This window comes from Bradyrhizobium quebecense, assembly GCF_013373795.3.
Classification (GTDB): Bacteria; Pseudomonadota; Alphaproteobacteria; order Rhizobiales; family Xanthobacteraceae; genus Bradyrhizobium; species Bradyrhizobium quebecense.
Genome location: NZ_CP088022.1, coordinates 8,294,418 through 8,409,760, shown reverse-complemented (window position 1 = coordinate 8,409,760; position 115,343 = coordinate 8,294,418). Strand labels below are relative to the sequence as shown.

Annotated in this window: 88 protein-coding genes, 1 other RNA gene and 19 pseudogenes (1 of these 108 only partly in view); 47 read left to right on the top strand and 61 right to left on the bottom strand. The window is 62.8% G+C overall.

What is annotated here, in order from left to right; genetic code table 11:
- Nucleotides 1-1,372: 1,372 nt before the first annotated feature.
- A pseudogene (locus HU230_RS39925) lies at nucleotides 1,373-1,492 on the bottom strand (ATP-binding protein); the annotation flags it as partial.
- 384 nt (nucleotides 1,493-1,876) lie between these two features.
- On the opposite strand from HU230_RS39925, the gene HU230_RS39920 reads away from it, so the two are divergent.
- On the top strand, nucleotides 1,877-2,029 hold the full coding sequence (locus HU230_RS39920; RefSeq protein WP_224497196.1) for a hypothetical protein: 153 nt from the start codon (nucleotides 1,877-1,879) through the stop codon (nucleotides 2,027-2,029).
- On the top strand, nucleotides 2,004-4,106 hold the full coding sequence (locus HU230_RS39915) for a recombinase family protein (RefSeq protein WP_176529005.1): 2,103 nt from the start codon (nucleotides 2,004-2,006) through the stop codon (nucleotides 4,104-4,106). The genes HU230_RS39920 and HU230_RS39915 overlap by 26 nt, the downstream gene beginning before the upstream one ends.
- Before the next feature lie 6 nt (nucleotides 4,107-4,112).
- Here HU230_RS39915 and istB (HU230_RS39910) read toward each other — a convergent pair.
- The 3 genes and pseudogenes from istB (HU230_RS39910) to HU230_RS39900 form a co-directional block, all read right to left on the bottom strand.
- Nucleotides 4,113-4,751 (bottom strand): annotated as a pseudogene (gene istB / locus HU230_RS39910) (IS21-like element helper ATPase IstB); the annotation flags it as partial.
- Nucleotides 4,752-4,762: 11 nt separating this feature from the next.
- Nucleotides 4,763-6,301 (bottom strand): IS21 family transposase, encoded by a 1,539-nt coding sequence (istA, locus tag HU230_RS39905; RefSeq protein ID WP_173643975.1) that lies wholly within the window; start codon nucleotides 6,299-6,301, stop codon nucleotides 4,763-4,765.
- Nucleotides 6,302-6,535: 234 nt separating this feature from the next.
- A complete protein-coding gene (locus tag HU230_RS39900) occupies nucleotides 6,536-6,760 on the bottom strand; it encodes a hypothetical protein (protein WP_166071942.1) in 225 nt (74 codons plus the stop codon).
- A gap of 377 nt (nucleotides 6,761-7,137) precedes the next feature.
- On the opposite strand from HU230_RS39900, the gene HU230_RS39895 reads away from it, so the two are divergent.
- The gene (locus HU230_RS39895) at nucleotides 7,138-7,662 is read left to right on the top strand and encodes a Fic family protein (RefSeq protein WP_224924212.1); all 525 of its coding nucleotides are present in this window, start codon (nucleotides 7,138-7,140) and stop codon (nucleotides 7,660-7,662) included.
- 165 nt (nucleotides 7,663-7,827) lie between these two features.
- Nucleotides 7,828-7,956, top strand: coding sequence for a hypothetical protein (locus HU230_RS43755; RefSeq protein WP_275948939.1), 129 nt, complete (start codon nucleotides 7,828-7,830; stop codon nucleotides 7,954-7,956).
- Between the two features lie 80 nt (nucleotides 7,957-8,036).
- Here HU230_RS43755 and HU230_RS39890 read toward each other — a convergent pair whose 3' ends face one another.
- The 5 genes and pseudogenes from HU230_RS39890 to HU230_RS39870 form a co-directional block, all read right to left on the bottom strand.
- Nucleotides 8,037-8,150 carry a TIR domain-containing protein gene (locus tag HU230_RS39890; RefSeq protein WP_231169030.1) on the bottom strand — a complete coding sequence of 38 codons (114 nt, stop codon included), beginning with the start codon at nucleotides 8,148-8,150 and terminating at the stop codon, nucleotides 8,037-8,039.
- A gap of 957 nt (nucleotides 8,151-9,107) precedes the next feature.
- On the bottom strand, nucleotides 9,108-9,944 hold the full coding sequence (locus HU230_RS39885) for a hypothetical protein (protein WP_224924213.1): 837 nt from the start codon (nucleotides 9,942-9,944) through the stop codon (nucleotides 9,108-9,110).
- A gap of 571 nt (nucleotides 9,945-10,515) precedes the next feature.
- Nucleotides 10,516-10,929 carry a hypothetical protein gene (locus HU230_RS39880; protein ID WP_173643932.1) on the bottom strand — a complete coding sequence of 138 codons (414 nt, stop codon included), beginning with the start codon at nucleotides 10,927-10,929 and terminating at the stop codon, nucleotides 10,516-10,518.
- A gap of 257 nt (nucleotides 10,930-11,186) precedes the next feature.
- Nucleotides 11,187-12,353, bottom strand: a pseudogene (locus HU230_RS39875) (IS3 family transposase).
- Nucleotides 12,354-12,502: 149 nt separating this feature from the next.
- Nucleotides 12,503-13,630, bottom strand: a pseudogene (locus tag HU230_RS39870) (IS3 family transposase).
- 503 nt (nucleotides 13,631-14,133) lie between these two features.
- Between HU230_RS39870 and HU230_RS39865 the strand changes: the two are divergent.
- The 3 genes and pseudogenes from HU230_RS39865 to HU230_RS39855 all read left to right on the top strand — a co-directional run bounded on the left by HU230_RS39865 (nucleotide 14,134) and on the right by HU230_RS39855 (nucleotide 16,779).
- Nucleotides 14,134-15,375 carry a cytochrome P450 gene (locus tag HU230_RS39865; protein ID WP_173643933.1) on the top strand — a complete coding sequence of 414 codons (1,242 nt, stop codon included), beginning with the start codon at nucleotides 14,134-14,136 and terminating at the stop codon, nucleotides 15,373-15,375.
- A gap of 114 nt (nucleotides 15,376-15,489) precedes the next feature.
- Nucleotides 15,490-15,765, top strand: coding sequence for a hypothetical protein (locus tag HU230_RS39860; RefSeq protein ID WP_224924215.1), 276 nt, complete (start codon nucleotides 15,490-15,492; stop codon nucleotides 15,763-15,765).
- Nucleotides 15,766-15,814: 49 nt separating this feature from the next.
- Nucleotides 15,815-16,779, top strand: a pseudogene (locus tag HU230_RS39855) (IS481 family transposase).
- A gap of 1,164 nt (nucleotides 16,780-17,943) precedes the next feature.
- Here the strand turns inward: HU230_RS39855 and HU230_RS39850 are convergent.
- The 5 genes and pseudogenes from HU230_RS39850 to HU230_RS39830 all read right to left on the bottom strand — a co-directional run bounded on the left by HU230_RS39850 (nucleotide 17,944) and on the right by HU230_RS39830 (nucleotide 24,005).
- Nucleotides 17,944-18,534, bottom strand: a complete 591-nt coding sequence (locus tag HU230_RS39850; RefSeq protein ID WP_166071931.1) for a hypothetical protein — start codon at nucleotides 18,532-18,534, stop codon at nucleotides 17,944-17,946.
- 1,098 nt (nucleotides 18,535-19,632) lie between these two features.
- Nucleotides 19,633-19,725, bottom strand: a pseudogene (locus tag HU230_RS39845) (IS5/IS1182 family transposase); the annotation flags it as partial.
- Between the two features lie 419 nt (nucleotides 19,726-20,144).
- Complete coding sequence (locus HU230_RS39840; RefSeq protein WP_176528572.1) at nucleotides 20,145-21,371, bottom strand: IS91 family transposase; 1,227 nt, start codon at nucleotides 21,369-21,371, stop codon at nucleotides 20,145-20,147.
- Between the two features lie 20 nt (nucleotides 21,372-21,391).
- Nucleotides 21,392-22,253, bottom strand: a pseudogene (locus tag HU230_RS39835) (tyrosine-type recombinase/integrase).
- Nucleotides 22,254-22,673: 420 nt separating this feature from the next.
- Nucleotides 22,674-24,005 (bottom strand): MFS transporter, encoded by a 1,332-nt coding sequence (locus HU230_RS39830; RefSeq protein ID WP_173643934.1) that lies wholly within the window; start codon nucleotides 24,003-24,005, stop codon nucleotides 22,674-22,676.
- Between the two features lie 975 nt (nucleotides 24,006-24,980).
- On the opposite strand from HU230_RS39830, the pseudogene HU230_RS39825 reads away from it, so the two are divergent.
- The 5 genes and pseudogenes from HU230_RS39825 to HU230_RS43750 all read left to right on the top strand — a co-directional run bounded on the left by HU230_RS39825 (nucleotide 24,981) and on the right by HU230_RS43750 (nucleotide 31,249).
- Nucleotides 24,981-26,146 (top strand): annotated as a pseudogene (locus HU230_RS39825) (IS3 family transposase).
- A gap of 116 nt (nucleotides 26,147-26,262) precedes the next feature.
- A pseudogene (locus tag HU230_RS39820) lies at nucleotides 26,263-27,504 on the top strand (IS701 family transposase).
- Between the two features lie 266 nt (nucleotides 27,505-27,770).
- Nucleotides 27,771-28,631, top strand: a complete 861-nt coding sequence (locus HU230_RS39815; protein ID WP_029085027.1) for a tyrosine-type recombinase/integrase — start codon at nucleotides 27,771-27,773, stop codon at nucleotides 28,629-28,631.
- Nucleotides 28,632-28,651: 20 nt separating this feature from the next.
- Nucleotides 28,652-29,878 (top strand): IS91 family transposase, encoded by a 1,227-nt coding sequence (locus HU230_RS39810; RefSeq protein ID WP_176528572.1) that lies wholly within the window; start codon nucleotides 28,652-28,654, stop codon nucleotides 29,876-29,878.
- A 418-nt stretch (nucleotides 29,879-30,296) separates the two neighbouring features.
- Nucleotides 30,297-31,249, top strand: a pseudogene (locus HU230_RS43750) (IS630 family transposase).
- A gap of 502 nt (nucleotides 31,250-31,751) precedes the next feature.
- Here the strand turns inward: HU230_RS43750 and HU230_RS39795 are convergent.
- Nucleotides 31,752-34,853 carry an efflux RND transporter permease subunit gene (locus HU230_RS39795; RefSeq protein ID WP_176533567.1) on the bottom strand — a complete coding sequence of 1,034 codons (3,102 nt, stop codon included), beginning with the start codon at nucleotides 34,851-34,853 and terminating at the stop codon, nucleotides 31,752-31,754.
- 877 nt (nucleotides 34,854-35,730) lie between these two features.
- Here HU230_RS39795 and HU230_RS39790 point away from each other — a divergent pair.
- Nucleotides 35,731-36,048: a Dabb family protein gene (locus tag HU230_RS39790; protein ID WP_321576400.1), complete on the top strand. Its 318-nt coding sequence runs from the start codon at nucleotides 35,731-35,733 to the stop codon at nucleotides 36,046-36,048.
- Nucleotides 36,049-36,201: 153 nt separating this feature from the next.
- Nucleotides 36,202-37,203, top strand: a pseudogene (locus HU230_RS43915) (chorismate-binding protein); the annotation flags it as partial.
- A gap of 72 nt (nucleotides 37,204-37,275) precedes the next feature.
- On the opposite strand, the gene HU230_RS39780 reads toward HU230_RS43915, so the two are convergent.
- Nucleotides 37,276-38,229 carry an IS481 family transposase gene (locus HU230_RS39780; RefSeq protein WP_173643936.1) on the bottom strand — a complete coding sequence of 318 codons (954 nt, stop codon included), beginning with the start codon at nucleotides 38,227-38,229 and terminating at the stop codon, nucleotides 37,276-37,278.
- An 86-nt stretch (nucleotides 38,230-38,315) separates the two neighbouring features.
- Here HU230_RS39780 and HU230_RS39775 point away from each other — a divergent pair.
- The 3 pseudogenes from HU230_RS39775 to HU230_RS39765 all read left to right on the top strand — a co-directional run.
- A pseudogene (locus HU230_RS39775) lies at nucleotides 38,316-38,630 on the top strand (chorismate-binding protein); the annotation flags it as partial.
- Nucleotides 38,627-39,206: pseudogene (locus HU230_RS39770) on the top strand (anthranilate synthase component II). The pseudogenes HU230_RS39775 and HU230_RS39770, both read left to right, overlap by 4 nt.
- A gap of 567 nt (nucleotides 39,207-39,773) precedes the next feature.
- Nucleotides 39,774-40,933 (top strand): annotated as a pseudogene (locus tag HU230_RS39765) (IS3 family transposase).
- A 182-nt stretch (nucleotides 40,934-41,115) separates the two neighbouring features.
- On the opposite strand, the gene HU230_RS39760 reads toward HU230_RS39765, so the two are convergent.
- Nucleotides 41,116-41,274, bottom strand: coding sequence for a hypothetical protein (locus HU230_RS39760; RefSeq protein ID WP_173643937.1), 159 nt, complete (start codon nucleotides 41,272-41,274; stop codon nucleotides 41,116-41,118).
- Between the two features lie 346 nt (nucleotides 41,275-41,620).
- Here HU230_RS39760 and HU230_RS39755 point away from each other — a divergent pair.
- From HU230_RS39755 to HU230_RS39740, 4 genes and pseudogenes are all read left to right on the top strand, one after another.
- Nucleotides 41,621-42,648, top strand: a pseudogene (locus HU230_RS39755) (IS5 family transposase).
- 210 nt (nucleotides 42,649-42,858) lie between these two features.
- Nucleotides 42,859-44,376 (top strand): annotated as a pseudogene (gene istA / locus HU230_RS39750) (IS21 family transposase).
- Nucleotides 44,373-45,236 (top strand): IS21-like element helper ATPase IstB, encoded by an 864-nt coding sequence (gene istB, locus HU230_RS39745; RefSeq protein WP_176533568.1) that lies wholly within the window; start codon nucleotides 44,373-44,375, stop codon nucleotides 45,234-45,236. The pseudogene istA (HU230_RS39750) and the gene istB (HU230_RS39745) overlap by 4 nt, the downstream one beginning before the upstream one ends.
- 385 nt (nucleotides 45,237-45,621) lie before the next feature.
- Nucleotides 45,622-46,401 carry a radical SAM/SPASM domain-containing protein gene (locus HU230_RS39740; protein WP_224924211.1) on the top strand — a complete coding sequence of 260 codons (780 nt, stop codon included), beginning with the start codon at nucleotides 45,622-45,624 and terminating at the stop codon, nucleotides 46,399-46,401.
- 288 nt (nucleotides 46,402-46,689) lie between these two features.
- Here HU230_RS39740 and HU230_RS39735 read toward each other — a convergent pair whose 3' ends face one another.
- Nucleotides 46,690-47,013 (bottom strand): VirK family protein, encoded by a 324-nt coding sequence (locus tag HU230_RS39735; RefSeq protein ID WP_224924210.1) that lies wholly within the window; start codon nucleotides 47,011-47,013, stop codon nucleotides 46,690-46,692.
- A 1,179-nt stretch (nucleotides 47,014-48,192) separates the two neighbouring features.
- Here HU230_RS39735 and HU230_RS39730 point away from each other — a divergent pair.
- The 4 genes from HU230_RS39730 to HU230_RS39715 all read left to right on the top strand — a co-directional run bounded on the left by HU230_RS39730 (nucleotide 48,193) and on the right by HU230_RS39715 (nucleotide 53,623).
- Nucleotides 48,193-48,855 carry a hypothetical protein gene (locus HU230_RS39730; protein ID WP_224924209.1) on the top strand — a complete coding sequence of 221 codons (663 nt, stop codon included), beginning with the start codon at nucleotides 48,193-48,195 and terminating at the stop codon, nucleotides 48,853-48,855.
- Between the two features lie 1,924 nt (nucleotides 48,856-50,779).
- Nucleotides 50,780-51,469, top strand: a complete 690-nt coding sequence (locus tag HU230_RS39725; protein ID WP_029083933.1) for a response regulator — start codon at nucleotides 50,780-50,782, stop codon at nucleotides 51,467-51,469.
- Between the two features lie 26 nt (nucleotides 51,470-51,495).
- Nucleotides 51,496-52,950: a type II and III secretion system protein family protein gene (locus tag HU230_RS39720; RefSeq protein ID WP_173643930.1), complete on the top strand. Its 1,455-nt coding sequence runs from the start codon at nucleotides 51,496-51,498 to the stop codon at nucleotides 52,948-52,950.
- 10 nt (nucleotides 52,951-52,960) lie between these two features.
- Nucleotides 52,961-53,623, top strand: a complete 663-nt coding sequence (locus HU230_RS39715; protein WP_166071926.1) for a CpaD family pilus assembly lipoprotein — start codon at nucleotides 52,961-52,963, stop codon at nucleotides 53,621-53,623.
- 49 nt (nucleotides 53,624-53,672) lie between these two features.
- Here HU230_RS39715 and HU230_RS39710 read toward each other — a convergent pair.
- The 3 genes and pseudogenes from HU230_RS39710 to HU230_RS39700 form a co-directional block, all read right to left on the bottom strand.
- Nucleotides 53,673-54,433: pseudogene (locus tag HU230_RS39710) on the bottom strand (IS5 family transposase).
- Nucleotides 54,434-54,846: 413 nt separating this feature from the next.
- Nucleotides 54,847-56,073, bottom strand: a complete 1,227-nt coding sequence (locus HU230_RS39705) for an IS91 family transposase (RefSeq protein WP_176528572.1) — start codon at nucleotides 56,071-56,073, stop codon at nucleotides 54,847-54,849.
- Nucleotides 56,074-56,093: 20 nt separating this feature from the next.
- Entirely contained in the window at nucleotides 56,094-56,954 is an 861-nt protein-coding gene (locus HU230_RS39700; RefSeq protein WP_029085027.1) for a tyrosine-type recombinase/integrase, read from the bottom strand.
- A gap of 197 nt (nucleotides 56,955-57,151) precedes the next feature.
- On the opposite strand from HU230_RS39700, the gene HU230_RS39695 reads away from it, so the two are divergent.
- A protein-coding gene (locus tag HU230_RS39695; RefSeq protein ID WP_210284306.1) for an IS630 family transposase occupies nucleotides 57,152-58,040 on the top strand; the annotation gives its coding sequence in 2 pieces (ribosomal slippage) (nucleotides 57,152-57,429 and nucleotides 57,428-58,040; 891 coding nt in all).
- A 107-nt stretch (nucleotides 58,041-58,147) separates the two neighbouring features.
- On the opposite strand, the gene HU230_RS39690 is transcribed toward HU230_RS39695, so the two are convergent.
- The 7 genes from HU230_RS39690 to HU230_RS39660 form a co-directional block, all read right to left on the bottom strand.
- Complete coding sequence (locus HU230_RS39690) at nucleotides 58,148-58,678, bottom strand: dihydrofolate reductase family protein (RefSeq protein ID WP_176533570.1); 531 nt, start codon at nucleotides 58,676-58,678, stop codon at nucleotides 58,148-58,150.
- 217 nt (nucleotides 58,679-58,895) lie between these two features.
- Nucleotides 58,896-59,261 carry a YciI family protein gene (locus HU230_RS39685; protein WP_176533571.1) on the bottom strand — a complete coding sequence of 122 codons (366 nt, stop codon included), beginning with the start codon at nucleotides 59,259-59,261 and terminating at the stop codon, nucleotides 58,896-58,898.
- An 81-nt stretch (nucleotides 59,262-59,342) separates the two neighbouring features.
- A complete protein-coding gene (locus HU230_RS39680; protein WP_176533572.1) occupies nucleotides 59,343-59,768 on the bottom strand; it encodes a YciI family protein in 426 nt (141 codons plus the stop codon).
- Between the two features lie 85 nt (nucleotides 59,769-59,853).
- Nucleotides 59,854-60,270 (bottom strand): YciI family protein, encoded by a 417-nt coding sequence (locus HU230_RS39675; protein ID WP_176533573.1) that lies wholly within the window; start codon nucleotides 60,268-60,270, stop codon nucleotides 59,854-59,856.
- A gap of 123 nt (nucleotides 60,271-60,393) precedes the next feature.
- Complete coding sequence (locus HU230_RS39670; protein WP_176533574.1) at nucleotides 60,394-61,602, bottom strand: serine hydrolase domain-containing protein; 1,209 nt, start codon at nucleotides 61,600-61,602, stop codon at nucleotides 60,394-60,396.
- Between the two features lie 70 nt (nucleotides 61,603-61,672).
- Entirely contained in the window at nucleotides 61,673-62,044 is a 372-nt protein-coding gene (locus HU230_RS39665; RefSeq protein ID WP_176533575.1) for a nuclear transport factor 2 family protein, read from the bottom strand.
- A gap of 160 nt (nucleotides 62,045-62,204) precedes the next feature.
- Nucleotides 62,205-62,858, bottom strand: coding sequence for a glutathione S-transferase family protein (locus HU230_RS39660; protein ID WP_176533576.1), 654 nt, complete (start codon nucleotides 62,856-62,858; stop codon nucleotides 62,205-62,207).
- Nucleotides 62,859-63,344: 486 nt separating this feature from the next.
- Here HU230_RS39660 and HU230_RS39655 point away from each other — a divergent pair, with 486 nt between their 5' ends.
- Together HU230_RS39655 and HU230_RS39650 are read left to right on the top strand one after the other, a co-directional pair.
- Nucleotides 63,345-65,015 (top strand): methyl-accepting chemotaxis protein, encoded by a 1,671-nt coding sequence (locus HU230_RS39655; RefSeq protein ID WP_176533577.1) that lies wholly within the window; start codon nucleotides 63,345-63,347, stop codon nucleotides 65,013-65,015.
- A 279-nt stretch (nucleotides 65,016-65,294) separates the two neighbouring features.
- Nucleotides 65,295-66,083, top strand: a complete 789-nt coding sequence (locus HU230_RS39650) for an SDR family NAD(P)-dependent oxidoreductase (protein ID WP_176533578.1) — start codon at nucleotides 65,295-65,297, stop codon at nucleotides 66,081-66,083.
- 186 nt (nucleotides 66,084-66,269) lie between these two features.
- On the opposite strand, the gene HU230_RS39645 is transcribed toward HU230_RS39650, so the two are convergent.
- Together HU230_RS39645 and cobS are read right to left on the bottom strand one after the other, a co-directional pair.
- On the bottom strand, nucleotides 66,270-66,839 hold the full coding sequence (locus tag HU230_RS39645) for a histidine phosphatase family protein (protein ID WP_176533579.1): 570 nt from the start codon (nucleotides 66,837-66,839) through the stop codon (nucleotides 66,270-66,272).
- A 7-nt stretch (nucleotides 66,840-66,846) separates the two neighbouring features.
- Nucleotides 66,847-67,599 carry an adenosylcobinamide-GDP ribazoletransferase gene (cobS, locus tag HU230_RS39640; RefSeq protein WP_176533580.1) on the bottom strand — a complete coding sequence of 251 codons (753 nt, stop codon included), beginning with the start codon at nucleotides 67,597-67,599 and terminating at the stop codon, nucleotides 66,847-66,849.
- 195 nt (nucleotides 67,600-67,794) lie between these two features.
- On the opposite strand from cobS, the gene cobT reads away from it, so the two are divergent.
- Both cobT and HU230_RS39630 read left to right on the top strand, forming a co-directional pair.
- Nucleotides 67,795-68,808, top strand: a complete 1,014-nt coding sequence (cobT, locus tag HU230_RS39635; RefSeq protein ID WP_176533581.1) for a nicotinate-nucleotide--dimethylbenzimidazole phosphoribosyltransferase — start codon at nucleotides 67,795-67,797, stop codon at nucleotides 68,806-68,808.
- A gap of 127 nt (nucleotides 68,809-68,935) precedes the next feature.
- A complete protein-coding gene (locus HU230_RS39630) occupies nucleotides 68,936-69,340 on the top strand; it encodes a S49 family peptidase domain-containing protein (protein ID WP_224944289.1) in 405 nt (134 codons plus the stop codon).
- Nucleotides 69,341-69,533: 193 nt separating this feature from the next.
- Here the strand turns inward: HU230_RS39630 and HU230_RS39625 are convergent, their stop codons facing one another.
- From HU230_RS39625 to HU230_RS39600, 6 genes are all read right to left on the bottom strand, one after another.
- On the bottom strand, nucleotides 69,534-69,944 hold the full coding sequence (locus tag HU230_RS39625) for a VOC family protein (RefSeq protein ID WP_176533582.1): 411 nt from the start codon (nucleotides 69,942-69,944) through the stop codon (nucleotides 69,534-69,536).
- Nucleotides 69,945-70,023: 79 nt separating this feature from the next.
- The gene (locus tag HU230_RS39620) at nucleotides 70,024-70,560 is read right to left on the bottom strand and encodes an SRPBCC family protein (RefSeq protein WP_176533583.1); all 537 of its coding nucleotides are present in this window, start codon (nucleotides 70,558-70,560) and stop codon (nucleotides 70,024-70,026) included.
- Between the two features lie 34 nt (nucleotides 70,561-70,594).
- Entirely contained in the window at nucleotides 70,595-71,005 is a 411-nt protein-coding gene (locus tag HU230_RS39615; RefSeq protein WP_176533584.1) for a DoxX family protein, read from the bottom strand.
- A gap of 347 nt (nucleotides 71,006-71,352) precedes the next feature.
- Nucleotides 71,353-72,630: an RNA polymerase sigma factor gene (locus tag HU230_RS39610; RefSeq protein ID WP_176533585.1), complete on the bottom strand. Its 1,278-nt coding sequence runs from the start codon at nucleotides 72,628-72,630 to the stop codon at nucleotides 71,353-71,355.
- Nucleotides 72,627-72,995: a YciI family protein gene (locus tag HU230_RS39605; RefSeq protein WP_157347862.1), complete on the bottom strand. Its 369-nt coding sequence runs from the start codon at nucleotides 72,993-72,995 to the stop codon at nucleotides 72,627-72,629. Before HU230_RS39605 ends, HU230_RS39610 begins: the two co-directional genes overlap by 4 nt.
- 187 nt (nucleotides 72,996-73,182) lie before the next feature.
- Complete coding sequence (locus tag HU230_RS39600) at nucleotides 73,183-73,470, bottom strand: hypothetical protein (protein WP_176533586.1); 288 nt, start codon at nucleotides 73,468-73,470, stop codon at nucleotides 73,183-73,185.
- Between the two features lie 89 nt (nucleotides 73,471-73,559).
- Between HU230_RS39600 and HU230_RS39595 the strand changes: the two genes are divergently transcribed.
- The gene (locus tag HU230_RS39595; protein ID WP_176533587.1) at nucleotides 73,560-74,525 is read left to right on the top strand and encodes a 2-hydroxyacid dehydrogenase; all 966 of its coding nucleotides are present in this window, start codon (nucleotides 73,560-73,562) and stop codon (nucleotides 74,523-74,525) included.
- 105 nt (nucleotides 74,526-74,630) lie between these two features.
- On the opposite strand, the gene HU230_RS39590 is transcribed toward HU230_RS39595, so the two are convergent.
- The 4 genes from HU230_RS39590 to HU230_RS39575 all read right to left on the bottom strand — a co-directional run bounded on the left by HU230_RS39590 (nucleotide 74,631) and on the right by HU230_RS39575 (nucleotide 77,005).
- Entirely contained in the window at nucleotides 74,631-75,110 is a 480-nt protein-coding gene (locus tag HU230_RS39590) for an SRPBCC domain-containing protein (protein ID WP_176533588.1), read from the bottom strand.
- Nucleotides 75,103-75,504, bottom strand: a complete 402-nt coding sequence (locus HU230_RS39585) for an ArsR/SmtB family transcription factor (protein ID WP_176533589.1) — start codon at nucleotides 75,502-75,504, stop codon at nucleotides 75,103-75,105. The genes HU230_RS39590 and HU230_RS39585 overlap by 8 nt, the downstream gene beginning before the upstream one ends.
- Before the next feature lie 99 nt (nucleotides 75,505-75,603).
- Nucleotides 75,604-76,254, bottom strand: a complete 651-nt coding sequence (locus tag HU230_RS39580; protein ID WP_176533590.1) for a dihydrofolate reductase family protein — start codon at nucleotides 76,252-76,254, stop codon at nucleotides 75,604-75,606.
- 91 nt (nucleotides 76,255-76,345) lie between these two features.
- Nucleotides 76,346-77,005, bottom strand: a complete 660-nt coding sequence (locus HU230_RS39575; protein ID WP_176533591.1) for a TetR/AcrR family transcriptional regulator — start codon at nucleotides 77,003-77,005, stop codon at nucleotides 76,346-76,348.
- 99 nt (nucleotides 77,006-77,104) lie between these two features.
- On the opposite strand from HU230_RS39575, the pseudogene HU230_RS39570 reads away from it, so the two are divergent.
- Nucleotides 77,105-77,410: pseudogene (locus tag HU230_RS39570) on the top strand (glutathione S-transferase N-terminal domain-containing protein); the annotation flags it as partial.
- Nucleotides 77,411-77,478: 68 nt separating this feature from the next.
- On the opposite strand, the gene tnpC reads toward HU230_RS39570, so the two are convergent.
- Genes tnpC through tnpA form a run of 3 tightly spaced genes read right to left on the bottom strand, consistent with a single transcriptional unit; the run spans nucleotide 77,479 to nucleotide 79,907 of the window.
- Nucleotides 77,479-79,050, bottom strand: coding sequence for an IS66 family transposase (tnpC, locus tag HU230_RS39565; RefSeq protein ID WP_166213725.1), 1,572 nt, complete (start codon nucleotides 79,048-79,050; stop codon nucleotides 77,479-77,481).
- 52 nt (nucleotides 79,051-79,102) lie between these two features.
- Nucleotides 79,103-79,456 (bottom strand): IS66 family insertion sequence element accessory protein TnpB, encoded by a 354-nt coding sequence (gene tnpB / locus HU230_RS39560; RefSeq protein ID WP_166073804.1) that lies wholly within the window; start codon nucleotides 79,454-79,456, stop codon nucleotides 79,103-79,105.
- Complete coding sequence (gene tnpA, locus HU230_RS39555) at nucleotides 79,449-79,907, bottom strand: IS66-like element accessory protein TnpA (protein ID WP_166073826.1); 459 nt, start codon at nucleotides 79,905-79,907, stop codon at nucleotides 79,449-79,451. Before tnpA ends, tnpB begins: the two co-directional genes overlap by 8 nt.
- Before the next feature lie 38 nt (nucleotides 79,908-79,945).
- Between tnpA and HU230_RS39550 the strand changes: the two are divergent.
- Nucleotides 79,946-80,338: pseudogene (locus HU230_RS39550) on the top strand (glutathione binding-like protein); the annotation flags it as partial.
- A 260-nt stretch (nucleotides 80,339-80,598) separates the two neighbouring features.
- On the opposite strand, the gene HU230_RS39545 reads toward HU230_RS39550, so the two are convergent.
- The 8 genes from HU230_RS39545 to HU230_RS39510 all read right to left on the bottom strand — a co-directional run bounded on the left by HU230_RS39545 (nucleotide 80,599) and on the right by HU230_RS39510 (nucleotide 86,441).
- Nucleotides 80,599-81,066, bottom strand: a complete 468-nt coding sequence (locus HU230_RS39545) for a nuclear transport factor 2 family protein (RefSeq protein ID WP_176533592.1) — start codon at nucleotides 81,064-81,066, stop codon at nucleotides 80,599-80,601.
- Nucleotides 81,067-81,152: 86 nt separating this feature from the next.
- Nucleotides 81,153-81,554: a tol-pal system-associated acyl-CoA thioesterase gene (gene ybgC, locus HU230_RS39540; RefSeq protein WP_420831845.1), complete on the bottom strand. Its 402-nt coding sequence runs from the start codon at nucleotides 81,552-81,554 to the stop codon at nucleotides 81,153-81,155.
- A 116-nt stretch (nucleotides 81,555-81,670) separates the two neighbouring features.
- Nucleotides 81,671-82,588 carry a metallophosphoesterase gene (locus HU230_RS39535; RefSeq protein WP_176533594.1) on the bottom strand — a complete coding sequence of 306 codons (918 nt, stop codon included), beginning with the start codon at nucleotides 82,586-82,588 and terminating at the stop codon, nucleotides 81,671-81,673.
- 227 nt (nucleotides 82,589-82,815) lie between these two features.
- Nucleotides 82,816-83,865 carry a Holliday junction branch migration DNA helicase RuvB gene (ruvB, locus tag HU230_RS39530; RefSeq protein ID WP_176533595.1) on the bottom strand — a complete coding sequence of 350 codons (1,050 nt, stop codon included), beginning with the start codon at nucleotides 83,863-83,865 and terminating at the stop codon, nucleotides 82,816-82,818.
- A complete protein-coding gene (locus tag HU230_RS39525) occupies nucleotides 83,862-84,317 on the bottom strand; it encodes a hypothetical protein (protein ID WP_176533596.1) in 456 nt (151 codons plus the stop codon). Before HU230_RS39525 ends, ruvB begins: the two co-directional genes overlap by 4 nt.
- A gap of 2 nt (nucleotides 84,318-84,319) precedes the next feature.
- Nucleotides 84,320-84,937, bottom strand: coding sequence for a Holliday junction branch migration protein RuvA (gene ruvA, locus HU230_RS39520; protein ID WP_176533597.1), 618 nt, complete (start codon nucleotides 84,935-84,937; stop codon nucleotides 84,320-84,322).
- Entirely contained in the window at nucleotides 84,934-85,461 is a 528-nt protein-coding gene (gene ruvC / locus HU230_RS39515) for a crossover junction endodeoxyribonuclease RuvC (protein WP_176533598.1), read from the bottom strand. Before ruvC ends, ruvA begins: the two co-directional genes overlap by 4 nt.
- Nucleotides 85,462-85,694: 233 nt before the next feature.
- Nucleotides 85,695-86,441 carry a YebC/PmpR family DNA-binding transcriptional regulator gene (locus tag HU230_RS39510; protein ID WP_176533599.1) on the bottom strand — a complete coding sequence of 249 codons (747 nt, stop codon included), beginning with the start codon at nucleotides 86,439-86,441 and terminating at the stop codon, nucleotides 85,695-85,697.
- A 208-nt stretch (nucleotides 86,442-86,649) separates the two neighbouring features.
- Between HU230_RS39510 and HU230_RS39505 the strand changes: the two genes are divergently transcribed.
- Nucleotides 86,650-88,404 (top strand): methyl-accepting chemotaxis protein, encoded by a 1,755-nt coding sequence (locus HU230_RS39505; protein ID WP_176533600.1) that lies wholly within the window; start codon nucleotides 86,650-86,652, stop codon nucleotides 88,402-88,404.
- A gap of 110 nt (nucleotides 88,405-88,514) precedes the next feature.
- A complete protein-coding gene (locus HU230_RS39500) occupies nucleotides 88,515-89,939 on the top strand; it encodes a methyl-accepting chemotaxis protein (RefSeq protein ID WP_176533601.1) in 1,425 nt (474 codons plus the stop codon).
- Between the two features lie 64 nt (nucleotides 89,940-90,003).
- Here the strand turns inward: HU230_RS39500 and HU230_RS39495 are convergent, their stop codons facing one another.
- The 6 genes from HU230_RS39495 to HU230_RS39470 form a co-directional block, all read right to left on the bottom strand.
- A complete protein-coding gene (locus tag HU230_RS39495) occupies nucleotides 90,004-91,776 on the bottom strand; it encodes an adenylate/guanylate cyclase domain-containing protein (RefSeq protein WP_224944038.1) in 1,773 nt (590 codons plus the stop codon).
- A 91-nt stretch (nucleotides 91,777-91,867) separates the two neighbouring features.
- Nucleotides 91,868-92,695: a TIGR00282 family metallophosphoesterase gene (locus HU230_RS39490; RefSeq protein ID WP_176533602.1), complete on the bottom strand. Its 828-nt coding sequence runs from the start codon at nucleotides 92,693-92,695 to the stop codon at nucleotides 91,868-91,870.
- Between the two features lie 2 nt (nucleotides 92,696-92,697).
- On the bottom strand, nucleotides 92,698-93,276 hold the full coding sequence (locus HU230_RS39485; RefSeq protein ID WP_176533603.1) for a 5-formyltetrahydrofolate cyclo-ligase: 579 nt from the start codon (nucleotides 93,274-93,276) through the stop codon (nucleotides 92,698-92,700).
- Between the two features lie 202 nt (nucleotides 93,277-93,478).
- A non-coding RNA gene (gene ssrS, locus HU230_RS39480) (6S RNA) lies at nucleotides 93,479-93,639 on the bottom strand.
- Nucleotides 93,640-93,934: 295 nt separating this feature from the next.
- Nucleotides 93,935-94,318 carry a cell division protein ZapA gene (locus HU230_RS39475; RefSeq protein WP_176533604.1) on the bottom strand — a complete coding sequence of 128 codons (384 nt, stop codon included), beginning with the start codon at nucleotides 94,316-94,318 and terminating at the stop codon, nucleotides 93,935-93,937.
- Entirely contained in the window at nucleotides 94,315-94,635 is a 321-nt protein-coding gene (locus HU230_RS39470; RefSeq protein WP_092123643.1) for a DUF4164 domain-containing protein, read from the bottom strand. The genes HU230_RS39475 and HU230_RS39470 overlap by 4 nt, the downstream gene beginning before the upstream one ends.
- A gap of 337 nt (nucleotides 94,636-94,972) precedes the next feature.
- Here HU230_RS39470 and tkt point away from each other — a divergent pair, with 337 nt between their 5' ends.
- From tkt to HU230_RS39430, 8 genes are all read left to right on the top strand, one after another.
- Nucleotides 94,973-96,955: a transketolase gene (tkt, locus tag HU230_RS39465; RefSeq protein WP_176533605.1), complete on the top strand. Its 1,983-nt coding sequence runs from the start codon at nucleotides 94,973-94,975 to the stop codon at nucleotides 96,953-96,955.
- 163 nt (nucleotides 96,956-97,118) lie between these two features.
- A complete protein-coding gene (gap, locus tag HU230_RS39460) occupies nucleotides 97,119-98,126 on the top strand; it encodes a type I glyceraldehyde-3-phosphate dehydrogenase (protein ID WP_176533606.1) in 1,008 nt (335 codons plus the stop codon).
- A gap of 142 nt (nucleotides 98,127-98,268) precedes the next feature.
- Complete coding sequence (locus HU230_RS39455; RefSeq protein ID WP_176533607.1) at nucleotides 98,269-99,465, top strand: phosphoglycerate kinase; 1,197 nt, start codon at nucleotides 98,269-98,271, stop codon at nucleotides 99,463-99,465.
- Between the two features lie 138 nt (nucleotides 99,466-99,603).
- Nucleotides 99,604-100,671, top strand: coding sequence for a class II fructose-bisphosphate aldolase (gene fba / locus HU230_RS39450; RefSeq protein WP_097673655.1), 1,068 nt, complete (start codon nucleotides 99,604-99,606; stop codon nucleotides 100,669-100,671).
- A 189-nt stretch (nucleotides 100,672-100,860) separates the two neighbouring features.
- Nucleotides 100,861-101,886 (top strand): class I fructose-bisphosphate aldolase, encoded by a 1,026-nt coding sequence (locus HU230_RS39445; protein ID WP_176533608.1) that lies wholly within the window; start codon nucleotides 100,861-100,863, stop codon nucleotides 101,884-101,886.
- Nucleotides 101,887-102,564: a thiamine phosphate synthase gene (locus tag HU230_RS39440; RefSeq protein ID WP_176533609.1), complete on the top strand. Its 678-nt coding sequence runs from the start codon at nucleotides 101,887-101,889 to the stop codon at nucleotides 102,562-102,564. It begins immediately after the preceding gene.
- Nucleotides 102,565-102,571: 7 nt separating this feature from the next.
- Nucleotides 102,572-103,645 carry a tetratricopeptide repeat protein gene (locus HU230_RS39435; RefSeq protein ID WP_176533610.1) on the top strand — a complete coding sequence of 358 codons (1,074 nt, stop codon included), beginning with the start codon at nucleotides 102,572-102,574 and terminating at the stop codon, nucleotides 103,643-103,645.
- Between the two features lie 219 nt (nucleotides 103,646-103,864).
- Nucleotides 103,865-104,677: an inositol monophosphatase family protein gene (locus HU230_RS39430; RefSeq protein WP_176533611.1), complete on the top strand. Its 813-nt coding sequence runs from the start codon at nucleotides 103,865-103,867 to the stop codon at nucleotides 104,675-104,677.
- Here HU230_RS39430 and HU230_RS39425 read toward each other — a convergent pair.
- The 3 genes from HU230_RS39425 to HU230_RS39415 all read right to left on the bottom strand — a co-directional run bounded on the left by HU230_RS39425 (nucleotide 104,674) and on the right by HU230_RS39415 (nucleotide 110,291).
- Nucleotides 104,674-105,807 (bottom strand): AAA family ATPase, encoded by a 1,134-nt coding sequence (locus HU230_RS39425; RefSeq protein WP_176533612.1) that lies wholly within the window; start codon nucleotides 105,805-105,807, stop codon nucleotides 104,674-104,676. The genes HU230_RS39430 and HU230_RS39425 overlap by 4 nt on opposite strands.
- A 116-nt stretch (nucleotides 105,808-105,923) precedes the next feature.
- Entirely contained in the window at nucleotides 105,924-109,082 is a 3,159-nt protein-coding gene (locus tag HU230_RS39420; protein ID WP_176533613.1) for a multidrug efflux RND transporter permease subunit, read from the bottom strand.
- 6 nt (nucleotides 109,083-109,088) lie between these two features.
- Nucleotides 109,089-110,291, bottom strand: coding sequence for an efflux RND transporter periplasmic adaptor subunit (locus tag HU230_RS39415; RefSeq protein WP_176533614.1), 1,203 nt, complete (start codon nucleotides 110,289-110,291; stop codon nucleotides 109,089-109,091).
- Nucleotides 110,292-110,832: 541 nt separating this feature from the next.
- Between HU230_RS39415 and HU230_RS39410 the strand changes: the two genes are divergently transcribed.
- From HU230_RS39410 to HU230_RS39400, 3 genes are read left to right on the top strand one after another with little or no spacing between them, the layout of a single operon-like run.
- Entirely contained in the window at nucleotides 110,833-111,831 is a 999-nt protein-coding gene (locus tag HU230_RS39410) for a flagellar motor protein MotA (protein ID WP_176533615.1), read from the top strand.
- 15 nt (nucleotides 111,832-111,846) lie between these two features.
- Nucleotides 111,847-112,218 carry a VOC family protein gene (locus HU230_RS39405; RefSeq protein ID WP_176533616.1) on the top strand — a complete coding sequence of 124 codons (372 nt, stop codon included), beginning with the start codon at nucleotides 111,847-111,849 and terminating at the stop codon, nucleotides 112,216-112,218.
- A 24-nt stretch (nucleotides 112,219-112,242) separates the two neighbouring features.
- Entirely contained in the window at nucleotides 112,243-113,271 is a 1,029-nt protein-coding gene (locus HU230_RS39400; protein WP_176533617.1) for a peptidoglycan -binding protein, read from the top strand.
- 218 nt (nucleotides 113,272-113,489) lie between these two features.
- Here HU230_RS39400 and HU230_RS39395 read toward each other — a convergent pair whose 3' ends face one another.
- Nucleotides 113,490-114,482 (bottom strand): aldo/keto reductase, encoded by a 993-nt coding sequence (locus HU230_RS39395; RefSeq protein ID WP_176533618.1) that lies wholly within the window; start codon nucleotides 114,480-114,482, stop codon nucleotides 113,490-113,492.
- Between the two features lie 109 nt (nucleotides 114,483-114,591).
- Here HU230_RS39395 and HU230_RS39390 point away from each other — a divergent pair, with 109 nt between their 5' ends.
- On the top strand, nucleotides 114,592-115,343 hold the 5' portion of the coding sequence (locus tag HU230_RS39390; protein ID WP_176533619.1) for a LysR family transcriptional regulator. 142 nt of this gene lie beyond the right edge of the window; 752 of the gene's 894 nt are visible here — the first part of the coding sequence; the start codon lies at nucleotides 114,592-114,594; its stop codon lies off the right edge, out of view.

Here is a 115,343-nt window from a genome sequence, read left to right as displayed (position 1 = left end):
CCGTTGATCAATGGCGGTGCAGCGTCTTCCAGACGTCGAAGAGGAACGCGAGGGTCATCCGTTATGACGCGCGAGGTGTCGAGAATGTGCGGAATGCTCTGTGCGAATCGCGGGTGCCTTCTTATCGACACGTCCATGCTAAGCGGACCAACCATTGATGCGCTGTTGGCGGCGGACAGAAGTTAGCGGCGACGTGACGCAGGTGCCCGCGTGAGTCATGCACAGGCACTGTCCCTCGTCGATATCACGCGCCGCTAACCTCAAGTGGCCAGCCACGGCCTCAAGCTGCGATGGTGGCCATGTCCAGGGGAGGGCGCCCCTGGGCATATCCAAGGTCTGCATTCTTCGTGCCAAAAAATGGTCCAGAGTTCGCATTGTTTTGTGTGGGTTTTGTTCTCTTTCCGACTTGCGAACGTCGTGATGTTTGCACCCGGCCCTATTTACAGCGGCTTCATGTCGATCGTGGCGCCCCCGCAAGCATCGGCAGCGCAGGCACGTTTTGCTGCCAGTTTCGACACGATGAAAGACCTGGATTAACCGTCATCGGCGCTGCGTGGCCCCGTTGCATCCCTGCACGTCTGAGCTCGCTCAGCTGTGTCCGGTCGATGACATGCATGTGGGGAACTGCAATCGAGGCGCAAACAGCTGTTCGGGGACCGCGGGTTGAAAGCGCAGCGTTTTGTCTCTGTTCAAGCGGAATGCCGGTACGATGGTTTGGCACGCTGGTTGCTGACGCATGTATGGCTCGGCTGCTCATATGCTCGCGCAACCTCCATGGGACAGCAAAGCCTCTTCGAAGCGCAAACTAGCGCGGGTGGCCCTTCCACCCGCCCGCGCGCTTTTCCGCAGGCCGCCCGTGGAGAGTATGCTATGAAAAGGCTTTGGAGAACGCGCAACCGGCACCGTACTTGCCGCGCTGGCAAAGCTTGAAGCGAGTAGGCCAACACCGCGGCTGCATCCAGAACGGAAGCTCTCCGCCATCACGCGGATGCGCGCGTCAAAGCTACGCCCAGCAATCTCGGTCGACGGTCCCGCTGTCAATTTCCGGAAATCAAGCGGTCGAAGTGTTAGAAGAGCGCGAGATCACCGCATATCACGAGGCGGCGCATGCGGTGATTGCTCGCGCACTCGTGCGGATTCCGATGATCTCGCCCGGGTGTACCGATTTGATCTCGCCCAGGATTCCGAGATGATCTCGCCCACCATTCCGATTTGATGTCGGCCGGGGCGCGAGGCGTTCTGGCTGTCTGGTTTCTGGCATCGGCGAAGCCGCGTGGTCAATCTTGAATCGCGGCTCGAAGGACTTGTTTTTTGCTGCTCCTGCTGTGGGCATGTGGGCAACGCCCTTCGCGTTGTCCACAGGGCCACGGGCTCAGGCCTTTCGGCCGGGCTTACGGGTTCGCCGCAGGCTCTCGCCGTTGAGATCGATCCGGTGGGCGTTATGGACCAGGCGGTCGAGAACGGCGTCGGCATAGGTGGGATCGCCGAACACGGCAGAGTACCCCTATTCTTGAACGGGTCGTGTCTCACGTCACGATCACTGACCCGCATCATTTCCTATTTGGGCACCGGCTTGAGGTGCTGAAGGAGCGGTCGGGACGCGGTCCCGCCTACGTTGTTGTCGCGCTGCCGGACGGACGGCGGCGGGGGGTTCGGATCGCGTCGACGGATCTTACCGAGACGTCGATCGCTTTCCGCCCGAACGCGGCCGACCTGCCGCGCATCAGTGTACGGACGCTGATCCCATTGATGCAACATTTGAGCGCGAGTCTGAGCCTTCTCGACGAGAAGGTGATTCGCGATGACCCACCGACCGCTCCCAGGTCGCGTTGCGTATCGACCCCTGCCAACGTTGGCAAATCCATCCGGCCGTCCGATGGCCGACATTCCGCGCCTCTGGCCGAATCTGTCGACCGCGACGCAAACCCAGATTGCTCAAACGATCGCCGCGCTGATGCGGCGAATGCAAGCGATCCCCGGCACGCCCGGAAGGGGACTGGGTCGTGCTGATCAGCTCGACCGTCGCTGACGAGCGGCTCACGACGGCTCACCGAGCCAAGTTGGCCTATGTCTACGTGCGGCAGTCATCCGTGAACCAGGTGCGCCAGCATCAGGAGAGCACCGAGCTGCAGTACCGCCTTGTCGATCGCGCCATCGGTCTGGGCTGGCCGCCCGAGCGCGTCCAGGTGATTGACGAGGATCTGGGCAAATCCGGTGCTGGCGGCGTGGACCGTCATGGTTTCCAGAAGCTCATTGCCGAGATCGGCCTTGGCAACGCCGGTCTCGTGGTGAGTCTCGACGCTTCGCGCTTGGCCCGCAATAACCGGGACTGGCATCAGCTTCTCGAACTGTGCTCGGTATTTGGCGTGCTGATTGCGGATGGCGAGCGGCTTTACGATCCGCGCGCCTATCACGACCGCCTGCTGTTGGGCCTGTCCGGCATCATGAGCGAGGCGGAGCTGCATCAGCTTCGGATGCGCCTTCACCAAGGGGAACGGCAGAAGGCGGCGCGGGGCGAACTGCGGCTGCCGCTGCCGGCCGGGCTCGCCTACGATCGAGCGGGCACAATTGTTCTCAATCCGGATGAGGAGGTGCGCGCCCGTCTTCATCTCGTGTTTGCTAAATTCCGGGAACTGCAAAGTGCGCGCCGTGTGATGCGCTACTTGGACAGGAATGGATTGTCCTTGCCGGTTCGGCCGCTGCTTGGACCTTCTCCACACGAGATCGTCTGGCGTGCGCCAGATAGCACACGCGTCCTTAATATCCTTCAGAATCCGGCCTATGCTGGGGCGTATGTTTATGGCCGCCGGCAAAAGGACCCGAGCCGATGCCGGCGGGGATCGCTGACGGGAACGGTCAAGGTAGCGATCGCGGATTGGGCGGTTTGCCTCCACGCCGCTCACCCAGGCTATATCAGCTGGGAGGAGTTCATGGCCAACCAGGGGCGATTGGCAGATAACGTCTGCCGCTATGAGGCAGGTCACTCTGGCGTACCGCGCAAGGGGGCAGCCCTGTTACAAGGAATTGCGGTCTGCGGTCGTTGTGGACGGCGCATGAGCATGCGCTACACGGGCCCGAATGCCGACTATCCGGTCTATTGCTGCCGCTCGGATCGGGACCAGCAAGGCAGTGCAATGTGCCAGGAAGTCCGGGCCTTGGCGGTTGACGCGCTGGTCGAGCGGATAGTCCTCGACGCCCTGGTGCCGGATCAGATTGAGATCGCACTCGCAGCCGCGGGCCAACTGGAGCAGGAGAGCCGTCAGCTCGAGCGCCAGTGGGCGCTTCGCGTGGAGCGCGCCCGCTACGAGGCCGAGCGCGCTCGGCGCCAGTATGACGCCGTAGAGCCCGAGAACCGTCTTGTGGCGCGCTCACTTGAGCGGGCTTGGGAAGAGAGGCTGCGTGTCGCAGAGGCGGTCGAGCAGGAGCATGCGCGTTGGCGCGGGCAAGAGCCGCTTCTGATTGGCCCGGCGGAATGCGCAGGGCTACAAGCGCTCGGCGAGAACCTGCCGCGGATTTGGAACGCGGCCACCACGTCGGCAGCCGATCGCAAGCGCATTCTGCGATTTGTGATCCGCGAAGTCGTTCTTGATCAGAAGCGGACCCGAGGTCAGGTGTGGCTCAAGATCGTCTGGCAGACCGGTGCAACCAGCGAGCATCACGTGCAACGGCGCGTTCAGACATACCGTGATTACATCGACATTGATCGGTTGCGGCAACGGATCGTCGAGTTGAATGCTGAACACAAAATGGATGCCGAGATCGCGGCAATACTCAATCAGGAAGGCTTCGTCGCGGCTCGAGGCTGCGCCTTCAAAGGCGAGAATGTCTGGCTGTTGCGTACCCGCTGGGGCATTCCCACCGTCAAAATCAACGGCGTGGACAAGAATCCGATGCGCTGGCCCGATGGAAGCTTCTCAATTCAGGGCGCAGCGGCTGAGCTTGGAGTGACCCCGCAGACGGTGTTCGATTATCTCGCGCGGGAATTGCTGGCAGGTCGTCAGTTAGCCAAAGGCCAGCCATGGCAGATCGAGCTCTCAGACGACCAAATCCGTCAGCTTCGCAATCGGGTACGACGCACCAAGCGTTCGAAGAAGGAGGCATCATGAAGTCATCGGCTCGCCGATCAGCGCGTGCCATTGATCGACGGGAAGCTGGCTGGTGACGATGGTGGAGCGGTGGCCGTAGCGGTCCTCGAGGATCTCCAGGAGGTCGTGGCGGGCCGCGGCGTCGAGCGGCTCGAGACCCCAGTCGTCGAGGATGAGGAGATCGACGCGGCCGAGCGCGCGCAGCAGGCGGGGGTGGCGGCCGTCACCGCGCGCCAAGGCCAGATCGCTGAACAGTAGCGGGACGCGCTGATAGAGCACGGAGCGATTGTCGCGGCAGGCTTTGTTGCCGAGCGCCGAGGCGAGCCAGCTCTTGCCGACGCCGGACGGGCCACAGATCAAAAGATTGGCGTGGTCGTCGATCCATTGGCCTTCGACCAGCATCGTCAAGAGGCTGCGATCGAGGCCGCGCGGGGTGCGATAGTCGATGTCCTCGATGCAGGCCTGCTGGCGCAGCTTGGCATATTGAAGCCGCTTCGACAGTCGCTTGTCGCGTCGCAGCGACGCTTCACGTTCGAGCAAGAGCGCAAGCCATTCGGCGTGACCGAGGCTGGCGGCCTCGCCGCCGGCTTCGATGTCGGCGAAGGCCTTGGCCATGCCGTGAAGGCCGAGTTGATGGAGCTGATCGAGGGTTGGATGGGTGAGCAAGGCGTGATCTCCTAATTGTAGTAGCGCGGCCCGCGGATGTTGGGATGGAGGATCGGCGCGTCGTCCGCGGAGCGCTTGGGTGAAGGACGCCGATCAAGATTGTTGGCGAGGATCGATTTGACCGAACCGTAAGTGCGCGCGCCGATATCGATCGCCCGCATGGCGGCGGCATCGAGCCGCTCTTGCCCGTAGGAGCGGGCCAGCCGGATGATGCCGAGGCAGGCGCGGAAGCCCTGCTCGGGGTGTGTGCGTTCATCCAGGATCAGATCACACAGCGCCGCGGTGGCCGGTCCGATCGTGGCTGCATCCTTGCGGATGCGCTCGATGGTCCAGCCGGCGTAGCGCCGATGACTGGAGGCCATGTGCTCCGGTACGGTCGTGTGCTTGTGGTTGCCGCTCACGCGTTGATGCGCGGCGATCCGCTCGCCCTTGTGGAAAATCTTCACGGTGCGGGCGGTGAAGCGCACCTCGACCTCGGCTCGGACGAAGCGATGCGGGACGCTGTAGTAATGCGCCTCGACCTCGACGTGATAGTCGATGCTGACCCGGCAGATCCGCCACTCGGCGAACACGTAAGGGCTCTCCGGCAAGACCTTCAGTGCCGGCCGGTCGATCTCCTCCAATAGCTTGCGGCGGGTGACGCCGAGCCGCTGGATCGGCCGCTCCTCGTTGAGACGGGTCATTAACTCGGCGATCGCCGCGTTGACCTCGGCGAGGCTGTGGAAGATCCGGTGGCGCAGCCGTCCGAGCAGCCAGCGCTCGACCATGAGGACCGCCTGCTCGACCTTGGCCTTGTCCCGTGGCCGTCGTGGCCTGGCCGGCAGAATGGCGGTGCCGTAATGCGCCGCCATATCGGCGTAGCTGCGGTTGATCTGCGGATCGTAGAGGCAGGCCTTGATCACCGCGACCTTGGTGTTGTCCGGCACCAGCAGTGCCGGCACGCCGCCGATCGCCTCGAAGGCGCCGACGTGCCCGCTGATCCAGTCGGCGAGGCCCTGCGTCCAGGTCGCCTGCGCGTAGGTGAAGCTCGATGCGCCGAGCACCGCGACGAAAATCTGCGCGGCGCGCCGCTCGCCGGTGAGCCGGTCGATCACCACCGGCACGCCGTCGCCCGCATAGTCGACGAACAGCTTCTCGCCGGCCGCGTGCGACTGGCGCATCGTCACCGACAGCCGGCCTTCCCAGGCCCGGTAGAGCTCACAGAACCGCGAATAGCGATACCCGCCGGGTTCGCCCGCGATGTACTCCTCCCACACAATCGACAGCGTCACGTGCTTGCGCTTGAGCTCGCGATGCACCGCCGCCCAGTCCGGCTCGGCCTGCCGCCGATGGCCCCGCCGGGTGCCCGGACCGGCTCCGGCGCTGGCGAACAACCGGGCCTCCAGCACCGTGTCGGTGACGTCGTCTGGCAACGGCCAGGTCAGCCCCGCCGCCTCGAACCGGCGGATCGTCAACCGCACCGTCGAAGGGGCCGTGCCGACCCGCCGCGCAATCTCGCGGGTCGGCATCCCGGCCGACTTCAATCTGATCACATCGCGCACATGGCGCATCGCAAACCTCTCCGTCGGCATCCAGGTCCCCCTTCGCAAAGCCGAAAGGCGGGACCGTATCGGAGCCAGAAGAGGCCTCGTCACCCCGGGCGACATCATCCCGGAATGGTGGGCGAGATCATCTCGGAATGGTGGGCAAGATCAAATCGGAACGGTGGGCGAGATCATTCCGGAATGGTGGGCGACATCGAGCGGAATCAGCACGCACTCGACACCGCGCCGCTCCCGGCGCCCCTAGCGATCGATGATCCCGGTAAGGATGGCTTTGACGCGCACGGAGACGGCCATGCAATTTTGTGCGGCTTTGATGGACTTGAGCCTTCCCGGATCATTCTGTGCGATGTTGGGATCAGATAGGAGGCGCTGCAGCCGGACGCGGCGCCATGCCTGCACATGGCGGAGGCGCGGCAGGATCGCAGGCCGTGCGAAAGCGTCGATCCGCTCAAAGCTGGTCGCCACGGCCTGTTCCCTCCAGGTCGCAGACTAGCGCAATCCGCCGCACGGATGGAAGAGGAGCCTGTGATTTTACGGACTGACCGCTCCGGTCGCCGCCAATTGCAACCTTCCGTTGTTGGGAGGTCACATCAGGCAAGGGACGTGAAGTCCGCCTGTCGTGAATTCGGACAAACTGATGGCGGCAGGACGGATACTTTGGCGTCGTCAAAGACGACAGCGGGCTTCGATATGTGACCTACGTGGTCGCGAGGGCCGATACGGCCGAAGCCGTAAAGGCTTCGTCGGCAGCCGGCGCAGGCGAAGCAGCGACCTCGAATCTCGAACTCCGCGAAGCCGACTGGAAGCGGCCTTGGCCATGGCGAGCTTGTGGCGATAGAACGATGACCGGAATAATCCGCTGGCGCACCGAACAGGCAGGTTCAATACAGGTGGTGTCGGGGACCCTCGGCCGCGAACGTGTTCACCTTGAAGCGCCGGCTGCCAAGCGGCTTCAGACCGAGATAAAGGCGTTTCTGGACTGGTTCAACACCGAGCAAGGCCAGGCCCCTGTTATCACGGCTGCACTTGCGCATCTGCGGTTTGTGACCATCCATTCCTTCGAGGACGGCACCGGACGAATAGGGCGTGCGATCGCCGATTTGGCACTCGTGCGTTCCGAACAAAGCACGCGGCGCTTCTACAGCATGTCCAGGCAAATCCGGAAGGAGCGCAAGCCTACTACGACATCCTTGAGCGAACCCGACGTAGCACGCTCGACATCATCAATTGGCTCGACTGGTTTCTCGGTTGCCTGGGTCGGGCTTTCGACGGCGCTGAGACGATCATCGGTAGCGTCTTGCAGAAGGCAGCGTTCTGGGAAAAGCATGCCACGAGCGACCTCAGCGATCGCCAGCAACGGATGCTAAATCGGCTGCTCGACGGACTTCCAGGGAAAGCTCACTTCGTCGAAGTAGGAAAAATTGCCAAGCTCTCGCAGCCGACCGCAACGCGCGACATTAATGACTTAATCAAGCGGCATTCAAAAGACGCCGCAGGCGGTCGCAGCACCAGTTACTCCCTTGGACTTAGCGATGCAGATCAAACTGATCAGCCTACCTAGCCGCGCCTGGGTCGCGGCCAATCACCCCCTCATCGCCGGCATCGATCACGTCGAGCATTCTTCAAGATTGATGCACGATCGAGGCTTACCTAAGCTGTAAGAACAGCCTTGGTATCGAAGGGGATTTTCATGTGATACATTTCGCGTGCAAGCTCAGTCTTCAAGGAAGTGCCCGGGCCGTTAGGAAATATAGGCAATGCCATCAAGGTCGGATGGCTTCTCCACCGTCGACTTCATAAGCGCAGCCACATTGGCTGCCCCAAACTTCCCGATAACGAAGCCGAGTTCGAACACGACATTCTGCCGCGCCCGCGATCGAAGGCCTGCTTCCGTATCCACAATACCGCTCGCGACCAACGATCCAAGGCCTGTTTGACAGTATACAGTTGCGGCTACCCATCTGATGCTCTGCTAGAATCCCCCGCAAGGGACGTATGCAAAAGGAAAGCGCCCCGCCCTTTCGGACGGGGCGCTACGGCGGCGCGGACTTGGGGTCAAGGCCAGATCTGGCCGCCGAATCGTTGCTCCGGATATCATACCGTAGCCAGGCTCCCTGCGGGCGCGAGATGTTATTTTGATGCTGATTAGGCGATGCTGAACAGATTTTCGCGGTGGCCGCATCCGGGGGCCATAGCCCACCCAAGTGCATCGGCCGGATCAAGATCTACCTCTTGGACAACGGATCTGGCCCTAATCAACACGTCGTTCGCCGAGCGTCAGAACCTTACCAAGCGCATATTCACCCCGCCTGACGCGTCCCTAAGAAGTTGAAAACCATTGTCACGCATTCTGGCCATTTTTGTTCTAAAATTTTTTGCCGGACTGATAAGACGCTTGTCGCTACCGCGGCGAAGGCTTCTGGCTTGGCTGGGAGGATGTGCTGACGCGGATCGACAAGTGGACCGTCCGGGGTTGCGTCGCGTGTGCAAGAAGCAGGTAGGAAGCCAGACAATCTCAAACTGAGGCACAGGCGCTTGCCGAATTTTCCCGGAATCAGCCTTGGCGACGCCTCGACCAATACGGCGCTAGTTTTCATCCAGAGATAATTTTCAGCTTTGGTGCACCTCTTCGACAACTGGCGCTGCAAACAACAAACTTGTCCAGCCGACCAGACGTTTGGATTAAATGCCAGGGAGTGAATAGCCGACTAGGAGCCAGACATCGCCTGCTCGAGCGACCGGCTATCAAGACTTCTCGGAGAAAAACACCACGGATAAGGCGCTGGTTGATTACGGCAATCTGAGTCCTGACCTATGGCCCCGAGAGCCAGACGCTGAAATCATTGCCATACCAGCCACGCTGCGGCATAATCGCGAGGGTACCGTCGAGCGCCGCACCTCCGTTCACCACGAGGCGGCTGAACGCACCAGTATCGTTCACTGCGAGCTGCAAGCGCCCGGTGGACGTTTGCAGATAGCCCCCATTCACCGTTATGTTGTTGTCACGACCATCGATGAGCGGCGCGACAGCCCCGCTATTGGTGAAGCGGCCATCGGTATTGAGCAGATAACTGCCGTTACCGGACAGGGTTGCGTGTTGCGCGACAGTTGCGTCGTACACTTCGTGATTGCCAGTAAACAACGCGACGCCGCCGAACAACTGCAGCGACAGGTTGTTGCGTCCAATGATGTTACCTTCATAGCGGGTCGCAAAGCTTGCGTCGGGCTGTCCCGTTGTGTGACCATTCGTGTCAGGCGTCATACCGAACGTCAATTTGGTCAGGCGCGGCGAACCCTTCTCGTCAAGTTGGGCGTAATCAGACAGGATGTCCCCTGACAGCGTTGCGCCACGCATCACGTTGATCTCGCCCACATAACCACTGTTCGACACGTACATCGCGGCGTAACTGCCAGCCAGGCGCCCGGTCAGATCGAATGTGTTGACGAGCGGACCGTCGATTTCGTTCAGCATCGGGGCCGCGCTATTGCCAATCGTGCGAATATACGAGCCACGATATTCACGGTGATTGCCCATCGTATTGTTGCCAAAGTCGAAGCTTGCTGCGATGCCATGCTCGCCGAGCGCCTGCACGTCGCCACGCTGAGTAAGCGAGTGACCCTTGCCATAGGCGAACATCGCCGTCCGCATGGACGCGGGTCCCCGGCGGGATTGTTATCCGATTGGCTTCGCCATCGACGCGGATGCCAGCGCCCCCCGGTCCTTCCGAAAGCAGGCCGGCGCGCTGGACCACAGTGTTGTCGCGGCCATAGACATGCAGCCCCAGTCCGAGCATCGCCGTGTTGTATGTATTTGGGCGATACGCGGTTCCTTCAGTGTTGCGAGCGAAGAAGGGGTTATCGCTAATCAGACTCTGACCGTTGCCGTAGATGGAGTAACCGAACAACTTGCGCCGATCGATGGTATAGCCGATATCCTGCAACGCGGCCAAACTCCGCCTCCATGAAGGGTGTGTAATTCCGGTATCGCTGGTGGCTCATTAAGCTGTTCTTGAGCTCGCTATGCGAGACGAAGGCTGCATCCGGCGACGCGTCCTCATGCATCGCCTGCACCGGAATACCGGGCATGGCGCCGGCCAGCACTTCACTCATATGCTTCCCGGCGAAATAGCCCGCGGCGCAGGTCGAAAACGTTGTCAGCTCGCAGGTTGGCGCAGCCGGAGCAATAGATCGCTTGTCCCGGCTTGGCTTGTTTGCCATTGTCATCGTGCAAATGGTCCGTCCAGCCATTTATCGCTTCGGGCGAAATGCGGCGATGCTTCGTAGCCGTCAATAGTACTGGCGATTCCCATCTGATGGGCGATCTCATGAATCGTAACGGGTGCGAGACCTATCTTTCGCGTCATCGGCAATTGCGAAGGGATGTATGCTTCGGCTGAAAACCCCATCTGTCCGATCGCAACCATGCCAAGCGCCCCGTAGGTCAGCGAGCCGCCTCGTGAGTGCGCCTGCACCTTGTTGCCGCCATCGGGTGACGATTGGATAGAGGCCCATGCGTTGTCAATGGCAATCCCGGCGACGTTGACGATGGCCGGCGATTGACCCGGTATGACCTTAATGATTTCAGCCCAATACTGAATCGCAGCCAGTGAATGATCTATTTCCCATTGCGGCAAATTCCGCAGTGCGCGCTGCTCGTCACCTGGGCCACAACAAAAAGGGCCATCTCCGACACCGAATATCCGCGCCCGTATGAATGGCACGCCGTTCGAATCGGTGACATCGTAGGTTTCAACGGCCGCGCTGGGCGATGAAATGGACCCGCGGAGCGGGGCCGCTTGAGCCGGTTTGTTAGTTGGAAACTGACCGCTCCTGATTACTTCCTATCACGCCGCCAGAGACACTGTCTGCTGCTGTTGCTGTGGGCATGTGGTCAACGCGTCAGCGTTGTCCACCATTCCACAGCCTTCGCGGCCTGCATCCGTTCGCGCCAGACCGCCATCGGCGTGCGATAGCCGAGCGCCTGATGAAGGCGACGATCGTTGTAGAAGGCGATCAGCTCGCGATCCCTGCCTTGGCCTCGCGGCCGTCGGCATAGCCCTTGAGATAGATGTCCTCATGCTTGAGCGACCGCCACAGCCGCTCGATGAAGACGTTGTCCATCCAACGACCGCGGCCATCCATGGAGATCTTGATCCCTGCGCCCGCCAACGCGCCGGTGAAGGCCGCGCTGGTGAACTGGCTGCCTTGGTCGGTATTGAAAATCTCCGGCCTGCCGTACTTCGCCAGCGCCTCTTCCAGAGCCGCCACGCAGAACGAGACGTCGATCGTGTTCGATAACCGCCACGCCAGAACCGCACGGCTCGCCCAGTCGATGATGGCGACGAGATAAAGAAAAGCCACGGCCGATGGGCAGATACGTGATGTCGGCGGCCCACACCTGGTTCGGCCGGTCGATCGTCATGTTGCGCAGCAGATAAGGATAGATCTTGTGGCCCGGCGCCGGCTTCGTCGTGTTCGGCTTCGGTCCCAGCGCCGCGATGCCCATCTTGCGCATCAACCGCTGCACGCGCTTGCGATTGACCTGAAGCCCCTCAGCCTTCAGCATTGCGGTCATTCGCCGCGAGCCCAGGAACGGCCAGGCGATGAACAGCTCGTCGATCCGCCGCATCAGGGCAAGGTCGTTGTCGTTGGCCGGCCGGGGCGGCCGGTAGACCCCGGAGCGCGCGATGCCAAGCAACAGGCATTGCCGACGGGATCGACAGCGCCTTGTCGGCGCGATCGAGCATTCCTCGACGGTCCGGCGTGCTCATCTTCCGGACCTCCGCGCTAAAAAATCGCGCTCGACCGTCAGTTGTCCAATCTTGGCGTGCAGCTTCTCGATCTCGCGTTCGCGCGTTTCCTCGCTCTCGCGCCCGACACCCGCATCAAAGGCCCGCGCCGCCTGGTCCAGCAGTTGCTTCTTCCAGGCATAGATCTGGTTCGGGTGAACCTCATAGCGCTGGGCCAGATCGGCCACCGTCGCCTGCTCCCGCACGGCTTCCAGCGCAATCTTTGCCTTCAGTGCCGCGTCGATCTTGCGTCTCGTCTTCGTCGTCATCAAGAGCTGGTCCCGGTTGTTTGGACAGGGCCCCGCGAAAATTAAGTGGATTCCTGCCGGGTTATGCTGAACGCGGGGCTTTACGATTTTGCTGTGGCGTCGGGAGGGCGTAAGCCCGACCAGATCCGCAGCAAAATCGTTGGCGACGATCATGCGGCCGTCACCATCGTTTGCGCGCCGAAGTAAGCCTCGTCGGGCGTGCGTTCGTCAAGGCTCGAGTGAGGACGTCCTCGATTGTAGAACGCCAGATATTTGGAAATCGATGCTCGCGCCTCGAGCACGCTGTCGTAAGCACGCAGATAGACTTCTTCGTATTTGACAGTGCGCCACAGCCGCTCGACGAACACGTTGTCGCGCCAGGCACCCTTGCCGTCCATGCTGATGGCGATGTTCGCGTCCAGCAGCACGCCGGTGAAGTCGAGGCTGGTGAACTGGCTACCCTGATCCGTGTTGAAGATCTCGGGCCTGCCGTGCTTCGCCAACGCCTCCTGGAGCGCTTCGACGCAGAATATCGTCTCCATCGTGATCGATACGCGATGGACCAATACCCTTCAGCTGAACACATCGACGACCGCGGCGAGGTAAACGAATCCACGTCGCATCGGAATGTAACTGATGTCCATTGCCCAGACCTGGTTCGGCCGCTCGATCTTCAATCCGCGCAATAGGTACGGGTAGATCTTCTGGCCCGGTGCGGGCTTGCTCGTGTTCGGACGGCGATAGATCGCCTCGATCCCCATGCGCTTCATCAGCGTCGCGACGTGGCGGCGGCCAACCTGCATGCCCTCACGCTGCAACAGCGATCGCAGCATGCGCCCCCCTGCGAAGGGATAATCGAGGTGCAGCTCATCGAGCCGGCGCATCAAGACAAGTCCTCGGCCGAAACCGGCCGAGGTTCATAGTAAACCGTACTGCGGGCAAGGTTCAGGACCTTCGCCTGGCGCACGACAGACAGATCATGGTCGCGGTCGATCATCGCTTTGCGCTCAGCAGGCCCGCCTTGGTGAGCGCGCCGGACAAAAAATCGTTCTCCAGCGCAAGCTCGCCGATCTTGGCATGTAACGCTTCAAATCGACCGGCGCCTCGGCCGGTCCGTTGTCCTGCCCAAACACTCCGGCGGCGCCTTCCAGGAGTTGGGACTTCCAGGTCGTGATCTGGTTCGGATGGACATCAAACAGTTGCGCCAGCTCGGCCAACGTCTTCTCCCCCTTCACGGCCGCCAAAACCACCTTTGCCTTGAATGCCGGAGAATGCGTCCGGCGACTCCTCTTCGTCATCTTCGCTCCTGTTTCGCGGCAAGAATCCTCGCCGCTCTCAGGCAGAAAATCCACTCAAGCTACTGTCCGAATTTGCGGAGCCAGCTCTTCATGCCCTCCGTTTATCAAACGGAGCGGCCCTTTTCCAACTTAACCTCTGGTCCCAAAATCGGGGTCCATTTCAGTAATGAATTGAGGGGGCGGTCCCGAGCCGCCGAAGATAGCGAGGTTAGCCGTTTTCAAAGAAGGATCACATTGCGTCCTTTTCGATAGCTCGAGCAGTAATGCGGCTGCCATGACGCGACGCCTGTCTACCAGTGATAGTTTCTCATCGATCCACTGGAACAGATTGATTTAGAGAGTCAATGCGATCCTGACTGCCAATAATGGTAGGGGGTGGTTGCGTAAACTTTGCGATACCGTGTCGAACGACAAGCCCCAACAAGACGCTACGGCAGCTCGAAACCTGAAATCGCTAAATGGATCCGTGAGCTCTCGAGCGAGCAAGATCTGCGGAGACGGTCATGGAAACTCGATTGGCAGACGTTGGAGCCGACGATGCTTGCAATATCCCGCTGAGCAATCTGGACGTAAGCGAAGCAAAGCGTTTTCAAGATAATAGGATATGGAGCTGCTTCGAGCGGCTGCGAAGGGAGGATCCCGTTCATTACTGCCAAGACAGTCCTTATGGTCCCTATTGGTCCCTAACGAAATACCGAGATATCCTGGCGGTAGATGCAAATCATAAGGTATTTTCGTCAGAGCGAGGAGTCACGATTATCGATGTGCCTGATGAGCACTGGACTCAGAGTTTCATCAAGATAGGTCCTCCCAAACATCGCGAGCAGCGCGATACAGTAAGTCCGATAGTTGCACCGGAAAATCTGACAAAACTCGAAGGCTTAATTCGCTGTCGGGTCAGGACGATTCTGGACGGCTTGCCGCGCAATGATGCGTTCAATTGGGTGGACATGGTCTCCATTGAGTTGACGACGCAGATGCTCGCCACACTATTCGACTTTCCATTTGAGGATCGACGGCTCTTGACCTATTGGTCGGACATAGGTGCTACAATTCCGAAAAAAGGTCATGCTGTCGATAGCTGGGACAAGCGAAGCAAAATCCTGTTCGAGTGCCTGGACTATTTTACCCGTCTTTGGAATGAGCGCATCAATGCCGAGCCTCGCCTCGACTTGATTTCCATGATGGCGCATTCTCCTGCGACGCGCCATATGGATCCGATGGAGTTTCTCGGGAATCTGATTCTGCTGATCGTGGGAGGCAATGACACTACGCGCAATTCGATCACCGGGGGGCTCCTGTTCATGAACCGGTATCCCTCCGAGTTGCGAAAACTACGCAATAATCCCAAGCTGGTGTCGAGCGCTGTGTCCGAGATTATTCGATATCAGACACCCATCGCACATATGCGCCGGAACGCCGTGGTCGATACCATCGTGGGTGGGAAACGAATCAGGCAAGGGGACAAGGTCGTCATGTGGTACATCTCTGGTAACCGCGACGAAGAGGTCATCGAGAATGCGAGTAGCTTCGTGATCGACCGCAAGAACGTGCGGCAGCATCTTTCGTTCGGTTTCGGCATCCATCGTTGCGTTGGTCGACATCTTGCGGAACTGCAGCTGAGAATCCTGTGGGAGGAAATGTTGAATGCGGGGCTAGAGGTCAAGGTTGTCGGCGAGCCCGAGCGGATTGCGTCAAATTTTGTGCACGGTTATTCCGTGCTTCCCGTGCGGATCGCAGCTTAGGCCGTGATGCTCTGGATTGGGAGCTGACACCCGCATCACGGTTGCGTTCTTTTTGGCCAGTCTCGCTGCTCCATTGGTACCTAATCGGCGTCGATCGGTACTAAGGAGCTGCTCATGGGCACGGAGCTCCGTGAGCGCTGGTGCCTGGCCAAGCCCTTTGCGATGCCGGCGCCTTTAAGGAACGTCTTCGATACGTTAGACGATGAGCTCAATATTGAAGATTGCAGCGGTGGGAGCGCTTTTGCTTGGAGAAGCGCTTTCGATAATCGCGGAGTTGATTGCCTCAAAGCAGTTTGGAAAGGCGGGCATCTGACAGCGCTCCTGCCGATGTTCCTGCTGATATCCCTCGGCGGTATCCTGCTCGTCTGCGGATACGCACTAGGTGTTTAGTCCCGGGCTTTGATGGTGCATTCTTGTCGCACGATTCGAAGGATGCGCTATGGGACAAGTTTTACACGGCTGCGCCACCACGACGGAGGCAGTCCGTCGAGCAATACAAAATAGTCAAGAGAGCCTGAGAGCACTCGCCAAGCGCTACGGGATCAACCAGAAGACTGTCGCGAAGTGGAAGCAGCGCGAGACGTCGCCGATCGTTCGACAGGCCCCAAGGAAGCCAACTCGACAGTCCTTTCCATCGAGGAGGAGGCGGTCATCGTCGCTTTCCGGCGGCATACACTGCTGCCGCTCGACGGTTGCCTCTATGCCCTGCAGCCGACCATCCCGCATCTGACGCGGTCGTCCCTGCATCGCTGCCTCCAACGCCACGGCATCAGCCGATTGCCGTAGGTTGAAGGCGGCAAGCCTTCGAAGAAAAAGTTCAAGGCTTATCCGATCGGCTATTTCCACATCGACATCGCTGAGCTCCAGACCGCCGAAGGCAAGCTCTACCTCTACGTCGCAATCGGTCGCACCAGCAAGTTCGCCTTCGTACAACTGGCTAGGAAGACGGGAAGGACCTCCGCCTCGGCCTTCCTCGAAGCTCTGATCGCGGCTGTCCCCTACAAGATCCATACGGTTCTCACCGACAATGGGATCCAGTTCACCTTCTTGCCGCGCTACGCGGACGGCCCGACGGCAAGATACGTGACACATATGTTCGATATGCGCTGCCAAGAGAATGGCATCGAACATCGGCTGACCAAGATCAAGCATCCCTGGACCAATGGCCATGTCGAGCGCATGAACCGCACGATCAAGGAAGTGACCGTCCAACGCTACCATTATGATCGACACGATCAGCTCGAAGCTCACCTTGCCGACTTCATCACCGCCTACAACTACGCTCGGCGGCTGAAGACCCTGAAGGGCCTCACACCCTACCAATACATCTGCAAATGCTGGACTTCCCAGCCAGAACGATTCAAACTCAATCCGCTCCAGCAAATGCCGGGACTAAAAACCTAGGCTACATGCATCTGAAGAATATTTGGATAATCATCTCCATCTCGGTGGGAGCAAGTTTAGTGGTGGAACCGAGTCTCACGCTTCTGCTCTTTCGAGATGTGCCGACGGCTGGTTCGCTGATCGGGCTGGTGCTTGGCGCGCTTGGTACGCTCGCAGCGCTATTCCTATGACCGTATTCTGAGAAGGCGTAAGATGGGCGGCAGTTCAGCATGAGTCAACTTTGAAAACGTTGCGCAAGATAGGTTTTGCTCAATTCGAACGCGAGAAAGAAAATATGTTTTAACGGACGTTCTGCATCTAGTTGGGACTGGCGCATGATCGTTGGCTCCGCTCCTCTGCAGGAGCAGACTTGCGTGTCATTCCCAAAGAGCGGGGCTTATGCGGCAGCCAAAGGTCTCTCAATCGATATATCTCGGGTCGTTTTCCCTCACCACAACAATTCAGTCCGATCTGAGAGACTGTAAGCGGCAAAGAGACTGAAAGAGACCTCGTCTGGTGGAGTGGGTGGGTTACCCTTACGCTTCAAGCACATTACCAACGGCTGGCAAAACAGGATGAGACACTTATGCCATGGAACCACGCCGCCTGAACGGCCTCAGTTTGCCGCTTACCGCTGGGCTTCGCTGCGCATAAAGACGATCGCCCACTGGACGCCGCCGTGTCGGCTATTGGCGCCTCCATATTTGCTCGCGCGGGTGGGCTCCGGATCGACTAAAAAAGCTGTTCCGCCGTTGCCGGGAGAGCCCGCAAGTGCGCTTGAGCAACAGCAGCCCGATCATGAAGTGCGTCGCGAAATCCGGCCAACATTCTCGCGATAAGCGGCACGACTCGCTGTCGATCCAATCCCATCGATCTGGCCGGCGAGCAGAACCAATTCGCGCTTTGCTGATCCGGTCCAGCCTGGCCCAGAACAGATCGCCTGATCCCATCGTTGGGTACATCTTCGGCGCATCCCTCCTCGGACGTGGATAGGGAGACATGCTTCATCCGCGAAGGGCGTTTGGAAAGCGGAATTGCGAGGTTCTGAGGCTCAAAGCCTCAGACCCTCGCATTCTCAAAGCAGCCTGCAACAAGAATTGCCGCTCTAACCCGGTTGCTTAGCTCTGGCGACCATGTAACAGGCAGGACGCTAGCCACGGGCTGGTTCAGTCATCGTCTGCAATCTCACCCTTGCCGCGTAAGTCTGACGAACCCTCCTTCGATTAATTCGGCTTTGTGCAGCTTGCCGTCGAGCGCGATGGTTGTTGGGTGGTTAGGGGTAGGCATGTAACCCGCCTCGCGCAGCTTCTCGATCAGGGCCAGCGGGGCCCACTGCTCCGGCAGCGGGACGTTGCGACGGCAGGTCTCCCGGAAGAATGCTCCGAAATCCGGTACGCCCTGCGGCCCCTCGCCCATCCTCTGGTCCTCCGGAGGATTGTGGATGAGACGAGTGCCGCTGGTCGGGTCCTGCGTGGCCGTATAGCGGTGACCCCGGATCTCGTAGGACATCGTCGGCTGGTCCGCGTCCGGCAAAAGACCGTGGTGGGACAGTCTCTCGATCATTCGTTGCGGGGCGGGTTGAGAACCATGGGAAAATCTCTCGGGAACCGCCCATGAGACATCATATGTTTCCTCAGGGGCAGCCGATGATGGCCCCGCCTCGTTCGTCCTTGCTTCATCCAGGAACTGACGAAGGTAATCTTCATCCTCTTGATTCCAGGCATACTCCTCTGGGGACCTTGACGGCCCGGCACCGCCGATTCGGTTGAAGTCCATGCTGCTCTCCTTGTTGCCTTTGGGAACATGGTCTCTTGCAGGTCCGCCCAATGGATAGCTCAGCGTCAGCAGTTCCTTCGGCGAGAGACCCGATTGCTATGGTAGGAGAGTCGGCTGTCCAGAAGCTGACGAGCTGCCAGGAAAGCAGCTATGTCAACTCGCATGCTGTGGCCTGCCGCACCTAGGCACTGACGCTGATATCCGTCATATCGGATGTAGGAGAGGCGGCGGCTCTGCCGCGTTCGCGAGGTTCTCCCTCGACTTCGCTTGTCTGGCCTCGAGCCGCTTCATATCATCGATGATGGCTTTGATCTTCCCGCCGGCTTTGATGGCAGGCAACAGCTTTCCAAAGTTCCACACTTGATGCGCGTGGGCGGAAGCTTATCCTATCGAAAGTTACCATCTCTGTTGAATGGTCAGAGTTGCGTCAGCGGTGAATAGCGATCGCAGCGCGAGAGGTTTCCATGTACCCGCGGCGGGGAATGTTGTGGCCTTCCGCAGATAAAGGCGCCTGCATAGCTGCCGGTTCTCAAGGATTGCCGTCACGGCGGATGCCGGCGCGGGCTGCAAGCATATCGTTATGGCGGCCGCGGTCATGATGCGGTTGACTATCCCGCACCTGTCGATTTGGATTTCCTTGTGAATCCGAGAGAACGCTTTTCGTCAGCCAGGCGGCCCATCTAGTAGGCTGCACATTCTCACTGATCGGAGATGGAATATGACCGGCATTGGCCGACCAGATAAATCGCCCGTTGGGCCTACAGGAGCGGACAGCACGTGGAGATCGAGCGGTTCGCGCTCGCAGTACGATCTCGCCCCAGGGGAAGGTGGCCAATCGTTCGACTCCGTCGTCGAGCGTATGCGCTCCGGGCCTCAAGATAGAACGGCGCCGCTCGCCGGCCAACCGCGAACTTCGGGTGGCGCAGTCCCCATTTCCTCGAGTGGCGACGATGTCAATGCAGCAGAGCGAATGGATAGCCTGCTTAAGGAACTTGATGCTTGCCGCAATGCGGCTATGCAATGTCGGAACTCGTCTGAGGCGCAAGACTTGATCGATCAGCTCGTCAAGGCCGGCTCAACTGTCCTGGACTACTACGCATTGTCGCGCCCAGCGGAGCCCTTCTGGTCGGGGCGACCTATAATCAGCGGCGCCAGTTCCCAAGCAGCGTCGCTCAATGCCAAACGGTCCATCACACCCAAGACTGCCTCCCCAAAAGCAGCCTTGAATCTGATTTGCGCCTAAAAGGGAATCTGGAGGGTTCTGTGAGGTCGCGCTCACGCGAGGGCGCGGCAGGCGCTTATGACGCGACCTCGTTGAAGCCGGATTGAACGAAGGCGCGGGAGGCTATTCGCGGTTTTGCAGCTATGGGGATTGTTCGAGATCGCCATGCCCGATCTGCTGGCTCGGCGCGTGAGGCAGAGACACAGGAGTGCGCATCCTGGAAGAGTTGAGATCAGACGCGCTTCGCCTGAGATCGCGATAGGCCTTTTGCTGCATCGGACGGTTGTTGTCGCGCAGTGTGACAGCACGGATTCGACATCGTCCGCGATGATCGAGACGCTGGGAGCGAAATGACGAATGATGATCGTCGTGCACGACATGACTTGGCTCACGATGTGTCGCATCGGAACGGTGATGTTCGAGGGCTGGGGCGTCTGAAGCTATGTCGAAAGCGCTCAATGATGCGCATGACGCCACCACAATCGGGACAGGCAGGAACCTCGGCCCGGGTTTGAGCCTCCGAATCCACAGGCGACGGCTGGCCATCGTTTGGGGCTGTTCGCTCATGATCGAGAAGTTCGCGGCAAAGGGCGAGCTTGGCAGCGCGATGGCGGTTGGCCATGAAGCCGAAGTGGCGGATGCGGTGGAAGCCGTCAGGCAGCGTATGAAGCAGGAAACGGCGAATGAACTCATCGGGCTTGAGATTCATGATCTTTGTCGCGCTGTTTTGGCGATAGTCCTTCCATGAGAAGGCGACATGATCGTCGTCGAGTGCGACGAGCCGGCTGTTGGCGATCGCGACGCGATGGGTGTAGCGGCCGAGATAGGCCAGGACCTGTGCGGGTCCGCCGAAGGGCCGCTTGGCGTAAACAACCCAGTTGATGCGTCGCATGGCGTCGAGGTGGGCCGCAAAGGCAGCCGGCTCGGCCAGAGCTCCGAGATCGCCGAAGAAACGCAAGGCACCGGAGTTGAAGGCTGCCGACAGACGTTTGAGAAAAAGTGTGCGAAATAGTCTGGACAACGGTTTGACGGCCAGGAAGAAGTTCGGTCGGCAAGCGGTCCAGCGCGCGCCATCGGGCGAGAGGCCGCCACCCGGAACGACGCAATGGACGTGGGGATGATGCATCAGCGTCTGTCCCCAGGTGTGGAGGACGGCGACGCCGCCGATCGCACCGCCGAGCCGGCGTGGATTGGCGGCGAGCGTCGTCATCGCCTCGGCGGCAGCCTTGAACAGGATGGCATAGACGACGGCCTTGTTCTGGAAAGCGATCGCGGCGATCGGTGCGGGAAGTGTAAAGACGACGTGGAAATAGGGAACCGGAAGCAGGTCGGCTTGACGCGCGGCGAGCCACGCGGCTCGGGCTCTCCCCTGACACTTCGGACAGTGCCGATTGCGGCAGGAATTATAGGCAACGCGTGTCGTGCCGCAGTCGTCGCAAGCCTGCATGTGGCCGCCGAGCGCCTCGGTCCGGCACGCAACGATCGCGCTCATCACGCGCCGCTCGACCCGCCCCAGATGACCGGCATGTACACGGCGATAGGCGTCGCCATGCCGGCACAGAATATCGGCAATCTCGATGGCGGGCCTGTTGGAGCGGATGTCGGAGCGGGTCATGACCCGCATCCCGCTGCGGGTCATCCAGGTGGCGTCACCTCCAGCGACAGGCGATCGAGCGGGCTCTGCGTCGCTCGGATCGTATCGGTGGCGACCTGCGTGTAGCGCGCTGTCGACGACAAATTATTGTGCCCGAGCAAGACCTGGATGATCCGGATATCGGTTCCGTTCTCGAGAAGATGTGTCGCGAAGCTGTGGCGCAGCGTGTGCAGCGTGACGCTGCTTGGTCAGGCCCGCAGCCTTCACCGCCGACCGGCAGGCGGCATGCAGCACGGTCTGATCGATCGGATGATCTTCGTCACGACCAGGGAACAGATAAAGCCGCGGCCGGGCGAGCCGCCAGTAGGTGCGCAGGATGCCCAGCAGCTGGGGCGACAGCATCACGTTGCGATCCTTCGCGCCCTTGCCGTGGCGCACCTGGATGACGCCGCGGGCGCTGTCGATGTCTTCGATCCGCAGTCCCGCAACCTCCGAGGCCCTGAGCCCGGCCGCATAGGCGGTGGTGAGCGCGGCGCGGCTCTTCAGGCTCGATACCGCTTCAAGAAACTGAACCACTTCGTCGGCGCTGAGAACGACCGGCAGCTTGCGCGGTTCTCGCGCATAGGGAATGCGCTCTGGGATGAGCGCCTCGCCGAGCGTGACGCCGTAGAAAAACCGTAGCGCACAGACGATCTGGTTCAGCGCCGGCCATGAGATGCCGGTCGAGACCAAATGCACCTGGAAGGCGCGGACGTCTTCCAGCTCTAACCGGTCAGGCGATCGGCCAAAATAGCGGCTGAACTTCGAAACCGCGCTGATGTAGGATCTTTGCGTCGCCGGCGACAGATTGCGGACGGTCATGTCTTCGATCATGCGGCGGCGAAGAGGGCTCAAATCGGCCATCTCGATACTCCTGTCTGAGGGGGTGGGCTCCAACACCCACATCCTCTCAGCCAGGAGGCGATCTATGCCACCTTGCCCCCTACGCCGCGGCAGCGGCTTAGTTCAATCCCTTCCGATTCCGCCAGGTCAGAAAATGCTCTAGCGCTGCGCAGCAAGAAACCCGCCGTGTTGCAGCGATCATCACGCGGATTGCCCATCGCTTGTTCCAATGCCGATGACCATCCAGTAGGAAAAAGCGAAAAACTCGAAAGCCTACCCGACCCCAACAAGAAGGCGCGGCCCCAACACCGGCCCCTCCTGCAAAAATCGAATGGTTCATCAAGACAATTCCTATCTCTCGGGCCGATCTACTTTCTTCCCCAAAGATTTGACGGGGAGCGCGATATGAGCGGAAGGGACCCGTGATCACGTTGTCCAGCGCTACGACGGGCTTCGCTTATGCGCAGCGCTCTGAATTCTCGGCGGTGCCGTCTCGGGCATCATCAGCATGGCACAGAATCCGGCCGCGCTAGCGACAAGCATGTACCAGGCGGGAGCCAGTGCGTTCCCGGTAACGTGGATCAACCAGGTGACGATGGGTTGAGCTGTGCCACCGAAGATCGCTATCGCAAAAGCGTAAATCGTCGCGAAGGCGCCGCCGCGGATGTTCTTGGGCAAACCTTCGGCCATGCTCACATAGAAGGCGCTATACGGGACCGTTCCGATGAAGGTGAGCGCGCCGAGGCCTCCGAGAAGTGCGATGGCACTGCGGCTCTCTACGATCCACCAGAATACCGGATAGGTCATCAGCAGCGCGGTGACCTGCGGCCATATCATGATGTGCCGGCGTCCTGCACGATCCGCGAGCCAACCGCCCAGCAGTGCGGCGCCAATTCCTACTGCATTGCTGACGAGCGTGGTGGCGAAGGCGAGAGGCGCAGAAACTTGCAAGGTATTCAGCGCATAGGTGGTCATATATTCCGTGATGTAGGTAAAAATTGTGCAACTGGCCAAAATGACGAGTCCCAAGCTCATCATACGGCGGACGGCACGCAATCTCTTCGCACTCTCGACGACGGGAGCCGAAGCCTCCGGGCGGTGTAATGTCTCCGGCAGGGCGCTCCGCAGCCAAAGTCCCAACGGCAGCGTGCCGGCGCCGAGCAAGAACGCGATCCGCCAACCGTACGCGTCCAGTGCCTCACTTGTCATCGCGAGGGAGAGCATTTCTCCAACCAGCGCTCCGGCGGTTGCAGCTATCTGTTGGCTGGCAGGCTGAAACGAGACAGCAAGACCGCGGGCTTCGGCCGGGGCCGCTTCCATCAAATAGGCAGTAGTCGGACCGACCTCACCTCCCAGAGCGAAGCCCTGCACCAAACGTGCGAAAATGGCCAGCAACGGAGCGCCAATTCCTATCGTCTCGTACGATGGCGTAACAGCTAACGCGAGGATCGCGGCGCTCATCATGGCAAAGCTGGCAGTCATCGCGGGCCGGCGCCCGACCCGATCCGAGTACGAGCCGAGCACGATGGCCCCTATCGGTCTGGTTACAAAACCCGCGCCAAACGTCCCGAGCGACAGCATGAGGCTGGCAAACGGGTCGCTCGCCGGGAAGAACGCCTGACCTATCTGGATTGCGAAAAAGGTATAGGTCCCGAAGTCGTAAAATTCGAGAATATTGCCGATCGTTGCGCCCAACACGACGCTGCCGGTCAGGCTTTCGTCCGGCGCAACGAGAATCGGCTTTCGATGCTCCGGAGCGAATTGACTGGCCATCCCCGATCCATCTCGGTCGCGATCTGGCCGAAGGCTTCGGCCAGCCAGGTTGCGCGCGTTGCTCTCCATCTAACCTACAAGCCGTCTATCTTGAGGCGGCCGGGTCGCGCGCCGATTCCCCAGATGTGGATGTAGCATGTCACGACGAAGCCCATCGTAACGCCTGCAATAAAGATGCCTGCTTCGTGCAGCCCGATTCAAGCCTTGCACTGATCGCGGCAATCGCCCGCAAAAATGAATAAAGGAAACCGGTGCAGCCATCGGGCGCGGGCAGTCGTTGTGGTCCTGCGCGATGGCGAGTTTGCGACAACATTGGCAGCCACCGAACAGAAGGCCTGCTTTCACACAGAAGGGCCGCCATGCGTGCATGCTGCGTTCAGCTGGCTGCGCGTGCGCGGAAGTGTCAGGCGATTGGCCCGGCTCTTTGCTCCACCACGTGGTAGTTGCGCGAAACTGCATGCTTTGTCGAGATTGTTCCCTGCAGAATAAGATCTTCGTGCGATCAAACGTAATGGGAGCTTGCATTGTTGATGGCACCTTGAAAACGGCCGACATCGCGCCGGCCGCCGCAGGCATCAGGCGGTGATATCCGGTCATGGCGAGCCGCAGCTCAGCTGGCCGCAAATGAGCAAATGACAAGCGTGATGCGCCAGAATTGAGCCCCGAAAAGTGGAGTCAAAGGCATCAGCGATGGCGACGCGCCTCTGTGGGTGGATTGGATTCATCAATGTCGTCCTAGGATTATAGCCTTCCTTTCATATTGCGACGCTGCCGTCAGGTTATGGCCGCAAAGGCGTGCGGCCTCTGTAACCAATAGCGGTCGCGCTCCGCTCACGCATCTGCGTGCGCACACGCTCGAAGCTCGATGGCAAAGCACGCCTGCAATCAAAAGTCGGTTCGCTGAAATGGACCCCGATTTTGGGACCAGAGGTTAAGTTGGAAAAGGGCCGCTCCGTTTGATAGACGGAGGGCATGATGACGACGAAGACGAGACGCAAGATCGACGCGGCACTGAAGGCAAAGATTGCGCTGGAAGCCGTGCGGGAGCAGGCGACGGTGGCCGATCTGGCCCAGCGCTATGAGGTTCACCCGAACCAGATCTATGCCTGGAAGAAGCAACTGCTGGACCAGGCGGCGCGGGCCTTTGATGCGGGTGTCGGGCGCGAGAGCGAGGAAACGCGCGAACGCGAGATCGAGAAGCTGCACGCCAAGATTGGACAACTGACGGCCGAGCGCGATTTTTTAGCGCGGAGGTCCGGAAGATGAGCACGCCGGACCGTCGAGGAATGCTCGATCGCGCCGACAAGGCGCTGTCGATCCGTTGGCAATGCCTGTTGCTTGGCATCGCGCGCTCCGGGGTCTACCGGCCGCCCCGGCCGGCCAACGACAACGACCTTGCCCTGATGCGGCGGATCGACGAGCTGTTCATCGCCTGGCCGTTCCTGGGCTCGCGGCGAATGACCGCAATGCTGAAGGCTGAGGGGCTTCAGGTCAATCGCAAGCGCGTGCAGCGGTTGATGCGCAAGATGGGCATCGCGGCGCTGGGACCGAAGCCGAACACGACGAAGCCGGCGCCGGGCCACAAGATCTATCCTTATCTGCTGCGCAACATGACGATCGACCGGCCGAACCAGGTGTGGGCCGCCGACATCACGTATCTGCCCATCGGCCGTGGCTTTTCTTTATCTCGTCGCCATCATCGACTGGGCGAGCCGTGCGGTTCTGGCGTGGCGGTTATCGAACACGATCGACGTCTCGTTCTGCGTGGCGGCTCTGGAAGAGGCGCTGGCGAAGTACGGCAGGCCGGAGATTTTCAATACCGACCAAGGCAGCCAGTTCACCAGCGCGGCCTTCACCGGCGCGTTGGCGGGCGCAGGGATCAAGATCTCCATGGATGGCCGCGGTCGTTGGATGGACAACGTCTTCATCGAGCGGCTGTGGCGGTCGCTCAAGCATGAGGACATCTATCTCAAGGGCTATGCCGACGGCCGCGAGGCCAAGGCAGGGATCGCGAGCTGATCGCCTTCTACAACGATCGTCGCCTTCATCAGGCGCTCGGCTATCGCACGCCGATGGCGGTCTGGCGCGAACGGATGCAGGCCGCGAAGGCTGTGGAATGGTGGACAACGCTGACGCGTTGACCACATGCCCACAGCAACAGCAGCAGACAGTGTCTCTGGCGGCGTGATAGGAAGTAATCAGGAGCGGTCAGTTTCCAACTAACAAACCGGCTCAAGCGGCCCCGCTCCGCGGGTCCATTTCAATCGGTCACGCCGACCGGGCCAAGCCATTGCGGGATTACCGTCAAGGCCTGATGCTGCCGTGCGAGCGCAAGAGCGTGGAGCCGATGGCTGCGGTGACGGCACCAGAGCGAACGGCGGCGCAGCACCGGTCTCTGTTGCATTTTGTCGGTGAGGGGCGCTGGTCGGACGAGCGGGTGCTGGCCAAAGTTCGCCAGATGGTTCTGCCGGCGATCGAGCGGCATGGGCCGATCGAGGCCTGGATCATCGACGACACGGGCTTTCCCAAGAAGGGCACGCTTTCGGTGGGCGTGGCCCGGCAGTATTGCGGCCAGCTCGGCAAGCAGGACAATTGCCAGGTCGCGGTGTCGCTGTCGCTGGCCAATGCTCATGCGAGCCTGCCGGTGGCCTATCGCTTGTATTTGCCGGAGAGCTGGGCCTCTGACACTGCCCGCCGCCAGAAGGCAGGCGTGCCCGAGAAGATCGGCTTTCAGACCAAGCCGGAGATCGCGCTCGATCAGATCCGCGCGGCCTGTGCGGCGGGCTTGCCGCGCGCGTCGTGCTGATGGATGCGGGCTATGGCGCGCACATCGATCTGCGCACAGCCGTCACGGCGCTGGGGCTGCCCTACGTCGCTGGCATCCTGTCGAACACCACCGTGTGGGCGCCCGGCACCGGGCCTTTGCCGCCCAAACCTTACGTCCGGGGCCGCGGCCGGCCGACCAAACAGCTACGCCGTGATGCCAAGCACCAACCGGTCAAGGTCAAGGATTTTGCCTTAGCCTTCCGGCCAAGGCGTGGCGGACGATCACTTGGCGCGAGGGAAGCAATGTGCTCCTCAAGTCGCGTTTTGCGCGGCTGCGCATTCGCATTGCCCATCGCGACTTCAACCGCAGCGAACCTTGGCCGGAAGAATGGCTGTTGATCGAATGGCCGAAGGGAGAACAGGAGCCGACAAAATACTGGCTCTCAACTCTGCCGGAGAATATTGGCTTCGCCCGTCTTGTCGATCTGGCCAAACTGCGCTGGCGCATCGACGCGATTATCAGGAGCTGAAGCAGGAGGTCGGGCTCGGGCACTTTGAGGGGCGCGGCTGGCGCGGCCTCCATCATCACGCAACGCTCTGCATCGCAGCCTACGGATTCCTGATCTCCGAACGAGAGACGATTCCCCCCTCAGCACCTCGCTGCACCGCTCTCTTCTCGCAACTTGCCGTTCCCGACGGTTACAGACCCAGAGGATCCGCCATTGCGGCCTGAGCGTCACATTCCAAATTCGATCGCAACCATGCGCAGGCGGCTGGCCGACGCAATCATCAAGACCTTGCAACGATGCCCGTGTTGTCGACGCCGACAGCAAAACGTCAATCGTCGCCTACGCTTATGACGCAGTAAGACTAGGTGGTGTGGACTCTAGGGATTGAACTAAGCCGCTGCCGCGGCGTAGGGGGCAAGGTGGCATAGATCGCCTCCTGGCTGAGAGGATGTGGGTGTTGGAGCCCACCCCCTCAGACAGGAGTATCGAGATGGCCGATTTGAGCCCTCTTCGCCGCCGCATGATCGAAGACATGACCGTCCGCAATCTGTCGCCGGCGACGCAAAGATCCTACATCAGCGCGGTTTCGAAGTTCAGCCGCTATTTTGGCCGATCGCCTGACCGGTTAGAGCTGGAAGACGTCCGCGCCTTCCAGGTGCATTTGGTCTCGACCGGCATCTCATGGCCGGCGCTGAACCAGATCGTCTGTGCGCTACGGTTTTTCTACGGCGTCACGCTCGGCGAGGCGCTCATCCCAGAGCGCATTCCCTATGCGCGAGAACCGCGCAAGCTGCCGGTCGTTCTCAGCGCCGACGAAGTGGTTCAGTTTCTTGAAGCGGTATCGAGCCTGAAGAGCCGCGCCGCGCTCACCACCGCCTATGCGGCCGGGCTCAGGGCCTCGGAGGTTGCGGGACTGCGGATCGAAGACATCGACAGCGCCCGCGGCGTCATCCAGGTGCGCCACGGCAAGGGCGCGAAGGATCGCAACGTGATGCTGTCGCCCCAGCTGCTGGGCATCCTGCGCACCTACTGGCGGCTCGCCCGGCCGCGGCTTTATCTGTTCCCTGGTCGTGACGAAGATCATCCGATCGATCAGACCGTGCTGCATGCCGCCTGCCGGTCGGCGGTGAAGGCTGCGGGCCTGACCAAGCGCGTCACGCTGCACACGCTGCGCCACAGCTTCGCGACACATCTTCTCGAGAACGGAACCGATATCCGGATCATCCAGGTCTTGCTCGGGCACAATAATTTGTCGTCGACAGCGCGCTACACGCAGGTCGCCACCGATACGATCCGAGCGACGCAGAGCCCGCTCGATCGCCTGTCGCTGGAGGTGACGCCACCTGGATGACCCGCAGCGGGATGCGGGTCATGACCCGCTCCGACATCCGCTCCAACAGGCCCGCCATCGAGATTGCCGATATTCTGTGCCGGCATGGCGACGCCTATCGCCGTGTACATGCCGGTCATCTGGGGCGGGTCGAGCGGCGCGTGATGAGCGCGATCGTTGCGTGCCGGACCGAGGCGCTCGGCGGCCACATGCAGGCTTGCGACGACTGCGGCACGACACGCGTTGCCTATAATTCCTGCCGCAATCGGCACTGTCCGAAGTGTCAGGGGAGAGCCCGAGCCGCGTGGCTCGCCGCGCGTCAAGCCGACCTGCTTCCGGTTCCCTATTTCCACGTCGTCTTTACACTTCCCGCACCGATCGCCGCGATCGCTTTCCAGAACAAGGCCGTCGTCTATGCCATCCTGTTCAAGGCTGCCGCCGAGGCGATGACGACGCTCGCCGCCAATCCACGCCGGCTCGGCGGTGCGATCGGCGGCGTCGCCGTCCTCCACACCTGGGGACAGACGCTGATGCATCATCCCCACGTCCATTGCGTCGTTCCGGGTGGCGGCCTCTCGCCCGATGGCGCGCGCTGGACCGCTTGCCGACCGAACTTCTTCCTGGCCGTCAAACCGTTGTCCAGACTATTTCGCACACTTTTTCTCAAACGTCTGTCGGCAGCCTTCAACTCCGGTGCCTTGCGTTTCTTCGGCGATCTCGGAGCTCTGGCCGAGCCGGCTGCCTTTGCGGCCCACCTCGACGCCATGCGACGCATCAACTGGGTTGTTTACGCCAAGCGGCCCTTCGGCGGACCCGCACAGGTCCTGGCCTATCTCGGCCGCTACACCCATCGCGTCGCGATCGCCAACAGCCGGCTCGTCGCACTCGACGACGATCATGTCGCCTTCTCATGGAAGGACTATCGCCAAAACAGCGCGACAAAGATCATGAATCTCAAGCCCGATGAGTTCATTCGCCGTTTCCTGCTTCATACGCTGCCTGACGGCTTCCACCGCATCCGCCACTTCGGCTTCATGGCCAACCGCCATCGCGCTGCCAAGCTCGCCCTTTGCCGCGAACTTCTCGATCATGAGCGAACAGCCCCAAACGATGGCCAGCCGTCGCCTGTGGATTCGGAGGCTCAAACCCGGGCCGAGGTTCCTGCCTGTCCCGATTGTGGTGGCGTCATGCGCATCATTGAGCGCTTTCGACATAGCTTCAGACGCCCCAGCCCTCGAACATCACCGTTCCGATGCGACACATCGTGAGCCAAGTCATGTCGTGCACGACGATCATCATTCGTCATTTCGCTCCCAGCGTCTCGATCATCGCGGACGATGTCGAATCCGTGCTGTCACACTGCGCGACAACAACCGTCCGATGCAGCAAAAGGCCTATCGCGATCTCAGGCGAAGCGCGTCTGATCTCAACTCTTCCAGGATGCGCACTCCTGTGTCTCTGCCTCACGCGCCGAGCCAGCAGATCGGGCATGGCGATCTCGAACAATCCCCATAGCTGCAAAACCGCGAATAGCCTCCCGCGCCTTCGTTCAATCCGGCTTCAATGAGGTCGCGTCATAAGCGCCTGCCGCGCCCTCGCGTGAGCGCGACCTCACAGAACCCTCCAGATTCCCTTGTGAGGCAAATCGTGATTCACCCTGAGGGCTGGTGATGGAGGCCAGCCCCCATGGCTAAGCCGCTCTCGCCGGACCTTCGCCTTCGCATTATTCGGGCTGTGGAAGAGGAAGGCATGAGCTGTCGGGGCGCCGCCGGCCGGTTCGGCGTAGCGCCATCGACAGCGATCGAACTGGTCAACGAATGGCGCAGCACCGGCGCTTGTGAGGCGGGAGCGCAGGGCGGAGACAGACGTTCAGCTCGGATCGAGGGTCATGCTGCGGAGATCCTCTCCCTGGTCAAGGCTACGCCTGACATGACGCTGGCCGAGATCGCTGACCATCTCCTCAAAGTCCACGGCGAGCGTTTCGTGCCGAGCGTGGTCTGGCGATTCTTCGATCGCCGCAACATCACGTTCAAAAAAAACATCGCACGCCAGCGAGCAGGATCGGCCGGACGTGGCCGCTGAACGCGCGGCGTGGAAGGCATCTCAGCCTGAGATCGGCATCCATCGGTTGGTGTTTATCGACGAGACGGGAGCCTCGACCAAGATGGCGCGGCGCTATGGCCGCTCGCCGTACGGCCAGCGCTGTGTCGCAGCGCTCCCGCATGGTCATTGGAAGACGACGACCTTCGTCGGCGCGCTCAGAGCGACCGGCATGACTGCGCCGATGGTCCTTGACGGTCCCATGGATGGTCTGGCGTTCGAGGCTTACGTGACGCAAGTCCTCGTGCCGACACTCAGGCCCGGCGACATCGTGGTGATGGACAATCTCGCAGCACACAAGCGCGCCGAGGTCGGCATCGCAATCGATGCCGCTGGGCGCCCAGCTCCTCTATTTGCCGCCTTATTCGCCCGACCTCAATCCGATCGAAATGGCCTTCGCCAAGCTCAAAGCCGCACTTCGAAAGGCCGCCGCCAGATCAATCGAGGCTTTGGACAACGCTATTGCCACCGCCCTGACCGCCTTCACCGCCCAAGAGTGCCTGAACTTCTTCGCCGCAGCCGGTTATGACCGTGTCTGATCAGAATCTGCTCTAGAGGCCCCCTTGCTAGCCAGAATAGGCTGCCTGTGCCCGACCAGTATCGAATCCATAGCTATGTTAATGAGATAGGCTTCAGACGCCCAGCCAGTTCCGACCCGCTCGCCTACGGGACGCAGACTGCAGCAAACCAGCGCTCGTCTGTTCTGCCGGCAAGACAAGCCCGAGCAAATCATTCCCTTCCAGAGCCAATGAAACAAGGCGGCACCACCACTGTTCGTCATCGGGAGTGCATGAATTCTCCCAGACAGGCAAGCATGCGAGTTGCGCTGCCGTGGATGTCCGGCAATTCACCCTGGCAGAGGCCAATAGCTACCGCCCCTTTCTGATCGGTCGGCAACAATACCGAGCCTGTCGGAGCAGAGAATGACGCGGACCGCGCCACCAATTGTAGCCAACCAGCGCGATCAAGTCACCGCGGTCGGCGATCAGCGTCCCCTGCTTTAGCACCAATTCGGCGAAGCTCAATTGATTGTGAGCGTCATCACTTGGCCAAGTGGGCATCAACAGCCCCGGCGTGTTCCAACTCAGCGGTGTTCTTGACGTGGACAGCATTCGCACCGGCGCGGTGATCGGACGCAATCGCGACATAGAGCGCCGGTAGCACGAAGAGCGTGAACAACGTTCCGATGGACATGCCCGCGACGAGCACGAGCCCAATCGAGAAGCGGCTCGCGGCGCCAGCGCCCGTTGCGGTCAACAAAGGTAAGAGACCAGTGACCATCGCCGCCGTGGTCATCAAGATCGGACGAAGTCGAACGCGCGCCGCCATCTCGATAGCCGAGCGGCGGTCGAGCCTCTCCTTGAGCTGCAGCTCATTGGCAAACTCAACCATTAAGATACCGTGCTTGGAAATCAGCCCGACCAGTGTCAACAGCCCAACCTGAGTGTAGATGTTCATCGTCGACAAGCCAAAGAATAGCGGGATCAAGGCCCCGACGACCGCCATCGGAACGCTGATCATGACGATGAGGGGATCGCGCAGGCTTTCGAACTGCGCCGCAAGCACCAGAAAAATGATGATGAGTGCAAACGCAAAGGTGATGGCGAGTTGATTACCCTCGCGCACATATTGGCGAGCGTCGGCAAGGAAGTCGTGGCTAAAGCCTGCGGGCAGCATCTTTGCCTCCTCGTCCAGGTAGTCCACAGCCTGACCGATCGTGACACCAGGCATCGGTACAGCCTGGAAGGTCGCGGAGTTGAGCTGGTTGTAGTGGGTGAGCGTGTTCGGATCGGTCGCAGTCTCGATGGAAACCACGGTCGACAGCGGCAGCATCGAGCCTCTCGCAGTCTTCACATAATAGCTTCCAAGTGATTCCGGCGTCAGGCGGTTTTCGCGCGCCAGTTGCGGGATCACCTGGTAGGAGCGCCCCTGCAAGTTGAAGCGGTTCACGTAGTTGCCGCCGAGCAGGGTCGCAAGCGCGCCACCGACGTTCTCCATGGTGATGCCGAGATCGCTTGCCTTGGATCGATCCACCTTGATTTGCACCACGGGCTGATTGAACTCAAGGTCAGAGTCACTGACCGCGAACAGACCGCTCTTGCGAGCGGCATCCTTCAGCTTCGACATCTGCTCATAGACGGACTGGAAACCTAGGGTCGAACTGATCACCATTTGCACCGGCAGGCCGCCCGAACCGCCCGGAAGAGGCGGCAAACCAAACGCAAATGCGTTGATGCCTTCGATTTTGGACAGCTCGGCCTGAACGGACCACTTGAGCGCGATCGATGATCTCTTACGCTCGTCCCAAGGCTTTAGCAACATGCCGGCCATGCCGCCCTGCGGCCCGCTGCTGCCGTTGAGCACGAAGCGCAAATCGGTCTCGGGAAACTTCTGGAACGCTTTGTCGAGCTTGGCGCCGTAATAATCGAAGTAATCGATATTGGCGTATTTCGGCGCTTTAGTCAGCGCGAATATGATGCCCTGATCCTCCTCAGGTGCAAGTTCCTTGGACGTATGCATGTAGAGAAAGCCCGCAAGGCCCAGCATGGTCAGCGCAAACAGCCCGGTAATCGGACCATAGTCGAGCGAGCGGTCGAGGTTGCGGCCGTACCAGCGGGTCGTGGCGCCGAACGCGCGGTTCACAACCCTTGCAAACCGCCCCTCCTCAGAGTTCTTCAGGAAGACCGAACACATCATCGGCGACAGCGTCAACGCAATTGCGCCCGAAACGATGACCGAGCCCGCCAGCGTGAACGCAAATTCGCGGAACAGCGCGCCAGTGAGGCCGCCGATAAAGCCGATTGGCGCGTACACGGCGGCCAGCGTGATCGTCATGGAGACGACGGGACCGACGATTTCGCGCGCCCCCTGGGTCGCGGCCAGCGCGGGCGGCGCGCCTTGTTCCAGATGGCGATGAATATTCTCCACGACGACGATTGCATCGTCGACCACGAGACCAATCGCAAGCACCATCGCGAGAAGGGTCAGAAGATTGAATGAAAACCCCAGCGCCAGCATCATGCTGCAGACGCCAACAAGCGACAGCGGAATGGTAACTACGGGAATGATGACCGACCGAAACGAAGCCAGGAACAGGAAGATCACGACCACCACGATCAAGACGGCCTCGACCAGCGTCTTCTCCACCTCATCGATCGATGATTGAATGAACTTCGTGGAGTCGTAGGCCACTTTCATCTTCAGCGAAGGCGGCAAGTTGCGCTCCATGTCTGGAAATAGCGTCCGTACGCCTCGTACGATGTTCAGTGGATTGCCTTGAGGGCTCGCCTGCACGCCGATGAAGACCGCGTGCTCGCCGTTCATGGAGACGCTGGCGTCTGCGGTCTGCGCGGCAAGCTCGACCGTCGCAATGTCCTCCATGCGCACAAATCCGCCGTCATTGGCCTTGACGATCATGCGCTTGAAGTCATCGACACCGCGCAGATCAGTGTTGGCCGTGATGTCGGAGATGGTGAGATAGCCCTTGACCTGACCGGCCGCGGCCTGGAAGTTGTTGGCGGCAATTGCAGCCGAAGCGTCCGCCGGCGACACGCCATGCCCCGTCATTTTCACAGGATCGAGCCATAGCCGCATCGCAAAACTCTGGCCGCCCAGGATGTCCGCCGCTGCGACCCCCTCTACAGTCGACATAACCGGCTGCACCACGCGTGAAAGATAGTCGGAGATCGCGCTGGCCGTCAGTTCCTCGCTGGAGAAAGCGATATACATGACAGCCGTGGTCTGACCGGCTGACTTGGTGACGACCGGATCGTTTGATTCCTTCGGAATTTGAGACTTGACCGAGTTGACCTTGGAGAGCACTTCGGTAAGCGCCTCGTTGGGATCAAAATTGAGCTTGATGTAGACCTGGATCGTCGAGCTACCGAGCACCGATGAGGACGTGATGTAGTCGACGCCCTCGGCGGACGCCACTGCCTGCTCCAGGGGGGCCGTGATGAACCCCTGGATCATGTCGGCGGAGGCACCCGGGTAGGAGGTTGTGATATTGACGACCGTGTTTGACAGCTTCGGATACTGCCGGATCGGCAGAACGGCGGCCGCGCGAAGGCCGATCAATAGGATCAGCAGACTGATGACGACTGATAACACGGGACGTTTGAGGAAAAGATCGGCAAATGCCATCGAGGCTCTCGCATTCAGGAGGGTGACGCAAATTCGCTGGCACTGGCAAGTCGCGCTCCAGTTACGGTCATCAGCGCGGCTGACAGTGGCAAAGACCCGAGAAGGAAGCGGAATCGGCTGCTCTAACGGCTAGTTCCTAGGCAGAGGATCCGATCCTCCACTTCTTCATCACCATTCCTTGGTTGAATCTTTGCCCTTTTGATCGCTGATCGCAAGTATGGACACACCTCTTCAGGATAAAGACCCATGTCATTCTGTGCGCAATCGGCCCGAGGTCCGACTCAGAATACGGAAGCGGGCTCACGCATTTCCATTCCGCTTCATCCTCACGCCTCAAGCAACGCCTTGCAGCAAGCGGATCAGTCGGCACTAACGGCTTCCGCGCCACTATCGAATGATCCAGCGGCGACGTCGAAAGTACAAACAACTAGACGAGTGACTCAACTCTACAAAGGCAAGCGCGCGATATAGAATGGGTTGCCAAACCTATACCAAGGTTTGTCGGCGCCTTACGCTGGCATGAGCCGCGCGAGACTTGCGACGCGCCCCCGGGGCCAAGATGGACCGGCGCACAAATGGATTCTAGAGATGCCCATGTTGGTCGCCGTGACGTCGGGCGGTTCCGGGTCGATGCGAACCTCGTCAATCTCCGGCGAATATGGGGTCGCCCGCTTGCAGGCGATAACGCTCGGGCACGATGCGACCGGATGGAAGACGGCAAAGGCGGGCGACACGCACAGCGTCGGTCCTGCTTCGAGGCCAACCTGGATCGGTTTCCAGAAATTCGCGCCGAGTGCTGCCAGCTTCCGTACAGCATTGCGTTGGGCTTGATGCCGATATAAGAACGCCACGTTGCAGCGTCACGATTGCGGCCACCATGATTCGTCACATCGCCTTCTTCACCGCCAACGATCAAGCCGGTATCGACCAGATCGTCGAAGGTCTGTCAGTTCTCACCGCAATCCCGTATGCACGCCGGCTCGGGATTGCGCGCAACCGCAAGAGCGATCAACTCGGCAATGAAGTCGACGTCGTGGTGTACGGTGAGTTCGACAGCGAGATGGATCTCGCTGCGTACAAAACGCACGATTTGTATCAAGAAGCGATCCGGTGCGTCCGGCCACTTCGGAACTGCGGTTTGCCGCTGACTACGAACTGTCAGCAGATGTCTATTTCGCTGGAACGTCGGGGTTGAGCCAAGTTGATCGACGCCCCCGACGAGCTAGTCGCAGCTAAGCATGATGATGATCAGCCTCGAGGCTTTGTACGTGTCGGACGGAAATTGCGCTTGTTCGCGCCAGGACAACGATCAGAGCCGGCTTTACGGCCTGCCGATCATCGGTAACCGATAGCCCTATGCACGTCCGCGAGTTGCAGTGGATCGAGCCTGTCAAGGCGATGCCTTGCGCAGCGCCCGCAGCTTACCTTTCTCGATAGCGCGGCAGGGCATGAACTTCTCGGGCGGTACTCATATTTGACCTGCGAACCGTTTGGCACCTATTGGTCGCCGATGGACAGGCAAGCTGGAATGCAGAGGCCGTTGCGGGCGATCCATGAGTGGTCCTGCGAAGCCTTCTCGCCAGATACCGAGCAGCACATCGCCCCGATCTCCCGCCGTTCCAGGGTGGCGCCGCCGCTCCTTGCTTACGACATGAACCGGACACTGGAGCGACTGCCGGCCCCGTCCCTTCCCGGCCTCCGCTTACCTCAATCAATTCTACATTTCGATGACGTGGTGGTCAGTTTCGATCAGCGCGACCAGAGGTGCTGGATCGTCTCTACGGGATGGCCGGAGCAGGAGCCCGCTCGACGAAACGAGCGTGCGCGTCGTCGCGCTGATGAGTTTGCAGCACTGCTTGCCAGGCCAGGGTTACCTCGACTCACAACCCCTAGCAGGGCGGGCCCGTGGCATTCGAACTTTAGCCGCGAAGGCTTCATGTCGGCGGTCCAACGCGTCATGGAGTTGATTCTGGCCGGGCATATATTTCAGGCGAACATCGCGCAACGTTTCAGTGCCAGGGTGGCGCCGCTATTCGATCCACTGACCTTCTATTGCCAGCTCCGCTCATCGAACCCGGCCCCGTTTGGAGCGCTCTTGCGCTACGGAAAGCTAACGATCGCATCGAGCTCTCCGGAACGATTTCTGAAACTTGACGGACAGCAGGTCGAAACACGCCCCATCAAGGGGACAATCGCGCGTTCCGCCGACGGCGAGGAAGATCGGCGCCGCGCCAAAGTGCTCCTTGCGTCCGAAAAGGATCGCGCCGAGAACGTCATGATTGTCGACCTGCTGCGCAACGATCTGTCACGCGTCTGTACAGACAATTCGGTCGATGTCATGGCACTGTGCAACCTGGAATCCTATGCCTCAGTGCATCACCTCGTCTCGTCAGCGGCACTCTGGCTGCGGGCCAAGAAGCGGTTAGCTGTGGAATCTCAACAGGTCGTCCATCGGAAGGCCGAGGCGGCTGATGGGCGGTTTGGCTTGCAGACTACCGTGGGGGCGATGCCAGTTGTAGTGATGAAGCCAGATTGGCAGGTTTTTGGCCCGCAGGTCTGAGGTGTCGTAGGCGCGAACGTAGGCCCACTCGCGGAGCGCGGTCTGGATGAAGCGTTCAGCCTTGCCGTTGGTTTGCGGTCTGTAGGGTCTGGTGAAGATGTGCTTGAGGCCGAGCTTCCTGCACGCTCTGGCGAAGGCCTTGGCGCGGTAGCAGGAGCCGTTGTCGGTCATGATGCCGGTGACCTTCATGCCGAGGCTGCGGTAGTAGGTGACAGTCTCCTTGAGGAAGGCGATGGCACTCTCCTTTTTTTGATCCCGCCGGATCTGGGAGAAGGCCAAGCGCGATGTATCGTCGATCGCTACGTGGACGAACTCGTGGCCGGCGCCGCGGCTTTCGCCCTTCTGGCGATCGTGGGTGATGCGGTGGCCTGGTCTTACGAACCTGCCGAGCTTCTTAATGTCGATATGGATGAGCTCGCCGGGCTGCTCGCGCTCATACCGGCGCACCGGCTCCGCAGGCTCCAGATCGCGTAGCCGGCTTAATCCCAAGCGACGAAGGATGCGGCTGACAGTGGCCGGCGACACCGCGACCTCGGCTGCGATCTGCTTGCCGGTGTGGCGCCGCCGGCGCAACGTCTCGACGGCGGCGCGCGTGGCAGGCGGGGTTTGGCTTGGCGATGAATGAGGTCGCGACGAGCGGTCGCGCAAACCATCGACACCTTCTGCGCGGAACCGCTTGACCCATTTGGCCACCGTTTTCGGTGTCGTGTTAAACTGATCCGCCGCGACGGCCTGGCTCAACCCGCCCTCGACCACGCCCCGCACCATCGCCTCTCGACCTTTGGGCGTCAAAGGCGCATTCTTGTGGACGTTCATCTGGTCTCTCCTTGAAACGCTGAAGCTTCGCAACCTCAGCTTCCTCGGTTCAGACCAGATGGACAACCTCCTGAGACACCAAAGCTAGCCTGCTTCGCGCCTGCTTTCCGGGCGGCTCCGTGACTGGTGTTCCAAAGGTGCGATCGATAGAAATCATTGCGGACCTCGAGAAAGTGGCGCGAGAGGTCTATTGCGGGGCGATCGGCTTCGTTGGATTCAGTGGACAGATTGACACGAACATTGCGATTCGTACTGTGACGATCGACGGCGACCTGACTATGTTTCATGCAGGGGGCGGAATAACGGCGACGTCAACTCCTGAAGCCGAATATGAGAAGACGCTTGCCAAGGCACAGCGCCTCTTTGGTGCTTTTGATTCCGAGATACCCGGTGCATTTTGATTTTCATCATCGATAATTACGATTCCTTCGTATTCAATATTGCACGTTATCTTCGCATGCTGGGTGCAGAGACAGAAGTCGTCCGAAATGACGCGATCAGCATCACCGATCTCGTTGCGCTCAAGCCGCGCGCAATCATCATTTCTCCCTGCCCCCGCACGCCAATGGAAGCCGGCATTTCCACTGCCGTCGTCCGCGAGCTTTCGGGGCGCGTCGCCATTCTTGGCATCTGTCTTGGACACCAGTGTATTGGCAGCGTTTTCGGAGGGCGCGTGGTCCGTGCCCGTTGTCCCACGCACGGGCGAGCCTCACCAATAACGCATGACGGTCGGGGATTGTTCAAGCAGCTTTCGTCTCCACTTCCTGCCGGACGCTACCACTCTCTGGCGGTCGAATTCGATGAGTACGCGCCGCAGCTCATGGTGACAGCTCGTTCAAGTGAAGGCGAGATCATGGCTCTAGCACACCGGCATCAACCAACCTATCGTGCAGTTTCACCCTGATTCAGTACTTACTCAAGAAGTTCGCACGTTGCTTATGAATTTTTTGCAACTGGCAGCGAGTTTCCGAGCGTGACATCGGAAGTCACGCGCGCGGTAGCTTGGCCCGCGGCAGATCATGGCACACTGCGCACTTGATCTCGCTTGCCTAACGTTGTGCGGTAAGCACCGACCAGTCGAAGATGTAACGAGAAAGCGCGAAAGAGCTCAATTGGCACGATGCGTACGCAACTTTATCTTTTCGTTCGGTCTAAATTGAATTACTTGGGGTGCACAATACGTGGACCTCTTCGCATTGCCTCCATTCGATGAACAGGCGGACTATCCTCCAGCCTGGTCTCAAAAATGCTTATTCGAGATCCGCCAAGAAGTTGGCGGTGCCTTGCGGTAGCCTTCACTACCGCTGCCCTAGTCTTACTGAGTCAGAAAGCCGCAGAGCTTTGGCGCGGGTTCTCGCGTAGCGTGAGATGATTCGTTTTTCAGCATGCGAGAGCTGAGATGAATCTTCAAGAGCAGAACAGCGAGGCGCGGTTTTCGGCGTATATGTCGAAGAACTTGTGAGCGTGATCGTGAAATGGACCCCGATTTTGGGACCAGAGGTTAGTTGGAAAAGGGCCGCTCCGTTTGATAGACGGAGGGCATGATGACGACGAAGACGAGACGCAAGATCGACGCGGCACTGAAGGCAAAGATTGCGCTGGAAGCCGTGCGGGAGCAGGCGACGGTGGCCGATCTGGCCCAGCGCTATGAGGTTCACCCGAACCAGATCTATGCCTGGAAGAAGCAACTGCTGGACCAGGCGGCGCGGGCCTTTGATGCGGGTGTCGGGCGCGAGAGCGAGGAAACGCGCGAACGCGAGATCGAGAAGCTGCACGCCAAGATTGGACAACTGACGGTCGAGCGCGATTTTTTAGCGCGGGAAGATGAGCACGCCGGACCGTCGAGGAATGCTCGATCGCGCCGACAAGGCGCTGTCGATCCCGTCGGCAATGCCTGTTGCTTGGCATCGCGCGCTCCGGGGTCTACCGGCCGCCCCGGCCGGCCAACGACAACGACCTTGCCCTGATGCGGCGGATCGACGAGCTGTTCATCGCCTGGCCGTTCCTGGGCTCGCGGCGAATGACCGCAATGCTGAAGGCTGAGGGGCTTCAGGTCAATCGCAAGCGCGTGCAGCGGTTGATGCGCAAGATGGGCATCGCGGCGCTGGGACCGAAGCCGAACACGACGAAGCCGGCGCCGGGCCACAAGATCTATCCTTATCTGTTGCGCAACATGACGATCGACCGGCCGAACCAGGTGTGGGCCGCCGACATCACGTATCTGCCCATCGGCCGTGGCTTTTCTTTATCTCGTCGCCATCATCGACTGGGCGAGCCGTGCGGTTCTGGCGTGGCGGTTATCGAACACGATCGACGTCTCGTTCTGCGTGGCGGCTCTGGAAGAGGCGCTGGCGAAGTACGGCAGGCCGGAGATTTTCAATACCGACCAAGGCAGCCAGTTCACCAGCGCGGCCTTCACCGGCGCGTTGGCGGGCGCAGGGATCAAGATCTCCATGGATGGCCGCGGTCGTTGGATGGACAACGTCTTCATCGAGCGGCTGTGGCGGTCGCTCAAGCATGAGGACATCTATCTCAAGGGCTATGCCGACGGCCGCGAGGCCAAGGCAGGGATCGCGAGCTGATCGCCTTCTACAACGATCGTCGCCTTCATCAGGCGCTCGGCTATCGCACGCCGATGGCGGTCTGGCGCGAACGGATGCAGGCCGCGAAGGCTGTGGAATGGTGGACAACGCTGACGCGTTGACCACATGCCCACAGCAACAGCAGCAGACAGTGTCTCTGGCGGCGTGATAGGAAGTAATCAGGAGCGGTCAGTTTCCAACTAACAAACCGGCTCAAGCGGCCCCGCTCCGCGGGTCCATTTCATTACTTCGTTGGCCGCAGGATCGTGGGCGACAACTGACAAAGTGATCGTCGCCGCCGAAATCAATTACCGTTCCGCCGAGAGAAGCCAATTTGTACTTCAATACGGCGACTAGCCTGCGAGCGTCCATCATCCTGAGGAGCAACTTGCCATTTAGGCAGGGCAGGACGTTTTAGCGAACGATCGGCATCGAGTTCGCGATGCGCGATCGCCTGCTGCATCGCATGCATATCCTCCAGACCGGCCGCGTTGGTTGCCGCCCGCGCGAACAAGAAACGAGGGTCCGGCACCCGACCTGATCGGAGTAAAATAGGATGTCCTGCTGGGCGGGTCGCATGCAGGTTCCGCATCGCCACTTTGCGAAGCATTTCGCATCCGCTGCGGTTTGGTGGCGTCGCCCCGCTGCGGACGCCGCGCTGCTTGCAATTCCTTGCGCCGGGACCTGAAAGGATCAGACGAATGATAGCACACCTCATGGCGTTACAAGACCTAACAGGCTGTTGAAGAAGTCGGTAGCGAAGCGTTTCGTATCGTGATTCTCTGGGACCAGGATTTAACCGGGGCGCGATGCGGGGAAGTGACGACCGGACCGGCTCGCTTTTCAGTTATGTGGGCCTGGAGGCTCGGGTTCGCGTCGACCATCCGCTACGGGTGATCCGGGACTTGGCAAATGCGGCGCTGGGTGACCTTTCTGGGGAGTTCGGCAAGCTCTGTACGGACTTCGGTCGCCCCTCGATCGTACCGAAGAAGTTGCTTCGGGCGATGCTCCTCCAGGCGTTTTACGGCGTTCGCTCGGAACGGCATCTGATGGAACGCATGGAGTTCGATCTTCTGTTCCGCTGGTTTGTTGGGCTTGGAGTGGACTATGTGGTTTGGGACCATTCGACCTTCTCGAAGAACCGCGACCGGCTGCTTGAGGGCGAGATTGCGGCCAAGTTCCTGAACGCGCTTTTGGCGCAGCCGAAGGTCAAGCGCCTGCTATCGAGCGATCACTTCTCGGTGGATGGTACGCTGATCGAAGCCTGGGCCTCGATCAAGAGCTTCCGGAAGAAGGATGGCAGCGACAAAGACGAGGATGGTCCGAGACGCAATGCCGAGCGCGGCTTTACAAGAAGGGTGACGGCCAGCCGGCCAAGCTGAGCTATATGGGCCATGCGCTGATGGAGAACCGCAATGGTTTAGCGGTTTTGGGCGGAGTGAGCCAAGCGACAGGCACCGCCGAACGAGAGATTGCGCTTGCCATGATCGACAGGCGCGGGTGCGCGAAGCGGATCACTCTGGGGGCGGACAAGGCCTATGATGTCACGCAGTTCGTCCACGACCTGAGGGATAGATCGGTTACTCCGCACATCGCGATTGATGGACATCTGAGTAAAACCGGCAAGCGGCGCAAGACGGCGATCGACGCACGTACCACATGTCACAGCGACTACGGCATCAGCCAGCGTTGCCGCAAACGCATCGAAGAAGTCTTCCGGCCTGGCTTGGCCAAGGTCAAGCGGCGAGGTCGCGACCGGGTGGATGCCGTCTTTGTCCTTGCGCTTGCGGCCTACAATCTGATCCGGCTGCCCAAGCTTCTGGCGGCACCGGCATGAGCATTCGGGGCAGGTGGCTGCGCGGCGGCGATCAGGGTGAGACTCCAGCGACAATCAAGGTGAGACTGCGTCGATGGGGACGGACCGAAGGGAGGGCGCAGCCCGACCGGAGGACCGTCCCCATCGGCGTCGCGCGTTTTGGACCCGTCTGGCGGCCGGGTGCGGCTGGTGCAAGCTGTTGATTCGTCTCGACAAGAGGGAATCGATGCCTTGCCTGGCCTCCACATCACCGACCACCAGATGAGGCTGTACATGACCTACCGACTGACACTGTCCCCCGAGGCCGCCGCGGCCAAGGCGGGGTTCTCGAAGGCAAGCGCGGATCGAATCGAGGGCGATTGTCGCCCGCCATCGCAGAAGAAGACGCCGAGGGGCCGGCGCCTGTCCGATCCGCTCGGGCAGTATTGGGACGCCGAGATCGTTCCGATCCTGAAGGCTGCGCCCGGCATCCGCGTGATCGGCGGCTGGACGAGTTGCACCGACGGCATCATGACTTGAACCCGAACATCCGCCGCACGCTGGAGCGGCGCATCAACGCCTGGCGGGCGCTCAACGGCCCCGAACAGGACGTGATCTTCCGCCAGCAGCACGAGCCCGGCCGCCTGGTCTGTCCGACTTCACCGACGTGAGCGCGCTCGGTATTACCATCGCGGGTGAGCCGCTCGATCACCGGCTCTATCACTTCCGGTTGGCGTTCTCCGGCTTCGAGCATGCCCATGTCGTGCTCGGCGGCGAAAGCTTCGTCGCCCTGGCGGTGGGCTTGCAGAACGCGCTGTGGGCGCTTGGCGGCGTGCCGCGGGAGCATCGCAGCGACAGCCTGTCGGCAGCATTCCGCAATCTGGCCGCCGACGCACGGGAGGATCTGACGCAGCGCTATGCCGGGCTGATGGGCCACTATGGCATGGCGCCAACGCGCAACAATGCGGGCATCGCACACGAGAACGGCTCGATCGAGAGCGCGCACGGCCATCTCAAGCGGGCACTGGAAGATGCGCTGTTGCTGCGGGGGACGCGCGACTTCGCCAGTCTCGATGCGTACCGGGCTTTTGTCGACGAGATTGTCGGCCGGCGCAACGCCAACCTCGCCAAGCCGATCGCGCTCGAGAAGGAGGCCTTGGCGCCGCTGCCAAAAGGCCGCACGACCGACTTCGAGGAGAAAGTGATCCCGGTGACGTCGTCAGGCGGCTTAATCCTGCGGCGCGTGTTCTACACCGTGCCTTCAAGATTGATCGGCCATCGCCTGCGTGTGCGCATCTTCGACGACCGGCTCGAATGCTTCCTTGGCGTCACGCCGGTCGTGACGCTGCGGCGCGGTCGGCCTATGTCCGAGAGCCAGGGCGGTCATGTTGTGGATTACCGGCACGTCATCCATGCCCTGCGGCGCAAGCCGATGGCGCTCCTCAATCTCGTTTATCGCGACCAACTCTTCCCGCGTGCAGCTTACAAACGTCTGTTCGAGACCTTGCGGGAGCATGGTGATGACCGGCGCGCCTGCAAGGTGACGGTCGAGCTTCTGGCGCTGGCTCACGAGCGCGCCTGCGAAGCAGAACTCGCCGAGGTGATCGCGATGGATCTGGACGCGATCTTGCCGCGCTGCGCGGCCGCTTCCGACCCGAGGCGGCCTCGATCCCGCGTGTCGCCGTCCAGCTGGTGCCGCTCGACGTCTACGATGAACTCGCCTCCGTCAGCGTCATGTCGGGCCGCTCGAACCTGGGAGAGGCAGCATGACCGGTATCGCTACCTCCGTCGATGCCGCCCGTGTCGAGCTGCTTCTCAATGAGCTCCGCCTGCCGGGCGTCAAGGCGATCTGGCCGAAGCTCGCCGCACAGTCGGACAAGGAAGGGTGGCCTGCCGCCCGCTTCCTCGCCGCCCTTGCCGAGCACGAGGCGGCCGATCGCACCCGCCGTCGGATCGAGCGACACATGGTGGAAGCGCGTTTGCCCGCCGGCAAGACGCTCGCCACCTTCGACTTCGAAAGCGTGCCGATGCTATCAAAGGCACAGGCGATGGCGCTCGCCGCTGGCGACGCCTGGTTGAAGGCCGGCGCCAATTTGCTCTTGTTCGGTCCATCGGGCGGCGGCAAGACCCATCTCGGCACGGCGATCGGCCTGGCTCTCGTCGAGAACGGTTGGCGCGTTCTCTTCGCGCGCACCACCGATCTGGTGCAACGGCTGCAGGTCGCGCGGCGCGAGCTGGCGCTGGAGTCCGCGATCGCCAAACTCGATCGCTATGACCTCCTGATCCTCGACGACATCACATATGTGAGCAAGGATCAGCCGGAAACCAGTGTGCTGTTCGAGTTGATCGCCGCCCGCTACGAACGACGCTCGCTGCTGATCACGGCCAATCAGCCATTTGGCGAATGGGGGCGTATCTTCCCGGACCAGGCAATGACGTTGGCTGCCATCGATCGTTTGGTCCACCACGCCACGATCCTCGAGATGAACGTCGAAAGTTACCGTCGAAAAGTTGCCCTCGATCGCAGACGCGGTCCAGGCCGGCCGCCTGTTCACACTACCCCCAACGAACTCGACGGCGGCCAGCGTCAATTATCTCCTGACTCGGCCGCCTCGTCTCATCTTGATTGACGCGCCGCTCTCATCCTGATTGTCGCGTTATAGGTGGCGGATCGTCGAGACACCGGGCTACGACATGGCCTTGGCGAGCGCCTACATCCTGTTCAATGAGGTCGGCGGCGAATTCGCCTTCCCTTACGGGCTCCATTCCTGGAGCCTGCAACGGCGATGCCGTCGAGTTCGGCTGGCAGGGAAACGACGAAATGGAGCCAGCCGAGGGCGACGGCTGGGCCGAACTGCAGGAGGACGGCTCTCTAAGGGGAGATCTGCCTCCTCAACGGCGACAACATTCCATTCATCGCGCGCCGTTCAAAGACTTCTTCAACAACCTGCTAAATCCCAGCCGCCGGGAACTACAGATTACGACGACGGCAGGGTGCATCGTCCGATGTTCCTATTGTCCGAGGATAAGTTCGCAGAACGCCAACGCCCCGTGTCCCAAGCGAAGCACCTTGGTCTTCAGGATCTCAAGCGATGTCTGGCACGCGTACCAGCGGTTATCGATATCGGCTTTGCGGGTTACTCGGAGCCTTGGCTCCATCCGGAGTGCACGACGATGTTTGAGTATGCTTACAAACGCGGCCATGGCATCCGCATTTTCACGACCCTTGTCGGAATGAATAGGAGTGACGTTCGACGCTTGCAAATGCTGCAGTTCAAGAGCTTCGTCGTGCACGTCCTCGATGACGGCACTTACATGAACAGCCGCCTTGTCGGAAAGACCTATCTCAATGTCCTGCGGAGACTGGTCGAGGCGAACATTCCCTCAATTCGATACGTCGTTCTTGGCAAAGTCCATCCCAAACTCGCCGACATCATTCCCGCCAAACAGTTAACGCGCTTACGGCCGCTGACGAGCAGGCGAGGACGTACTGATCCGAGTATCATCAAACCACGGCGGCCTCTCGTCGGCACTCTAACTTGCATTGGCGAACGGCAAAATCGAAATGTCCTCCTCCCGAACGGCGACATTAGTCTGTGCGGCATGGATTTTGAGCGGCATCATGTCCTGGGCAATTTTCTGCGAGACGAATCCGAGGATCTCTTCGAAACACCGATATTTCGCGAAATCATCGATCGCATGAACGGAATGGACGGCTTTCTGCTTTGCAGGAGATGTGAATATGCCAAACCGCAATCGTCGGGAGGCATGACCGGTGCCGGTCACGCCGTTTGAGGAGCAGGCCAGCAAATGCCAACGCCATGAGTTGTAAGCGACGAAATGACAGGAGCGAAGCGTCGCCTTTCGCGCCCGAATTATTGAGGTCTGCTGAACACCGGCGCCCCCCGTTACGATGGCTTGGGCGAACTGACGCAAATTCGTGCAACTCGGCCAGAGGGGAGCAAAAGACGGCCAGAACTGATTCTGGCCGTCGGCACGGAGCTATCGTGTCAGGATACGAAGAACCTCCGTAGAATAAGGTAGCGACGCCGCTTCCCCGCCGCGGCGCAGTCGCCGCTTCGATCACCAGATGAACTTCGCGCGATCAGGCAGTTCGCAGACAAACTCGCCCTGGTTCACGAGTTCGGTCGTCCCGATGATAAGCTTGGAGGCCCGCACCGTGAGTTTACCTTCGCGGCTGAGGCTGTGACGAATGTATTCGGTCACGGCATGCCCGGAGCTGTCCACGGTTTGGTCCGCATTGGCGAAGCTGATGCCGTTCCGGGTGGTCACCCTGAAGGCATTGATGACCAAACCGGCCTGCGTCGCCGATCCGGCCTTTCCACCCTCGGCGACGGTACAGCGGCTCATATCCAGTATAAGCTTCACACTCTCGCCCGTCTGCAAGGCAGCACCTCGACGTATTTCGGCGAGGGCTCATCGGCCCGGGCCATCGCGCTCACGCAGGCGATCGAAAGCAAGGACAGTAGGATCGACAGGCCTTTGCCAATAAACTTCATAGGTTTTTCCTCGGTGAGAACCACAGATCGCAGAAGCGCAACGTTGCAGGATCTCGTGCTCGCAAGGCCGTTTGGCGAGTTCGAGCATCACGCGCGGTCGCACTTTGCGAAAAAAACAACCTGTCGTAAACAGGCGTAAGTGGTTGTGGCGGCTATTCCGACGTCACAACCTCGTAGGTCAGGTTTGCTGAAGTCGCTTCTCCTCGGGCGACATCGCCGGACCGACTTCATCAAAGACGCGGCCACTTGGAAACCACGAGCGGCAAAGCTCCTCCGACGGAGGTCGACATGATTGAGCGGATGAGCTTTTACATGTGTGTAAGCGCGCGGTTTCCGGTCAACAGTTCGACCAGGGCGCATCTTGCCAGGTTGTTTACGGTGATACCTGCATGGCTCTCTGCCACCTAAACAATACGTCCACAATGACGACGACGACAAGCGCCCAACGCAGCGGCGTGAATAAGCCTTGCCCAGTCAGGGCGTCTGATCTCGGCCTTAACAAACAGGAATGCCAGACGGCGAAAAACAGCGCCGACTTTGCTCTACCGCTTTGCGCGGCTTCCGTTCGGCTGGCCGCTCGCCTTACTGGACTGAATTCATCCATCCGGCACCCCCTCAGCGGATATCGCTTATTTCCCCGTCCGTCAGCTTCCTGAATGCTACATCTACGAAAATGTACACGAACGAGCAGTACTTGAAAGGCATCCAATAAATATTGGATCCGCGGAATGCTGCAGAAACTCCGGTTGGCGTTCACGATGTCCTCCCGCAGCCGTACCGGGTGCCCCGGCAGCTCGATGAGTCGAACGCACAGACCAGCTCAAGGGCAGAACCGTCCGCTGATCAAGCAAGCTTCGAGCAGCAGCTGGATGCCCTGCATCCGACTCCCCCGACGTCGGATTCAGTTCCTACCGCAACAAATTCCGCAACTTCCACGTCCTCGACTGGGCCGAACGAGGCCCGGCAAACCGTTCGCTATCCAGCCGCATCATTTGTGGGCGCGCGCGCTCAGCTTGCCGCAACGCTGACAGGCGCCCCCCTTGATGCGCTCAGAAATGAGATCGAATTGGCTGTGCAGCAATTGGCACGGTGGTCGCCATCGACCGCCGCTTTCGACGGCGGTGTCGATCGGGAGCGCGTTTTCGATGACGTGGTAGGATCGTCATATGTCACGCTGCGGCGCTTCCAGCACCAGGACAGCGATTGCAGGCCGCGCGTGGAAGACAACACGAGCGCAATATCGCATGTGCGCAACACGGCGCGGGATCATTCTTCCATGGGAGATCCTCTGGAGCGATATCCCATGGACCGGGCGCGCCAAGCCGGATGGCATATGCGCGGTCGAACAGCATTCCCCTTCGTGTCGCTGGTTGAGGATCCATCCAAACTGGTCGATTCGCGCGATCACTGGGCACGAGCGATCGCCCAAAGTACGAACGCGCTGCACACCTACACCGTACCGAGGTCCGCGGTCTGGACGCCCGACGACGTGCTGAGCAGCATTGGGCTCGGAATGAATGCTGAGGATCAGCACAACATCGATGCGGATGTGGACCTCATGTGCGCGCTGGGCAGAACGCCAACCCCAGAGACCGAGCGCCTTTTCTGGGCGGCAATCTCGACGACTACCGGACCGCCGGCGACCCAAATCCGTACAAGCGCGATGGCAATGATTAGACGGCCTCCTGCGCGCCCTTTGTCGGTAAGTGCCTTCATGCTGAAACGCTAGGCACGTCCCCCAGGGAAGAAACGGAGGATGTGCCATGAGCGCAGGCTTTACAAACAACGTATCGAGCAGCCTCCGCATGCGGCCTTCGAACGGGCCCTGCGAACGGGTCAGGCATCTGGAGCCGCCCGAATGGCTCTTTAACGCGTTCTTGGCGCGGCGCCCCAAGCGCATCTGGCATCCCCGCATCGATCCGATGGCTAGCGGTCACATTCGTCATCGAGCCCGGTGACGTGAAGCGCTGAAAGCCCGGCTTCTGTTCACGGCCGTCTCAGCCTGATTCTGGACGCGCGTTCGATCAAGGGACGGTCAGACCGATCGCACCACCAAGCGCAGTAAAGCGGCATCAACCGCGGCATGCGGTGCATCGCGACAGAGTCCATTCGTCTCCTGAATGCGTTCCATCGAAACAATCGATTTTGCCGATCTTACGCGAAGACCCCATAGTCGGCGGAGCAATCTTGGGAGGCCGCATTCTACAATGTAGTGTGACAATCCTTCTCAGTCCCCTGCCGGTCAACTCGACTTGGGCAATCGCGCGTTTGCATCCAGCATGTAAATGACGCGGCAGGTACAAGCATCCCACGACTAGCCATAGTTTGTCTGGCTGATTGCCACATCTGAGGCGATCAGCCAGCCGCCCGGTCAGACGCTGTGGACAGCGGTGACGCGTAGTGAGAACGACTGCCTCATAACACACTGCCATCGGCTACGGCTCACGCTGGACATCATAAGGTAATGCATACGACCTTGAAGAAGGTGAGAGCGACCATGATTCGCATGTAGATGGCCGCGTCTGTGTCGACGCCGCTCCAGGGCGCCCGCACATTTGACGGGACTCCGCTAAACCAAACGTTAAAGACACTTGAATCGCACCGTACGTGAGATTGTAGGATTTCCGACAGCCTCACCACAAAGAACCCCACTCGGGCGAACACTTCCTGATAGGTAGCAAGAATTGCGAACATCTTTAAAGCTTAATGCAGCCCCACTCCGCCCCGTCACGCGGGTCGACCACTCCTTTCGAAGGCGACTTTTCAACGCCGCCTACCTGCAGGACGGACGAATCAGCACAGCCTTAGCCGGAGCAGACTGTAGCAGGCGCGTAGAATGCGGCCCCCGCTTATCTCGCTCCGTGCCGACACAAAGGCACTTTAAGGTCGAGCATCGGTCATTCAGCCGTCGTTCATCCCAAGCGATGAGAGACAGCTGGCGCAACGACTTCAATCCGATGATGCCTCGTTGCGCGTGCCGCGCCTTTTCGGCCTCGTGCACTGCTGTCGAGGGGATGCCGCGTCCGGGACATCGGACGCGATTCAAAGTCGGGATCGCTGGCGTCCTGCATGTCTATCACCGGCTACCGAACGGCTCTGTCGCTAGCCGGTAGGAGCATCGATCGCATCGTTACGCGCCGCGGCTTCTGAAGCATCGGTCGGTTGCGGGGCGTAAACTTCTTCAAGCGGAAAAGCGTGCTTTGTCATGACCTGGCGACGCCATAGGCGCAAGCATAGCAGTGCCGACCGCGGGACTTGAGCAAGGTGGCGGAGTTTCCAAATGTCGATTTTGCTAGACGGTTCAGATCCAGCTGTCTCCTGCGCTTGCGTATCGATCGCGCCGTCTGGCGCTAACGATATCGAACGAGGCGGCCCAGCGCGTGCACGCCTGGCCGCGATCAGCGCACCTAGGCATCCGCCTGCTGCTTCTATTTTGGGCCTCGTGAATGATTTCGGAGATCTTCCCAGTCCATGGCAGACCGCCGCTTTTTTGTGTTCGGTGACAAGTGAATGGCTCGACTTGCTGGCGCGCCACCACGATCTGCTTCGTCGCTTTCGGGCTTTTTCAAAGTGCGCCTCTGTGAGTTGGGCCGACGCTCTTGGTCACCCGTAACGTACGCAGGTCTCGGCGTTGATGAACGAGAGGCGATGACATGCGAATTCTCTTGGTTGATCATCACGCGGACTTTGCCCGCGCTGTGAAGGAAGCGCTCCTCGGTTGCGGGTTCGCGGTTGACGTGACACGCACCCTGGATGAAGCGGCGGCAGCGCTGGATTGCGCCAGCTACCACATTCTCTTGCTCGAATCGGCTTTACCGGATGGAGACGGCTTGAACTGGCTGAAGCAATTGCGGCGCGACGGATGTTCAATGCCTACGATGATGATGAGCAACTTGAACGATCTCGCCCGGCGGATCGCGATCTTTAATGCGGGTGCGGATGATTTCCTGGCCAAGCCCGTCTCAATCGACGAACTCATCGCTCGCATGCGCGCTATACTGCGACGGTCAACGCAGATGACGGCGCCGGTCGTGACATTCGGCAACCTGCATTTCGACCCGATCGGAAGACAAGTCTCCGTCAGCGGCCGAGTACTGAGGATTGCGCGCCGGGAAGTGTGCATTCTTGAGCATCTGCTGAGCCGCGCCGGCCGCACCGTGCCTCGGTCGTCACTGGAGGATAGCCTGTATGCCTTCGACGACGAGGTCTCCACCAACGCGCTGGAAGTTGGGATCTATCGCTTGCGCGCGCATTTGAGCCAGGCGGGTGCAACCTTAAGAATCAAGACCGCGCGCGGCGTTGGTTACACCCTTGAGCTCGTTAGTGCGGCATCGGCCGCCTAATCGATCGAACTTGAAAGCACAATCCCTTGAAGGTCATTAACAATGCTGCCGGCGCTGACAAGTCGCCGATGGTTTCCACGGCGCCGCTCTTTGCCGGTCTGCCGCTTCTCTGCTACGCCCTCTGCGCGCTCGCAGTGCTATTTCCATTTGCTGCCGCGGCTCAGACAAAGCGGGACGGCAAAGGAGAACCGCCGCGAGCTGCGCCTGGCAGCGCGACCGGCACCCTCAACCTGTCCTCCTCACAGGGCAAGACAGTTCATCTGACCGCTCCTGCGGCCAGCATCTTTGTTGCAGATCCGGCGATCGCCGATTACCAGGCCCCCTCAAACACGACGATCTTCGTGTTTGGTAAAAAGCCTGGGCGGACCAGCCTGTTTGCCTTGAACGACGCCGGCGAGGCCCTCGCCGAGATGCGTGTTGTGGTCACGCAGCCGATTGAGGATCTGCGTGCCACGCTGAGAGCCGAGGTCGGCGACTATCCGATTCAGGTCAGCTATACCCCGCGCGGAGCGATCCTTGGCGGGACCGCGCCCAATGCAGACGTCGTCGAGACCGCCAAGAAGGTGACCGAGCAGTTTCTCGGTGCGGGTGCGCTGGTCGTTAACAAGATCCAGGTCGCCGGCTCTTTGCAGGTGAATCTCAGCGTCCGCGTGGCGGAAGTCTCCCGCAGCGCCGTCAAGGATCTCAATATCAACCTCTCCGCCTCGGGCCAAAATGGCGCCTTCATTGTCACCGGAAAAAGTGCAGGTTCCGGCGCTGCGGGCGGCGGCGGCACGGTCGGTATCGGATTTAGCGCCGGCAGTATCAACCTGAGCGCTGTTCTCGACGCGCTCGCCAGCGAGCACCTCGCTTCAATCCTGGCTGAGCCCAACTTGACGGCGATGTCCGGGGAAGCTGCGAGCTTCCTGGCCGGCGGCGAATTTCCCATTCCGGTCATGCAGGATAACCGGCAGGTTTCGGTCCAATTCCGCCAGTTCGGCGTGAGCCTGGAGTTTGTCCCCACGGTCCTCAGCAACAACCAGATCAACGTGCGCGTGAAGCCCGAAGTCAGTGAATTGTCCACAGAAGGTGAAGTCAAAATCAATGGCATGGCCGTGCCCGCCCTCTCGACGCGGCGTGCCAGCACCGTTGTCGAGCTCGCCAGCGGTCAGAGCTTTGCAATCGGGGGGCTCATCCGGCGCAACTTCAACACTGACATCGGCGAGTTTCCTTGGCTCGGCGACGTGCCGATTCTTGGCGCGCTTTTTCGCTCCTCATCGTTTCAAAAGCGCGAAACCGAGCTCGTCATTGTCGTCACACCCTACATCGTTCGGCCGGGATCGAACCCGACTCGGATGAGTGCGCCGAACGATCGCATCGCGCCGCCCTCAGATGCGGGCCGCGTTCTGACGAACACGCTGGCACGGCCGTCCCGAGATCGCGATGGGCCCCGCACGAGCGCACCAGGGTTGACTGGCAGTGCCGGCTTTATCATCGAGTGAGGATCGTCAAATGCCCCTACGACATTTGTGCCATTTGATCGCTGTTGCGGCAGCATTAGGCGGATGCGCAAACAATGCTTCGACCCATTCTGGATCGGCTCAACAAGCGATTGAGGTGGAGCAGAAGAACAGCGTGTTGGTCCTGCAGAGCCTTCGCGGCTCCGAAAGGCGCCGGCTGCACAGTTTCATTGCAGCTGCGAGTGGCGGCCGGCGGGATGCACTTCATATCGAGGTCACCGGCTCGCCCCGTCTCATCGCCCAGGTGACGCACGAGGCCCGTGCCATGGGCGTTGCCCCTTACAACATCCGCCTGTCGGCCTCCCCGCTCGATCTGCCTGCCCGTTTCGGGGTGAGGATCGAGGCAATCACCTATCAAGTCCATCCTCCTGTCTGTCCGTCGCTTTCCATCGTCGGGCCTGCAGTTGACGATAATTCGTTTGACCCGACGCTCGGCTGCTCGACCAGAAGCAATCTGGCAGCCATGGTCAACGATCCGCTCGATTTGCTGGACAATCGATCGGTTATGCCAAGCAATGGCGATCGTGCCGCCGGTCCCGTTGCGAACTACGGGACATTTACCGCGCGCAACAAGAGCAATGGCGACGATGGAGCCAACAGGGCAGCGCCGGAAGCCCCAGCGGGCGGAACGAGGGACATACAGCCGCCTCGATGACGGCCTTTCGCAATCGCAGCCCCCGGTCAAAACGATCTAGGATCCGGACTCAATTGATCCACCAAGTGATCGCGGCGGCCAGCAGGATTGCAGACAGGAAGATGTCTGCGCGCTTGTCGTATCTGGTTGCGATCCGGCGGAAGTCCTTGAGACGGCAGAACATCCGCTCGATGACGTTGCGGCCTTTGTAGGCGACCTTATCGTAGAGATGCGGATGCTTGCGGGTCGGATTTGGCGGGATCACGGCCTTGATGCGGCGTGCGGCTAGTTCGTTGCGTAGGCTCCTGGCGTCGTAGGCTCGATCAGCCAGCAGACGGCGCGGGGTACGAACCATGCCGATCAAGCCGCGTGCACCGACCAGGTCGTGGGTGTTGCCAGGGGTGATCAGGAAGGCAAGCGGACGGCCGATATCGTCGGTCAGCGCGTGGATTTTGGTGGTCTGCCCGCCGCGCGAGCGGCCGATCGCGTTATTGAAGGCCCCCCTTTTGCGCCGGCCGCGGAGCGATGTGCTTTGATGTAACTGGAATCCACCGACATCGATCCGTACATGCCGGTCGATCCGGTCAGGGCGTAAAAAATATCCGTCCAAATCCCCTGTCGGCTCCAGCGGTTGAAGCGGTTGTAGACCGTCGTGTAGGGGCCGTAGACTTCCGGGCAATCGCGCCAGCGCGAACCAGATTTCAGCATGTGCACAATGCCGCTGATCACGCGTCTATCATCGACCCGATGCGCTCCCTTGCGCCCTCGTGGCAACAGCGGCTCAATCCGCCGCCATTCCGCATCGCTGAGCCAGTAGACCTGCTTTGCCATTCAAGCCTCCCTTCCGCTGAGAAGCTTGAATCACAGTCCAATTCCAGATGGAATCTGGAGGGTTCTGTGAGGTCGCGCTCACGCGAGGGCGCGGCAGGCGCTTATGACGCGACCTCATTGAAGCCGGATTGAACGAAGGCGCGGGAGGCTATTCGCGGTTTTGCAGCTATGGGGATTGTTCGAGATCGCCATGCCCGATCTGCTGGCTCGGCGCGTGAGGCAGAGACACAGGAGTGCGCATCCTGGAAGAGTTGAGATCAGACGCGCTTCGCCTGAGATCGCGATAGGCCTTTTGCTGCATCGGACGGTTGTTGTCGCGCAGTGTGACAGCACGGATTCGACATCGTCCGCGATGATCGAGACGCTGGGAGCGAAATGACGAATGATGATCGTCGTGCACGACATGACTTGGCTCACGATGTGTCGCATCGGAACGGTGATGTTCGAGGGCTGGGGCGTCTGAAGCTATGTCGAAAGCGCTCAATGATGCGCATGACGCCACCACAATCGGGACAGGCAGGAACCTCGGCCCGGGTTTGAGCCTCCGAATCCACAGGCGACGGCTGGCCATCGTTTGGGGCTGTTCGCTCATGATCGAGAAGTTCGCGGCAAAGGGCGAGCTTGGCAGCGCGATGGCGGTTGGCCATGAAGCCGAAGTGGCGGATGCGGTGGAAGCCGTCAGGCAGCGTATGAAGCAGGAAACGGCGAATGAACTCATCGGGCTTGAGATTCATGATCTTTGTCGCGCTGTTTTGGCGATAGTCCTTCCATGAGAAGGCGACATGATCGTCGTCGAGTGCGACGAGCCGGCTGTTGGCGATCGCGACGCGATGGGTGTAGCGGCCGAGATAGGCCAGGACCTGTGCGGGTCCGCCGAAGGGCCGCTTGGCGTAAACAACCCAGTTGATGCGTCGCATGGCGTCGAGGTGGGCCGCAAAGGCAGCCGGCTCGGCCAGAGCTCCGAGATCGCCGAAGAAACGCAAGGCACCGGAGTTGAAGGCTGCCGACAGACGTTTGAGAAAAAGTGTGCGAAATAGTCTGGACAACGGTTTGACGGCCAGGAAGAAGTTCGGTCGGCAAGCGGTCCAGCGCGCGCCATCGGGCGAGAGGCCGCCACCCGGAACGACGCAATGGACGTGGGGATGATGCATCAGCGTCTGTCCCCAGGTGTGGAGGACGGCGACGCCGCCGATCGCACCGCCGAGCCGGCGTGGATTGGCGGCGAGCGTCGTCATCGCCTCGGCGGCAGCCTTGAACAGGATGGCATAGACGACGGCCTTGTTCTGGAAAGCGATCGCGGCGATCGGTGCGGGAAGTGTAAAGACGACGTGGAAATAGGGAACCGGAAGCAGGTCGGCTTGACGCGCGGCGAGCCACGCGGCTCGGGCTCTCCCCTGACACTTCGGACAGTGCCGATTGCGGCAGGAATTATAGGCAACGCGTGTCGTGCCGCAGTCGTCGCAAGCCTGCATGTGGCCGCCGAGCGCCTCGGTCCGGCACGCAACGATCGCGCTCATCACGCGCCGCTCGACCCGCCCCAGATGACCGGCATGTACACGGCGATAGGCGTCGCCATGCCGGCACAGAATATCGGCAATCTCGATGGCGGGCCTGTTGGAGCGGATGTCGGAGCGGGTCATGACCCGCATCCCGCTGCGGGTCATCCAGGTGGCGTCACCTCCAGCGACAGGCGATCGAGCGGGCTCTGCGTCGCTCGGATCGTATCGGTGGCGACCTGCGTGTAGCGCGCTGTCGACGACAAATTATTGTGCCCGAGCAAGACCTGGATGATCCGGATATCGGTTCCGTTCTCGAGAAGATGTGTCGCGAAGCTGTGGCGCAGCGTGTGCAGCGTGACGCGCTTGGTCAGGCCCGCAGCCTTCACCGCCGACCGGCAGGCGGCATGCAGCACGGTCTGATCGATCGGATGATCTTCGTCACGACCAGGGAACAGATAAAGCCGCGGCCGGGCGAGCCGCCAGTAGGTGCGCAGGATGCCCAGCAGCTGGGGCGACAGCATCACGTTGCGATCCTTCGCGCCCTTGCCGTGGCGCACCTGGATGACGCCGCGGGCGCTGTCGATGTCTTCGATCCGCAGTCCCGCAACCTCCGAGGCCCTGAGCCCGGCCGCATAGGCGGTGGTGAGCGCGGCGCGGCTCTTCAGGCTCGATACCGCTTCAAGAAACTGAACCACTTCGTCGGCGCTGAGAACGACCGGCAGCTTGCGCGGTTCTCGCGCATAGGGAATGCGCTCTGGGATGAGCGCCTCGCCGAGCGTGACGCCGTAGAAAAACCGTAGCGCACAGACGATCTGGTTCAGCGCCGGCCATGAGATGCCGGTCGAGACCAAATGCACCTGGAAGGCGCGGACGTCTTCCAGCTCTAACCGGTCAGGCGATCGGCCAAAATAGCGGCTGAACTTCGAAACCGCGCTGATGTAGGATCTTTGCGTCGCCGGCGACAGATTGCGGACGGTCATGTCTTCGATCATGCGGCGGCGAAGAGGGCTCAAATCGGCCATCTCGATACTCCTGTCTGAGGGGGTGGGCTCCAACACCCACATCCTCTCAGCCAGGAGGCGATCTATGCCACCTTGCCCCCTACGCCGCGGCAGCGGCTTAGTTCAATCCCTTCCGATTCCGCCAGGTCAGAAAATGCTCTAAGCCGCTCTCGCCGGACCTTCGCCTTCGCATTATTCGGGCTGTGGAAGAGGAAGGCATGAGCTGTCGGGGCGCCGCCGGCCGGTTCGGCGTAGCGCCATCGACAGCGATCGAACTGGTCAACGAATGGCGCAGCACCGGCGCTTGTGAGGCGGGAGCGCAGGGCGGAGACAGACGTTCAGCTCGGATCGAGGGTCATGCTGCGGAGATCCTCTCCCTGGTCAAGGCTACGCCTGACATGACGCTGGCCGAGATCGCTGACCATCTCCTCAAAGTCCACGGCGAGCGTTTCGTGCCGAGCGTGGTCTGGCGATTCTTCGATCGCCGCAACATCACGTTCAAAAAAAACATCGCACGCCAGCGAGCAGGATCGGCCGGACGTGGCCGCTGAACGCGCGGCGTGGAAGGCATCTCAGCCTGAGATCGGCATCCATCGGTTGGTGTTTATCGACGAGACGGGAGCCTCGACCAAGATGGCGCGGCGCTATGGCCGCTCGCCGTACGGCCAGCGCTGTGTCGCAGCGCTCCCGCATGGTCATTGGAAGACGACGACCTTCGTCGGCGCGCTCAGAGCGACCGGCATGACTGCGCCGATGGTCCTTGACGGTCCCATGGATGGTCTGGCGTTCGAGGCTTACGTGACGCAAGTCCTCGTGCCGACACTCAGGCCCGGCGACATCGTGGTGATGGACAATCTCGCAGCACACAAGCGCGCCGAGGTCGGCATCGCAATCGATGCCGTGGGCGCCCAGCTCCTCTATTTGCCGCCTTATTCGCCCGACCTCAATCCGATCGAAATGGCCTTCGCCAAGCTCAAAGCCGCACTTCGAAAGGCCGCCGCCAGATCAATCGAGGCTTTGGACAACGCTATTGCCACCGCCCTGACCGCCTTCACCGCCCAAGAGTGCCTGAACTTCTTCGCCGCAGCCGGTTATGACCGTGTCTGATCAGAATCTGCTCTAGCGGCCAGGCGGGCGGTTCATCAAGATTAACGGATCAGCTCGCCGAACGTCGTCGAGGACTTCCTCGCCAAGCCGTCAGGCGCATTGCGTGACTAGGCGGGAACGTAGGTCAACCTGATCGTGTTCTCGCCCAGCCGATCGCTTGCGACGAGGCGGAGCGGCGCGCGGGGGCCGGCAAAGAACGGCTTGCCGCGACCAAGCACGATGGGCCGGAGGTAGATTCGATACTCGTCAATCAGGCCAAGCCCGGTCAGGTTCCCCGCCAGCTCTGGTCCGGCGACCTCGATCTCGCCGTCGAGCCGGGCCTTCAGCCCGCGCACCGCCGCCGCGAGGTCCCCCTCGACGAGCGTCGCGTTGGGTCCGACCGACTTCAGCGAGCGCGACACGACCCACTTTGGCCGGCTCCGCCACGCTGCCGCATAGTCGCGCTCCTCCGCATCCCAGTCAGGGAGGTCTTCGTCCCAATAGCGCATCACCTCGTACATGCGGCGGCCGTACATCATGCCGGTCACGCCGCGCACCTGCTCGATGAAATGACGAAACAGCCCGGTGTCCGGCAGCATGGCCTGATGATCGACATAGCCGTCGAGCGACTGGTTCAATCCGAAGACGAGCTTCGCCATGGAGCGAGACCTCCACCCGGGGTTTTCAGATTTGCTTGGGCCGGCATGACGTGAGGGCGATGTCGGGCGGGATCAATTGCACGCAGCTTGTCGGTAGATCGAACAAGCAGACGTTCGTTCTCCGGAAGGGAGCCCTCTCCCGCGGGAAGCGGGTGGGAAGCGGGAGAGGTATAGTGAGTTTGGCGCTCCAGCGCCCTGGGGACTAGCGCCCCAGGGACTACCGCCCCGGGATCGGCAGCACCGGCATGATTTCCACGGCCTCGCCGGGGAAGATCGCAAAGTGCGGGTGGTTCTCGAACAGCTTTGCCGCCGCCTCATGCGAGGGCGCGCGCACCACGGTGAAGCCGGTCATCAGATTGGCGATGTCGGCGGTGCCGCCGGCGCCGACCTGCTTGGTCTTGCCGAGCGGCCCGCCCATCTCGACGATCACATCGTGGTGCTTCTCGACCCAGGCGCCCCACGCGGCCATGCCCTGCTGCTCCTTGGCACGCCGTTCGGCCTCCGGCAGCGCGTTCCAGGCGGCCATGCGCGAACCGGTTTTGCCGCCGCCGAGGTAGACGGCGAGGAAGGTGTTGGTGCTCATCGTGCTTCTCCGTTGTGGTGGTTTGACGATCGGTCGGTCGCGCGATGCCGCTTTGGAGCGGCGTCGCTTCTCGTTTGAGATCTAGCGGAGCGCCTTGCCCCAGCCGCCCTGCGGATGCTCGAAGGTCGAAGCCGCCTGCTGCACTTCCTCGGAGAAATCCGCCATCTCCTGCACCTGTCGGATCTCGATCATCTCGTTCGCACTGGCGGGGCACTGCTTCGCCCATGCGATCGCTTCGGCGCGCGAGGCAACCTCGATCATCCAGAAGCCGCCGATCACTTCCTTGGCCTCGGTGAAGGGGCCGTCGACCACCATGGGCTCGCCGGTATCGAACTTGACCCGCGCGCCTGACGCCAGCGGATGCAGGCCTTCCAGCGTGATCAGCACGCCGGCGTCCTTCAGCGCCTGATTGTATCGCATCATCGCGGCGACCCGTTCCGGGTCGAGCTCGAGTTTGGCCGGCGCGGACTCGTAGCCGAGCGGGATCATCAGCATCATGAAACGCATTGGTCGGACTTCCTTGTCTGTTGAATCGCGTGTGACTCTTTCCCCTCGTCGTTCCGGGATGCGCAGGCCCGGAATGACGAAATCGTTACTTCTTTCCAGCCTGCGCACGCAGGCGCTCTCCCTGTTCGCGCAGCTCGGGCGTCAGCGCCTCACCGAAATCCTCCGCGGCGAACACCTGGCGGATCTCGATCTCGGAGCCGCCGCCGAACGGCGCGCGCTTCATCCAGTCGATCGCTTCATCGAGCGACCTGGTCTCGATCAGCCAGAAGCCGCACACCAGATCGCCGGTCGGGCTGAACGGTCCGTGGCTCACGGTGCTCTGCCCGCCGGCATATTTGACGCGCGCGCCCTTGCTGGTCGGATGCAGGCCCTCGCCGGCCTGCATCACGCCGGCCTTGACCATCTCCTCGTTGAACTTGCCCATCGCGGCGAGCAGCTCGGTACTCGGCATCACGCCGGCCTCGGTATCCTTGTTCGCCTTCACGATCACCATGAACTTCATCGTCCTGCTCCGTTGTCTCTGAGCCGATCTCAGCACCGGCGCTCGATTGAACGACGATGCAGAGTTTGCGATTCCGACACGGCCTTTGAAATTATTCTCGAGGTCATTGACGCGCGCTCCGCGCTAGTCATCGATCGCCTGATAGGCGAGCGTCCAGAAATCGGCGAACACCGCGGGCGGCTGCGGCGAATCCATCATGCGCTGGGTCAGCAGGATTCCGGTCATCGTTTCGCGCGGATCGGAATACCAGGAGGTGCCATAGCCGCCGTCCCAGCCGTAGCGACCCGGCACATGACAGAGATCGTCGCGCGCGGTGACGACCGACAGCCCGAAACCCCAACCGCGCGACGCACCGAGCAACAGCTCGGAGCCAAGCCCTTGTTCCGGCGTGAGCTGGTTCGAGGTCATCAGCTCCACCGAGGGGCGCGACAGAATGCGCTCGGTGCCGAGCCGCCCGCCATTGAGCATCATCTGCGCGAAGGCATTGAAATCATCCGCGGTCGACACCAGCCCGGCGCTGCCGTTCTCGAACACCGGCGGCGCCGCGTATTTGCCGGTCGCGGGAACGTCGAACACTTTCAGCGTGCCGGTCGCATGATCGCGTCCATAGGACGTCGCAAATCGCGACAGCTTGTGTTGCGGCACGTGGAAAGCCGTATCGTTCATGCCGAGCGGCCCGAAGATCCGCTCCTGCAGGAAGCCGGCGAACGAGGTTCCGGCAACACGCGCGATCAGGACGCCGAGGATCTGGCTCCCCGCGTCGTAGAGCCAGCGTTCGCCGGGCTGATAGGCCAGCGGCAGCGTGCCGTAGCGGCGCAGCAATTCGTCCGGCGGAAACGACGGAAACACCGGCCCGGGCGCGAAGCCGGCATCCGCGATCGCCATCTGGATCGGATGGCGCGCCGGAAACACCGGGATCATGCCGAGCCCCAGACGGAAGGTCAGAAGGTCGCGCAGCGTAATCGCGCGCTTGGCCGGTACCGTGTCATTGATCTCGGATTCGATGCTGCGCAACACCTTGCGATCGGCGAGCTCGGGCAGCCAGCGATCGATGGGATCATCGAGCTTGAGCCGGCATTCCTCGACCAGGATCATCGCGGCGACCGCCGTCACCGGCTTGGTCATCGAGGCGATGCGGAAGATGGTGTCGCGCTGCATCGGCGGCCCGTCCACCGCCATGCGACCAAGCACATCGGCATGGATCTCGCCGCGACGGCTGACCAGCGCCACGAGACCCGGAACGTCGCCGTCATCGATATGGCGTGCCAGCACCTCGCGCATGCGTCCGAGTCGTGCCTGCGACAGGCCGCTGCTTTCACTCGCAATGGACATTTTCCGGGATTCCTTCGCAGAATTCGTGCTCGCCTGCGACGATCGCGCGAGCGATATCACCGAGGCTGCCTCATCGATCCTGCCTGACCAGTTCGCCGTCCTGATGCGACGGACCGAAATAGACGTCAATGCGCGACACCTTGTCGCCGTCGAACACGAAGAACTCGGTGTTGCGGAAGCTCTTGCCGTCCCGGGCAACGCAGCGATAGGTGACGTAGGCCTCAACGCCGTCGACCATGATGCGCTCGATCTCGTGGCGGCCGATCCAGGCGGAGTCGCGCCAGCACTCGGCGAAATAGCGCGGCTTGTCGATGTTCTCGCCATAGGGCGTCGAGAAGCGGAAATCCTCCGCGAACGCGGCCTCGACGCTCGCGCGGTCATTGGCGAGATAGGCGGCGAAGATCCCGCGGATGATCTCCGCCCTGTTGCCAGCTGCAGCCATGTCGTCTCCACACAGATGTCGCCCGGGCGCCTCGGCGCGACCGGCGCTCCAGAACCCGGGCTTCAGGGAGATGACGAACGGGGCGGCGCGAAAACGACATCGCGCCGCATTTATTTTCGGGGTCCTGACCGGATCTCAGGTTCCTTTTCAGGCTTCCTTTTCAGTCCTCCTTGGGGAACATGCCGAAATAGGGCTCGGCTTCCTTGAGGACGCGCGCGAAGGACGGCCGCGCCTTCAGCCGCTCGAGATAGGCCGCCAGATGCGGATGGCCCTCCCCGATCGGCTCGACCTTGTTGCCGTAGAACAGCGCCGGCGCGGCGGCGCAGTCGGCCAGCGAGACCTGCTCACCCATCATCCAGCCCCCATGCACGAGCTGCTGGTCGAGGATCGCATAGGAGGTGCGGAGTTGGGCCCGCGCCTCGGCGACACCCCGCGGATCCTTGCTGTCCGCCGGACGCAGCCGGTCGCCGACGATCCTCTGCAACGGCAGATGGACATAGAGATCGAGGAAGCGGTCGCGCAGCCGGGTCTGCAACGCAAGCTCCGGGTCGTCAGGAATCAACCTGGCGGTGCCGGGATAGTGCCGGTCGAGATATTCGATGACGATGCTCGATTCAGGCACCGTCTCGCCGCGCGCCTCGTCGCGCAGCACGGGAAAGCGGCCGATCGGCCACAGCGCGAGCAGCGCCGCTCGCTCGGCGGGATCGCCGAGATTGACCATATTCGGCGTGAACGGCGCGCCGTTCTCGTAAAGCGCGACCAGCGCCTTCCAGCAGAACGAGGACAGCGGGTGGTAATGCAGGGTCAGTGACATCAGAACTCCATCATGGAACCAATGCCCGGAGGACGAACCGGAGACCGCCCTGCCGACATCTCGTGCGGCAATTATTTTGGCCGACGCCGGGCGCCGAGAGCGGGCATCGACGCGACGCGGATTCGTCGAGCACCGCGAATCGACGTGCAGGATCGATCCGTGAAGCCGTCAGCAATATCAGCCTTCGTAATAGGCCTATCAGCGTTGCTGAAGTGCACGCGTTGCAATCATCTGCATCGGACCAAAGTTGTCATCGATTTTCGTCCGTAAGATTACGGTAAACATCGCATCACGACCATGGATGACAACGTGCAGATCAGAAAATTACTTCGCAATCTGAGATAGATGCGCGCGCGCCGCGCTGCATTATGCAGTCCGTGCCAAGCCGCAGGCTTTACCGATGCTAAACGGCTCGCTGCAACCTTTCCGTGAGTTGCCGCGATCTGCTTTTCCATCCCGTTTCATTTGACCCCTCACGGAGCCCTGATGTTCAGTTTCAGCAACAAGGCAAACATCGACAATGCACTGGCGCAAGCCGCAGCGATCGGCAAATCGCAGGCGGTGATCGAGTTCAGGCTCGACGGCACCATCGTCACCGCCAACGAGAACTTCCTGAACGCGATGGGCTACTCGCTCGACGAGATCAGGGGCAAGCACCACAGCATGTTCGTCGAGCCGGCGTATCGCGACAGCCACGACTATCGCGCGTTCTGGGCGAGCCTGAATCGCGGCGAATTCCAGGCCGCGCAGTACAAGCGCATTGCCAAGGGCGGCGGCGAGGTCTGGATCCAGGCCTCCTACAACCCGATCCTGGACAAGAACGGCAAGCCGGTCGGCGTCATCAAGTTCGCCACCGACATCACCGCGCAGAAGATCCACAGCATGGAAGATGCCGGCAAGATCGCCGCGATCGGCCGCGCGCAGGCGGTGATCGAGTTCAACATGGACGGCACCATCGTCAATGCCAACGAGAACTTCCTCGGCGTGATGGGTTACTCGCTCGCCGAGATCCAGGGCAAGCATCACAGCATGTTCATGCCGCCGGCCGACCGCGACAGCCCGGCCTATCGCGATTTCTGGGCACGGCTGAACCGCGGCGAGCTCGAGACCGGCGAGTTCAAGCGCCTCACCAAGGGCGCCAAGGAGATCTGGATCCTCGCCAGCTACAATCCGATCCTCGACGACCGCGGCAAACCATTCAAGGTCGTCAAGTTCGCGACCGACGTCACGCAGCAGAAGCTGAGGGCCGCCGACAATGACGGCCAGATCGACGCGATCGGCAAGTCGCAAGCCGTGATCGAGTTCAACATGGACGGCACCATCCGCACCGCGAACCCGAACTTCCTCGCCGCGATGGGCTATCTGCTCGCCGAGATTCAGGGCAAGCATCACAGCATGTTCGTCGAGCCGGTCGAGGCGAGCTCGGCGGGCTACCGCGAGTTCTGGGGAGCGCTGAACCGCGGCGAGTTCCAGGCCGCCGAATACAAGCGCATCGCCAAGGGCGGCCGCGAGATCTGGATCCAGGCTTCCTACAACCCGATCCTCGATCTCAACGGCAAGCCCTACAAGGTGGTGAAATACGCCACCGACATCACCGCGCAGGCGATCGGCCGCAAGAAGGCCGACAGCGCGCGCGGCCTGATCGAGGCGGTCGCCGCCGGCAGCGAGGAGATGAGCGCCTCGATCCGCGAGATCTCGGAGACCATGACCAAGTCGAAGCAGAACGCCGCGGTCGCCACCGGCCGCGTCGAGGCTGCCGACGGACAGGCGCAGAAGCTCAATGCCGCAGCGCAGGCGATGAGCGGCATCGTGGAGATGATCTCGAGCATCACCGGCCAGATCAACCTGCTCGCGCTCAACGCCACGATCGAATCGGCGCGTGCGGGCGAAGCCGGACGCGGCTTCGCGGTGGTGGCCTCCGAGGTAAAGAGCCTCGCCAACCAGGCCAAGCAGGCGACCGACACGATCTCCTCGGAGATCGATGCGCTGAACTCGATCGCCGCCGAGGTGGTCACCTCGCTGTCCGAGATCAAGGCGGCGATCGCCGGCGTCAACGAATACATCACCTCCACCGCCGCCGCGGTCGAGGAGCAGAGCATCGTGACGCAGGACATGTCGACCAACATGCAGCGCGCCTCGGCCGAGCTCGCGGCGTAGGTAGCGGTGCGATCCTCGAAGGATGGACGGCCAGGCTGGTGGCTGTGCATCCTTCGAGACGCGCCTTCTCGGGTCAAATGAGTGTAGCGCAGCCGCCGCACCCACGTCATTGCGAGCGAAGCGAAGCAATCCACCGGGGCCGCGCGGGGAAAATAGATTGCTTCATCGCTATCGCTCCTCGCAATGACGGCAGAGCAAGCTTAGCGCCTCTCAGGTTGACATCACCGGACAAAGGTCGCAGACGGTCGGGACTTGCTGCCCGAACCGATGGACCATCCGATGAATTCCGCTTCCCCCAAAGTCGCACTCGTGACCGGCGCCGCGCGCGGCATCGGGCTTGCCGCAGCGAAGCGCTTTCTCGCCGACGGCTGGCGCGTCGCGCTGCTCGACATCGAGGGCGAATTGCTGCGCGCCGCGGTCGCGGCATTGAAGCAGCCCGACACGACGCTGGCGCTGACCTGCGACGTATCGGATGCCGCTGGCGTGGCAGCGGCGATCGCGGCGATCACGGACCGATTCGGCCGGCTCGATGCGCTGGTCAACAACGCCGGCATCGCCGTGTTCACGCCGGTGCTGGAGACCTCCGACGCCGACTGGAACAGGATCATGGCGGTCAACCTCACCGGCCCGTTCCTGTGCACCAAGGCGGCCGCGCCCGTGATGCGCGAGCATGGCGGCGGCGCGATCGTCAACATCACCTCGATCTCGGCGGTGCGCGCCTCGACGCTGCGCTCGGCCTACGGCACCAGCAAGGCCGGCCTCGCGCATCTCACCAAGCAGCTCGCGGTCGAGCTCGCCTCGCTCGGCATCCGCGTCAACGGCGTCGCGCCCGGGCCGGTCGAGACCGCGATGGCCAAGGCCGTCCACACGCCGGAGATCTGCGCCGACTATCACGACGCCATTCCGCTCAACCGCTACGGGCTGGAAGAGGAGCTCGCGGAAGCCATCTTCTTCCTGTGCTCGGATCGCGCCAGCTACATCACCGGCCAGATCCTCGCCGTCGACGGCGGCTTCGACGCCGCCGGCATCGGCCTGCCGACGCTGCGCGGCCAGCGCCGGAATGGGTAGCGCCTTTCTGTAGCAGCACTCCTCCTCGTTGCCCGTCACCCTGAGGAGCGCGCTCTTGCGCGCGTCTCGAAGGGTCGACGGCCCGGCTGGTGGCCGTGCACCCTTCGAGGCTCGCTCTGCTCGCACCTCCAGCGACAAAGGCGAAGCCTTTGCGCGGGGGTGACCCGTAGAAAGCAGCGAGAAGGCCTACCGCCCATTCACCGCGACAACGCGCCAGCTGCCAGCCAGCCGGTCGATCCGCGTCAGCGACAGCGGATCGATGACGAAGCGCAGCGCCAATTCCGGCGCGAGCTCGAGCGCGATTGCGAGGATCGCGCGGATGGTGCCGGAATGCACGACCAGCACGGCGTCGCCGGCCGGCAGGCGCGCCAACCCTGTCCGTGCGCGCGCGATCTGATCGGCGAAGCTTTCACCGCGCGGCGGCCGGTTGGTCCCCGGTGAATTCCAGAACGCGCGATAGGCCTCCGCGCCGAGCTCGGCCTCGATCTCGCTGTGGCGCCGGCCGGTCCAGTCGCCAAAATCCTGCTCGCGAAAGGCATCATCCGCCGTTGCCGTCAGGCCGAGCTTTGCTGCGGTCGCGCTGGTGCGCCGCGCCGGACTGCAGACCGCGAAAGCGTCAGCCGGCAGCTTCGCCTGCAACGCTGCAAAGGCCGCGGCATCGCCGAGGTCCGCGGGCGCATCCGGCGCATGGATCACGCCGCGCGGACCGTCGACCGGTGCGTGGCGGATCAGCCAGAGACGCGTTTCGTGATCCATGTTTCGCTCACCCGAATCGCGCCGCGAGCAGCACCAGGATCGCGGTCTCCGCAACCTGCTCTGCCCCGCCAAGCACGTCGCCGGTCTGGCCGCCGATCTGCCGCTTTGCCAGCAGCGCCATGATCAATGCGCTCGCGCCGGCCGCGATCGCCGCCAGCAGCGCGCTGCCGAAGGGCAGAGCGAGGAGGGCGATCACCAGCGCGATGCCGGCTGCGACCACCGCAATCGTGCCATCGGGCCGGCCGGCATTGGCCGCGAGCCCATCCTTGCGCGCGTAAGGCAGGCTGATCGCGATCCACGGCAACACGCCGCGGCCGAGCGCATGCGCGGCGATCAGGCTCTGCACCACCATGCCGTTGGGAAGCGCCGCCAACGCCGCAAGCCTGGTGGCAAAGCTCACCACCAGCGCCAGCGCGCCATAGGTGCCGAGCCGGCTGTCGCGCATGATCTCGAGCTTGGCCGCTACATCGCGGCCGCCGCCGAACCCGTCGGCGACATCGGCGAGCCCGTCCTCGTGCAGCGCGCCGGTCAACAGCGCGCCGCCGCCGAGCGCCAGCGCCGCCGCGGCGAGATCCGGCACGCCGATCGTCCGCAGCAGCAGGCAGAACAGGCCGATCGCCGCCCCGATGCCAGCCCCGACCAGGGGAAACAGCCGCTGCGCCCGGGCAAAGCCCTCCGGCCGCGCGCCGTCCGGATGCGGCATCGGCAGCCGGGTCAGAAAGGCGATGGCGGTCCTGAGATCGTCGAGCAAGTCACGCATGGTCTTGGTATTCAAAGTCCTGGCCTTCAAAATTGTTCTAAAACGCGATGAGGTCAGGTTGGATCGTCACCGCGCTTCAGCCTCCTGTTAGGGCATGATCTCCGCGCAAGCGCTACGCGTTTGTCGCGCGGGAAAACCGCTTCACAGCGCTCCGGAACATGCTTTAGTTTGCGGCCCGCTCGACGAGGGAATCGCATGCAGTTCAGTACTCTAGACGACATCCGCAGCTTTTGTCGCGACCTGCCCGACGGCGACGCGGCGAGCGCCGCGGCCGCCACGCTGCGCCAGCAGAACCTGACCAAGCCGCCGGGCAGCCTCGGCCGGCTGGAAGAGGTTGCGATCTGGCTCGCGCGCTGGCAGCGGCGCGAGATCCCCCGCCTCGACCAGGTCACGATCGCCGTGTTCGCCGGCAATCACGGCATCGCCGAGCGCGGCGTCTCCGCCTTTCCCTCTGAAGTCACCGCGCAGATGGTGGCGAATTTCGCCGCGGGGGGCGCCGCGATCAACCAGATCGCCAGGCTTGCCGGTGCCGAGCTGCGCGTCGAGCCGCTCGAGCTCGCACGTCCGACCCGCGATTTCACGATGGCGCCGGCGATGGACGGCGCCGATTTCCTCGTCGCCTTCGACACCGGCTGGCGCACGGTGCCGGAGCGATGCGATTTGCTCGTGGTCGGCGAGATGGGCATCGCCAACACCACGGTCGCCGCCACGCTGTGCGCGGCATTGATGGGCGGGCGCGGCGCGCGCTGGGCCGGCCGCGGCACCGGCGTCGACGATGCCGGCCTGCTGCGCAAGCGCACCGTGATCGATACCGCGCTGAAGCTGCATCGCAGCCTGCTCGACGATCCCCTCGCCGTCGCCGTCGCGCTCGGCGGCCGCGAGCTCGCGGCCATCGCAGGCGCCGTGCTGGCAGCGCGGGCACGATCGATCCCGGTGCTGCTCGACGGCTTCGTCGCGACATCGGCGGTGCTGCCGCTGGCGCGGCTTGCGCCTGATAGCCTCGCGCATTGCCGCGCCGGCCATGTCTCGGCCGAGCTCGGCCATCGCCAGCTGCTGCGCGAACTGCAGCTCGCGCCCCTGCTCGATCTCGAGATGCGGCTCGGCGAAGCCTCCGGCGCAGGGGTTGCGATCCTGCTGCTGCGCGCGGCGCTCGCCTGTCATAGCGGCATGGCGACCTTTGCCGAGGCCGGCGTCTCCGGCGCGGGCTGACAAACTGTCGCCGCATGCGCTGGCCAAACTGGAGCATGGCGCCAGCCGGAGCGACGCTAACGGAAGGAACCGCCGCATGCGCATCGGTGCGATCTGGAAGATGTCGACGATCTCGACGATCTTGGGGATGGCAGCGCTGCTTGCCGGTGTCTCCGGCGCACAGGCCGACGTCCGCATCCTCGCCAGCCCCGGCGGGCAGGTCGGCCCGTTCATCGAACTGTTCGACAAAGTGCGCGAGTCAGGAGAGCGCGTGGTGATCGACGGGCCGTGCCTGTCGGCCTGCACGCTGGTGCTCTCGATGGTGCCGGGCGACCGTATCTGCGTGACGCGGCGTGCCGTGCTCGGCTTCCACGCCGCGCGCTCGATCGACCGGCGCGGCCGAACCTTTGCGGAGCCGGAAGCATCCGAGGCGGTGCTGGAGGCCTATCCGGCGCCGGTACGCGGCTGGATCGTGCGCCGCGGCGGCCTGACCTCACGCCTGCTGCTGCTGCGCGGCCGCGAGCTCGTGGCGATCTATCCGCGGTGCAGGTGAAGCGCTCTCTCCGTCCCGTCATCCCCGCGCAATGGCTGCGCCATTGTCGCTGGAGGTGCGAGCCTTGCGGCGCAATTGCGCTGCTGGGCGAGCCTCGAAGGATGCGCGGCCACCAGCCGGGCCGTCGATCCTTCGAGGGCCGCGGAAGAAGCGGCCACCTCAGGATGACGGTCCCGACCGGGTCGCTTGCGGCCTACATCTGCTGCGGGCAGTTCACCATCCAGGGGATGCCGAACTGATCGACGCACATGCCGAAACCGTTGGAGAAGAAGGTCTTGCCGAACGGCATGGTGACCGTGCCGCCTTCGGACAGCGCCTTGAAGCGGCTCGCGCCCTCCGTGGGATCCTCGACCTGCAGCGAGACGTGAAACCCCTGCGGCTTCTGGAAGTGGCCGGGCGGGGCGTCGGAGGCCATGATGATCTCGCCGTCGATCGAGACCCTGGCGTGCATGATCTTGTCCTTCCAGCCGGGCGGCGTCTGCATCTCCGGATTGCCCTCGCCGTAGGGATAGGTTTCCTCGATCCGCGCACCGAGTACCTTCTGGTAGAAGTTCAGCGCGGCGCCGCAATTGCCGTCGTAGGAGAGATAGGGGTTGACCTGCATCACATGCTCCCTGGGTAGATTCTCGTTTTGACGCGTTTTCTTCACGCGAACCGGTAACCACTTCGCTCGAAAACGCTCTCTATCTTTCAATCAGCTTCTTCAGATTGGCGAGACCGACCTCGAAATCCTTGCCGATCATGTGATCCAGGTTCATGAACACCTGCATCACCTTCGACATGAAGACGGCCGGACCATACATGGTCCATGTGACGCTGGTCGCATCTCCCTGCGGCAGCATTGTGAACTCGGCGGTGTTGTGGCCCTCGAACGGTTTGAGGAAGTCGAGCTTGATGACGATCTTCGACGGCGCGGACGATTGCAGGATCTCCATGCGGCCGGTGCCGACATTCTTATTGCCGTCCCAGGCATAGATCGCCCCCTGCCCGCGCCCGGCGCCGTCATAGGTGCGCTTCATGGCCGGATCCCGATTCTCGTAGGGCGACCAAACCGTCCACTGCCGGAAATCGTCGATCAATGGAAAGATCCGTTCCGCCGGCGCATTGATGCTGGTCGCACGCGTGACGCGGAATGTGCTCGGCTTGGTCGCCGCGAGGACGAGGATGACGGCAATCGCGACCGCGAGGATGACAGCGATGATGGCAATGGTCTCGAACATGATGGTCTCCAGGTCGATGAATGAAGAGGATAGCTCAGCGGCGAAACGGAAGCAGCGCGCGCAGATTGCCATCGCGCAGATAGAGCCCGCCCCACACCATCAGGCCGAGATAGAGCCCGAACAGCGTGTGGCTGAACAGCGGGCTGCCGATCCGCACATGGGACGCGATCGCACCGCCGAGATAGCCGGTGAGCAGGATCGCGCCGAGGATCGAGGTCGGCGGCACCGAGTACAGCAGCGTGCAGACGATGGTGATGATGCCGAGGCTGCGCGCCAGCGTATCGCTGGCGCCAAAGCCCATCTTGTCCATGGTCTCGGTGACGACAGGCAATGGCAGCAGCTTGATCGCGCCATCGAACAGCAGGAAAAGGATAACCACGCCGCTCATGACGCGGCCGGTGATGCGGGCGGGCTTTGAGACTTCGGTGTCGACGATCGTCGGCATAGCGGGCTCCGTAAGGCTTGGTGATGCTCTGCCTCCATGACGAACGGAGGAGCGCGGGGCCGACAAGGACGGTGAAGATTTTTTGAGAAGCGGAGAGCGACGCACACATTGATCATCTCGCCCGGGGCTTACCCCTCTCCCCGCCCTCCCCCGCAAGGGGGGAGGGAGCCTGACCAGCGTGCTCACCTCACTTGCGCTCGTTCACAAAATTTCAGCGCTTGATAATCCGACGTGAGTAAGCCACCGGCGGAGGGGTTCCCTCTCCCCTTGTGGGAGAGGGTTAGGGAGAGGGGTGCCACACGGGAAGTTTCTCAACGTGCACTCGAACGAGGCACGACCAGCGACCGCTACTTCGCCTTCACATTGCGCGGCTGGCTGTCGCGCATCAGGCGGTCGATATGCATGCGGATATGGGCGGCTTCGGCGGTGGTGTTGGCGAGCGCGATGGCGCGGTCGAAGGTGACGCGGGCCTCCTCGTTGCGGCCGAGCTGCATCAGGAAGGCGCCGCGCACGCCGAAATAATGGAAGTAATTGGAAAGCCGCGGGGCTAAGGGCTCGATCATATCGAGTGCGGCTTCCGGCCCCTTCACCTTGGAGACCGCAACGGCGCGGTTGAGCGTGATCACCGGCGACGGCTGCATAATCTCGAGCGCGCCGTAGAGCAGGTCGATCTGGGTCCAGTCGGTATCCTCGGGCTTTTCCGCGCGGGCATGGAGCGCGGCGATCGCGGCCTGCACCTGATAGGGCCCGCTGCGGCGATGGCGCATCGCCTTGTCGATCAGCGCCAGTCCCTCGGCGATCAGCTTCTGGTTCCATAGGCTGCGGTCCTGGTCGTCGAGCAGGATCACCTGGCCGTCGGCGTCGAACCGCGCGGCGGCGCGGGCATGCTGCAACAGCAGCAGCGCCGTCAGCCCCATGATCTCCGGCTCGCTCTGGAACAGCCGCAGCAGCAGGCGGGCGAGGCGAATCGCCTCTTCGCACAGCGGCGAGCGGATTTGAGCGGTATCACCGCTCGCCGAATAGCCCTCGTTGAAGATCAAATAGATCATCGCGGCGACCGAGACGAGCCGCTCGCTGCGCTCGACCGCGCCCGGCGTCTCGAACGGCACATTGGCGTCGGCGACACGCGTCTTGGCCCGCGTGATGCGCTGCTCCATCGCGGCTTCCGAGACCAGGAAGGCGCGCGCGATCTGCTTCACCGACAGGCCGGAGACGATGCGCAGCGCGAGCGCGATCTGCTGCGTCGCCGGCAGATCCTTGTGGCAGCAGATGAACAGCAGCCGCAGGATATCGTCGCGGTAATGCGAGCCGTCGAGCCGCTCGGCGAGCTCTTCCTCGGCATCGCCGAGGTCGGAGATCGCCTGGTCGTCGTCGGGCAACGCCTCCTGCTTCTTGCTGCGCCTGATGTCGTCGATCGCGACATTGCGGCCGACCATGATCAGCCACGCCGCGGGATCGCGCGGCGGGCCGTTCTGCGGCCAGCTCTTCAGCGCCCGCAGGCAGGCGTTCTGGAAGGCTTCCTCGGCGGTATCGAGATTGCGGAAGTAGCGCAGCAGTGCGCCAACCGCCTGGGGACGCGCCGACGTCAGCGCGGCATCGATCCAGGCGGTGTCGGTCATGCTCACGCCTTCGTACCCCCCTGATTGAAGTAGCCGACCGGGCGGATCTCATAGGTGCCGCCGGGATTGGCCTCGCCGAGATCGCGCGCGATGTCGAGCACCTCGTCGAGGTTCTTGCCTTCGACCAGATAGAAGCCGAGCAGTTGCTCCTTGGTTTCGGCGAACGGGCCGTCGAGCACCAGCGGCGGGTTTTCCTTGCGCAGCGTGGTCGCCGCGGTGGTCGGCAGCAGCCGCGCCACCGGGCCGAGCCGGCCCTGCTTGGCGAGCTTGTCCTGCACGACCGACAATTTCTGCATGACCGAGGCGTCGTGTTCCTTGCTCCAGGAACCGACCATGTCTTCGTCATGATAGCAGAGGATGGCATACAGCATCGAAAAGGCATCTCCGTTCATTGCAAGAACGAACGATTATGCCCGCTGCCGACAGGCGGAGCGAAAGAAATTTAAGTTCCGGATATCGGCGCTGGATTGGCCGACGCTTCATGGCGCGCCGCGACCGACTGCGTCTTGGGCGGTGGCGATGGCGCGTCATGCGATCACCACGACGTTCATGCTGCGACTACCAGTAGACGCCGTAGCGGGCGGCGATCCGGCGCGCCTTGGCTTCGTCGCTCTCCCGGCGGTTGGACTGGCTCCTGTTCGTTGGCCGCGAGGCTTGCTGCCTCGAAGGCTCTGCCGGCTGCCCCTGCGACGAGGACGGCTGGGCGTCGGCCGGAGCGGGCGCAACGGCCGGTTGCGCCTGGGCGGGCGTGTCGGCATTTGCGAGCACGAGACCGCGGCTCTGGCCGGCGTGCGCGGTGGTGGCGGCGGCCGCGATGAAAGCCGCGGTCAGGATCAGCTTGCGCATGGAAGTTCTCCCCGGTTGATGGCAGGAGACTAGGGAGCGGGCCATGCCCGTTCTGTGATGTATATCACATTGAAATTGGAGATATCCGGATGGGTAAGGGCACACTGGCGCTGCTGATCAATGGCGGCTCGGAAAACTGGTCGTCGGCGCGCTGGAAGGCGCGGTTCGACACCGTCTGCCCGGACCGCAGCGTGGTGCTGCTGCCGGACCGCGTGCTCGATCCCGCCGAGGTGCACTATGCCGCGGTGTGGAAGCCGAAGCCGGGCGAGCTCGCGGCCTTCACGAACCTGCGCGTCATCTTCAACCTCGGCGCCGGCGTCGACGCGCTGATGGCCGACCGCTCGCTGCCCGACGTGCCGCTGGTGCGGGTAGCGGTCGGCGATCTCACCGACCGCATGACCGAATATGTCGTGCTGCATGTGTTGATGCATCACCGCCAGGAGCTCTATCTGCGGGAGTCGCAACGATTGAGGCGCTGGGCGCCGAAATATCAGTGGGCGGCGGGCGCGATCACGGTCGGCATCATGGGGCTCGGCACGCTCGGCGCGGCCTCGGCGCACGCGCTGCGCGCGCTCGGCTTCCGCGTCGTCGGCTGGAGCCGCAGCGCGAAGCGGATCGACGGCATCGCCTGCCACCATGGCACTGAGGGACTGAACGCGTTCGTGCGCGAGACCAACATCCTGGTCTGCCTGCTGCCGCTGACGCCGGACACCCGCCACATGCTGAACCGCGACGTGTTTGCGAAACTGAACCGTAACAGCCCGCTCGGCGCGCCCGTCATCATCAATGCCGGCCGCGGCGGTCTGCAGAACGAGGAAGACATCTTGCGCGCGCTCGACGACGGCACGCTGGGCGCCGCCTCGCTCGACGTCTACGAGACCGAGCCGCTGCCCGAGGCGAGCCCGTTCTGGAGCCATCCGAAGGTGGTGCTGACGCCGCACAACGCCGCCGATACCGACGCCGACGAGATCTCGAAATATGTCGCGCAGCAGATTGCGCGCTTCGAGGCCGGCGGCGCGCTGGAGAACCTGGTCGACCGAGAGCGGGGATACTAAGGCCAACGGTAGCCCGGATGGAGCGAAGCAATCCATGCCTCCGCATGTGCGGCACGATGGATTGCTTCGTCGCGTTGCTCCTCGCAATGACGGCGCCGTGGCTGCTCACGCCATCTCGGCCACGACCTCAGCGAGCCGGTCGTAGGCGGGCTCGACGCCCTTGTCGATGCCGGAATCGAGATGGCCGTCACGCGCCTCCTTGGTGGGATGGCGGATCGTCGTCGTCAGCGTGGTCGTGCCGCCCTCCTCGACGAAGGTCGAGGTGACCAGATATTCGTCGCTGGTGAAGCCCGGCATCGCAAAGGTTTCGCCGAATGCCAGCCGCTCCGGGCGCACCACTTCGCGATAGGTGCCGGTGAGGGTGTGCTCGACGCCGTCGGACGACCGGAACACGAACCGATAGGCGCCGCCGACGCGCAGGTCGATCTGGCACACCGGCATTGTGAGCTGCTCGCAGCCGAGCCAACGCACGACGTATTCGGGCTTCGTCATGGCGTCGAACACGAAGCGCCGCGGCGCGTCGAACTGGCGCGTCATGGCGAACTCGAAATCCGACGGGGTGGTGATCCTCAGCGTCTTATCCACGCGTGCGTCCACGTTGCTTCTCCTTTACTCTGACTTTGCGGTTGCTGCGCGGCGGGGCCTTCGCGGCCTCCTCCGCCTTCATCTCCTCGAGCAGGCCGTCGAGGCGATTGAAGCTCTCGTCCCAGAAGCGGCGGAAATTCCCGAGCCAGCCGTCGACCTCTTTGAACGACGCGGGCGCGATGCGGCACGGCCGCCACTGCGCCTCGCGCCCGCGCGAGATCAACCCGGCATGCTCCAGCACCTTCAGGTGCTTTGAGATCGCCGGCAGACTCATGTCGAACGGCTTTGCCAGCTCCATCACCGAGGTCTCTCCGAGCGCGAGCCGCGCCAGGATCGCGCGCCGGGTCGGATCGGCCAGCGCCGCGAAGGTCGAACTGAGGGGATCGGGCGGCATGTACTTAGCTCATAGGTTAAATAACCTTTGGGTTAAGTACGACCAAACGGCGCCCGCGTCAACGGCCAATTTTTGGCCGCTGACGCGGGCGTGAACCGTTCAGGATGTCTTGCGCGCGAAGGTGACGTGCGTGGCGTTCGGGCTCGCGACATGCGCGACGACGCCATAGCCGAGGGTAGGAAGATCGAGGCCCGCGAACAGATTCTCGCCCGAGCCGAGCAGCACCGGCGACAGCGCCAATTGCAGCTCGTCGAGCAAACGCGCTTGCAGGAACTGGCGCACTAGCGAAACGCCGCCGCCGACCCTGATGTCCTTGCCCTGCGCAACATCACGCGCGCGCTCGAGCGCTTCGGCAATTCCTGATGTCACGAAGTGAAACGTCGTCCCGCCTTCCATCTCGATGTCGGGCCGCGCGTGATGGGTCAGCACGAACACCGGCGTGTGATACGGCGGATTGTCGCCCCACCAGCCTTTCCAGGCATCATCCGGCCACGGTCCGCGGATCGGGCCGAACATATTACGGCCCAAAATCCAGGCGCCGATATTTTCCATCGACTTGCGCGCGATCTCGTCATCGAGACCGGTGCTGCCGCCATCCTGGCCGAAGGTCTGGCGAAACGTCCGCGTCCCGAGGAACCAGGCAGGCAGCACCATGCCACCTTCGCCGAATGGATTTTCGAGGCTCTGCCGTGACGCGGCGCCAAATCCGTCGATCGAGACCGAGAATGCTGAAGTCCTGACTTTTCCCATGATATTCCGCTTCCGTGAGTTGAGGGACCTTACGGAAGACGGGCGCGAAGAACATCGCCCGACATTTGATCGGTAAGAAATTTCGCCGCGGCTATTTGGCCGCGCACAGCACGTCGAGGGCGCCCTTCACGATCGCCTCGAGTTCCCCGCGCGGCACGCGGGCGCGGGCACGGATCGCGATGGTGTGGATGGTCGCCGAGGCAAGATGCGCCAGCGATGCCGGATCGGCGCCCTCTGGCAGTTCGCCGCGCTCCTTGGCATGGCGGAAGCAGATGCCGAACGCCTTGTCGAGCTCGGTCAGGCCCTCGACCACCATGGTGCGGATGCCCGGATCCGACACCGCCTCGGACGCGGCCGTCATCACCGTGAAGCAGCCGCGCGGGCCGGACTCGCCGGAGAGATAGATGTCGAGCGCGATCCGGTAGATGCGCTCGAGCCGCTCGCGCAGCGGCGCATCGGCACGGAAGATATCGACCATCGCCGCGCGCGCGTCATCGCGGTAGCGCTGGTAGCTCTTGATGTAGAGCTCGCGCTTGTCGCCGAACGCGCCATAGAGGCTCGGCCGGTTCATGCCGGTCGCAGCGCTGAGATCATCGAGCGAGGTCGCGGCGAAGCCGTCGCGGCGGAATAGATCGAGCGCCTTGCCGAGCGCGACCTCGGGCTCATAGGCGCGCGGCCGCCCGCGCCGCTTCGGCGCGACAGGCGCTGCGATTTTGGCAGCAGATGGCGGCTTGTTAGTTTTTTGTACCATTTCGCATTTAATTCCTTGACCGCATCAATATTATCCAGGACAGTACAAAAATCAACAACGGCCGGGACATCCGCGCCAGACCGCCCCAAGGAGGCACCAATGGACCTTTATTTCTCGCCGCTCGCCTGCTCGATGGCGACCCGCGTCGCGCTCTAAGAAGCCGGCCAGCCGGCCAACTATCTCGAGGTCGATCCGAAGACCAAGCAGGTGCGCAACGACGGCTCTGACTTCAACAAGGTCAACCCGCTCGGGCTGGTGCCGACGCTGCGCACCGACGACGGCGTCGTGCTGACCGAGAACGCAGCGATCCTGCAATATGTCGCCGACCAGTTCCCGCGGGCCGGCCTCGGCACCGCGTCGAACGCCGAGCGTTCAAAACTGCATCAATGGCTGTGCTTCATCGGTAAGCGCGATTTTCTTCGCACGCCGGCGGTTTTGATGGATTGCCCTGGTATCGGGCGATACCGAGCCGTTCAGGCAGTGGCGGCTTTGTGGAAGTTGAAGGGCAGCAGGTCTGTAATATCGGCGTCGCCGGCGCGCTGAGGCAATTCGGTGAGGACGTGGCGCAACCACGCTAACGGCTCGACACGTGAGGCGCGGCAGGTCAGCATCAGGCTATAGACGACGGCACTGGCCTTGGCTCCGTCCACGGTATCGCTGAACAACCAACTCTTCCTGCCAGTTGCAAAAACCCTGATGTCGCGCTCCAGAAGATTGTTGTCAATCGGCATGCTGCCGTCCCCGGTGTAGCGCGTCAGATATTCCCATTGGTTTCGGGTGTAGGATACGGCGTCGCCGAGCTTGCTGTCAGGCAAGACCTTCGGGGCCATGTCATCGAGCCATACTTTGAGAGCATTGAGGATGGGGACACTATGTTGCTGGCGGAAGCGGCGAATGCAGTAGGCCTGTGTTTCACCCTTCTCCGGTATTCCGTCCCACGCCCGCCTTTCAACCCGGTAGAGCTGTTCAAAGAACCGCAGCGCTTGCTCGGGCGGACCGCCGCCCTTCTTCCTGGCTTTGAGGGCATCGACAAAGCGCCGCCGGGAGTGGGCCATGCATCCAATGTGGGTGGCCCCTTCCAGCGTGCGCCATGCGGTATAGCCGTCACTCATTACAATGCCACGGTAATCGCCGAGGAAGGCTTGCGGGTGGATTTGGCCGCGGCCCGGCTGATAATCCAGAAGAACGATCGGCTCGTGGCTGCCCTTGCCGCTGCGATAAGCCCACATGTACGATGTGCTGGTGGCCCGTTTGTCCTTCTCCTTGAGGACCTGAACCGTTGTCTCGTCGCCATGGATGAGAGGTTGTGATCTGAGCCGCAGCTTCAGGGCGTCGTAGATGCGATGCAGATGCTTCTCGCTCGAGCCAATCACCCAGTGGCCCAAAGCGCCGCGGCTGACAGGAACACCTGCACGTTCGAAGGCCTGCGCCAGGCGGTAGAGCGGCGTGCCATCGACATATTTGTGAACCAGCGCGAACGCCAGCGTCGAGGGCGTGGCAACGCTGCCCGGCAATGGTTGCGGCGGCATCGGCGCGGTCACGACAGGGGCGTGGATCCCGGTGCGATCGCAATGGCGGCACGCATATTTGAAGCGCACATTCTGTAAAACCTTCGCCTTCACCTCGATATGAAGTTGCTCGGTGACAGCCTCGCCCATGCGATGCATCTGGCCACGGCAGCAAGGACACGCCTTCTGATCGTCGGACAGGTCATACTCGACGCGCTCACGAGGTAGGTTCCCCGGCAGCGGCTTGCGGCCGCGCTTCTTTCCCATTGTGTTTTCGACGGGTGGCAAGCCCGTGTCCGGAAGTTCGGCGATATTGTTCGTTTCACTGCCGGCGTCCTCCTCATCGGAGGCCTGCTCGGCTTCATTGAAGAGACGATCAACATGCTTTTCGCTGCGCGGCGCAAAACGATGCAGGCGTGCCAGCGCCAGTTCTTCCTCGAGCTTGGCGACGCGGTCGGCGAGTTGATGGTTCTCCGCCTGCAGCGCAGCAATGCGTGCCAACAGCACTTCAACACTCGGATCGCCGGTTCGATTCATCGAATTCTTGAATCTGAACCGTACCGACGCGTCAACCGCTCAACTCGAGAGCTCAGCCGGCAACCTGATATTGCCGCACCGGATGGCGGACCATCGCATCGATATCGATGCCGTCAAGGATCCAGTGCAATTGCTCCGTCGTCAGCGTGACGATCGCCTCCTGGCGGCGCGGCCATCGGAACCTGTCTTCGGTCAGCCGCTTCAGGACCAGTACAAAGCCGGACCGATCGAAGAACAGAAGCTTCATCCGGTCGCAACGGCGATTGCAGAACGCAAAAACCGCCGGAGTGAATGGATCGAGCGCCATCGTCTCCTGGACCAGGACCGCAAGGCTGTTGATGCCAGCCCGGAAGTCGATCGGCTCACGGTGCAGATAGACCTGCAGGTCATCGCCCAGTCTAAACATCGCCCAGCGCTCCGATGATCGCCGTCAATGCATCCACATCGCCGCATTCCAGCGCGAGCTTCACGCCATTCGGCAGCGACACGCTCACTTTGGCCGGAGAACAAAAAGCTGGAGTCCCTTTGGGTTCCGAACCACGCACTTCATCGTAAGCCGGCAAATCAACCGTCGCCACGCTGTCTTTTCGCGACAGGTCCCGCTCGGACTTCCCCTCAAGCTGAACCGGGATGAACGCCGGGCGTGAGGACGGCGGCAGCGACCTGGTCGCGCTGTGCTTCTTGATCCACTTCCGAAGGAGGTTCGCGTTGACCCCATGTTCGAGTGCAAGCCTCGATACCGAAACCCCAGGCTCAAGGCAGGCCGCGACAAGACGCTCTTTCGATGCCGCCTCGTAGCGCCGGCGACCGTTCCGGCCGACAAGCCTGACCCGCAGTTTCTGATCATCGTCGCTCATCACAAGGTGTCCACCTATTTTGGTGGACACCTCATGCATCAGGACTCTCAAAAGCAAAAGGTGCGGAGAAATTCGCGCTTACCTTCATCGGCACCGAGCTGCACAAGGGCCTGTTCCTGCCGCTGCTCGACAAGAAGGCGCCGCCGGATGCCAAGGCCTACGCGCTGGAGAAATACGTCTCGCGGCTCGACTATGTCGAGGATCACCTGAAAGGCCGCGAGTATTTGCTCGATCATTTCAGCGTCGCTGACGCCTATCTCGTCACGGTCATCAACTGGACCATGGCGACGCCGCCGATCGAACTGGCGAAATGGCCGGCGCTGAAGGCCTATTACGAGCGCCTGCGAACCCGGCCGTCTGTCGCGAAGGCGGTCGCGGAGGAGTTCGAGCTCTACAAGGCCGAGATCGCGCGGCACAAGGCGGCGGCATAAGGCGGTCTCTTACCATGCGTCGTCCCGGTCTTCGCCGGGACGACAACTAAAGCGCGATGAGATTAGGTTGAGCTGGAACGGCGTCGAAAGTTCACCTCTCCCTTGGGAGAGGTCGATTTGCGCAGCAAATCGGGTGAGGGGTTACGGTCTATCGAGAGAGCAGGAGCCCTCACCCGGATTGCTTCGCAATCCGACCTCTCCCCGGCGGGGAGAGGTGAACCGAAAACACGGCAGGCCGATTCAACCAAACTCATCCCGCTTTAGAACGGACTATCCCCCAACCCCGGAACATCGGCCGGACGCGGGCCCGGCGCAGGCCAGTGGAAGCGGCGGTCCTTCTCTGAGATCGCGATGTCGTTGATCGAGGCCTCGCGCCGGCGCATCAGGCCGTGCTCGTCGAACTCCCACTGCTCGTTGCCGTAGGAGCGAAACCAGTTGCCGCCGGCGTCGTGCCATTCGTACTGGAAGCGCACCGCGATGCGGTTGCCGTCGAACGCCCAGAGATCCTTGATCAGGCGATACTCCCGCTCCTTTTCCCATTTGCGGGTCAGGAAGGCCACGATCGCCTCGCGGCCGGCAAACACCTCGGAGCGATTGCGCCAGCGGCTGTCCTCGGTATAGGCGCCGGCAACCCGAACGGGGTCGCGCGAATTCCAGGCATCTTCCGCCATGCGCGCCTTCTGCGCGGCGGTCTCGCGGGTAAAGGGCGGCAGCGGCGGGCGTGACATCGGCGATCCCTCGCGGTTGGTTTGTCATGCGCAAATCTATCGTCGCCGGATGAAGAGTCGATAGGCCGTTTCCTATCGCCCCATAGCTAGGCCATATCGGCCTTCATCAGCGCACGGATGGACTTCGGAATCGGCTGTGCCCTGCCCTGACTAACGAAGGCAACGCGCACCTGCGCCTTCACAAGCACGTCATCGCCGCGCCTGACCTCCTGGGCGAGCATGATGGAGGCGCCCTTCACCGCGATCGGCCAGGTCACGACGTCGAGCATGTCGTCCATCCGCGCGGGCTTCAGGAAGTCGAGCGTCATCGAGCGCACCACAAAGGCGAAGCCGCCGGTCTCCTCCTGCGCCTCCTCGAACAGCGCGTTCTGTTCGGCGCCCATCAATCGGAGATGATTGGTGCGCCCGCGCTCCATGAAGCGCAGGTAATTGGCGTGGTAAACGATGCCGGAAAAATCGGTGTCTTCGTAATAGACACGGACCTGCATATGGTGTCGGCCATCGCGGATCGCACCGTCAATATGGGGTAAGGTCAATTGCGGCCCCTCGATCGCTCTCGGAAAGACAATCGTGTTACGCAAATTGCGCGATCACGCAAGCACGATCAGGACACCACAGGCCCCTTTGCGCCGAGCGTGACCTGCACGATCTCGGGTGGCACGCCGAGGCGGAACGGCATGATGCTGCAGCCAAGGCCGCCGGAGACGACCACGTCGCATTTCAGCTTGATGTGGCCATAGGCGAGCCGCATGCCGTGCTTCACCGGCACCGCGGGCGACCATCCGAGCAGCCGGATCTGGCCGCCATGGGTGTGGCCGGACAGCTGTAGCGCGACGCGCGAGGGTACGCGGAGCGCGACGTCGGGCTCATGCGCGAGCAGGATCACCGGCGCATCGTCGGTGACTTTTGCAAGCGTCGCGTTGAGATCGTCAACCCCGATGCGCCGGACCTCGCGATAGCGCCGCGCCGGCAGATAGGCGAGCTGATCGCCAAGACCGGCGAGCCAGAACGGACGGCCGTCCTTGACCAGCCGCACCGTGTCGTTCTCGTAGACCGGGATGCCCGCGCGCTCCAGTGCACGGCGCGCGACGGGGGTGCCCTGCCCCTGCCGCTGCACCGTCTTGTCGTCCCAATAGTCGTGATTGCCGAGCACGGCATGGACGCCGAGCGGCGCCTTCAAGTGCTTCAGCACCGCCGCCCATTCGGAGGCCGGAATGAAGCGGGTGACGTGGCGCAGCCCCGCGACATAGTCGCCCAGCAGCACGATGATGTCCGGGTTCAGCGCGTTGGTGCGCTCGACGATCTCGGCGATGCGATCGAGCGACATCCATGGATCGCAGGCGTGAATGTCGGCGATCGCGGCGATCTTGAGCGGAAAGTCCGAAGGCCAATGCCGCGGCGACAGATCGTAGCGCGTCAGCGTGAGCCGGACGACCGGCTCGCTCAGGCCGTAGGCCCCGGTCGAGGCGGTCGCGGCGGTCATTCCGCCGAACCCGCGAAGAAAATGACGACGTGAAATCATGGACGTTTGATCGGTGATACCTGATCCAGGATAGGCCCTTGGATTGGAGTGAAATTGGGCCGCGTTTGTGCAGACAACCTGCAGAGACGTCGCAATGTTTAGTGGGCAAGGTTACCGTGAGGCGTGACGCGCCGCATCAACACGCCTTTTCACGTCTTCGAGAGCGAGGCATTTTGTTTGAGCATGATCTTCACCGGAAAACCGCTTCGCACTTTTCCGGATCATGCTTAGTCGTCGTCGCCATTGCCGCCGAACAGGCCGAACTGCGAGGGATCGCGGTTCGGCTCGGCGAGGCCGAGATGGCGGAAGGCATGCGAGGTCAGGAGCCGGCCGCGCGGGGTCCGCTGCAGATAGCCGCACTGGATCAGATAGGGCTCGATGATGTCCTCGATCGCATCGCGCGGCTCAGACAGCGCCGCCGCCATGGTCTCGACGCCGACCGGACCGCCGCCATAGTTCAAGGCGATGGTGGTGAGATAGCGCCGGTCCATCGCATCGAGCCCGGCGCTATCGACCTCGAGCGCACTCAGCGCCCGGTCGGCGATGCCGCGATCGATGGCTTCGGCATCGGCCGCGGAGGCAAAGTCGCGCACGCGGCGCAGCAGGCGGCCGGCGATGCGCGGCGTGCCGCGGGCGCGGCGCGCGATCTCGTTGGCGCCGTCAGGGCTCATGCCGATGTTCAGCACGCGGGCGCCGCGGGTGACGATTTTCTCCAGCTCTTCCTCGGTGTAGAAATTGAGCCGGATCGGAATGCCGAAGCGGTCGCGCAGCGGATTGGTGAGCAGGCCTGCGCGCGTCGTCGCGCCGACCAGCGTGAATTTCGACAGCTCGATCTTCACCGAGCGCGCCGCAGGGCCCTCGCCGATGATCAAATCGAGCTGGAAATCCTCCATCGCGGGATAGAGCACTTCCTCGACCGCCGGGCTCAGGCGATGGATCTCGTCGATGAACAGCACGTCGCGCTCTTCCAGATTGGTGAGCAGCGCCGCGAGATCGCCGGCCTTCGCGATCACAGGGCCGGAGGTGGCACGGAAGCCGACACCGAGCTCGCGCGCGACGATCTGCGCCAGCGTGGTCTTGCCGAGGCCCGGTGGACCGACGAACAGCACGTGATCGAGCGCCTCGCCGCGCTTCTTCGCCGCCTCGATGAAGATCGAGAGATTCTTGCGCGCCTGGGCTTGGCCGACGAACTCCGACAGCGACTGCGGACGCAGCGCAGTGTCGCCGACATCGTCGGAGCGGCGTTCGGGCGTGACCATGCGCGAGGGCGTGTTCATATCGGATAGCCGCTGAACCGGTTGCTGATCAATCGTGACAATTGAACTCCCACGAAGAGCACCAGAGTTGTGGCCAGCAGCACTGGAAATGCAGTCAACTCCGCCGATCCGGATATCACGACGCTGCTCATTAGCATCGACAGCGCTGCGGCAATAAGAACATTCCACCAGACCACGCCGCCGCGAATTTGACCGACTGCAGCAACCAGCGTCGCCACGAAGATTGCGGGCATCGACCAGATTTTCAAGCCAAGCAACGCAACGTCAAGCGTATCGTGCTGAACCGAGAAACACCGCGCCACGCGGCTCAGCAAGCACCATGAGGCGGACAGGCCGAACAAGACCAGGACTCCCGTGATCAGGCAGCCGCAAAAGATGACAATCAGGGCGTAGGCCCACCATGTCAGCGAACGGCTCTTCGACTTTGCAGCCGCTCCGGCCTGCCGATCCACCCTCACTTCGACAATTCCTTCAGGCCCAGCCGGATCAGCTGCGCGGTCTCGGCCTTCTCGCCGGCGCTGCGGGAGGCGGCGGCGATAGCGGCGGCGGCCTGCGGCTGGCCGTAGCCGAGATTGACCAGCGCGGAGATCGCATCCGTCACCGGGCGCGGCGCGCGGTTGTTGTCGATCGCGCCGGACAGGTGCACCACCGCGGGATCGACATCGGCGAAGCCCGGCGCCTTGTCCTTCAACTCGCTGACGATGCGCTCGGCAACCTTCGGCCCGACCCCCGGCGTCCGCGCCACCGCCGCCTTGTCGCGCAGCGCGATCGCATTGGCGAGATCGGTCGGCGGCAACGTGCCGAGCACCGCGAGCGCGACCTTGGCGCCGACGCCCTGCACGGTCTGCAACAGGCGAAACCACTCGCGCTCGAGATCGCTGCGGAAGCCGAACAGCTTGATCTGGTCCTCACGGACATAGGTCTCGATCGAAAGCACGGCCGCGCCGCCCGGCTGTGGCAGCGCCTGCAGCGTACGGCTGGCGCAATGCACCTGATAGCCGACGCCGCCGACGTCGAGGATCACGTAATCCTCGCCATAGGAATCGATCAGGCCCTTGAGCTTGCCGATCATAGGCTCGCCACCCTGAGCCGCAGCGCGGTGCTCTGGCGATGATGGGCGTGAGTGATCGCGACCGCGAGCGCGTCGGCGGCGTCGGCGGACGGCGGCTCGGCTTTCGGCAACAGGATCTTCAGCATCACCTGGATCTGGCTCTTCTCGGCATGTCCGGCGCCGACCACGGTCTTCTTGACCTGGTTCGGCGCGTATTCGGCCACCGAGATACCGAACATTGCGGGCGCCAGCATGGCGACGCCACGCGCCTGGCCGAGCTTCAGCGTGGCAACGCCGTCCTTGTTGACGAAGGTCTGCTCGACCGCAGCCTCTGCCGGTCGGTAGTCGCCGAGCACGGCGGCAAGCCCCTCATGGATCGCGAGCAGCCGGCTCGCCAGCGGCAGGTCGTCCGGCGGCTCGACCGAACCGCAGCCGATGTAGACCAGACGGTTGCCCTCGGTCTCGATCACGCCCCAGCCGGTCCGGCGGAGACCCGGATCGATACCGATGATGCGGACGGGAGAGCGAATCGGCTGCGATGTCATGGGCTAGTGATACCGCCTGCGCGGGGAGAACGAAACACAAACGGAGGTCCGTCCCCTGCCGCGGTCGTTGTGCTCGGCCTCGCTCGTCATCCCATCCTTGCTTGTCATCCCCGGCAAAAGCGGGGGTATCCAGTACGCTGCGGCCTCGCGGATCAAACGACGGTCTCTGGAATACTGGATCGCCCGAAGCGAACCGGGCGATGACAACGGAGTTCGGGGTGATGAACGGGCGCTTACCCGCCCATCTTCGCGAGCAGCGCGTCGGACACCTCGAAATTGGCGTACACGTTCTGCACGTCGTCGTGCTCGTTGAGCAGGTCCATCAGCTTCAGCAGCTTTTCGCCGGTCTCGTCGTCGACCGCGACGGTGTTCTGCGGCTTCCAGGTCAGCGCCGCCTTGCGCGGCTCGCCAAACTTCGCTTCCAGCGCCTTTGCGACTTCGCGGAAGGTCTCCTGCGAGGCGTAGACCTCGTGACCGGCTTCGCTCGAGACCACGTCGTCGGCGCCGGCCTCGATCGCGGCGTCCAGCATGGCATCGTCGGAAGCGACCTTGGCATCGTATTCGATGATGCCGGTACGGTCGAACATGAAGGCGACCGAGCCGGTTTCGCCGAGATTGCCGCCCGACTTGGTGAAGAACGAGCGGACGTCGGAAGCGGCGCGGTTGCGGTTGTCGGTCAGCGCCTCGACGATGACGGCGACGCCGCCGGGGCCATAGCCCTCGTAGCGGATCTCGTCATAGTTCTCGCCCTCACTGCCCAGGGCCTTCTTGATGGCGCGGTCGATATTGTCCTTGGGCATGTTCTCGGCCCGCGCTGCGACCACGGCGGCGCGCAGCCGCGGGTTCATCGCCGGGTCCGGGGTGCCGAGCTTGGCCGCCACGGTGATTTCGCGGGCTAGCTTGCCGAAAAGCTTCGACTTCTGGGCATCCTGCCGGCCCTTGCGGTGCATGATGTTCTTGAATTGGGAATGGCCGGCCATGCGACGTCTCTTCGAGCGTAGGGTCTGAACAGGGGTGGAAAACGCGGCCTTATAGGCCCCTGGCGGTCAAAATCAAAGGTCGGCAGGGGACGTCCGGCGGGGGAATACTACCGCAAGCCGGAATATGAGGCACTTGTTAACCATGACTTCATGCCCGGATGCGAGGATCACCCCGTCCCGCCGCAACTTTCCAAGAGCCCCCATCCCCATGGCGTTCGGTTTGTTTCGAAAGCAAATGCCGGAGCCGGCCGCGCCGCAGGTTCCAACCGCGGCCGCTGCGGCTGAAGTCCCGACCGAGACTGATTCGGCCAAGGATTCGTCCGGGGAAATCCTGGAGCTGCTGGAACTCGAGCTCGGCGCGATGATCCGCCAGCTCGAGCGCGCCGCAGGCTCGGTGGCCGACGGCGCCGAGGCGACGGCAGCCAAGCTCGCGACCATCCGCGCCCGCACCGACGCGCTGACCGGCCGCAGCAGCGATGCGCAGAGCACCGCGACGACGTTCTCCGAAGCCGCCGACCGCTTCACCCATTCCGCCGAAGGCATCGGCGCGCAAGTGCGCAGCGCCAGCCAGCTCGCCGACGACGCCGCGGCGGCGGCGCGCGAGGCCACCGCCAATGTCGATCGCTTGCGCGAATCCTCGGCCGCGATCGGTAATGTCGTCAATCTGATCGCGCAGATCGCGCGGCAGACCACGCTGCTGGCGCTCAACTCGACGATCGAAGCGGCGCGCGCCGGCGCCGCCGGCAAGGGTTTTGCGGTGGTCGCCACCGAGGTCAAGGCGCTGGCGGTGCAGACCCAGAGCGCGACCGAAGAGATCACGCGCAAGATCGAGGCGTTGCAGAAGGACGCCACCGGATCGGCGGACGCCGTCCACCGCATCTCGCAGGCGATCGAAAAGATCCGTCCGGTGTTCGAGAACGTCAACGGCGCGGTCGCCGAGCAGAACCAGATCACCGGCGAGATGGGCCAGAACGCGGCCTCCGCCTCCCACTTCATCGTCTCGGTCGGCACCAGCGCCGGCGAGATCGACTCGGCAACCCGCGAAGCGGCCGCGCACGGCGACAATGTCGCCAAGGCCGGCAAGGCGGTGACCGCCTTCGCCCAGAAGCTGAAGGCGCGCTGTGCAGTGCTGCTGCGCCAGGACGAGCGCGGCGATCCGCGCAAGAACCAGCGCCTGCCGTGCAGCCTCACGATCGAGATCACGACCGCGCGCGGCATGATCACCGCGCCGGTCTACGAGATCGCGATGGACGGCATCCTGATCGGCGGGCCGGATGCCGAGAGGCTGCCGGCCCATGAGACCCTGACCGCGACCTTGCAGGACGTCGGCGCCTGCCGGATCAGGATCGGCGATCGCTCCAAGGCAGGCAGCCAGGCGCGCTTCGAGGCGGCGACCGCCACGCTGCGCGAGAAGATCGAAGACCGGATGTGGGCGATTCACGAGGAGAACGCCGAACTCGTCACCCGCGCGATGGAAGCGGGTCGCACGCTGAGCAAGCTCTTCGAGGACGGACTGGCAAGCGGCGCGATCACGCTCGCCGACATGTTCGACACCGACTATGTCGAGATATCAGGCACCAACCCCGTGCAGTATCGCACCAAAATGCTGGATTGGGGGGATCGCTCGCTGCCCGCTCTGCTCGAGGCGTTCCTCGCCAAGGACAAGCGCCTGGCGTTCTGCGCCACGGTCGACCGGAACGGCTATCTGCCGGTCCATAACAAGATCTATTCGCAGCCGCAGCGGCCGGGCGACGTGGCCTACAACACCGCCAATTGCCGCAATCGTCGTATCTTCAACGATCCCGCGGGCCTCGCCGCCGCGCAAAATCAGCGCGCCTATTTGGTTCAAAGCTATGCGCGCGACATGGGCAACGGCACCACCGTGATGATGCGCGAGATCGACGTGCCGATCCGCGTCCGCGGCCGGCACTGGGGCGCCTTCCGCACCGCCTACAAGCTTTGACCAAGCGCGAGTGCACGCTCAGGCAAGACCGGCGGAGCGAATCACGCTTTAGACTGGAATGGGGAATGCTGCAGCGGCGTGACGGACTGCTGTAACGGAGGAAACGCGACATGTCGGCGGCGCAGCTTGCAGTGCTGGATACGTCATCGAACCGGACACTGGCCGAACGGCTGGTCGACCAGCTCGCCGACCGGATCGGCGGCCTCGGGGTCGAGCTTGCCGACATCGCCGGCAACGTCCAGGAGGTCGCGAACCGCGTCTCCAGCCAGTCGGAGCGGTTCCATCATTTGCAGGAGACCGCCGAGATCATGGTCTCGGCCAATCACGACATCGCCAATGCATCGCAGGCGGTGCAAACGACCGCAGCCGCCGCGGTTGGCCAGATCGCCGAATCGCGCAACGCGGTCGAGACGGCGGTCAGCCATATCGCAGAGCTCGTCGCGGCGGTCGGACGGATCGAGGCGCGGCTCGCCGCGGTCGGCTCCGCGCTGAGCCAGGTCGCCAAGGTCTCCGGTTCGATCGAGGCGATCGCCAAGCAGACCAATCTGCTGGCGCTCAACGCCACGATCGAGGCCGCGCGTGCCGGCAATGCCGGCCGCGGCTTTGCCGTGGTCGCAAGCGAGGTGAAGAACCTTGCCGAGGCGACGCGCCAGGCGACGCATCAGATTTCCGACACCGTACGCGATCTCGACGGTCAGATCGGCAGCCTGATCGGCGAGAGCAGCGACGCCTCGCTGCGCGCCAAGAGCGCCGGCGAAGGCGCCCGGCAGATATCGGGCATCATCATGCGCGTGCAGGAGGGCTTTTCATCCGTCGGCGCCGAGATCGGCAGCGTGGCGCGCGCCGCGACCTCCAATCTCGGTCATTGCGACACCGTGATCGCGGAGCTGAACGAGCTCGCCAAGGGCGTCGATCTCTCCTCGCGCGACCTCAAGCACGCCGACGGCCGCGTCGCAAAGCTGCTCGAGCTGTCCGAGAGCCTGATCGTGACCATCGCCGACAGCGGCGTCGAGACCAGTGATGCGCCGCTGATCCGCGTCGTGATCGACACCGCGAAACAGATCTCGGAGCTGTTCGAGCAGGCCATCGCAAGCGGCGAGATCACGCTCGCGCAGTTGATGGACGAGAAATATCGCGAGATCGCGGGCACCAATCCGAAGCAATATCTGACCGACTATGTCAGCTTCACCGACCGCGTGCTGCCTGCGATCCAGGATCCGATCCAGAAGACCGATCCGCGCATCGTGTTCTGCGTCGCCTGGGCGCGGAGCGGCTATCTGCCGACCCACAATCCGAATTACCGGCTGCCGCAGGGACCGGACCCGGTGTGGAACAACGCCAATTGCCGCAACCGCCGGCTGTTCAACGACCGCGCGGTGAGCAAGGTCGCGGCCAATACCAAGCCGTTCCTGCTGCAGACCTATCGCCGCGACATGGGCGGCGGCAAATTCGTGCTGATGAAGGACGTGTCGTCGCCGATCTTCGTGAACGGCCGCCACTGGGGCGCGTTCCGGATGGGCTTCCGGCAGGGCTAGGGCTCGTTGTTTGGACGCGCTTTCTTCACGCGCACCGGAATCCACTTCGCTCGAAACGCCTTGGCTATTCCGGCAATCCTGCGTCGCGCAACGCGGCGCCGATCTCGCCACGCAGTGCGGCATCCCGCACCGGAAACGCCTCGCTGATATGCGAGGTGCGGAAGCCCGGATGCACCCGCAACAAACGAGCGATCGCCTTTCTCGCCTCCTCCGCATCGCCTGCGCGGATCGCGTTGATGATGAAGGCGCCCAATGAATGCGCATTGGAGTTGAAGCGCAACGACCGTCTGGCAACCTTGCATCCCTCCTCATAACGTTCGAGCCAGAAGTAGGCGTGCGCCATGCCGATCCAGGCGCTGACGCGCAAGGGATCGAGCGGACTAAGCCGGATCATGTGGTCGAAACTCTCGATTGCGCGTTCGGTCTCGCCGCACATCAGCAAGACCCAGCCGCGCGAATACCAGGCGAATCCAAGATTGGGATTCAGTGTGATCGCCTCCTCGACCATCGACGAGCCGAGGTCGTAGTCATGCCCGAGATAGGTCAGCACGTGGCCGGCCGTCGACTGCACGAACGCATCCTCCTCGCCGAGTCGCGACGCCAACCGTGCGTGCTTGACGGCCTCGAACCGCTCCGGGCCGTCGAGCGGCGAGCCGGTGGTGGCCTGCCGGGCCATCCAGGTCCACGCCAGCATTGCATGCGCCGCGGCGAACTGCGGATCGAGCTCGATCGCGTGCTTGAACAGCTTGTAGGCATCGGCGAGCGAGGTGCGCTGATGAATCAGCGCCATGCCGCGCAGGTAGAGGTCGTAGCTGTCCAGCTTGTCCGTCGGCTTCTGCCTGACACGCTCGAACTCGGCCTGTTCGAGCCTCGGCGCGATCAGGCCGACCACGTTTGAGGTGACCTTGTCCTGCAAGCCAAAGACATCCTCGAGGTCGCCGTCGAAACGGTCGGCCCAGATATGGTTGCCGGTCGCGGCCTCTATCAGCTGACCGGTGATGCGGACACGGTTGCCGGCCTTGCGCACGCTGCCTTCGAGCACATAGCGGACGCCGAGCTCCTGCCCGACCCGCTTGATATCGACGGATTTGCCCTTGTAGGCGAAGCTCGAATTGCGCGCGATGACGAACAGCGATTTGAACCGCGACAGCGCCGTGATAATCTCCTCGACCATGCCGTCGGCAAAGTAATCCTGCTCGCGATCCCCGCTCATGTTGTCGAACGGCAGCACTGCAATCGACGGCCTGTCCGGCAGTGGAAGCGGCTGGACTGGCACTGTGGGCACTGCCGAGCGCTCCGGGGCAGACTCGCCGCCGACCCGGATCTGCCATACCCGCATCGGTTCGGCGATATTCTTCAGCGACTGTGAGCCCATGTCACCGAAATCGATATCGACCTTGCCTCGGATTTGCCGATGGGCATCGTCCGAAATGCAAATTCCGCCGGGGTCGGCCATCCCCTCGAGACGCGCCGCGATGTTGACGCCGTCGCCGAAGATATCGTCACTGTCGATGATGATGTCGCCGACGTGAATGCCGATGCGGAATTCAATTCTGCGATCGGGCGGCACCGCGACGTTCCGTTCGGTCATGCCCCGCTGAATCTCAATGGCGCACCGCGCCGCGTCGACAGCGCTGGCGAACTCGACCAACATCCCGTCACCGGTGGTCTTGACGATGCGGCCTCGGCATGCCGCGATGGTCGGATCGACCAGCATCTGGCGGACACTCTTCAGGTCGCCAAGCGTCCGCTCCTCGTCGCGGCCCATCAGGCGGCTGTAGCCGGCAACATCGGCCGCTACCAAGGCCACCAAACGACGTTCGACGCGCTCGGACACCGCAATCTCCGGAAGCTAAAATCACAGGGATCGAAAAATCACTGCCCCATCAAAAATCACTGCGCATCAAAGCACGACAAGATGTCGCAGGCTAGCTCAGCCAGAACCCCGGCACCGCGGGCTCGAGTCGCCCGCCGGCGCGAACCGGCGCGACCTTCACCGCAAGCCCGGTCGCATCGTCGGTCTCGACCGCGACGCCGCTCAGCGTCGCAACGCCTCCGGCCGGCTCGAAACGTCCGGAGGGAATGCCGGTGAGGAAACGCTGCAGCGGCTCCTCCTTCTGCATGCCGATCACCGAATCATAGTCGCCGGTCATGCCGGCATCGCTCATATAGGCGGTGCCGCCGGGCAGCACCTGATGATCGGCGGTCGGCACATGGGTATGGGTCCCGACCACGAGGCTGACGCGGCCGTCGCAGAAGAAGCCGACGCCCTGCTTCTCGCTGGTGGCCTCGGCATGGAAATCGAGCACGATGGCGTCGGCGCCTTCGCGCAACGGGCAGGCCTCGAGCTCGCGCTCGATCGCGCTGAACGGATCGTTCGAGGACGGCTCCATGAAGACGCGGCCGATCGCGTTGATGATCAGCGCGCGCTTGCCGCTCTTGGTGTCGACCAGCGTGGCGCCGCGGCCCGGCGAATGGCGCGGGAAATTCAGCGGCCGGATCAGGCGTGGCGCGCGCTCGATGAAGACCAGCGCCTCCTTCTGATTCCAGGCGTGGTTGCCGAGCGTGATCGCATCGGCGCCGGCATCGAGCAGCTCTTGATAGATCGCCTCGGTGATGCCGAAGCCGCCGGCGGCGTTCTCGCCATTGACGACGACGAGATCGAGCGACCAGTCCCTGATCATGCCGGGAAGATGGTCTGATATGGCGGTGCGGCCGGTCCTGCCGACGACGTCACCAACGAACAGAATACGCAAGGCTAACCACTCCGGAAATCGAACGTCTTGCGCTCCGTTAGCACATAATCGAGAGGAACGTCGTGCGACAGCGCCGGAATGGCCTTGGTTTCCTGTGCAGCAAAGGCGACCCCCACCCCGATCACATGCTTGGCCTTGCGCAGATGTGCAAAGGTATAGTCGTAATAGCCGGCGCCATAGCCGATGCGGTGGCCGAGCTTATCGAATGCCGCGAGCGGCACCAGCATGACGTCGGGATGCACCTCGGCGGCCGCCGGCGACGGCTCGGGAATGCCGAGCGGCCCGAGCATCAGCCGGTCCTGCGGCGACCAGCTGCGGAAGGTCAGCGACTGGCCGCGCGCATTGATGCAGGGTAGCGCAAGCCGTGCACCCTTTTCGGCAAGCTTCTTCATCAGCGGCGCCGGATCGAGTTCGCTGCGGATCGGCGCATAGCCCGAGACGATCATGCCTTGCGTGATCTCGAACGGCGCGCCGCGCTTGGCGAGCGCCTCGGCAGCGGCCGCACGCTGCTCGTCGCTCAGCGCGTCGCGCTTGGCGAGGGCAAGCGCCCGAAGCTCGGCCTTCGATGGAGATGCGTGCATGATCCATCTTCCGCTGTCATCGTCCGCAAAACGCGAACGAGCCGGCACTCAGAAACGCTAGCATTCGTTTGACCAGGCCGCGGCGCACTGGACACCCCGCGAGGAGCCTGCCAGCGGGCGAGCCGATGACGAGACCCATTGCGGGGAAACTGCACCACAATCAACCGCCGCAGCACGACGACAAGGCAGCAGCAAAAATCAGTGCGAAGCCGCAGAGGCCGTTGGAGCGCTCGATCCCGGAGTTCCCTACGAAAGTAGGTGGGCACCATATGTCCGGGTCCACGGACCCGGCCAGGGACAGTTCCCTAAAGGATCGATAAGGCCCCGGGGATATATGGCTCCTGACGCACGACGCAGCTTCGCGAGGGCTAATCTAGCCATCGTTGCCCCAATCCGCCAGCGGTAAGGCTGACGCAGTCCAAGCTCTCGTATGATCTTCCTCACCCTCCGCAGGGGCGCGCTGCCAAAACATCGAAAACAACCCCATGCAAAGGAGCCGGCGGCTTGCCGGCATTCGACACGGCAACTTGACATGTCGGGCAAATCAGCGGCATTATTCTAATATTCAGAAATTGTGCAGCCGCGCTCCGTCCCGCGCCATGGGAGGTGGCCGCAGCCATCTGCGATGGCCTGCCCACAAGAGCAAGGTGAAGCAAGATCACCCGATCGCGATGCCGCCGCCGATGGTGCGGTTGAGCACCTGCGTGGTGCGCTCGATCCGCTCGGCGGCGGCGTTGAGCGCATTGGAGACCGCGGTCTGGGTCGCGCGGGCGCGGTCGGTGGCGGCGACGCGGGCATTGCGCAGCTGCTCGAGCTCTTCCTCGAGGCTGCGGATCCGTGCGCCCGCATCGACCAGCTCGTCGCAGGCGGTGAGCGCCGCCATCACGGTGAGCCGCGCATCGCCGATCTCGCCGAACTTGCCGCGCAGCGATTCGACGCGCTGCTGGAGATTTTCCGCGAGCTTCAGGAGCCGCACCTCCTGGCCCTCCTCGCAGGCCATCCGGTATTGCCGGCCATTGATGGTGACGTTGATGTGGCTCATCTGCCTTCTCCGCCCTCGAGCACGGCGCGAATGGTGCCGATCGCCGCATCGAGCTTTTCCGCGATGTCGCGATTGACGCGCTCGAGCTTGCGCGTCTTCACCAGCGATCCGTCGAGCTCGTCGGCAAGCCTGGAGCGATCGGCGCCGAGCGCCTGGATCCGGCTCGCCAATTCGTTTTCGTCGCGGTCGGCCTCGCGGCGCCGCTCCACCGAGCTCTCCAGCGCATCGAGCGCTGCCATCAGCCGCCTTGTCGCAGCATCGATATCGGCGAGCGGTGCCTCGGTATTGCCAGAGCCGTTGGCGAGACGATCACTCATGACACGCGGTGTGGACCCTTCAAATCGGCTAGCTGGGGTAGCCTGGTGGAAACAGGCCTGCCGCACGGCAAAACTGGCGGTTCGGCAAGCGGTTAGCGGACGAAATTTACGTGGCAAGCGAGCCGAGCGCAACGGCGGCGCCAAACTATGCACCGTTCAATGAAATTGGGCCATTTTGAGCAACTTTTCCCCGTTTTGGGGCGTTTCAGCGCCTTGGACTTGCGGAATTGAGGTGCTAATCCACCCGCCAACCCGTAAGGCCATCCACGCTCGTATCGCGGCTGCCCGCCCCGATGCGTCCAGCAATCAGCTCCTCATTTCAGGCGGACTTTTCATCATGACGCAGGTCGATCACACCCGTATGGCCAATGCGATCCGTGGCCTTGCCATGGACGCCGTCGAGAAGGCGAATTCCGGCCATCCCGGCCTGCCGATGGGCGCTGCCGACATCGCGACCGTCCTGTTCACCAAATTTCTGAAATTCGATGCGGCCGACACGGCATGGCCCGATCGCGACCGCTTCGTGCTGTCGGCCGGCCACGGCTCGATGCTGCTCTATGCCTTGCTGTACCTCACCGGCAACAAGGACATGACGCTCGACCAGCTCAAGCATTTCCGCCAGCTCGGATCGCTGACGCCGGGACACCCGGAGAATTTCCACACCAAGGGCATCGAGACCACCACCGGCCCGCTCGGCCAGGGCATTGCGACCGCGGTCGGCATGGCGCTCGCCGAGAAGATGCTCGCTGCGGAGTTCGGCAAGAAGATCGTCAACCATCATACCTATGTGCTCGCCTCCGACGGCGACCTGATGGAAGGCATCTCGCAGGAAGCGATCGCGCTGGCCGGTCACTGGCGCCTCAACAAGATGATCGTGCTGTACGACGACAACGGCATCTCGATCGACGGTCCGACCTCGATCTCCGATTCCGTCGACCAGGTGAAGCGCTTCAAGTCCGCGGGCTGGGCCGCCGAATTGATCGACGGCCATGATCCGCAAGCGATTGCCGCTGCGATCACCCGCGCTCAGAAATCCAGCAAGCCTTCGATGATCGCGTGCAAGACCACGATCGGCTTCGGCGCGCCGACCAGGGCCGGCACCGCGAAAGCGCATGGCGAGGCGCTCGGCGCCGCCGAGCTCAAGGGTGCCAAGGAGAAGCTCGGCATTTCGCTCGAGCCGTTCTCGGTGCCCGACGACGTGCTGAAGGCCTGGCGTGAGGCGGGTGCCCGCGGCGGCGCCGAGCACAAGGCCTGGGACGAGCAGTTCGCGCAGCTCGGCAACCGCAAGCGCGCCGAGTTCGAGCGCCGCCTGCGTCACGAGCGGCCGCAGTCGCTCGCCAAGGGGCTGCGCGCCTTCAAGAAGGGCCTGTTGGAGAATCCGCTCAACGTCGCGACCCGCAAATCGTCGGAAGCCGCGATCGAAGTGATCGCCGCCGCAATGCCGATGGAATTCGTGGCCGGCTCCGCCGACCTCACCGGCTCCAACAACAACAAGGCGAAGTCGGCGACAGCGTTTGCCGCCAAGACGCCGAAGGGCCGCTTCATCCATTACGGCATCCGCGAACACGGCATGGCGGCGTGCCTCAACGGCATTTTCCTGCATGGCGGCTTCGCGCCGAACGGCGCCACCTTCCTGGTGTTCACCGACTATGCGCGCGGTGCGATGCGGCTGTCGGCGCTGATGGGCACCGGCGTGGTCTATGTGATGACCCATGATTCGATCGGCCTCGGCGAGGACGGCCCGACGCACCAGCCGGTCGAGCACCTTTCCGCGTTGCGCGCGATGCCCAACATGCGCGTGTTCCGTCCCTGCGACGCGGTCGAGACCGCCGAGTGCTGGGAACTCGCGCTCAACCGGATCGACGGGCCGACCGTACTGGCGCTGACCCGCCAGAACCTGCCGCAGCTCCGCACCACGGCGCCGAACGACAACCCGTGCAGCCACGGCGCCTACGAGCTGGTCGCGGCGCAGGGTGACGCAAAAGTGTCATTGTTCGCCTCCGGTTCCGAGGTCCAGATCGCGGTCGAGGCGCAGAAGCAGCTCGCCGGGCGCGGCATCGCGACGCGGGTCGTCTCGGTCCCGTCGCTGGAATTGCTGCTGGCGCAGCCCGCCGAGCGGCAAAATGCCGTCATCGGCAACGCTCCGGTCAAGATCGCGATCGAGGCTGCGGTGCGCTGGGGCTGGGATGCCGTGATCGGCCGCGATGGCGAATTCGTCGGCATGCACGGTTTCGGCGCCAGCGCCCCGGCGAAGGACCTTTTCCCGCATTTCGGCATTACTGCGGAGGCCGTCGTTAACGCTGCCCTGAAGCGCGTCTGACGCTGGCCTGACACCCACCGGTCGAAGGTTGAGCTTGCCGCGAAAAAGGATTACCAAAGCTCCATCTTTTCCGCTCGCGTCCGGCTGAACCGGGCGTTCCGCCGTAAAACCCTCGTGGGACACCTCCCGCGGGGCCGGCAGTAGCTTTTAGAGGAGACACAGCATGGCAATCCGCGTCGCGATCAACGGGTTTGGGCGTATCGGCCGCAATGTGTTGCGCGCCATCGCCGAGTCCGGCCGCAAGGACATCGAGGTGGTCGGCATCAACGACCTCGGCCCGGTCGAGACCAACGCGCACCTGCTGCGCTTCGATTCCGTGCACGGCCGCTTTCCGGGCACGGTGACCGTCGACGGCGACTCGATCAGCGTCGGCGACAACAAGATCAAGGTCTCGGCCGAGCGCGATCCCTCCAAGCTGCCGTGGAAGGCCCTCGGCGTCGACATCGCGCTGGAATGCACCGGCATCTTCACCGCCAAGGACAAGGCCTCGGCGCACCTCACCGCCGGCGCCAAGCGCGTGCTGGTCTCGGCCCCGGCCGATGGCGCTGACGCCACCATCGTCTACGGCGTCAACCATGACACGCTGAACAAGGATCAGCTCGTCGTCTCCAACGGCTCCTGCACCACCAACTGCCTCGCGCCGGTTGCCAAGGTGTTGAACGAGACGGTCGGCATCGAGACCGGCTTCATGACCACGATCCACGCCTATACCGGCGACCAGCCGACGCTCGACACCCTGCACAAGGATCTCTATCGCGGTCGCGCCGCGGCGATGTCGATGATCCCGACCTCGACCGGTGCCGCGAAAGCCATCGGCCTGGTGCTGCCGGAACTGAAGGGCAAGCTCGACGGTGTCTCGATCCGCGTGCCGACCCCGAACGTCTCGGTGATCGATCTGAAGATCGTCGCCAAGCGCTCCACCGACGCCAAGGAAATCAACGAGGCGATGAAGCGCGCCTCCGAGCAGCAGCTCAAGGGCATTCTGGGCTTTACCACCGCGCCGAACGTCTCGATCGACTTCAACCACGATCCGCACTCGGCCACCTTCCACATGGACCAGACCAAGGTGCAGAACGGCACGCTGGTGCGCGTGATGGCCTGGTACGACAATGAGTGGGGCTTCTCGAACCGCATGGCAGACACCGCCGTTGCGATCGGCAAGCTGATCTAAATTCGACTGTTCGTGATGCCCGGCCGAGCGCCGGGCATCTGCGTGTTTGCCCCCGCATTCGCGACCTCAACGGCCGCGACATCGGCAAGCGAAAGCGACGCCGTCCGCTGGATGGCTGTGTCCGGCCGCACAGGAAACGCCCATGACCAAATCGTTCCGCACCCTCGACGACGTCAACGTGAAGGGCAAGCGCGTGCTGCTGCGCGTCGACCTCAACGTCCCCATGGAAGGCGGCCGCGTCACCGACGCCACGCGGCTCGAGCGCGTTGCCCCCACCATCACCGAAATTTCCGACAAGGGCGGCAAGGTGATCCTGCTCGCCCATTTCGGCCGGCCCAAGGGACGCGATGCCAAGGAGTCGCTGAAGCCGGTCGCCGAGGCGCTGTCGAAGGTGATCAAGCGCCCGGTCGGCTTCGCCGAGGATTGCATCGGCGAGCCCGCGGCCAAGGCGGTTGCGGCCCTCAAGGACGGCGACATCCTCTGCCTGGAGAACACCCGCTTCCACAAGGAAGAGGAAAAGAACGACGCCGGCTTCGTCGCTGAACTGGCCAAGCTCGGCGACATCTGGGTCAACGACGCCTTCTCCGCCGCGCATCGCGCCCACGCCTCGACCGAAGGCCTCGGCCACAAGCTGCCGGCCTATGCCGGCCGCACCATGCAGGCCGAACTCGACGCGCTCGGCAAGGCGCTGGAAGCACCGACCAAGCCGGTGATCGCGATCATCGGCGGCGCCAAGGTCTCGACCAAGATCGACCTGCTGGAAAACCTCGTGAACAAGGTCGACGCGCTGGTGATCGGCGGCGGCATGGCCAACACCTTCCTGCACGCGCAGGGCATCGCCGTCGGCAAATCGCTCGCCGAAAAGGACCTCGCGGCGACCGCGCTGCGGATCATGGAGAAGGCCAACGCGGCGAATTGCGCGATCATCCTGCCCGTCGATGCTGTCGTCGCCAGCCAGTTCGCCGCCAATGCGCCGTCGCACGCCTACGGCCTCGACGCGATCCCGGCCGACGGCATGATCCTCGACGTCGGCCCGCAATCGATCGCGCGGATCCATGCCGCGATCGACGATGCCGCGACGCTGGTCTGGAACGGACCGCTCGGCGCCTTCGAGCTGACGCCGTTCGACCGCGGCACCGTGGTGTCGGCCAAGCATGCCGCCGAGCGCACCCGGGCCAGGAAGCTGATCTCGGTCGCTGGCGGCGGCGATACCGTTGCGGCGCTCAACCAGGCGGGCGTCGCCGGCGATTTTTCCTACGTCTCGACCGCGGGCGGCGCGTTTCTTGAATGGATGGAAGGCAAGCCGCTGCCGGGCGTCGAAGTGTTGAAAAACCGTTGATCCAGAGCATGATCCGGAAAAGTGTGAAGCGGTTTTCCGAAAAGATCATGCTCAAACAAAGAGCTAAAGCGCGATGACGATTCAACCTAATCTCATCGCGCCTCAAATCCGCGAACGCGCTTTACAGGGAGAAATGGAATGGCTCGCATAACATTGCGGCAACTGCTCGATCACGCGGCCGAGCATGATTACGGCGTACCTGCCTTCAACATCAACAACATGGAGCAGGCGCTGGCGATCATGGCCGCGGCCTCCGAGGTCGACGCGCCCGTCATCATCCAGGCCTCGCGCGGTGCGCGGTCCTACGCCAACGACGTCATGCTCAAGCACATGATGGACGCCGTCACCGAGATCTACCCGCAGATCCCGGTCTGCGTGCATCTCGACCACGGCAACGAGCCCGCCACCTGCATGACCGCGATCCAGGCCGGCTTCACCTCGGTCATGATGGACGGCTCGCTGAAGGCCGATGGCAAGACGCCGGGCGACTGGGACTACAATGTCGGCGTCACCAGGACCGTGACCGGCATGGCCCATCTCGGCGGCATCTCGGTGGAAGGCGAGCTCGGCGTGCTCGGCTCGCTCGAGACCGGCATGGGCGACAAGGAAGACGGCCACGGTGCCGAGGGCAAGCTGTCGCATGACCAGCTTCTGACCAATCCGGACGAGGCCGTGAAGTTCGTCAAGGAAACCAAGGTCGATGCGCTGGCGATCGCAATGGGCACCTCGCACGGCGCCTACAAATTCACCCGCAAGCCCGACGGCGACATCCTCGCCATGAACGTGATCGAGGAAATCCATCGCAAGCTGCCGAACACGCATCTCGTGATGCACGGCTCCTCGTCGGTGCCGCAGGAGCTGCAGGAGATCATCAACGCCAATGGCGGCAAGATGAAGCCGACCTGGGGCGTGCCGGTCGCCGAGATTCAGCGCGGCATCAAGAACGGCGTGCGCAAGATCAACATCGACACCGACAACCGGATGGCGATGACCGGCCAGATCCGCAAGGTGCTGAAGGACAATCCGGAAGAGTTCGATCCGCGCAAGTACCTGAAGCCCGCGATGGAGGCGATGACCAAGCTGTGCAAGCAGCGCCTGCAGGAGTTCAACACCGCGGGCCAGGCCAGCAAGATCAAGAAGGTGCTGACTACGGCGGAAATGGCCAAGCGCTACGCCGCGGGCGCGCTCGATCCCAAGGTCGCCTGAGAGATCGCCTGACAACTTCTCGCCTGAATCATTAAGGCGGGACACCGGTTCTGACGCAGTTGGAAACGGTGTCCCGGGGCTTGATCGCCGGCTGCGACAAACATCGGCCGCGACGAACGTTTTCTAGGCATTTGCCCGAGAACCGCCTATTTTGGTTTGCAAAGGCAATGGCTCCGGAGGACGCCCCCGATGAACCTCGCTGACCTCAACAAAGTTGCGCTTGCCATGGTCACCCCGGGCAAGGGCATCCTCGCCGCCGACGAATCCTCCGGCACCATCAAGAAGCGCTTCGACGCCATCAAGGTCGATTCGACCGAAGACAGTCGCCGCGACTATCGCGAGATGCTGTTCCGCTCGCAGGAGGCGATGAGCAAGTACATTTCGGGCGTCATCCTCTACGACGAGACGATCTGGCAGAATGCCAAGGACGGCACGCCGCTGGTCAAGCTGATCGAGCAGGCCGGCGCGATCCCCGGCATCAAGGTCGACGAAGGCACCCAGGCGCTGCCGAACTGCCCGGGCGAACTCGTCACCGTCGGTCTCGACAAGCTCGCGGAGCGCTTGAAGAAATATTACGAGCGCGGTGCGCGCTTTGCGAAGTGGCGCGCCGTGATCGATATCGGGCCGCGAATCCCGACCCAGACCGCGGTCCGCGTCAATGCGCACGCGCTGGCGCGCTACGCGGCGCTGTGCCAGGCCGCGCAAATCGTCCCGATCGTCGAGCCTGAGGTGCTGATGGACGGCGATCACGACATCGACCGCTGCTATGAGGTGACGCAGCGCGTGCTGAACCGCACCTTCCAGGAATTGCGGGTGCAGCGTGTTGCGCTGGAAGGCATGATTTTGAAGCCGAACATGGTGATCTCGGGCAAGAAATGCCCGAAGCAGGCGTCGGTGCAGGAAGTCGCCGAGAAGACCATCCGCCTGCTCAAGAGCTGCGTGCCGGCCGCGGTGCCGGGCATCGCCTTCCTCTCCGGCGGGCAGAGCGACGAGGAGGCGACCGCGCATCTCGACGCCATGAACAAGATCGGCCATTTGCCCTGGCGGCTGACCTTCTCCTATGGCCGTGCGCTGCAGGCGGCGCCGCAGAAGGCGTGGTCCGGCAAGCCCGACAACGTCCCGGCGGGCCAGCGCGCCTTCTCGCATCGCGCCCGCATGAACGGGCTGGCGAGCACCGGCAATTGGGAAGCCGGCCTCGAGAAACAGGCGGCATAGTTGGCCACCAAGCCCGTTCCGCCGCGGCCGGCGCCGCGCCTCTATCTGGCAACCCCGCCGGTCGACGAGCCCGCACGGCTTGCGGCCGAGCTTGCCGACCTGGTTGCCGCGGCCGACGTCGCGGCCGTTCTGGTGCGGCTGCGCGAGACCGATCCGCGCAGCATGATCTCCACCATCAAGGCGTTGGCGCCTGCGATCCAGAACGCGGGTGCGGCACTGCTGATCGACGGCCATCCCGACATCGTGGCCCGCGCCGGCGCCGACGGCGCGCATCTGACCGGCCTCGCCGCGATGGAAGAGGCGATGCCCTCGCTGAAGCCCGACCGCATCGCAGGCGTCGGCGGGCTCGCGACGCGCCACGATTCCATGGCCGCGGGCGAAGCCGGTGCCGATTATGTGCTGTTCGGCGAGCCCGACACCAACGGACAGCGCCCCTCCGCCGAGGCGATCGCCGAGCGGCTGCAATGGTGGGACGAATTGTTCGAGCCGCCCTGCGTCGGCTTTGCGACCTCGCGCGAGGAGGCCGAGGCATTCGCCGCGGCCGGCGCGGATTTCGTGCTGGTCGGAGATTTCATCTGGTCCGATCCGCGCGGCGCCAAGACCGCACTCGCCGAGATCGGCGCAGCGATTGCACAGGCGCATGCCGGCACGTTGGGCCAGGCCAAGGCCGAGGGATGACGCCGGAATGAACCGCCTGCGTCCGATAGGTGTTGCGCTCGGCTGCATGATGCTGACGAGCGGCGCGATGGCGCAGCTCTCGATCACGCCGCCGGCACAGACGCCGCCGCCCGCGAAGAAGGAGGCGCCGAAAGAGAAGCCGAAGGTGCATGCGCCCGCCGCGAAGAAGCCCGCGCCGAAGCCCGCCGCCACACCAACGGCCACCCCGACGCCCTCGCCGACCCCGACGCCGGACGATCCCAATGTCGATCTCGTCTATGGCGCCTATCAGCGCGGCATGTACAAGACCGCGTTCGAGCTGGCGATGGTCCGCGCCCAGAACAACAACGATACCAAAGCAATGACGATGCTGGGCGAGCTCTATGCCAACGGGCTCGGCGTCAAGCGCGACTACGTCAAGGCGGACGACTGGTACAAGCGCGCATCGGATGCCGGCGACCGTGAGGCGATGTTCGCCCTCGCCATGATGCGAATCGCGGGCCGTGGCGGCGCGGTGGACAAGGATTCCGCGGTCAAGCTGCTGGCCTCGTCGGCCAAGCTCGGCGAACCCAAGGCGGCCTACAATCTCGCGCTGCTCTATCTCGACGGCCAGACCCTGCCGCAGGACCTCAGGCGCTCCGCCGAGCTGTTGCGGATGGCCGCGGACGCCGGCAGCCCCGAGGCGCAATACGCGCTCGCGACCTTCTACAAGGAAGGCACCGGCGTGCCGAAGGACCTCGAAAAGGCGGCCCGCCTGCTGCAGGCCGCCTCGCTGGCCGACAATGTCGATGCCGAGGTAGAATATGCCATCGCGCTCTACAACGGCGCCGGCACGCCGCGGAACGTGCCGGCGGCGGTGGCGCTGCTGCGCAAGGCGGCCCGGCAGAACAGCGCGATCGCGCAAAACCGCCTCGCCCACGTGCTGGCGACCGGCGCCGGAGCCCCGGTGGACAAGGTCGAGGCGCTGAAATGGCACACGGTCGCCAAGACGGCCGGCAAGGGTGACCCCGATCTCGACGACATCCTTGCCGATATGAGCCCGGAAGACCGCGCCAAGGGCGAGGCAGCCGCGCGAAAATGGATCGGAAACAACGTCAAATGACGCCTTGACGGGGCGGCCTCCAGAGGGCACCCAGTCCGGCAATCCAAGGCAGTGCCCCTCCCGCCCCGTCATCCTGAGGTGCGAGCGGAGCGAGCCTCGAAGGATGAACGGCCCGGCTGGTGGCCGTTCATCCTTCGAGACGCGCGGTCCGCGCTCCTCAGGATGACGGGACCACGCTTGGGCCGGTCCTCCAGCACAATCGCAAAGAAGCCGTTCATCATGCTCTACTCCGCCCTCATCAATGTCATGGTCAAGGCCGCGCGCCGCGCCGGCCGCAGCCTCAAGCGCGACCTCGGCGAGATCGAACACCTCCAGGTGTCGCTGAAGGGGCCGGCGAACTTCGTCTCGCTCGCCGACAAGCGCGCCGAGGAGATGCTCTACACCGATCTCGAAAAGGCCCGGCCCGGCTACGGGTTCCTCGGAGAGGAAGGCGGCAAGCGCGAGGGCTCGGACAAGAGCCACACCTGGATCGTCGATCCCTTGGACGGCACCACCAACTTCCTGCACGGTATCCCGCAATTCGCGATCTCGATCGGGCTCCAGCGCGAAGACACGATCATCGCGGGCGTGATCTACAATCCTGCCAATGACGAGCTCTACATCGCCGAGCGCGGCAAGGGCGCGTTCCTCAACGACCAGCGGCTGCGCGTCGCCGGCCGCCGCCAGCTCAACGAATGCGTGGTCGCCTGCGGCCTGCCGCATATCGGCCGCGGCAACCACCAGCTGGCGCTGCAGGAAATGGCCGCGCTGCAGAACAAGGTCGCGGGCTTCCGCCGCTTCGGCGCTGCCTCGCTCGACCTCGCCTTCGTCGCCGCCGGCCGGCTCGACGGCTATTGGGAGCGCAATCTGCAAGCCTGGGACGTCGCCGCCGGCCTGCTGATGGTCCGCGAAGCCGGCGGCACCGTCTCCGGCATCCAGGGCAGTGACGACCCGCTGCAGACCGGCCACGTCGTCTGCGGCAACGAATTCGTGCACGGCGAGCTGATCAAGATCCTGAAGCCGCTCGGGCAATTGCGCGACGGCGCGATCTAATCGTCGTCATCTTCGTCGTCGTCTCGACCGTCACGAAATTCGCCGCCGAGCGTCAGGCCCTCGATGGTGGTGGCGCCCTTCGCCTTGACCACCCGGCGCAGCGGGACCGAACTCTCGCTTCGCAGCGCCTCCATCAGAGGTTCCGAATGGGTGACGATCCAGATGTCGGCGCGGCGCGACGCCTTGGCGATCAGCCTGGCCAACGGCGCCAGCAGCGATGGATGCAGGCTGGTCTCGGGCTCGTTCAGCGCGATGAACGGCGGCAGCCGGTAGCCCATGAACACGGCGAGCAGGCAGATATATTTCAGCGTCCCGTCGGATAGTTCGTGTGCCTTGAACGGACGCGGCACGTCCGCTTGCCGCAGCTCAAACTCGCACCGCCCGTTGTCCGCCCATGCCCGGAGCTCGGCGCCCGGGAACGCGTCCTCGATCGCATCCTGCAGGTCGGCCGCATCTTGCCTGATCGCGCTGAGCGTTGCCAAGGCGGCAGCCAGATCGCTGCCGTCAGCGCTCAGCGACGGCGTCGTGATCGCGAGACACGGCTTTCGGATCGGCGACGCCGGATCGGTGCGGAAATCGTGATAGAAGCGCCAGCTCTGCAGCGCGTTTCGGATCAGGTCGATTTCGGGGCACGCTCTGCCGTCGAGGAAATCCGCGAGCGCGGTTTCCGACGGCAGCACCGCATCCTTGTGCTCGCTCCAGGCGCCGCTCTCGCCGCGGACGCTGACGTGCGAATTGGTCCGCTCCATCATCAGGACTTTCCGCTTGCCGTGGATCGCCTCGATGCGTTCGGACTTGATCATCGGCTCGCCGGGAAATGCCGCCTCGAGCGGGCCCGGATGTCCGAGCTCGATCGCGTAGTTGACGTGATCGAATCTGACCTCCAACCGCAACCGCCCATCTTCACCCCGCCTTCGGATGCCGGACCAGCAGACCGAGTTCAATCCGCCCTCGTCGGCGATCGTGCGCGTGATCCGGCCGGTCGCAGCGTCGCGCAGCAACGACAGGGACTTGTAGAGATTGGATTTGCCGACGCCGTTCTCGCCGACGAAGACCGACAGCGGTTGAATGGGCATGTGGAGCCGCCGAATGGAGCGATAATTCGAGATCGCAATATCGGTCGGCCGCATCACATGCCCTCAATCCCCGGGTTGCCTGTACGCTCCCCGTTCAATCCAGAGATGCAATTTGGATTGGCCAGGCCGCAAAGGCAAGCCGCCGATCCGATCGGCACCGATCTCTGACATCAGTGACCGATCCTTGCCGGCGCGGGCGGGCCGTAGGCTTCGGCGTTGTCGGGCGCCTTCTCGCGATCACCGGCCAGCACGCGCTGCACGCTGACGAAGAACACCGGCACCAAGAGCAGCGCGAGGATCACGACGGCGATCATGCCGCCCATCACCGAGGTGCCGAGCGCCTGCTGGCTGGCGCCGCCGGCGCCGGTGGCGATCGCCATCGGCAGCACGCCGCAGACGAAGGCGAGACCGGTCATCAGGATCGGGCGAAAGCGCAAGCTACAAGCCTCGATGGTCGCCTCGACCAGCGGCTTGCCCTGCGCGCGCAGGTCCTTGGCGAACTCGATGATCAGGATCGCGTCCTTGGCGGCCAGGCCGATGATGGTGATCAGGCCGACTGTGAAATAGACGTCGTTCGACAGCCCGCGCAGCGTCGCGGCCACCACCGCGCCGAGAATGCCGAGCGGAATCGTGAGCAGCACCGCGAGCGGAATGGTCCAGCTCTCATAGAGAGCGGCGAGCAGGAGGAATACCACCAGCACCGAGAGTGCGAGCAGGAACGGCGCCTGCGAGCCCGACAGCTTCTCCTGCAGCGACTGGCCGGTCCACTCGTAGCCGAATCCGCGCGGCAGCTTGTCGGCGAGCCGCTCCATCTCCGCGATCGCATCACCCGAAGTGAAGCCCGGCTTCGCCTCGCCGGAGATGCGCACCGCCGGATAGTAGTTGAAGCCCGCAATTTGAGTGGGCCCCTTCGACCATTCGATGGTGGCAAAGGCCGAGAACGGCACCAGCTGACCACGGCTGTTCTTGACGTTGTAATTGAGGATGTCGTCCGCGTTCATGCGGCTGGTCTTGTCGGCCTGCACGATGACGCGCTGCATGCGCCCGCGGTTCGGGAAGTCGTTGATGTAGTTCGAGCCGAGATTGGTCGAGATCGTGTTGTTGATGTCCTCGAAGGTGAGACCGAACGCGCCGGCCTTCTCGCGGTCGATCATCAGATTGACCTGCGGCGCCGGCGGCAGGCCTTCGACATAGACCTTCTGCAACACGGGACTGGCATTGGCCTCGGCAATCAGGCGGTCGCTTGCTGCGATCAGCGCGGCATAGCCCTTCTGGCCACGGTCCTGCAGACGGAACGAGAAGCCCGAGGAGTTGCCGAGGTTGTCGATCGGCGGCGGCTGCAGCGCCGAGATCCTGGCATCGCGGATCGTCGACGACAGGTCGCGGTTGATATCGGCGACGATGGCGGCAGCCGAATCCTTCGCGCCGCGCTCCGACCAGTCCTTCAGCGTGATGAAGGCCTGTGCGGTGTTCATGCCCTGGCCGAGGAAGCTGAAGCCGGTGAGGAACGTGACGTTTTCGATGCCGGCGCGATCCTTCAGGTACTTCTCGACCTGCTCGACCGCAGCTTCGGTGCGCGCATAGGACGACTCCGACGGCGTCTGCACGTCGGTCGTGATGAAGCCCTGGTCGTCGACCGGCAGGAAGCCGCCGGGCAGCCGCACGAAGCCGTAGGCGACGCCTACGAACAACACGAGATAGATCAGCATCAGGCGGCCGGTGCGCTTCAGCCCGGCCTGCACCGTGCGGACATAGCCGGCACGGCTGGACTCGAGCACGCGATTGAAGGCGCCGAACACGCCCTTGCGGGCATGGCCGTGGCCCTTCTCGACCGGCTTGAGCAGCGTCGCGCACAGCGCCGGCGTCAGCGACAGCGCGAGCAGCGCCGAGAACGCGATCGCCGCCACCATGGTGACCGAGAACTGGCGGTAGATGATGCCGACCGAGCCGGGGAAGAACGCCATCGGCACGAACACGGCCATCAGCACCAGCGTGATGCCGATGATGGCGCCTGATATCTGCGACATCGCCTTCTTGGTGGCTTCCTTCGGCGGCAGGCCCTCCTCGGCCATGATGCGCTCGACGTTCTCGACCACGACGATGGCGTCGTCGACCAGGATGCCGACCGCCAGCACCATGCCGAACATGGTCAGCATGTTGATCGAGAAGCCCGCGATCATCAGCGTGGCGCAGGCGCCCAGCAACGCCACCGGAACCACGATGGTCGGAATGATGGTGTAGCGGATGTTCTGTAGAAATAGGAACATCACGATGAACACCAGCACCACCGCCTCGACCAGCGTCATCAGGACCTTCTCGATCGAGGCCTTCACGACGGGCGTGATGTTGTAGGGAATTTCGTAGGAGATATTGGCCGGGAAGAAGCGCGACAGCTCCTTCATCTTGGCTTCGACCGCGCTCGCGGTCGCCAGCGCATTGCCCTTCGGCGACAGCAGCACCGAGAGTCCGGCGGTCGGCTTGCCGTCGAGACGGGTGTTGAACTGGTAGCTGAGGCCGCCGATCTCGATCCGCGCGACGTCGCGCAGGCGGACCGTCGAGCCGTCGGGGTTCGCGCGCAGGATGATCGCACCGAACTCGTCGGGCGACGAGAGCTGGCCCTTCACCAGGACCTGCGCGGAGATCTTCTGCGTGTCCGTGCTCGGCTCGGCGCCGATGCTGCCGGAGGCGACTTGGGCGTTCTGCGCCGTGATCGCCTTGTTGACGTCGTCGGCGGACAGGCCATAACCGACCAGCTTGGCCGGATCGATCCAGATGCGCAGGCTGCGCTCGGTCGAATACAGCGTGGCGCGGCCGACGCCGGGGATGCGGCGCACCTCGCCCAGCACGTTGCGGATCATGAAGTCGCCGAGGCCCACTTCATCCAGCGAGCCGTCGGTCGAGTTCAGCGTGATGATCTGCAGCACGGCGGACGAGGCTTCCTCGACCAGGATGCCCTGCTGAATCACGGCGCGCGGCAACCGCGCCTCGACGCGCTTGAGGCGGTTCTGCACCTCGACCGAGGCCTGGCTGGTGTCGGTGCCCGGCTTGAAGTTGGCGATGATCTCGACCTGGCCGAGCGAGTCGGAGGTCGATTCGAAGTTCAGGATGTTGGCGGCGCCGTTGAGCTCCTCCTCGATCAGCCGCGTGACGCTGTTGTAGAGGTTTTCAGGCGATGCGCCGGGATAGCTCGTCGAGATCGAGATCGAGGGCGGCGCGATGATCGGGTACTGCGCGACCGCGAGCAGTGGAATCGAGATCGCACCGACCAAACAGATGAACAGCGCGACGACCCAGGCGAAGATCGGCCTGTCGATGAAGAAGCTGGGCATGTCGGATCACCGCACCGCGTGCGCGGTTTGCTGCGAATCCGGCGCTGCAGCCGCGTCGATCTCACGCCAGGCCAGCGGCCGCACCTTGTCGCCGGCGGCAAATTTCTGGAACCCCTCGACGACGACCTTGTCGCCGGCCTTGAGGCCTTCGGTCACGAACCAGGAGCCGCCCTGCAGCGAGCCGGTACGCACCGGCTGCACCGCGACGTGATTGTCGCCCTTGACGACGAACACCTCGCTGCCGCCGCCGCCATTGCGCTGGATCGCCTGCTGCGGCACGGCGATCGCATCGCTGTCGATGCCCTGCTCGATCTGCACGCGGACATACATGCCCGGCAGCAGGACGCGCTTCGGATTCGGGAACTCACCGCGCAGGGTGACCTGTCCGGTATGGGCGTCGACCTTGGCCTCGGAGAACAACAGCTTGCCCGGCAGCGGATAGATCGAGCCGTCGTCGAGCACGAGACGCACCTTCATCGCGTCGGCCTCGATGCGGTCGAGATCGCCGCTCTCGAAGGCGCGACGTAGCTGGTTCATCTCGGTGACCGACTGCTGGAAGTCGGCATAGATCGGATCGAGCTGCTGGATGGTCGCAAGGCTCGCGGCGTCGTTCTGCACGACCAGCGCGCCTTCGCTGATGACCGCAGCACCGATGATGCCGTCGATCGGCGCACGGATCGTCGCATAGTCCAGATTGAGCTTGGCACGCGCGACGTCGGCCTCGCGACCCTGCACGTCGGCTTCGGCCTGCTTCAGGTTGGCGATCGCCTTCTCGTTCTCGGCCTCCGAGGTCGCGCGCTGGTTGGTGAGGGTGGCGATACGGCGGGCCTGCAGCGAGGTCTGCTCGAGCACCGCCTTGGCGCGCGCCAGCGCCGCCTCGGTCGACTGCAATTCGACTTCGAACGGGCGCGGATCGATCTGGTACAGCGGATCGCCGACCTTCACCTCGCTGCCCTGATGGAACATGCGGTTGACGACGATGCCCGAGACGCGCGGGCGCACCTCGGAGACGCGGGTCGGCGCGACGCGGCCCGGCAGCTCGCGCACCATCGCGCGCGCCTGCTGCTTCACAGTGACGACACTGACGTCCGGCTCGGGTGCTTGTACGGCGGCGGTTGCCGAATTCGGTTCGTCGCAGCCAGCAAGCAGTGGCGCCGTCACGGCCAGCATCAGAGCAATGCATGCCGATTGCGCGCGAAGTCCAGACATTGAGATGATCGCCCCTGAGAGATTTGAACAAACGAACGGCGGTGTCACGGCGACAGCGCTCGCGTTGCTGGGGTGAAAATAAAATCTCGTTGCTGCGACGCAATGCGTATTTCGGCGGCTCATTGTCACAGAACGCTATCGCCCTGATTTCGCAACATGTTTTATCGGGTCACTGCATTGTGAGCGGGTTCCATCGCAGGCTGTGGGAATGCGTTAAGGACTGCGTGAGCGGGAATACGCCTCTGCCTGTGCGGGAATGCCGCAGATTGCAAAGTCGTAATGCGCGGCGCGCGAATCGCCGATCGCGGCGCGCCTCGCCCAGCGATGCGTGCAACCCGAGTTCGTCTCGCGACCCACGCGTGGGATTGGCACCTTCCGAACAGGCTGATGCGCCGAAGCACCGGAATGCTGCGCAAAGCGGCAACACTCTGCCCGGTCTCAACCCAAGGTTCTGCGGTCCGCCTTTGGATTCGGCTTTCCTCACTCCGCCGCTGTGCCATATTGCTGGCAGATGCGGCCTTCGCGAACGGATGACCCGGCAATGCCCCCTTCCCGCTCCGAGATGGAGATCGAACTGAGCAAGCTGTCCTCGCCCAGGATCTTCCTGGTGCGGATGCTGGTGTTCCTGGTGCTCTGCGGCCTGGTCGGGGTCGTGCTGTACAAGCAGATCGTCACCGCCTTCTTCGCCAATCCCGGGCTGAACGCCCTGATCGGCGCGGTGCTGCTGATCGGTATCATCCTGGCGTTCCGCCAGGTGATCCGGCTGTATCCCGAGGTCGCCTGGGTCAACAATTTCCGCATTGCCGATCCCGGCCTTGCGATCGAGCGCCGCCCGACCCTGCTTGCCCCGATGGCCGCGATCCTCGGCGGCGAGCGCACCGGGCGGATGTCGATCTCGCAGCAGACCATGCGGCATCTGCTCGATTCGATCGCAACCCGCCTGGATGAAGCCCGCGACATCTCGCGCTACATGACCGGCCTGCTGGTCTTCCTCGGCCTGCTCGGCACCTTTTGGGGCCTGATCGAGACGGTCGGCTCGGTCGGCAAGGTGATCGACGGGCTCAAGGTCGGCGGCGACGCCGGCGCACTGTTCGATACGCTGAAGGAGGGCCTCGCCGCGCCGCTCGGCGGCATGGGCATTTCGTTCTCGTCTTCGCTGTTCGGCCTCGCCGGCTCGCTGATCCTCGGCTTCCTCGACCTGCAATCGAGCCAGGCCCAGAACCGCTTCTACACCGACCTCGAGGACTGGCTCGCCACCACCGTGCGCGGCATTTCCGGCGAGGGCGTCGGCGTCGGCGGTGCCGACCTGCAGGGCGCCATCGACCGGCTGCGTGCGACCTTCGAAGAAGGTGGCGCCGGCGGCGGCGGCCGCAGCACCACGGCCGCGATGGCCAATCTTGCCGAGGCGATCCAGGGTCTGGTTGCGCATATGCGCACCGAGCAGCAGATGATCCGCGAATGGGCCGACGGCCAGGGCGAGCAGAACCGCGAGATCAAGCGGCTGCTCGAGCGCCTCGCCCGCCAGCCCGAGAAGAGCTGAGCCACGGAGGCCAACGTGCTGGACCACGTGACCATCGGCATCAGCGATATCGAGCGGTCCAAGACCTTCTACGATGCGGCCTTGCGTCCTCTCGGCATCACCCGCTTGTATGCCGAGGGTGCCGAGTTTGCAGGCTATGGCGTGCGTCCAAAAGCCTTCTTCTGGATCGGCCGGCGCGCTACACCGCAGACCGGCGCCCACATTGCCTTCACGGCAAACGATCGTGTCACCGTCGATCGCTTCTATGACGACGCGATCAAGGCCGGCGGCAGGGACAACGGACGCCCCGGAATTCGGCCGCACTATCATGCAAACTACTACGGCGCTTTCGTCCTCGATCCCGACGGTCACAATATCGAAGCCGTCTGCCACGCGCCGCAGGACTGACGGCAACAGATAAAGGGAAACCGAATGGCCCTCGCCCGCTCGCGCCGCAGCGAATCCGGCTTCAACTACTGGCCCGGCTTTGTCGACGCGCTGTCGACGCTGGTGCTGTCGATCGTGTTCCTGCTGTCGGTGTTCCTCGTCGTCCAGTTCTTCCTGTCGCAGGAGGTCACCGGCAAGGACAAGGCGCTGGAGCAGCTCAACGCCAAGATCGCCCAGCTCAACGACCTGTTGTCGCTGGAGAAGCTCTCCAAGCTGACGCTCGACGACCAGGTGTCGCAGCTGCGCGCCGGGCTCGCTTCGGCCGAGAGCGAGCGCGACCGCATGAAGGGGCTCTATGAGGGGCTCGCCAATTCCGGCAATGACGCGCAGGGCCGCGCCAACGAACTCAACAAGGCGCTGGAGTCCGAGAAGAGCGTGTCGTCGCGCGCGCTGGCGCAGATCGAGGTGCTTAACCAGCAGATCAGCGCGCTGCGCCGCCAGCTCGCGGCGCTCGAGGAAGCGCTCGACGCCTCCGAGAAGCGCGACAAGGAATCGCAGAGCCGGATCGCCGATCTCGGCTCGCGCCTGAACGTCGCGCTGGCGCAAAGGGTGCAGGAATTGTCGAAATACCGCTCGGAATTCTTCGGCCGGCTGCGCGCCATCCTCGGCAACCGTCCCGATATCCGCATCGTCGGCGACCGCTTCGTGTTCCAGTCCGAAGTGTTCTTCGATACCGGCCAGGCAACGCTGCTGTCTGAAGGCAAGACCGAGCTCGACACCGTGGCGAACGCGCTGATCGATCTCGACAAGCAAATCCCCGCCGAAATCGCCTGGGTGCTGCGGGTCGACGGCCACACCGACGTGCGGCCGATCAACAGCCCGCTGTTCAAATCGAACTGGGAGCTATCCTCCGCGCGCGCGATCTCGGTGGTGCAGTATCTGGTCTCGCTCGGCGTGCCCGCGCAGCGCCTGGTCGCCGCCGGCTTCGCCGAATTCCAGCCGCTCGACACCGCGCAGACCGAAGACGCCTACAAGCGCAACCGCCGCATCGAGCTGAAGCTGACGGAACGCTAGCTGGCACACGCCTTCGCGCTCCGCTTTCGCCAGGACGACATCGAATGTGTGGCACGGCCTGCATCCACAATCGTCGTCCCGGCGCAGGCCGGGCCCCATAACCACAAGGTTGTGTTGTTGAAGCGAGCTGCGGCCCCAGCGTCGCGCAGCAATTGTCACTTGTGGTTATGGGTCCCGGGTCAAGCCCGGGACGACACTGAGTTTGTGGCTCGACGTCCTCAGCGTCCGACCATCTGTTGCAGATGCTCCGGATAGCGCGCGCCCTGCACCTCGACGGCAGCGACGGCCTTGCCGATGTCGGCGAGATCAGCGGAGCTCAATTCGATCCGCGCGGCGCCGATGTTTTCGTCGAGCCGATTGAGCTTCGTGGTGCCCGGGATCGGCACGATCCACGGCTTTTGCGCCAACAGCCAGGCTAGCGCGATCTGGGCCGGCGTTGCGCCCTTGCCGGCGGCGATCCGGCCGAGCTGATCGACCAGCGCCTGATTGGCGCGGCGGGCTTCCGGCGAAAAACGCGGCACGAGGTTGCGGAAGTCGTCGCTGGCGAACGTCGTCGACGCGCTGATCGCACCCGTGAGAAAACCGCGGCCGAGCGGGCTGTACGGCACGAAGCCGATGCCGAGCTCTTGCAGCAGCGGCAGGATCTCCGCTTCCGGACCGCGCTCCCACAGCGAATATTCGCTCTGCAATGCCGTGACCTTCTGCACCGCGTGCGCCCGGCGGATGGTCTGCACGCCAGCCTCCGACAGGCCGAAATGGCGCACCTTGCCGGCGGCGATCAGGTCCTTCACGGCGCCGGCAACATCCTCGATCGGCACCGCGGGATCGACCCGATGCTGATAGAACAGATCGATCACATCGATGTTCAGCCGCTTCAGCGAGGCGTCCGCGACCGCTTTGATGTGCTCGGGCCGGCTGTTCAGCGAGCGGTGCCGCTCGGCCATGGTGCCGATATCGAAGCCGAACTTGGTCGCGATCACGACGTCGTTGCGAACCGGCGCCAGCGCCTCGCCGACCAGCTCCTCGTTGACGAAGGGACCATAGACCTCCGCGGTATCGAAGAAGGTGACGCCGCGCTCGACGGCGCCGCGCAGCAGCGCGATGCCTGCGGCTTTCTCGACCGCCGGGCCATAGGCGAAGCTGAGGCCCATGCAGCCCAGGCCGATCGCCGATACCTCCAGATTGCTGTTACCGAGTTTACGCTTCTGCATGATGTCTCTCCGCATCAAAGGCTGGAACCTGCCGCTGCGGGATTTAGGGCGTGCACGGGCGTCCCATTAGACGTAAAAATCGGGATGGACTTATGAGCAGGATTCATCAATGCCGCGGCATGACGTCAATGACCTGATCGCCTTCCTCGCGGTGGCGCGCGAGCGCAGCTTCACCCGCGCGGCGGCGCGGCTCGGTGTGTCGCAGTCGGCGCTCAGCCACACCATGCGCGCGCTGGAGGAACGGCTGGGGGTGCGGCTCCTGACCCGCACCACGCGCAGCGTGGCGCCGACCGAGGCCGGCGAGCGGCTGCTGCAGGGCATCGGGCCGCGCTTCGAGGAGATCGAGGCCGAACTCACTGCCCTCAACGCGCTGCGCGAGAAGCCGGCCGGTACCATCCGCATCAACGCCGGTGAGCACGCAGCCGAGACCATCCTGTGGCCGGCGCTGGAAAACTTCCTGCCGCGCTATCCCGACATCAAGGTGGAGCTGACCGTCGACAATGGGCTCGCCAACATCGTCGCTGAGCGTTTTGACGCCGGCGTTCGCCTCGGCGAGCAGTTGGCGAAGGACATGATCGCGGTGCGGATCGCGCCGGATTTCCGCATGGTCGTGGTCGGAGCGCCGTCCTATTTCAAGCGGCGCGACCGTCCGAAGCGGCCGCAGGACCTGACACAGCACGCCTGCATCAACATTCGCCTGCCGACCCATGGCGGCATCTATGCCTGGGAATTCGAGAAGCGCGGACGCGCGATCAAGGTCCGCGTCGACGGACAACTGGTCTTCAACAGCACCGCGCTGCGGATCAAGGCGGCGTTGGCCGGGCTCGGGCTTGCCTATGTCGCCGAGGATCAGGTGCAGGC

Coding starts and splice junctions, on each gene's coding strand:
- HU230_RS39685 (WP_176533571.1), bottom strand. CDS start 59,261: ATGAGCACCAACACCTTCCTCGCCGTCTACCTCGGCGGCGGCAAAACC.
- HU230_RS39535 (WP_176533594.1), bottom strand. CDS start 82,588: ATGATTTCACGTCGTCATTTTCTTCGCGGGTTCGGCGGAATGACCGCC.
- HU230_RS39815 (WP_029085027.1), top strand. CDS start 27,771: ATGGCCGATTTGAGCCCTCTTCGCCGCCGCATGATCGAAGACATGACC.
- HU230_RS39655 (WP_176533577.1), top strand. CDS start 63,345: ATGTTCAGTTTCAGCAACAAGGCAAACATCGACAATGCACTGGCGCAA.
- HU230_RS39665 (WP_176533575.1), bottom strand. CDS start 62,044: ATGGCTGCAGCTGGCAACAGGGCGGAGATCATCCGCGGGATCTTCGCC.
- HU230_RS39780 (WP_173643936.1), bottom strand. CDS start 38,229: ATGAACGTCCACAAGAATGCGCCTTTGACGCCCAAAGGTCGAGAGGCG.
- ruvB (WP_176533595.1), bottom strand. CDS start 83,865: ATGAACACGCCCTCGCGCATGGTCACGCCCGAACGCCGCTCCGACGAT.
- HU230_RS39415 (WP_176533614.1), bottom strand. CDS start 110,291: ATGTCTGGACTTCGCGCGCAATCGGCATGCATTGCTCTGATGCTGGCC.
- HU230_RS39830 (WP_173643934.1), bottom strand. CDS start 24,005: ATGGCCAGTCAATTCGCTCCGGAGCATCGAAAGCCGATTCTCGTTGCG.
- HU230_RS39545 (WP_176533592.1), bottom strand. CDS start 81,066: ATGTCACGCCCGCCGCTGCCGCCCTTTACCCGCGAGACCGCCGCGCAG.
- cobS (WP_176533580.1), bottom strand. CDS start 67,599: ATGCGTGACTTGCTCGACGATCTCAGGACCGCCATCGCCTTTCTGACC.
- HU230_RS39505 (WP_176533600.1), top strand. CDS start 86,650: ATGGCGTTCGGTTTGTTTCGAAAGCAAATGCCGGAGCCGGCCGCGCCG.
- HU230_RS39795 (WP_176533567.1), bottom strand. CDS start 34,853: ATGGCATTTGCCGATCTTTTCCTCAAACGTCCCGTGTTATCAGTCGTC.
- HU230_RS39605 (WP_157347862.1), bottom strand. CDS start 72,995: ATGCTGTATGCCATCCTCTGCTATCATGACGAAGACATGGTCGGTTCC.
- HU230_RS39790 (WP_321576400.1), top strand. CDS start 35,731: ATGATTCGTCACATCGCCTTCTTCACCGCCAACGATCAAGCCGGTATC.
- HU230_RS39585 (WP_176533589.1), bottom strand. CDS start 75,504: ATGCCGCCCGATCCCCTCAGTTCGACCTTCGCGGCGCTGGCCGATCCG.
- HU230_RS39650 (WP_176533578.1), top strand. CDS start 65,295: ATGAATTCCGCTTCCCCCAAAGTCGCACTCGTGACCGGCGCCGCGCGC.
- HU230_RS39410 (WP_176533615.1), top strand. CDS start 110,833: ATGCCCCCTTCCCGCTCCGAGATGGAGATCGAACTGAGCAAGCTGTCC.
- istB (WP_176533568.1), top strand. CDS start 44,373: ATGACCGGTATCGCTACCTCCGTCGATGCCGCCCGTGTCGAGCTGCTT.
- istA (WP_173643975.1), bottom strand. CDS start 6,301: ATGCGCCATGTGCGCGATGTGATCAGATTGAAGTCGGCCGGGATGCCG.
- HU230_RS39435 (WP_176533610.1), top strand. CDS start 102,572: ATGAACCGCCTGCGTCCGATAGGTGTTGCGCTCGGCTGCATGATGCTG.
- fba (WP_097673655.1), top strand. CDS start 99,604: ATGGCTCGCATAACATTGCGGCAACTGCTCGATCACGCGGCCGAGCAT.
- tnpB (WP_166073804.1), bottom strand. CDS start 79,456: ATGTTTAGACTGGGCGATGACCTGCAGGTCTATCTGCACCGTGAGCCG.
- HU230_RS39660 (WP_176533576.1), bottom strand. CDS start 62,858: ATGTCACTGACCCTGCATTACCACCCGCTGTCCTCGTTCTGCTGGAAG.
- HU230_RS39510 (WP_176533599.1), bottom strand. CDS start 86,441: ATGGCCGGCCATTCCCAATTCAAGAACATCATGCACCGCAAGGGCCGG.
- HU230_RS39715 (WP_166071926.1), top strand. CDS start 52,961: ATGCCCCTACGACATTTGTGCCATTTGATCGCTGTTGCGGCAGCATTA.
- HU230_RS39620 (WP_176533583.1), bottom strand. CDS start 70,560: ATGTTCGAGACCATTGCCATCATCGCTGTCATCCTCGCGGTCGCGATT.
- HU230_RS39455 (WP_176533607.1), top strand. CDS start 98,269: ATGACCAAATCGTTCCGCACCCTCGACGACGTCAACGTGAAGGGCAAG.
- HU230_RS39425 (WP_176533612.1), bottom strand. CDS start 105,807: ATGCGGCCGACCGATATTGCGATCTCGAATTATCGCTCCATTCGGCGG.
- HU230_RS39615 (WP_176533584.1), bottom strand. CDS start 71,005: ATGCCGACGATCGTCGACACCGAAGTCTCAAAGCCCGCCCGCATCACC.
- cobT (WP_176533581.1), top strand. CDS start 67,795: ATGCAGTTCAGTACTCTAGACGACATCCGCAGCTTTTGTCGCGACCTG.
- HU230_RS39400 (WP_176533617.1), top strand. CDS start 112,243: ATGGCCCTCGCCCGCTCGCGCCGCAGCGAATCCGGCTTCAACTACTGG.
- ruvA (WP_176533597.1), bottom strand. CDS start 84,937: ATGATCGGCAAGCTCAAGGGCCTGATCGATTCCTATGGCGAGGATTAC.
- HU230_RS39430 (WP_176533611.1), top strand. CDS start 103,865: ATGCTCTACTCCGCCCTCATCAATGTCATGGTCAAGGCCGCGCGCCGC.
- HU230_RS39420 (WP_176533613.1), bottom strand. CDS start 109,082: ATGCCCAGCTTCTTCATCGACAGGCCGATCTTCGCCTGGGTCGTCGCG.
- HU230_RS39575 (WP_176533591.1), bottom strand. CDS start 77,005: ATGGTACAAAAAACTAACAAGCCGCCATCTGCTGCCAAAATCGCAGCG.
- HU230_RS39470 (WP_092123643.1), bottom strand. CDS start 94,635: ATGAGTGATCGTCTCGCCAACGGCTCTGGCAATACCGAGGCACCGCTC.
- HU230_RS39580 (WP_176533590.1), bottom strand. CDS start 76,254: ATGGGAAAAGTCAGGACTTCAGCATTCTCGGTCTCGATCGACGGATTT.
- HU230_RS39840 (WP_176528572.1), bottom strand. CDS start 21,371: ATGACCCGCTCCGACATCCGCTCCAACAGGCCCGCCATCGAGATTGCC.
- HU230_RS39675 (WP_176533573.1), bottom strand. CDS start 60,270: ATGAAGTTCATGGTGATCGTGAAGGCGAACAAGGATACCGAGGCCGGC.
- HU230_RS39670 (WP_176533574.1), bottom strand. CDS start 61,602: ATGTCCATTGCGAGTGAAAGCAGCGGCCTGTCGCAGGCACGACTCGGA.
- HU230_RS39865 (WP_173643933.1), top strand. CDS start 14,134: ATGGAAACTCGATTGGCAGACGTTGGAGCCGACGATGCTTGCAATATC.
- HU230_RS39600 (WP_176533586.1), bottom strand. CDS start 73,470: ATGCGCAAGCTGATCCTGACCGCGGCTTTCATCGCGGCCGCCGCCACC.
- tnpA (WP_166073826.1), bottom strand. CDS start 79,907: ATGAGCGACGATGATCAGAAACTGCGGGTCAGGCTTGTCGGCCGGAAC.
- tnpC (WP_166213725.1), bottom strand. CDS start 79,050: ATGAATCGAACCGGCGATCCGAGTGTTGAAGTGCTGTTGGCACGCATT.
- HU230_RS43755 (WP_275948939.1), top strand. CDS start 7,828: ATGCAGATCAAACTGATCAGCCTACCTAGCCGCGCCTGGGTCGCGGCC.
- HU230_RS39500 (WP_176533601.1), top strand. CDS start 88,515: ATGTCGGCGGCGCAGCTTGCAGTGCTGGATACGTCATCGAACCGGACA.
- HU230_RS39850 (WP_166071931.1), bottom strand. CDS start 18,534: ATGGACTTCAACCGAATCGGCGGTGCCGGGCCGTCAAGGTCCCCAGAG.
- HU230_RS39595 (WP_176533587.1), top strand. CDS start 73,560: ATGGGTAAGGGCACACTGGCGCTGCTGATCAATGGCGGCTCGGAAAAC.
- HU230_RS39920 (WP_224497196.1), top strand. CDS start 1,877: ATGGCCGACATTCCGCGCCTCTGGCCGAATCTGTCGACCGCGACGCAA.
- HU230_RS39625 (WP_176533582.1), bottom strand. CDS start 69,944: ATGCAGGTCAACCCCTATCTCTCCTACGACGGCAATTGCGGCGCCGCG.
- HU230_RS39680 (WP_176533572.1), bottom strand. CDS start 59,768: ATGCGTTTCATGATGCTGATGATCCCGCTCGGCTACGAGTCCGCGCCG.
- HU230_RS39760 (WP_173643937.1), bottom strand. CDS start 41,274: ATGCAGCAGGCGATCGCGCATCGCGAACTCGATGCCGATCGTTCGCTA.
- HU230_RS39485 (WP_176533603.1), bottom strand. CDS start 93,276: ATGCACGCATCTCCATCGAAGGCCGAGCTTCGGGCGCTTGCCCTCGCC.
- HU230_RS39445 (WP_176533608.1), top strand. CDS start 100,861: ATGAACCTCGCTGACCTCAACAAAGTTGCGCTTGCCATGGTCACCCCG.
- HU230_RS39810 (WP_176528572.1), top strand. CDS start 28,652: ATGACCCGCTCCGACATCCGCTCCAACAGGCCCGCCATCGAGATTGCC.
- HU230_RS39645 (WP_176533579.1), bottom strand. CDS start 66,839: ATGGATCACGAAACGCGTCTCTGGCTGATCCGCCACGCACCGGTCGAC.
- ybgC (WP_420831845.1), bottom strand. CDS start 81,554: ATGCAGGTCCGTGTCTATTACGAAGACACCGATTTTTCCGGCATCGTT.
- HU230_RS39895 (WP_224924212.1), top strand. CDS start 7,138: ATGACCGGAATAATCCGCTGGCGCACCGAACAGGCAGGTTCAATACAG.
- ruvC (WP_176533598.1), bottom strand. CDS start 85,461: ATGACATCGCAGCCGATTCGCTCTCCCGTCCGCATCATCGGTATCGAT.
- HU230_RS39690 (WP_176533570.1), bottom strand. CDS start 58,678: ATGGCGAAGCTCGTCTTCGGATTGAACCAGTCGCTCGACGGCTATGTC.
- HU230_RS39885 (WP_224924213.1), bottom strand. CDS start 9,944: ATGCGGACGGCGATGTTCGCCTATGGCAAGGGTCACTCGCTTACTCAG.
- HU230_RS39630 (WP_224944289.1), top strand. CDS start 68,936: ATGGCAGCGCTGCTTGCCGGTGTCTCCGGCGCACAGGCCGACGTCCGC.
- HU230_RS39475 (WP_176533604.1), bottom strand. CDS start 94,318: ATGAGCCACATCAACGTCACCATCAATGGCCGGCAATACCGGATGGCC.
- HU230_RS39860 (WP_224924215.1), top strand. CDS start 15,490: ATGGGCACGGAGCTCCGTGAGCGCTGGTGCCTGGCCAAGCCCTTTGCG.
- gap (WP_176533606.1), top strand. CDS start 97,119: ATGGCAATCCGCGTCGCGATCAACGGGTTTGGGCGTATCGGCCGCAAT.
- HU230_RS39705 (WP_176528572.1), bottom strand. CDS start 56,073: ATGACCCGCTCCGACATCCGCTCCAACAGGCCCGCCATCGAGATTGCC.
- HU230_RS39725 (WP_029083933.1), top strand. CDS start 50,780: ATGCGAATTCTCTTGGTTGATCATCACGCGGACTTTGCCCGCGCTGTG.
- tkt (WP_176533605.1), top strand. CDS start 94,973: ATGACGCAGGTCGATCACACCCGTATGGCCAATGCGATCCGTGGCCTT.
- HU230_RS39395 (WP_176533618.1), bottom strand. CDS start 114,482: ATGCAGAAGCGTAAACTCGGTAACAGCAATCTGGAGGTATCGGCGATC.
- HU230_RS39700 (WP_029085027.1), bottom strand. CDS start 56,954: ATGGCCGATTTGAGCCCTCTTCGCCGCCGCATGATCGAAGACATGACC.